Origin of the sequence: Mycolicibacterium lutetiense, from assembly GCF_017876775.1 — a bacterium.
GTDB lineage: Bacteria > Actinomycetota > Actinomycetes > Mycobacteriales > Mycobacteriaceae > Mycobacterium > Mycobacterium lutetiense.
Genome location: NZ_JAGIOP010000001.1, coordinates 791,683 through 907,025 on the forward strand (window position 1 = coordinate 791,683; position 115,343 = coordinate 907,025).

General features: G+C 65.0%; 104 protein-coding genes, 1 tRNA gene, 3 rRNA genes and 2 pseudogenes (2 of these 110 only partly in view). 66 read left to right on the forward strand and 44 right to left on the reverse strand.

From position 1 onward, the window contains the following. The 4 genes in view from JOF57_RS03895 to JOF57_RS03910 are tightly spaced (at most 40 nt apart) and all read left to right on the forward strand, a layout consistent with a single transcriptional unit that may run on beyond the window. Positions 1 to 365, forward strand: partial view of a F0F1 ATP synthase subunit gamma gene (locus JOF57_RS03895; RefSeq protein WP_209913811.1) — the 3' end only. Its footprint begins 559 nt before the window's first position; the window shows 365 of its 924 coding nt (coding positions 560–924); the start codon falls outside the window, past its left edge; it ends in the stop codon at positions 363 to 365. Between the two features lie 40 nt (positions 366 to 405). Next, entirely contained in the window at positions 406 to 1,833 is a 1,428-nt protein-coding gene (gene atpD / locus JOF57_RS03900; protein ID WP_209913813.1) for a F0F1 ATP synthase subunit beta, read from the forward strand. A gap of 30 nt (positions 1,834 to 1,863) precedes the next feature. Next, positions 1,864 to 2,229, forward strand: a complete 366-nt coding sequence (locus tag JOF57_RS03905; RefSeq protein ID WP_209913815.1) for a F0F1 ATP synthase subunit epsilon — start codon at positions 1,864 to 1,866, stop codon at positions 2,227 to 2,229. A 15-nt stretch (positions 2,230 to 2,244) separates the two neighbouring features. Next, positions 2,245 to 2,691 (forward strand): DUF2550 domain-containing protein, encoded by a 447-nt coding sequence (locus JOF57_RS03910; protein WP_209913817.1) that lies wholly within the window; start codon positions 2,245 to 2,247, stop codon positions 2,689 to 2,691. On the opposite strand, the gene JOF57_RS03915 is transcribed toward JOF57_RS03910, so the two are convergent. Continuing rightward, positions 2,685 to 3,257 carry a cob(I)yrinic acid a,c-diamide adenosyltransferase gene (locus JOF57_RS03915; protein ID WP_209913819.1) on the reverse strand — a complete coding sequence of 191 codons (573 nt, stop codon included), beginning with the start codon at positions 3,255 to 3,257 and terminating at the stop codon, positions 2,685 to 2,687. The genes JOF57_RS03910 and JOF57_RS03915 overlap by 7 nt on opposite strands. A 97-nt stretch (positions 3,258 to 3,354) precedes the next feature. Here JOF57_RS03915 and murA point away from each other — a divergent pair, with 97 nt between their 5' ends. From murA to rrf, 4 genes are all read left to right on the forward strand, one after another. After that, positions 3,355 to 4,611, forward strand: a complete 1,257-nt coding sequence (gene murA / locus JOF57_RS03920) for a UDP-N-acetylglucosamine 1-carboxyvinyltransferase (protein WP_209913821.1) — start codon at positions 3,355 to 3,357, stop codon at positions 4,609 to 4,611. A 453-nt stretch (positions 4,612 to 5,064) separates the two neighbouring features. Then, positions 5,065 to 6,584 (forward strand): 16S ribosomal RNA (locus tag JOF57_RS03925). A gap of 377 nt (positions 6,585 to 6,961) precedes the next feature. Then, a 23S ribosomal RNA gene (locus JOF57_RS03930) occupies positions 6,962 to 10,086 on the forward strand. 155 nt (positions 10,087 to 10,241) lie between these two features. After that, positions 10,242 to 10,355 (forward strand): 5S ribosomal RNA (gene rrf, locus JOF57_RS03935). Together the 16S, 23S and 5S rRNA genes form the textbook arrangement of a ribosomal RNA operon. A gap of 121 nt (positions 10,356 to 10,476) precedes the next feature. Here the strand turns inward: rrf and JOF57_RS03940 are convergent. Both JOF57_RS03940 and JOF57_RS03945 read right to left on the reverse strand, forming a co-directional pair. Beyond that, positions 10,477 to 10,974 carry a methylated-DNA--[protein]-cysteine S-methyltransferase gene (locus tag JOF57_RS03940; protein WP_209913823.1) on the reverse strand — a complete coding sequence of 166 codons (498 nt, stop codon included), beginning with the start codon at positions 10,972 to 10,974 and terminating at the stop codon, positions 10,477 to 10,479. Then, positions 10,971 to 12,464, reverse strand: a complete 1,494-nt coding sequence (locus tag JOF57_RS03945; RefSeq protein ID WP_209913825.1) for a DNA-3-methyladenine glycosylase 2 family protein — start codon at positions 12,462 to 12,464, stop codon at positions 10,971 to 10,973. The genes JOF57_RS03940 and JOF57_RS03945 overlap by 4 nt, the downstream gene beginning before the upstream one ends. An 87-nt stretch (positions 12,465 to 12,551) precedes the next feature. Here JOF57_RS03945 and glsA point away from each other — a divergent pair, with 87 nt between their 5' ends. Further along, positions 12,552 to 13,835, forward strand: coding sequence for a glutaminase A (gene glsA, locus JOF57_RS03950; protein ID WP_209913827.1), 1,284 nt, complete (start codon positions 12,552 to 12,554; stop codon positions 13,833 to 13,835). On the opposite strand, the gene JOF57_RS03955 is transcribed toward glsA, so the two are convergent. Continuing rightward, positions 13,832 to 15,436, reverse strand: coding sequence for an adenylate/guanylate cyclase domain-containing protein (locus tag JOF57_RS03955; protein WP_209913829.1), 1,605 nt, complete (start codon positions 15,434 to 15,436; stop codon positions 13,832 to 13,834). The genes glsA and JOF57_RS03955 overlap by 4 nt on opposite strands. A gap of 46 nt (positions 15,437 to 15,482) precedes the next feature. On the opposite strand from JOF57_RS03955, the gene nucS reads away from it, so the two are divergent. Continuing rightward, positions 15,483 to 16,169: an endonuclease NucS gene (gene nucS, locus JOF57_RS03960; protein ID WP_209913831.1), complete on the forward strand. Its 687-nt coding sequence runs from the start codon at positions 15,483 to 15,485 to the stop codon at positions 16,167 to 16,169. Beyond that, positions 16,169 to 16,450 (forward strand): Rv1322 family protein, encoded by a 282-nt coding sequence (locus JOF57_RS03965; protein WP_209913833.1) that lies wholly within the window; start codon positions 16,169 to 16,171, stop codon positions 16,448 to 16,450. The genes nucS and JOF57_RS03965 overlap by 1 nt, the downstream gene beginning before the upstream one ends. Before the next feature lie 5 nt (positions 16,451 to 16,455). Here JOF57_RS03965 and mce read toward each other — a convergent pair whose 3' ends face one another. Beyond that, a complete protein-coding gene (mce, locus tag JOF57_RS03970) occupies positions 16,456 to 16,929 on the reverse strand; it encodes a methylmalonyl-CoA epimerase (protein WP_209913835.1) in 474 nt (157 codons plus the stop codon). Positions 16,930 to 17,012: 83 nt separating this feature from the next. Here mce and JOF57_RS03975 point away from each other — a divergent pair, with 83 nt between their 5' ends. From JOF57_RS03975 to JOF57_RS03985, 3 genes are all read left to right on the forward strand, one after another. Next, positions 17,013 to 18,203, forward strand: a complete 1,191-nt coding sequence (locus JOF57_RS03975) for an acetyl-CoA C-acetyltransferase (protein WP_209913837.1) — start codon at positions 17,013 to 17,015, stop codon at positions 18,201 to 18,203. A gap of 67 nt (positions 18,204 to 18,270) precedes the next feature. Beyond that, entirely contained in the window at positions 18,271 to 18,639 is a 369-nt protein-coding gene (locus JOF57_RS03980; protein WP_307869954.1) for a DUF3817 domain-containing protein, read from the forward strand. Positions 18,640 to 18,652: 13 nt separating this feature from the next. Further along, complete coding sequence (locus tag JOF57_RS03985) at positions 18,653 to 19,573, forward strand: tetratricopeptide repeat protein (RefSeq protein ID WP_209913840.1); 921 nt, start codon at positions 18,653 to 18,655, stop codon at positions 19,571 to 19,573. Positions 19,574 to 19,592: 19 nt separating this feature from the next. Here JOF57_RS03985 and glgB read toward each other — a convergent pair whose 3' ends face one another. Together glgB and JOF57_RS03995 are read right to left on the reverse strand one after the other, a co-directional pair. Beyond that, positions 19,593 to 21,800: a 1,4-alpha-glucan branching protein GlgB gene (gene glgB, locus JOF57_RS03990; protein ID WP_209913842.1), complete on the reverse strand. Its 2,208-nt coding sequence runs from the start codon at positions 21,798 to 21,800 to the stop codon at positions 19,593 to 19,595. Between the two features lie 7 nt (positions 21,801 to 21,807). Next, on the reverse strand, positions 21,808 to 23,904 hold the full coding sequence (locus JOF57_RS03995) for an alpha-1,4-glucan--maltose-1-phosphate maltosyltransferase (protein ID WP_209913845.1): 2,097 nt from the start codon (positions 23,902 to 23,904) through the stop codon (positions 21,808 to 21,810). 167 nt (positions 23,905 to 24,071) lie between these two features. Between JOF57_RS03995 and JOF57_RS04000 the strand changes: the two genes are divergently transcribed. From JOF57_RS04000 to JOF57_RS04010, 3 genes are all read left to right on the forward strand, one after another. Further along, positions 24,072 to 26,663, forward strand: coding sequence for a glycosyltransferase family 1 protein (locus JOF57_RS04000; RefSeq protein ID WP_209913847.1), 2,592 nt, complete (start codon positions 24,072 to 24,074; stop codon positions 26,661 to 26,663). Further along, positions 26,660 to 27,508, forward strand: a complete 849-nt coding sequence (locus tag JOF57_RS04005) for a Vgb family protein (protein ID WP_209913849.1) — start codon at positions 26,660 to 26,662, stop codon at positions 27,506 to 27,508. The genes JOF57_RS04000 and JOF57_RS04005 overlap by 4 nt, the downstream gene beginning before the upstream one ends. Before the next feature lie 150 nt (positions 27,509 to 27,658). Further along, positions 27,659 to 28,336: an MspA family porin gene (locus JOF57_RS04010; RefSeq protein WP_307869955.1), complete on the forward strand. Its 678-nt coding sequence runs from the start codon at positions 27,659 to 27,661 to the stop codon at positions 28,334 to 28,336. Positions 28,337 to 28,340: 4 nt separating this feature from the next. Here JOF57_RS04010 and JOF57_RS04015 read toward each other — a convergent pair whose 3' ends face one another. The 3 genes from JOF57_RS04015 to JOF57_RS04025 all read right to left on the reverse strand — a co-directional run bounded on the left by JOF57_RS04015 (position 28,341) and on the right by JOF57_RS04025 (position 33,221). After that, positions 28,341 to 29,783, reverse strand: a complete 1,443-nt coding sequence (locus tag JOF57_RS04015) for a neutral zinc metallopeptidase (protein WP_209913853.1) — start codon at positions 29,781 to 29,783, stop codon at positions 28,341 to 28,343. 94 nt (positions 29,784 to 29,877) lie between these two features. Next, complete coding sequence (locus JOF57_RS04020) at positions 29,878 to 31,917, reverse strand: ATP-dependent DNA helicase (protein ID WP_209913855.1); 2,040 nt, start codon at positions 31,915 to 31,917, stop codon at positions 29,878 to 29,880. Beyond that, positions 31,914 to 33,221: a nicotinate phosphoribosyltransferase gene (locus JOF57_RS04025; RefSeq protein ID WP_209913857.1), complete on the reverse strand. Its 1,308-nt coding sequence runs from the start codon at positions 33,219 to 33,221 to the stop codon at positions 31,914 to 31,916. Before JOF57_RS04025 ends, JOF57_RS04020 begins: the two co-directional genes overlap by 4 nt. A 65-nt stretch (positions 33,222 to 33,286) precedes the next feature. Here JOF57_RS04025 and clpS point away from each other — a divergent pair, with 65 nt between their 5' ends. The 11 genes from clpS to rdgB all read left to right on the forward strand — a co-directional run bounded on the left by clpS (position 33,287) and on the right by rdgB (position 40,718). Beyond that, positions 33,287 to 33,601, forward strand: coding sequence for an ATP-dependent Clp protease adapter ClpS (gene clpS / locus JOF57_RS04030; RefSeq protein ID WP_209913859.1), 315 nt, complete (start codon positions 33,287 to 33,289; stop codon positions 33,599 to 33,601). A 6-nt stretch (positions 33,602 to 33,607) separates the two neighbouring features. Continuing rightward, positions 33,608 to 34,186, forward strand: a complete 579-nt coding sequence (gene aosR / locus JOF57_RS04035; RefSeq protein WP_209913861.1) for an oxidative stress transcriptional regulator AosR — start codon at positions 33,608 to 33,610, stop codon at positions 34,184 to 34,186. A gap of 5 nt (positions 34,187 to 34,191) precedes the next feature. Continuing rightward, complete coding sequence (locus JOF57_RS04040; protein ID WP_209913863.1) at positions 34,192 to 35,226, forward strand: P1 family peptidase; 1,035 nt, start codon at positions 34,192 to 34,194, stop codon at positions 35,224 to 35,226. Between the two features lie 10 nt (positions 35,227 to 35,236). After that, the gene (locus JOF57_RS04045; RefSeq protein ID WP_163668840.1) at positions 35,237 to 35,650 is read left to right on the forward strand and encodes a M67 family metallopeptidase; all 414 of its coding nucleotides are present in this window, start codon (positions 35,237 to 35,239) and stop codon (positions 35,648 to 35,650) included. Positions 35,651 to 35,662: 12 nt separating this feature from the next. Further along, positions 35,663 to 35,947: a MoaD/ThiS family protein gene (locus JOF57_RS04050; protein WP_163668842.1), complete on the forward strand. Its 285-nt coding sequence runs from the start codon at positions 35,663 to 35,665 to the stop codon at positions 35,945 to 35,947. A gap of 3 nt (positions 35,948 to 35,950) precedes the next feature. Further along, a complete protein-coding gene (locus JOF57_RS04055; RefSeq protein WP_163668844.1) occupies positions 35,951 to 36,922 on the forward strand; it encodes a cysteine synthase in 972 nt (323 codons plus the stop codon). Positions 36,923 to 36,967: 45 nt separating this feature from the next. Then, entirely contained in the window at positions 36,968 to 37,642 is a 675-nt protein-coding gene (locus JOF57_RS04060) for a rhomboid family intramembrane serine protease (RefSeq protein WP_163668846.1), read from the forward strand. A gap of 4 nt (positions 37,643 to 37,646) precedes the next feature. Further along, entirely contained in the window at positions 37,647 to 38,471 is an 825-nt protein-coding gene (murI, locus tag JOF57_RS04065) for a glutamate racemase (protein ID WP_209913865.1), read from the forward strand. Between the two features lie 64 nt (positions 38,472 to 38,535). After that, positions 38,536 to 39,303, forward strand: a complete 768-nt coding sequence (locus JOF57_RS04070; protein WP_163668849.1) for a cyclic nucleotide-degrading phosphodiesterase — start codon at positions 38,536 to 38,538, stop codon at positions 39,301 to 39,303. A 17-nt stretch (positions 39,304 to 39,320) separates the two neighbouring features. After that, entirely contained in the window at positions 39,321 to 40,100 is a 780-nt protein-coding gene (rph, locus tag JOF57_RS04075; protein ID WP_209913867.1) for a ribonuclease PH, read from the forward strand. Beyond that, positions 40,101 to 40,718, forward strand: a complete 618-nt coding sequence (rdgB, locus tag JOF57_RS04080; protein WP_209913869.1) for an RdgB/HAM1 family non-canonical purine NTP pyrophosphatase — start codon at positions 40,101 to 40,103, stop codon at positions 40,716 to 40,718. A gap of 54 nt (positions 40,719 to 40,772) precedes the next feature. Here rdgB and JOF57_RS04085 read toward each other — a convergent pair whose 3' ends face one another. The 3 genes from JOF57_RS04085 to JOF57_RS30810 form a co-directional block, all read right to left on the reverse strand. After that, positions 40,773 to 41,117: a DUF3817 domain-containing protein gene (locus JOF57_RS04085; RefSeq protein WP_209913871.1), complete on the reverse strand. Its 345-nt coding sequence runs from the start codon at positions 41,115 to 41,117 to the stop codon at positions 40,773 to 40,775. Then, positions 41,114 to 41,494: a hypothetical protein gene (locus JOF57_RS04090; RefSeq protein WP_163668857.1), complete on the reverse strand. Its 381-nt coding sequence runs from the start codon at positions 41,492 to 41,494 to the stop codon at positions 41,114 to 41,116. The genes JOF57_RS04085 and JOF57_RS04090 overlap by 4 nt, the downstream gene beginning before the upstream one ends. 83 nt (positions 41,495 to 41,577) lie before the next feature. Further along, positions 41,578 to 41,853 carry an LAGLIDADG family homing endonuclease gene (locus JOF57_RS30810; RefSeq protein ID WP_234937704.1) on the reverse strand — a complete coding sequence of 92 codons (276 nt, stop codon included), beginning with the start codon at positions 41,851 to 41,853 and terminating at the stop codon, positions 41,578 to 41,580. Between the two features lie 554 nt (positions 41,854 to 42,407). Between JOF57_RS30810 and JOF57_RS04100 the strand changes: the two genes are divergently transcribed. Next, positions 42,408 to 42,491, forward strand: a tRNA-Leu gene (locus tag JOF57_RS04100). A gap of 22 nt (positions 42,492 to 42,513) precedes the next feature. Here JOF57_RS04100 and JOF57_RS04105 read toward each other — a convergent pair. Genes JOF57_RS04105 through JOF57_RS04115 form a run of 3 tightly spaced genes read right to left on the reverse strand, consistent with a single transcriptional unit; the run spans position 42,514 to position 47,903 of the window. Further along, complete coding sequence (locus tag JOF57_RS04105) at positions 42,514 to 43,260, reverse strand: potassium channel family protein (protein ID WP_209915789.1); 747 nt, start codon at positions 43,258 to 43,260, stop codon at positions 42,514 to 42,516. A 39-nt stretch (positions 43,261 to 43,299) separates the two neighbouring features. Continuing rightward, positions 43,300 to 46,713 carry a DEAD/DEAH box helicase family protein gene (locus tag JOF57_RS04110; RefSeq protein WP_209913875.1) on the reverse strand — a complete coding sequence of 1,138 codons (3,414 nt, stop codon included), beginning with the start codon at positions 46,711 to 46,713 and terminating at the stop codon, positions 43,300 to 43,302. Next, complete coding sequence (locus tag JOF57_RS04115) at positions 46,710 to 47,903, reverse strand: Fic family protein (protein ID WP_234937908.1); 1,194 nt, start codon at positions 47,901 to 47,903, stop codon at positions 46,710 to 46,712. Before JOF57_RS04115 ends, JOF57_RS04110 begins: the two co-directional genes overlap by 4 nt. Before the next feature lie 240 nt (positions 47,904 to 48,143). Here JOF57_RS04115 and JOF57_RS04120 point away from each other — a divergent pair, with 240 nt between their 5' ends. Beyond that, positions 48,144 to 48,797 (forward strand): nitroreductase family protein, encoded by a 654-nt coding sequence (locus JOF57_RS04120; protein ID WP_234937705.1) that lies wholly within the window; start codon positions 48,144 to 48,146, stop codon positions 48,795 to 48,797. A 24-nt stretch (positions 48,798 to 48,821) separates the two neighbouring features. On the opposite strand, the gene JOF57_RS04125 is transcribed toward JOF57_RS04120, so the two are convergent. Next, the gene (locus JOF57_RS04125) at positions 48,822 to 50,954 is read right to left on the reverse strand and encodes a CocE/NonD family hydrolase (protein WP_209913879.1); all 2,133 of its coding nucleotides are present in this window, start codon (positions 50,952 to 50,954) and stop codon (positions 48,822 to 48,824) included. Between the two features lie 206 nt (positions 50,955 to 51,160). Between JOF57_RS04125 and JOF57_RS04130 the strand changes: the two genes are divergently transcribed. Both JOF57_RS04130 and JOF57_RS04135 read left to right on the forward strand, forming a co-directional pair. Continuing rightward, the gene (locus JOF57_RS04130) at positions 51,161 to 51,577 is read left to right on the forward strand and encodes a hypothetical protein (RefSeq protein WP_209913881.1); all 417 of its coding nucleotides are present in this window, start codon (positions 51,161 to 51,163) and stop codon (positions 51,575 to 51,577) included. A 43-nt stretch (positions 51,578 to 51,620) separates the two neighbouring features. Next, entirely contained in the window at positions 51,621 to 51,989 is a 369-nt protein-coding gene (locus tag JOF57_RS04135; protein ID WP_209913882.1) for a SpoIIAA family protein, read from the forward strand. Positions 51,990 to 52,047: 58 nt separating this feature from the next. On the opposite strand, the gene JOF57_RS04140 is transcribed toward JOF57_RS04135, so the two are convergent. From JOF57_RS04140 to JOF57_RS04165, 6 genes are all read right to left on the reverse strand, one after another. Beyond that, positions 52,048 to 52,443, reverse strand: a complete 396-nt coding sequence (locus tag JOF57_RS04140) for a type II toxin-antitoxin system VapC family toxin (protein WP_209913884.1) — start codon at positions 52,441 to 52,443, stop codon at positions 52,048 to 52,050. Then, complete coding sequence (locus JOF57_RS04145; RefSeq protein WP_209913886.1) at positions 52,440 to 52,673, reverse strand: type II toxin-antitoxin system Phd/YefM family antitoxin; 234 nt, start codon at positions 52,671 to 52,673, stop codon at positions 52,440 to 52,442. Before JOF57_RS04145 ends, JOF57_RS04140 begins: the two co-directional genes overlap by 4 nt. Before the next feature lie 96 nt (positions 52,674 to 52,769). Next, positions 52,770 to 53,414 carry a hypothetical protein gene (locus tag JOF57_RS04150; RefSeq protein WP_209913888.1) on the reverse strand — a complete coding sequence of 215 codons (645 nt, stop codon included), beginning with the start codon at positions 53,412 to 53,414 and terminating at the stop codon, positions 52,770 to 52,772. Further along, complete coding sequence (locus JOF57_RS04155) at positions 53,411 to 55,192, reverse strand: ATP-binding protein (protein WP_209913890.1); 1,782 nt, start codon at positions 55,190 to 55,192, stop codon at positions 53,411 to 53,413. The genes JOF57_RS04150 and JOF57_RS04155 overlap by 4 nt, the downstream gene beginning before the upstream one ends. Positions 55,193 to 55,685: 493 nt before the next feature. Then, on the reverse strand, positions 55,686 to 57,206 hold the full coding sequence (locus JOF57_RS04160) for an HNH endonuclease signature motif containing protein (RefSeq protein WP_209913893.1): 1,521 nt from the start codon (positions 57,204 to 57,206) through the stop codon (positions 55,686 to 55,688). A 108-nt stretch (positions 57,207 to 57,314) separates the two neighbouring features. Next, on the reverse strand, positions 57,315 to 58,610 hold the full coding sequence (locus JOF57_RS04165; RefSeq protein WP_209913895.1) for an integrase core domain-containing protein: 1,296 nt from the start codon (positions 58,608 to 58,610) through the stop codon (positions 57,315 to 57,317). A 367-nt stretch (positions 58,611 to 58,977) separates the two neighbouring features. On the opposite strand from JOF57_RS04165, the gene JOF57_RS04170 reads away from it, so the two are divergent. Beyond that, a complete protein-coding gene (locus JOF57_RS04170) occupies positions 58,978 to 59,859 on the forward strand; it encodes a hypothetical protein (protein ID WP_209913897.1) in 882 nt (293 codons plus the stop codon). 26 nt (positions 59,860 to 59,885) lie between these two features. On the opposite strand, the gene JOF57_RS04175 is transcribed toward JOF57_RS04170, so the two are convergent. From JOF57_RS04175 to JOF57_RS04195, 5 genes are all read right to left on the reverse strand, one after another. Beyond that, positions 59,886 to 60,446, reverse strand: a complete 561-nt coding sequence (locus JOF57_RS04175; RefSeq protein WP_209913899.1) for an exonuclease domain-containing protein — start codon at positions 60,444 to 60,446, stop codon at positions 59,886 to 59,888. A 132-nt stretch (positions 60,447 to 60,578) separates the two neighbouring features. Continuing rightward, positions 60,579 to 61,124 (reverse strand): hypothetical protein, encoded by a 546-nt coding sequence (locus JOF57_RS04180; protein WP_209913901.1) that lies wholly within the window; start codon positions 61,122 to 61,124, stop codon positions 60,579 to 60,581. A 64-nt stretch (positions 61,125 to 61,188) separates the two neighbouring features. Then, positions 61,189 to 62,412 carry an exonuclease domain-containing protein gene (locus JOF57_RS04185; protein WP_209913902.1) on the reverse strand — a complete coding sequence of 408 codons (1,224 nt, stop codon included), beginning with the start codon at positions 62,410 to 62,412 and terminating at the stop codon, positions 61,189 to 61,191. Continuing rightward, the gene (locus tag JOF57_RS04190) at positions 62,412 to 63,530 is read right to left on the reverse strand and encodes a restriction endonuclease subunit S (protein ID WP_209913904.1); all 1,119 of its coding nucleotides are present in this window, start codon (positions 63,528 to 63,530) and stop codon (positions 62,412 to 62,414) included. Before JOF57_RS04190 ends, JOF57_RS04185 begins: the two co-directional genes overlap by 1 nt. Beyond that, complete coding sequence (locus tag JOF57_RS04195) at positions 63,527 to 64,984, reverse strand: type I restriction-modification system subunit M (RefSeq protein ID WP_209913906.1); 1,458 nt, start codon at positions 64,982 to 64,984, stop codon at positions 63,527 to 63,529. The genes JOF57_RS04190 and JOF57_RS04195 overlap by 4 nt, the downstream gene beginning before the upstream one ends. Positions 64,985 to 65,109: 125 nt before the next feature. Here JOF57_RS04195 and JOF57_RS04200 point away from each other — a divergent pair, with 125 nt between their 5' ends. Next, the gene (locus tag JOF57_RS04200) at positions 65,110 to 65,856 is read left to right on the forward strand and encodes an 8-oxoguanine DNA glycosylase OGG fold protein (RefSeq protein WP_209913908.1); all 747 of its coding nucleotides are present in this window, start codon (positions 65,110 to 65,112) and stop codon (positions 65,854 to 65,856) included. Positions 65,857 to 66,408: 552 nt separating this feature from the next. Here JOF57_RS04200 and JOF57_RS04205 read toward each other — a convergent pair. From JOF57_RS04205 to JOF57_RS04225, 5 genes are all read right to left on the reverse strand, one after another. Next, the gene (locus tag JOF57_RS04205) at positions 66,409 to 66,738 is read right to left on the reverse strand and encodes a hypothetical protein (protein WP_209913910.1); all 330 of its coding nucleotides are present in this window, start codon (positions 66,736 to 66,738) and stop codon (positions 66,409 to 66,411) included. 119 nt (positions 66,739 to 66,857) lie between these two features. Beyond that, the gene (locus tag JOF57_RS04210) at positions 66,858 to 68,135 is read right to left on the reverse strand and encodes a hypothetical protein (RefSeq protein ID WP_209913912.1); all 1,278 of its coding nucleotides are present in this window, start codon (positions 68,133 to 68,135) and stop codon (positions 66,858 to 66,860) included. 536 nt (positions 68,136 to 68,671) lie between these two features. Then, positions 68,672 to 70,504, reverse strand: coding sequence for a fatty acyl-AMP ligase (locus JOF57_RS04215; RefSeq protein WP_209913914.1), 1,833 nt, complete (start codon positions 70,502 to 70,504; stop codon positions 68,672 to 68,674). Between the two features lie 92 nt (positions 70,505 to 70,596). Next, a complete protein-coding gene (locus tag JOF57_RS04220; protein ID WP_307869956.1) occupies positions 70,597 to 71,130 on the reverse strand; it encodes a DUF4333 domain-containing protein in 534 nt (177 codons plus the stop codon). Further along, positions 71,127 to 72,560 (reverse strand): neutral zinc metallopeptidase, encoded by a 1,434-nt coding sequence (locus tag JOF57_RS04225; protein WP_209913916.1) that lies wholly within the window; start codon positions 72,558 to 72,560, stop codon positions 71,127 to 71,129. Before JOF57_RS04225 ends, JOF57_RS04220 begins: the two co-directional genes overlap by 4 nt. A 245-nt stretch (positions 72,561 to 72,805) precedes the next feature. Between JOF57_RS04225 and JOF57_RS04230 the strand changes: the two genes are divergently transcribed. The 7 genes from JOF57_RS04230 to JOF57_RS04260 all read left to right on the forward strand — a co-directional run bounded on the left by JOF57_RS04230 (position 72,806) and on the right by JOF57_RS04260 (position 79,534). After that, positions 72,806 to 73,393, forward strand: a complete 588-nt coding sequence (locus JOF57_RS04230) for a peroxiredoxin (RefSeq protein ID WP_209913918.1) — start codon at positions 72,806 to 72,808, stop codon at positions 73,391 to 73,393. A gap of 2 nt (positions 73,394 to 73,395) precedes the next feature. Then, positions 73,396 to 73,929 carry an alkyl hydroperoxide reductase AhpD gene (gene ahpD / locus JOF57_RS04235; RefSeq protein WP_209913920.1) on the forward strand — a complete coding sequence of 178 codons (534 nt, stop codon included), beginning with the start codon at positions 73,396 to 73,398 and terminating at the stop codon, positions 73,927 to 73,929. Positions 73,930 to 74,011: 82 nt separating this feature from the next. Next, a complete protein-coding gene (locus tag JOF57_RS04240; RefSeq protein WP_234937706.1) occupies positions 74,012 to 75,358 on the forward strand; it encodes an MFS transporter in 1,347 nt (448 codons plus the stop codon). Next, complete coding sequence (locus tag JOF57_RS04245) at positions 75,355 to 76,341, forward strand: LacI family DNA-binding transcriptional regulator (RefSeq protein WP_209913923.1); 987 nt, start codon at positions 75,355 to 75,357, stop codon at positions 76,339 to 76,341. Before JOF57_RS04240 ends, JOF57_RS04245 begins: the two co-directional genes overlap by 4 nt. 113 nt (positions 76,342 to 76,454) lie before the next feature. Further along, complete coding sequence (locus tag JOF57_RS04250; RefSeq protein WP_209913925.1) at positions 76,455 to 77,657, forward strand: cytochrome P450; 1,203 nt, start codon at positions 76,455 to 76,457, stop codon at positions 77,655 to 77,657. A gap of 50 nt (positions 77,658 to 77,707) precedes the next feature. Next, on the forward strand, positions 77,708 to 78,727 hold the full coding sequence (locus JOF57_RS04255) for a phosphotransferase (protein ID WP_209915797.1): 1,020 nt from the start codon (positions 77,708 to 77,710) through the stop codon (positions 78,725 to 78,727). 69 nt (positions 78,728 to 78,796) lie between these two features. Further along, positions 78,797 to 79,534 (forward strand): SDR family NAD(P)-dependent oxidoreductase, encoded by a 738-nt coding sequence (locus JOF57_RS04260; RefSeq protein ID WP_209913927.1) that lies wholly within the window; start codon positions 78,797 to 78,799, stop codon positions 79,532 to 79,534. Position 79,535: 1 nt separating this feature from the next. On the opposite strand, the gene JOF57_RS04265 is transcribed toward JOF57_RS04260, so the two are convergent. The 3 genes from JOF57_RS04265 to JOF57_RS04275 are packed head-to-tail and all read right to left on the reverse strand — an operon-like array spanning position 79,536 to position 82,182. Next, positions 79,536 to 79,838 (reverse strand): hypothetical protein, encoded by a 303-nt coding sequence (locus tag JOF57_RS04265; RefSeq protein WP_209913929.1) that lies wholly within the window; start codon positions 79,836 to 79,838, stop codon positions 79,536 to 79,538. Next, a complete protein-coding gene (locus tag JOF57_RS04270) occupies positions 79,835 to 81,337 on the reverse strand; it encodes a class I adenylate-forming enzyme family protein (protein ID WP_209913931.1) in 1,503 nt (500 codons plus the stop codon). The genes JOF57_RS04265 and JOF57_RS04270 overlap by 4 nt, the downstream gene beginning before the upstream one ends. Continuing rightward, entirely contained in the window at positions 81,334 to 82,182 is an 849-nt protein-coding gene (locus JOF57_RS04275) for an SDR family oxidoreductase (protein ID WP_209913933.1), read from the reverse strand. Before JOF57_RS04275 ends, JOF57_RS04270 begins: the two co-directional genes overlap by 4 nt. Positions 82,183 to 82,437: 255 nt before the next feature. On the opposite strand from JOF57_RS04275, the gene JOF57_RS04280 reads away from it, so the two are divergent. The 4 genes from JOF57_RS04280 to JOF57_RS04295 are packed head-to-tail and all read left to right on the forward strand — an operon-like array spanning position 82,438 to position 86,439. Next, positions 82,438 to 84,027 (forward strand): methylmalonyl-CoA mutase family protein, encoded by a 1,590-nt coding sequence (locus JOF57_RS04280; protein ID WP_163668899.1) that lies wholly within the window; start codon positions 82,438 to 82,440, stop codon positions 84,025 to 84,027. After that, positions 84,027 to 84,428: a cobalamin B12-binding domain-containing protein gene (locus tag JOF57_RS04285; RefSeq protein ID WP_066898572.1), complete on the forward strand. Its 402-nt coding sequence runs from the start codon at positions 84,027 to 84,029 to the stop codon at positions 84,426 to 84,428. The genes JOF57_RS04280 and JOF57_RS04285 overlap by 1 nt, the downstream gene beginning before the upstream one ends. After that, entirely contained in the window at positions 84,425 to 85,381 is a 957-nt protein-coding gene (locus tag JOF57_RS04290; protein ID WP_209913938.1) for an LLM class F420-dependent oxidoreductase, read from the forward strand. The genes JOF57_RS04285 and JOF57_RS04290 overlap by 4 nt, the downstream gene beginning before the upstream one ends. Continuing rightward, positions 85,378 to 86,439 carry a CaiB/BaiF CoA transferase family protein gene (locus JOF57_RS04295; protein WP_209913941.1) on the forward strand — a complete coding sequence of 354 codons (1,062 nt, stop codon included), beginning with the start codon at positions 85,378 to 85,380 and terminating at the stop codon, positions 86,437 to 86,439. The genes JOF57_RS04290 and JOF57_RS04295 overlap by 4 nt, the downstream gene beginning before the upstream one ends. Before the next feature lie 54 nt (positions 86,440 to 86,493). On the opposite strand, the gene JOF57_RS04300 is transcribed toward JOF57_RS04295, so the two are convergent. Continuing rightward, positions 86,494 to 86,805, reverse strand: a complete 312-nt coding sequence (locus tag JOF57_RS04300; protein ID WP_209913944.1) for a 2Fe-2S iron-sulfur cluster-binding protein — start codon at positions 86,803 to 86,805, stop codon at positions 86,494 to 86,496. Between the two features lie 114 nt (positions 86,806 to 86,919). On the opposite strand from JOF57_RS04300, the gene JOF57_RS04305 reads away from it, so the two are divergent. The 4 genes from JOF57_RS04305 to JOF57_RS04320 are packed head-to-tail and all read left to right on the forward strand — an operon-like array spanning position 86,920 to position 90,933. Then, positions 86,920 to 88,290, forward strand: coding sequence for a class I adenylate-forming enzyme family protein (locus JOF57_RS04305; RefSeq protein WP_209913947.1), 1,371 nt, complete (start codon positions 86,920 to 86,922; stop codon positions 88,288 to 88,290). Next, entirely contained in the window at positions 88,268 to 89,089 is an 822-nt protein-coding gene (locus JOF57_RS04310; protein ID WP_209913950.1) for an acyl-CoA dehydrogenase family protein, read from the forward strand. Before JOF57_RS04305 ends, JOF57_RS04310 begins: the two co-directional genes overlap by 23 nt. Then, a complete protein-coding gene (locus tag JOF57_RS04315) occupies positions 89,076 to 90,164 on the forward strand; it encodes an acyl-CoA dehydrogenase family protein (protein ID WP_209913952.1) in 1,089 nt (362 codons plus the stop codon). Before JOF57_RS04310 ends, JOF57_RS04315 begins: the two co-directional genes overlap by 14 nt. A gap of 4 nt (positions 90,165 to 90,168) precedes the next feature. Beyond that, positions 90,169 to 90,933, forward strand: coding sequence for an enoyl-CoA hydratase/isomerase family protein (locus JOF57_RS04320; protein ID WP_209913955.1), 765 nt, complete (start codon positions 90,169 to 90,171; stop codon positions 90,931 to 90,933). Positions 90,934 to 91,016: 83 nt separating this feature from the next. On the opposite strand, the gene JOF57_RS04325 is transcribed toward JOF57_RS04320, so the two are convergent. Continuing rightward, positions 91,017 to 91,757: an SDR family NAD(P)-dependent oxidoreductase gene (locus JOF57_RS04325; RefSeq protein WP_209913959.1), complete on the reverse strand. Its 741-nt coding sequence runs from the start codon at positions 91,755 to 91,757 to the stop codon at positions 91,017 to 91,019. 12 nt (positions 91,758 to 91,769) lie between these two features. Further along, a complete protein-coding gene (locus JOF57_RS04330) occupies positions 91,770 to 92,534 on the reverse strand; it encodes an SDR family NAD(P)-dependent oxidoreductase (RefSeq protein ID WP_209913965.1) in 765 nt (254 codons plus the stop codon). 79 nt (positions 92,535 to 92,613) lie between these two features. Between JOF57_RS04330 and JOF57_RS04335 the strand changes: the two genes are divergently transcribed. Together JOF57_RS04335 and meaB are read left to right on the forward strand one after the other, a co-directional pair. Beyond that, on the forward strand, positions 92,614 to 93,789 hold the full coding sequence (locus tag JOF57_RS04335) for a thiolase family protein (RefSeq protein WP_209913969.1): 1,176 nt from the start codon (positions 92,614 to 92,616) through the stop codon (positions 93,787 to 93,789). A 26-nt stretch (positions 93,790 to 93,815) separates the two neighbouring features. Continuing rightward, positions 93,816 to 94,694, forward strand: a complete 879-nt coding sequence (meaB, locus tag JOF57_RS04340; RefSeq protein ID WP_209913971.1) for a methylmalonyl Co-A mutase-associated GTPase MeaB — start codon at positions 93,816 to 93,818, stop codon at positions 94,692 to 94,694. Here the strand turns inward: meaB and JOF57_RS04345 are convergent. From JOF57_RS04345 to JOF57_RS04355, 3 genes are read right to left on the reverse strand one after another with little or no spacing between them, the layout of a single operon-like run. Then, a complete protein-coding gene (locus tag JOF57_RS04345; RefSeq protein WP_407666532.1) occupies positions 94,683 to 95,264 on the reverse strand; it encodes a TetR/AcrR family transcriptional regulator in 582 nt (193 codons plus the stop codon). The genes meaB and JOF57_RS04345 overlap by 12 nt on opposite strands. Positions 95,265 to 95,269: 5 nt before the next feature. Further along, positions 95,270 to 96,901 carry an FAD-dependent oxidoreductase gene (locus JOF57_RS04350; RefSeq protein ID WP_209913974.1) on the reverse strand — a complete coding sequence of 544 codons (1,632 nt, stop codon included), beginning with the start codon at positions 96,899 to 96,901 and terminating at the stop codon, positions 95,270 to 95,272. A gap of 6 nt (positions 96,902 to 96,907) precedes the next feature. Then, positions 96,908 to 97,633 (reverse strand): IclR family transcriptional regulator, encoded by a 726-nt coding sequence (locus tag JOF57_RS04355; RefSeq protein ID WP_209913976.1) that lies wholly within the window; start codon positions 97,631 to 97,633, stop codon positions 96,908 to 96,910. A 130-nt stretch (positions 97,634 to 97,763) separates the two neighbouring features. On the opposite strand from JOF57_RS04355, the gene JOF57_RS04360 reads away from it, so the two are divergent. Genes JOF57_RS04360 through JOF57_RS04395 form a run of 8 tightly spaced genes read left to right on the forward strand, consistent with a single transcriptional unit; the run spans position 97,764 to position 106,771 of the window. Continuing rightward, on the forward strand, positions 97,764 to 98,678 hold the full coding sequence (locus JOF57_RS04360; protein ID WP_209913979.1) for an alpha/beta fold hydrolase: 915 nt from the start codon (positions 97,764 to 97,766) through the stop codon (positions 98,676 to 98,678). Further along, positions 98,644 to 100,353, forward strand: coding sequence for a bifunctional 3-(3-hydroxy-phenyl)propionate/3-hydroxycinnamic acid hydroxylase (locus tag JOF57_RS04365; protein ID WP_407666554.1), 1,710 nt, complete (start codon positions 98,644 to 98,646; stop codon positions 100,351 to 100,353). The genes JOF57_RS04360 and JOF57_RS04365 overlap by 35 nt, the downstream gene beginning before the upstream one ends. Beyond that, positions 100,310 to 101,233, forward strand: coding sequence for a 3-carboxyethylcatechol 2,3-dioxygenase (locus JOF57_RS04370; protein WP_234937707.1), 924 nt, complete (start codon positions 100,310 to 100,312; stop codon positions 101,231 to 101,233). The genes JOF57_RS04365 and JOF57_RS04370 overlap by 44 nt, the downstream gene beginning before the upstream one ends. Then, complete coding sequence (locus JOF57_RS04375; RefSeq protein WP_209913986.1) at positions 101,230 to 103,044, forward strand: FAD-binding protein; 1,815 nt, start codon at positions 101,230 to 101,232, stop codon at positions 103,042 to 103,044. Before JOF57_RS04370 ends, JOF57_RS04375 begins: the two co-directional genes overlap by 4 nt. Further along, positions 103,041 to 104,348 (forward strand): LLM class flavin-dependent oxidoreductase, encoded by a 1,308-nt coding sequence (locus tag JOF57_RS04380; protein ID WP_209913987.1) that lies wholly within the window; start codon positions 103,041 to 103,043, stop codon positions 104,346 to 104,348. Before JOF57_RS04375 ends, JOF57_RS04380 begins: the two co-directional genes overlap by 4 nt. 1 nt (position 104,349) lies before the next feature. Next, positions 104,350 to 105,183 (forward strand): coniferyl-alcohol dehydrogenase, encoded by an 834-nt coding sequence (locus JOF57_RS04385; RefSeq protein WP_209913990.1) that lies wholly within the window; start codon positions 104,350 to 104,352, stop codon positions 105,181 to 105,183. Between the two features lie 13 nt (positions 105,184 to 105,196). Next, positions 105,197 to 106,183 carry a cyclase family protein gene (locus JOF57_RS04390; protein ID WP_209915800.1) on the forward strand — a complete coding sequence of 329 codons (987 nt, stop codon included), beginning with the start codon at positions 105,197 to 105,199 and terminating at the stop codon, positions 106,181 to 106,183. A 6-nt stretch (positions 106,184 to 106,189) separates the two neighbouring features. Continuing rightward, positions 106,190 to 106,771: an NADPH-dependent FMN reductase gene (locus JOF57_RS04395; protein ID WP_209913994.1), complete on the forward strand. Its 582-nt coding sequence runs from the start codon at positions 106,190 to 106,192 to the stop codon at positions 106,769 to 106,771. Positions 106,772 to 106,778: 7 nt separating this feature from the next. On the opposite strand, the gene JOF57_RS04400 is transcribed toward JOF57_RS04395, so the two are convergent. Further along, positions 106,779 to 107,438, reverse strand: a complete 660-nt coding sequence (locus JOF57_RS04400) for a class I SAM-dependent methyltransferase (RefSeq protein WP_234937708.1) — start codon at positions 107,436 to 107,438, stop codon at positions 106,779 to 106,781. Between the two features lie 80 nt (positions 107,439 to 107,518). Then, positions 107,519 to 108,580 carry an alpha/beta fold hydrolase gene (locus JOF57_RS04405; protein ID WP_234937709.1) on the reverse strand — a complete coding sequence of 354 codons (1,062 nt, stop codon included), beginning with the start codon at positions 108,578 to 108,580 and terminating at the stop codon, positions 107,519 to 107,521. Between the two features lie 37 nt (positions 108,581 to 108,617). Here JOF57_RS04405 and JOF57_RS04410 point away from each other — a divergent pair. From JOF57_RS04410 to JOF57_RS04440, 7 genes and pseudogenes are all read left to right on the forward strand, one after another. Then, a pseudogene (locus tag JOF57_RS04410) lies at positions 108,618 to 108,854 on the forward strand (NADPH-dependent FMN reductase); the annotation flags it as partial. A gap of 256 nt (positions 108,855 to 109,110) precedes the next feature. After that, positions 109,111 to 110,064, forward strand: a complete 954-nt coding sequence (locus JOF57_RS04415; protein WP_209914001.1) for a hypothetical protein — start codon at positions 109,111 to 109,113, stop codon at positions 110,062 to 110,064. Positions 110,065 to 110,106: 42 nt separating this feature from the next. Beyond that, a pseudogene (locus JOF57_RS04420) lies at positions 110,107 to 111,493 on the forward strand (ISL3 family transposase). A gap of 134 nt (positions 111,494 to 111,627) precedes the next feature. Further along, positions 111,628 to 112,209 (forward strand): DUF4185 domain-containing protein, encoded by a 582-nt coding sequence (locus tag JOF57_RS04425; RefSeq protein ID WP_209914004.1) that lies wholly within the window; start codon positions 111,628 to 111,630, stop codon positions 112,207 to 112,209. 827 nt (positions 112,210 to 113,036) lie between these two features. Further along, positions 113,037 to 113,861: an alpha/beta fold hydrolase gene (locus JOF57_RS04430; RefSeq protein WP_209914007.1), complete on the forward strand. Its 825-nt coding sequence runs from the start codon at positions 113,037 to 113,039 to the stop codon at positions 113,859 to 113,861. Further along, positions 113,858 to 114,673, forward strand: a complete 816-nt coding sequence (locus JOF57_RS04435) for an SDR family NAD(P)-dependent oxidoreductase (RefSeq protein ID WP_209914010.1) — start codon at positions 113,858 to 113,860, stop codon at positions 114,671 to 114,673. The genes JOF57_RS04430 and JOF57_RS04435 overlap by 4 nt, the downstream gene beginning before the upstream one ends. 170 nt (positions 114,674 to 114,843) lie before the next feature. Continuing rightward, positions 114,844 to 115,343 carry the 5' portion of a TetR/AcrR family transcriptional regulator gene (locus JOF57_RS04440; protein WP_209914013.1) on the forward strand. It continues 166 nt past the right edge of the window, so 500 of the gene's 666 nt are visible here — the first part of the coding sequence; the start codon lies at positions 114,844 to 114,846; its stop codon lies beyond the right edge, outside the window.

Genomic DNA, 115,343 nt, shown 5'->3' on the forward strand with positions numbered 1-115,343 from the left:
CTACCGAATTCCGGTCGATGCTCTCGCAGACCGCGGTCGCACATCAGATCGCACCGTTGGTCGTCGAGTACGTCGGTGAGTCGGAAACCGGTCCGCACACGCTGTATTCGTTCGAGCCGAATGCCGAGGACCTGTTCGACGCGCTGCTGCCGCGCTACATCGCCACGCGCGTGTACGCAGCACTGCTGGAGGCAGCGGCCTCGGAGTCGGCTTCGCGCCGGCGCGCCATGAAGTCGGCCACCGACAACGCCGACGATCTGATCAAGGCACTGACGCTCGCGGCCAACCGCGAACGTCAGGCGCAGATCACCCAGGAAATCAGCGAGATCGTGGGCGGCGCGAACGCGCTGGCCGACGCGCGCTAGCCGGATAAAGACGAAAGCCTCGTAGGAAAGCGAAGAGAGAATGACTGCTACTGCAGAAAAGACCGCGGGCCGCGTAGTCCGCATCACCGGCCCGGTGGTGGATATCGAGTTCCCGCGCGGTGCCGTGCCTGAGCTGTTCAACGCGCTGCACGCCGACATCACTTATGGCGCGCTCGCCAAGACGCTGACGCTTGAGGTTGCCCAGCACCTCGGCGACAGCCTGGTGCGCTGCATCTCCATGCAGCCCACCGACGGCCTGGTGCGTGGCACCGACGTCCGCGACACCGGCGCCTCGATCTCGGTGCCGGTCGGCGACGGCGTCAAGGGCCACGTGTTCAACGCCCTCGGCGACTGCCTCGACGAGCCCGGCTACGGCAAGGAATTCGACCACTGGTCGATCCACCGCAAGCCGCCGGCATTCGCCGACCTCGAGCCCCGCACCGAGATGCTGGAGACCGGCCTGAAGGTCGTCGACCTGCTCACCCCGTACGTGCGTGGCGGCAAGATCGCCCTGTTCGGTGGTGCCGGCGTGGGTAAGACCGTGCTGATCCAGGAAATGATCAACCGCATCGCCCGCAACTTCGGTGGCACCTCGGTGTTCGCCGGCGTGGGGGAGCGCACCCGTGAGGGCAACGACCTCTGGGTCGAGCTCGCGGACGCCAACGTTCTCAAGGACACCGCGTTGGTGTTCGGCCAGATGGACGAGCCGCCAGGCACGCGTATGCGCGTCGCCCTGTCGGCCCTGACCATGGCCGAGTACTTCCGCGACGAGCAGAACCAGGACGTGCTGCTCTTCATCGACAACATCTTCCGGTTCACCCAGGCCGGTTCCGAGGTGTCGACCCTGCTGGGTCGTATGCCCTCGGCCGTGGGTTACCAGCCGACGCTGGCCGACGAGATGGGTGAGCTGCAGGAGCGCATCACCTCGACCCGTGGTCGCTCCATCACCTCGATGCAGGCCGTGTACGTGCCCGCCGACGACTACACCGACCCGGCGCCGGCCACCACGTTCGCCCACCTGGATGCCACCACCGAGCTTTCGCGTGCGGTGTTCTCCAAGGGCATCTTCCCCGCTGTGGACCCGCTGGCTTCGTCCTCGACGATCCTGCACCCCAGCGTCGTCGGCGACGAGCACTACCGCGTCGCCCAGGAAGTCATCCGGATCCTGCAGCGCTACAAGGATCTTCAGGACATCATCGCCATCCTCGGCATCGACGAGCTGTCGGAAGAGGACAAGGTGCTGGTGTACCGCGCCCGCAAGATCGAGCGCTTCCTGAGCCAGAACATGATGGCGGCCGAGCAGTTCACCGGTCAGCCCGGTTCGACCGTGCCGCTCAAGGAGACCATCGAGGCCTTCGACAAGCTGGCCAAGGGCGAGTTCGATCACCTGCCCGAGCAGGCGTTCTTCCTCATCGGTGGTCTGGACGACCTGGCGAAGAAGGCCGAAAGCCTCGGCGCCAAGCTGTGATGTGCGCTCTAGCCCGAGAGGTGGTGTGACATGGCTGATTTGAACGTCGAGATCGTTGCCGTCGAGCGCGAGCTCTGGTCCGGTACCGCTACGTTCGTCTTCACCCGGACCACCGCTGGTGAAATCGGCATCCTGCCGCGGCACATTCCGTTGGTGGCGCAGCTCGTCGACGACGCGATGGTGCGGGTCGAGCGCGACGGCGAGGACGATCTGCGGATCGCCGTCGACGGCGGTTTCCTGTCGGTGACCGAGGAGACGGTCCGGATCCTGGTGGAGAACGCTCAGTTCGAATCCGAGATCGACGCGGACTCCGCCAAGCGGGACGCGGAGTCTGACGACGAGCAGACAGCGGCCTGGGGTCGGGCGCGCCTGCGTGCACTCGGCCAGATCGACTGACGACAGAGACGACAGATGAGCGCGCCCATGATTTCCATGGTCGCGCTCGTCTGCGTTCTGCTACTGGTAGTCGCTGCCCTGAGTTACCGACTGTGGAAGTTGCGTCAGGTTGGCGGAACTGCGGCGATCCTGCGCGACTTTCCCGCCGAGGGCGGTAGCGGTTGGCGCCACGGGGTGATGCGCTATCGCGGAGGGGAAGCCGGTTTCTACCGGCTGTCCAGCATGCGGTGGTGGCCTGACCGGCGATTGAGCCGCCGGGGGCTGGAAGTGGTGTCGCGCCGCGCCCCCCGTGGCGACGAGTTCGACATCATGACCGATGCAACGGTCATCCTCGAACTACGTGACAGCAGTCCCGAACGCCGGCAAGGGTATGAGATCGCCCTGGACCGGGGCGCCCTGACGGCGTTCACGTCCTGGCTCGAGTCACGGCCTTCCCCGCGAGCTCGCCGTCGTAACTACTGACCCGTTCCGGGTTTCCAGAGGACGTCCCCATCCGGGTTCGCGACCCGCGACAGGATGAACAACAGATCTGACAGCCGGTTGAGGTACTTCGCCGGCAGCACACTGACCGAATCCCCGTGTTGGTCCACTGCGGTCCACGCTGACCGTTCGGCTCGGCGAGTCACTGTTCGGGCCACATGTAGCAGTGCGGACAGGGAAGTGCCGCCGGGCAGGATGAACGAATTCAGCGCCGGAAGCCCCTCGTTGAACTCGTCGCACCACGTCTCCAGCCGATCGATGTAGGCCTGGGAGATGCGCAGCGGCGGATGCTCGGGGTTTTCCACGACCGGGGTGGACAGGTCGGCACCGGCGTCGAACAGGTCGTTCTGAATCTGGCGCAATACCTTCAGGATTTGCTGATCAGGTTCTCCCAGCGCGACTGCGACACCGATGGCTGCGTTGGCTTCGTCACAGTCGGCGTAGGCCGCCAACCTCGAATCATTCTTGGAAACCCGGCTGAAGTCACTCAGCCCGGTCGTGCCGTCGTCGCCGGTGCGGGTGTAGATACGTGTGAGATGAACCGCCATAGCTGAACGGTACCGGGCGGGAAGAGAAGCCCGCCGGGCTCACCGGATCTGTCCGAGCAGGCGGAAACTCGACGCCAGGCTGTCTACACTGACCGGCGTGAGCGAGCGTTTCTTGGTGACCGGAGGAAACCGGTTGTCAGGCGAAGTTGCTGTCGGTGGGGCCAAGAACAGTGTGCTGAAACTGATGGCGGCCGCACTGCTGGCCGAGGGCACCAGCACCATCACCAACTGCCCCGACATTCTTGATGTGCCGCTGATGGCCGAGGTGCTGCGGGGCTTGGGCGCGACCGTGGAGCTTGACGGTGACACCGTCCGGATCACGTCGCCCGACGAACCCAAGTACGACGCCGATTTCGCGGCGGTCCGCCAGTTCCGTGCGTCGGTGTGCGTGCTGGGACCACTCGTCGGTCGCTGCAAGAAAGCCAAGGTCGCGCTTCCCGGGGGTGATGCGATCGGGTCGCGGCCGCTGGATATGCACCAGGCCGGGTTACGCCAGCTGGGGGCGACCTGCAATATCGAGCACGGCTGTGTGGTGGCCGAGGCCGATCATCTGCGGGGTGCCGAGATTCAGCTGGAGTTCCCGTCGGTGGGAGCGACCGAGAACATCCTGATGGCCGCGGTACTGGCTGAAGGTGTCACCACGATCCACAATGCTGCGCGCGAACCAGACATCGTCGACATCTGCGCGATGCTCAACCAGATGGGCGCCAAGGTCAGCGGTGCGGGGACATCGACGCTGACGATCACCGGAGTCGACCGGCTCTATCCCACACAACACCGGGTGATCGGTGACCGGATCGTGGCAGCCACGTGGGGGATAGCCGCGGCGATGACGCGCGGAGACATCTCGGTGACGGGCGTGGACCCGCAACACCTGCAGTTGGTGCTGCACAAGTTGCACGACGCCGGCGCGACAGTGACCCAGAACGACAACGGTTTCCGGGTGGTCCAGTACGAGCGACCCAAAGCGGTGAACGTGGCGACGCTGCCGTTCCCCGGATTTCCGACGGATCTGCAGCCGATGGCGATCGGGCTCGCGGCGGTGGCCGACGGCACCTCGATGATCACCGAGAACGTGTTCGAGGCCCGGTTCCGTTTCGTCGAGGAGATGATCCGGCTCGGAGCTGATGCACGGACCGACGGTCACCACGCGGTGGTGCGGGGGATCCCGCAGCTTTCGAGTGCCCCGGTGTGGTCCTCGGACATCCGGGCGGGCGCCGGCCTGGTGCTCGCCGGCCTGGTCGCAGACGGCGAGACCGAGGTTCACGATGTGTTCCACATCGATCGCGGCTACCCGTTGTTCGTGGAAAACCTGTTGAGCCTCGGCGCCGAGATCGAGCGAGTAGGCTCGTAGGCACACGTTCGAGCCTGGCTTTCAGACCTCGAACCTGCACTGACCGGCTGATTTGACCTTGCAGGCTAGCTCGGGCTAATCTTTTGGAGTCGCCGCGGAGCGGGTGAAACACCCCGGACCAGAGCGGTTTGACAAGTCAGCAGAGATTGTACTAAGCTGGCGAGGTTGCCTCAGACCGGATGAAACAAGCCAAAATGAAGCAATTTGACTTACCGGCAAGGTTCAAATTAAGCTGGTGAGGTTGCCCCAAAACAGGGTGACAAAGAAGAAAAGTCTGTTGTTTGAGAACTCAATAGTGTGTTTGGTGGTTTTTGTTTGTTGTTTTTGGCCACGCTCTTTTTCCCGTTTAGGGTGTGGTTTTGTTGTTTTTTTGATGCCAGTTTGTTGGTGTCTTTTGTTTGTGATCGGATTTTTCTGATTGAATTCTGCCTGGTTTTTGGACTGGGAAGTTTTTGTTTGGAGAGTTTGATTCTGGCTCAGGACGAACGCTGGCGGCGTGCTTAACACATGCAAGTCGAACGGAAAGGCCCTTCGGGGTACTCGAGTGGCGAACGGGTGAGTAACACGTGGGTGATCTGCCCTGCACTTTGGGATAAGCCTGGGAAACTGGGTCTAATACCGAATATGACCGCGCACTTCCTGGTGTGTGGTGGAAAGCTTTTGCGGTGTGGGATGGGCCCGCGGCCTATCAGCTTGTTGGTGGGGTAATGGCCTACCAAGGCGACGACGGGTAGCCGGCCTGAGAGGGTGACCGGCCACACTGGGACTGAGATACGGCCCAGACTCCTACGGGAGGCAGCAGTGGGGAATATTGCACAATGGGCGCAAGCCTGATGCAGCGACGCCGCGTGAGGGATGACGGCCTTCGGGTTGTAAACCTCTTTCAATAGGGACGAAGCGCAAGTGACGGTACCTATAGAAGAAGGACCGGCCAACTACGTGCCAGCAGCCGCGGTAATACGTAGGGTCCGAGCGTTGTCCGGAATTACTGGGCGTAAAGAGCTCGTAGGTGGTTTGTCGCGTTGTTCGTGAAAACTCACAGCTTAACTGTGGGCGTGCGGGCGATACGGGCAGACTAGAGTACTGCAGGGGAGACTGGAATTCCTGGTGTAGCGGTGGAATGCGCAGATATCAGGAGGAACACCGGTGGCGAAGGCGGGTCTCTGGGCAGTAACTGACGCTGAGGAGCGAAAGCGTGGGGAGCGAACAGGATTAGATACCCTGGTAGTCCACGCCGTAAACGGTGGGTACTAGGTGTGGGTTTCCTTCCTTGGGATCCGTGCCGTAGCTAACGCATTAAGTACCCCGCCTGGGGAGTACGGCCGCAAGGCTAAAACTCAAAGAAATTGACGGGGGCCCGCACAAGCGGCGGAGCATGTGGATTAATTCGATGCAACGCGAAGAACCTTACCTGGGTTTGACATGCACAGGACGCCGGCAGAGATGTCGGTTCCCTTGTGGCCTGTGTGCAGGTGGTGCATGGCTGTCGTCAGCTCGTGTCGTGAGATGTTGGGTTAAGTCCCGCAACGAGCGCAACCCTTGTCTCATGTTGCCAGCACGTAATGGTGGGGACTCGTGAGAGACTGCCGGGGTCAACTCGGAGGAAGGTGGGGATGACGTCAAGTCATCATGCCCCTTATGTCCAGGGCTTCACACATGCTACAATGGCCGGTACAAAGGGCTGCGATGCCGTGAGGTGGAGCGAATCCTTTCAAAGCCGGTCTCAGTTCGGATCGGGGTCTGCAACTCGACCCCGTGAAGTCGGAGTCGCTAGTAATCGCAGATCAGCAACGCTGCGGTGAATACGTTCCCGGGCCTTGTACACACCGCCCGTCACGTCATGAAAGTCGGTAACACCCGAAGCCGGTGGCCTAACCCCTTGTGGGAGGGAGCCGTCGAAGGTGGGATCGGCGATTGGGACGAAGTCGTAACAAGGTAGCCGTACCGGAAGGTGCGGCTGGATCACCTCCTTTCTAAGGAGCACCATTTTGATTCCCCCGCCCCCACGACTGTGGGATCAGTGCGGTTGGGATATTTCAGTCAGGGATCTGTAGTGGATTTCTGGTGGGTGCAGTCAACAAACTTTGCGTGGGATGCGGGAAAGCGTCCTGGGGAAAATCATCGAACACACTATTGGGCTTTGAGACAACAGGCCCGTTTTTCCCTGGCCCCTGTGTGGGGTGGGAGGCGTGTTGTTGCTCCATCTTTGGTGGTGGGGTGTGGTGTTTGATTTGTGGATAGTGGTTGCGAGCATCTAGCACGCAAAATGTGGCATCTGCCTTCGGGTGGGTGTTCTTTTTGTGCACAATTGATGTGCAATTTCTTTTGAAACTCATTTTTGGTGTTTGTGTTGTAAGTGTTTAAGGGCGCATGGTGGATGCCTTGGCACTGGGAGCCGATGAAGGACGTTGGAGGCTGCGATATGCCTCGGGGAGCTGCCAACCGAGCGTTGATCCGAGGATGTCCGAATGGGGAAACCCAGCACGAGTGATGTCGTGTTACCCACTACTGAATACATAGGTAGTGGGAGGGAACGCGGGGAAGTGAAACATCTCAGTACCCGTAGGAAGAGAAAACAAAAGTGATTCCGTGAGTAGTGGCGAGCGAAAGCGGAAGATGGCTAAACCGTATGCATGTGATACCGGGTAGGGGTTGTGTGTGCGGGGTTGTGGGACCTGTTTTTCCAGTTCTACCTGACTGGAGGGTAGTAAGAAAATGTCGTGGTTAACGGAAGTGGTTTGGGATGACCTGCCGTAGACGGTGAGAGCCCGGTACGTGAAAACCTGACATCTGCCTTGAACAGTGTTCCCGAGTAGCAGCGGGCCCGTGAAATCTGCTGTGAATCTGCCGGGACCACCCGGTAAGCCTGAATACTTCCCAGTGACCGATAGCGGATTAGTACCGTGAGGGAATGGTGAAAAGTACCCCGGGAGGGGAGTGAAATAGTACCTGAAACCGTGCGCTTACAATCCGTCAGAGCCCTCCTTCGTGGTGGGGTGATGGCGTGCCTTTTGAAGAATGAGCCTGCGAGTCAGGGACATGTCGCGAGGTTAACCCGTGTGGGGTAGCCGCAGCGAAAGCGAGTCTGAATAGGGCGTATCCAATCCAGAGGGGTTGGTGTAGTGGTGTGTTCTGGACCCGAAGCGGAGTGATCTACCCATGGCCAGGGTGAAGCGCGGGTAAGACCGCGTGGAGGCCCGAACCCACTTAGGTTGAAGACTGAGGGGATGAGCTGTGGGTAGGGGTGAAAGGCCAATCAAACTCCGTGATAGCTGGTTCTCCCCGAAATGCATTTAGGTGCAGCGTCACATGTTTCTTGTTGGAGGTAGAGCTACTGGATGGCCGATGGGCCCCACAGGGTTACTGACGTCAGCCAAACTCCGAATGCCGACAAGTCTAAGAGTGTGGCAGTGAGACGGCGGGGGATAAGCTCCGTGCGTCGAGAGGGAAACAGCCCAGATCGCCGGCTAAGGCCCCTAAGCGTGTACTAAGTGGAAAAGGATGTGCAGTCGCGAAGACAACCAGGAGGTTGGCTTAGAAGCAGCCACCCTTGAAAGAGTGCGTAATAGCTCACTGGTCAAGTGATTGTGCGCCGATAATGTAGCGGGGCTCAAGTACACCGCCGAAGCCGCGGCAACGAACTAGTTTCGTTGGGTAGGGGAGCGTCCTGCATCCGGTGAAGCAGCAGAGTGATCTAGCTGTGGAGGGTGTGGGAGTGAGAATGCAGGCATGAGTAGCGAATAGGCAAGTGAGAACCTTGCCCGCCGAAAGACCAAGGGTTCCTGGGCCAGGCCAGTCCTCCCAGGGTGAGTCGGGACCTAAGGCGAGGCCGACAGGCGTAGTCGATGGACAACGGGTTGATATTCCCGTACCCGTGTATGTGCGTCCATGATGAATCCATTGTGCTAACCATCCAAAACCGTCGTGACCGATCCCTTCGGGGTGAGGCGTTGACGGGGCTGCGTGGGACCCCGGTGGGTAGTAGTCAAGCGATGGGGTGACGCAGGAAGGTAGCCGTACCAGTCAGTGGTTGTACTGGGGTAAGCCGGTAGGGAGTCAGATAGGCAAATCCGTCTGGCATTAATCCTGAGAGGTGATGCATAGCCGTTTGAGGCGAATTCGGTGATCCTATGCTGCCAAGAAAAGCCTCTAGCGAGGACATACACGGCCCGTACCCCAAACCAACACAGGTGGTCAGGTAGAGAATACTAAGGCGTACGAGTGAACTATGGTTAAGGAACTCGGCAAAATGCCCCCGTAACTTCGGGAGAAGGGGGACCCCCATATCGTCAAGGCTTTTGCGGCCGGCAGCGGGAGGGGGTGGCACAAACCAGTGAGAAGCGACTGTTTACTAAAAACACAGGTCCGTGCGAAGTCGCAAGACGATGTATACGGACTGACGCCTGCCCGGTGCTGGAAGGTTAAGAGGACCCGTTAACCCTTCGGGGTGAAGCGGAGAATTTAAGCCCCAGTAAACGGCGGTGGTAACTATAACCATCCTAAGGTAGCGAAATTCCTTGTCGGGTAAGTTCCGACCTGCACGAATGGCGTAACGACTTCTCAACTGTCTCAACCATAGACTCGGCGAAATTGCACTACGAGTAAAGATGCTCGTTACGCGCGGCAGGACGAAAAGACCCCGGGACCTTCACTACAACTTGGTATTGGTGCTCGATACGGTTTGTGTAGGATAGGTGGGAGACTGTGAAATTCACACGCCAGTGTGGGTGGAGTCATTGTTGAAATACCACTCTGATCGTATTGGGCCTCTAACCTCGGACCGTATATCCGGTTCAGGGACAGTGCCTGGTGGGTAGTTTAACTGGGGCGGTTGCCTCCTAAAATGTAACGGAGGCGCCCAAAGGTTCCCTCAACCTGGACGGCAATCAGGTGTTGAGTGTAAGTGCACAAGGGAGCTTGACTGCGAGACATACATGTCGAGCAGGGACGAAAGTCGGGACTAGTGATCCGGCACCTCTGAGTGGAAGGGGTGTCGCTCAACGGATAAAAGGTACCCCGGGGATAACAGGCTGATCTTCCCCAAGAGTCCATATCGACGGGATGGTTTGGCACCTCGATGTCGGCTCGTCGCATCCTGGGGCTGGAGCAGGTCCCAAGGGTTGGGCTGTTCGCCCATTAAAGCGGCACGCGAGCTGGGTTTAGAACGTCGTGAGACAGTTCGGTCTCTATCCGCCGCGCGCGTCAGAAGCTTGAGGAAATCTGTCCCTAGTACGAGAGGACCGGGACGGACGAACCTCTGGTGTACCAGTTGTTCCACCAGGAGCACGGCTGGATAGCCACGTTCGGACAGGATAACCGCTGAAAGCATCTAAGCGGGAAACCCCCTCCAAGACCAGGCTTCTCACCCTTTTAGAGGGATAAGGCCCCCCGCAGACCACGGGATTGATAGGTCAGACCTGGAAGCCCAGTAATGGGTGAAGGGAACTGGCACTAACCGGCCGAAAACTTACAACAACCAACAAACAACCAATGTTTGATGAGTTTCAGTAAGACGCACATCTGCTACGCAACCACACCACAAACCACACACGACACTTGTGTCGGGACATGGTTCCCCATGCCCCACCACCAAAACACAAGGTTTACACTCAATAACGAGTGAATAGAGTTACGGCGGTCCATAGCGGCAGGGAAACGCCCGGTCCCATCCCGAACCCGGAAGCTAAGCCTGCCAGCGCCGATGATACTACCCTGTCGGGTGGAAAAGTAGGACACCGCCGAACACAAATTAAGACCCGAGCCCTCCAATTCCGATTGGAGGGCTCGGGCATTTGTGTATGTAGGTACAAATGTATTTGAGGCGCGTTTTCAATTCGGCAATTGAAAACGCGCCTCAGTCACAACTCAATTGAAAAGCGCCGGCATTGTGCGGCTTTTCTCCAATTCCAACAGGGCCCGTTTGCGGTCCAGGCCGCCGCCGTACCCGGTGAGGCTGCCATTGGCGCCGATCACGCGGTGGCACGGCACGATGATGCCGATCGGATTGTGCCCATTGGCCAGGCCGACCGCGCGCGAGGCGGCCGGTGAGCCGATCTGACGGGCGATCTCCCCGTAGGAGCAGGTTTCGCCGTAGGGAATGGTCTGCAGGGCGTCCCACACGCGGCGCTGAAACTGCGTGCCCACCATGTCGAGCTTGAGGTCGAATTCAGTACGTTCGCCGGCGAAATAGGCCGTCAGTTGGTCGACAGCATCGACGAAGGCGGTGTCGTCGCGCTCCCAGCCGTCGCGGCTCGGCTCATACGTTTGATCGACCATCCGCAGATGCATGAGCCGCCCATCGCGGCCGGCCAAAGTGATGAGGCCGACCGGGCTGTCCATCGTGCGGTAATGCAAGGTCGTCATGACTTCTCCTGTCGATCGTGCGGGGGCCATTCGTTCACCGCATGGTCCAGGGTGGTCCACAGGTGTTGTGTCGCGTACGCGCGCCATGGGCGCCATCTGGTGCTGTGCTCCACGAGCCCGTCTGCGGGGAGTCCGAGTTGGTCGGCAGCCGCGCGCACGCCGAGATCGGTGGCGGGAAAGGCATCTGGATCACCGAGTCCGCGCATGGCGATCACCTCAGTCGTCCACGGGCCGATACCGGGGAGATCCAGCAGCTGTTCGCGGGCGCGGTCCCAGTCGCATCCGGGATCGAGGATCAGGTCGTCGTCGGCGATCGTCTGCACCAGGGCGGTCACGGTGCGCCTCCGGGATGCCGGCATCGCCAGATCGGCAGGATCCAGACGGACCAGATCGGAGATGCTGGGAAACACGTGGGTCAGTCCGCCCGACTCATCTGAGATCGGTGTTCCGTAACGGGCGACGAGACGACCCACGTGGGTGCGAGCGGCTTTGATCGACACTTGTTGGCCGATCACCACCCGGAGCGCGAGTTCCGCCTCGTCGACGGTGCGGGGGATGCGCTGCCCCGGCGCCTTCGCCACCACCGCGGCCAACCCCGGATCGGCCTGGAGTGCGTCGACGACCGCTTCGGGGTCGGCGTCGAGGTCCAGCAATCGTCGGCACCGCGCGATGGTGGCCGACAGGTCGCGGAAGTCATCGAGCGTCAACTGGCAGCGGACATGGTCGGGCGCCGGTGTCAGGCCGACCACACCATGTCCGTGCGGTAGCCGCAGGGTGCGCCGGAACTGCCCGTCGCACACCTCTTCCAGCCCGGGGACTGCGCTGGCGGCCAAATGGCCGAACAGCCCTTCATAGGAGAACGGGGTCCGTACGGGCAGCCGTAGCGACAGGACGCCGGGAGCGGCGGATACCTCGGTGGAGAATCGGCTCCGGGCCCGTAGCCGGAGCTGGGTCGGTGTCAGGTCGGACACCGCGCGCACCGTGTCGTTGAACTGCCGGATGCTGGCGAAGCCGGCGGCGAACGCGACGTCCGCGAACGGCAGCCCGGTGGTTTCGATCAGAACGCGTGCGGTCTGGGTGCGCTGTGCCCGGGCCAGCGCCAGGGGATTGGCCCCCAGCTCGGCCTGCATGATGCGTTGCAATTGGCGGGTCGTGTAGCCGACACGGCCGGCCAGCCCTGTCACCCCTTCGCGGTCCACCGTTCCGTCGGCGATGAGCCGCATGCATCGCGCCACGATGTCGCCACGGACATTCCATTCCGGGGAACCGGGGGAGGCGTCAGGACGGCACCGTTTGCAGGCCCGGAAACCGGCTGCCTGGGCGGCCGCGGCAGTCGGATAGAACCGCATGTTCCGGGCGAAAGGTGGGCGGACCGGGCAGCTGGGGCGGCAGTAGATTCCGGTGGTGAGCACGGCGGTGACGAACCAACCGTCAAACCGCGCGTCCTTGGACTGGACTGCCCGGTAACAGCGGTCGAAATCTTCGTGCATGGGTTCCACGATGGCACGGCCTCGCGCACTTGACTAGCGGGAAAACGACATGGTCGTGGTGGTGGGCTCGCGGCTAGACTCCGACCTGTGGCCGAGTTGGTGCAGCAATATCTGGACCGGATTCGTGCCGAGCAGGTCGACGTGCGCGACGGCGCCGTGGCCGATTACATCCCCGAACTTGCCAACGTCGACCCCGAGGACTTCGGGCTCAGCTTGTCTTCCTCGGACGGCTATGTCTACGAATCTGGCGACGCTGCAATCGAATTCACCATCCAATCGATTTCCAAACCATTCACCTATGCCCTGGCGCTTGGCCAGATGGGCCAGGATGCCGTCGACGCCAAGATCGGTGTCGAACCCTCCGGTGAGGCGTTCAACGAAATCAGCGTCGACGACGTCACCAAGACCCCGAAGAACCCGATGATCAACGCCGGTGCGATTGCGGCGGTCTCGCTGATCCCCGGCGCGAGTCCCGAGGAGCGGTTCGATCGCATCCACGAGTTCTACTCGGCGTGTGCGGGCCGACGGCTCGAGATCGACATGAATGTCTACGCCTCAGAGAAGGCAACCGGGAACCGGAACCGGGCTATCGCCTACATGCTGGCCAGTTTCGGTGTGCTGGACGGTGATCCAGACGAGGTGTTGGACGTGTACTTCCGGCAGTGCTCGGTGAGGGTGACCAGTACGGACCTGGCCCGGATGGCCGCCACATTGGCGCGCGGCGGGTTCAACCCGTTGACCGGCCGGCGGGTCATCGAGGCGAACGTGGTTCGGCGCGCCCTCAGCGTGATGGTGACCTGCGGAATGTACGACGCGACAGGCGATTGGGTCAGTGCCGTAGGCCTGCCCGCCAAGAGCGGCGTCGGTGGTGGGATTGTGGCGGTGCTCCCCGGGCAACTCGGCATCGGTGTGTACTCACCGCGTCTGGATTCCCGCGGCAACAGTGTGCGCGGGGTGCAGGTGTGCCGCAACCTGTCCTCCCAGCTGGGACTGCACTTTCTCACGGTCGGCCGCGAGTCGTCGTCGACTTTGCGGGCCGTGTACGACGCCAGCCCGGGTATCCGGGTCTACGAGGTTCAGGGCGATCTGTTGTTCGCCGGGGCGGAGCAGGTACTGCGGACGGCCGAGCACGACCGCGACGGGTACGAGGTGGCCGTGCTGGACGTCACCCGGGTCGATGACATCAACGACGCCGCGCGCGGCATGCTGACCGGAATGCGCGCCAGCCTGGCCGCGGTGGGCAAGGACGCGTGCCTCGTCGACCCCGACGGTCGCGTGGTGCCCGCCGACCGGCGCGACGACTACGACACAATCGTGTTCCGGACCCTCGACGAAGCGGTCGACGCGGCGCGGAAGTGGGGCACCGGTTAGGTCGGTACCGCCACCCGCGTCGGCTCGGCCAGACCCCGCAGGGCCACCATTTCGCCCAGTGACCAACGGGCCCTTTCGGCTTCGGACGCATTGTCGAGCGTGTCCGAAGAAGCCACCAGGTGCCCCGGTACCTGCTTGGAGAAATCGCACAGCCGCGCGGCTTCGTTGACCGGTTCACCGATCACGGTGTACTCGAAGCGCTGCTTGGCGCCGACGTTGCCGGCCACCACCTGACCGGCGGCCACCCCGATCCCGGCTTCGAGTTCGGGTACCTCCGCGCGCAGCCGCCGCGCGATAGCTCGAGCAGCGCCCAGCGCTTCGTCCTCGGCGTTGTCCAGAGACACCGGTGCGCCGAACACCGCGAGTACCCCATCGCCCTCGAATTTGTTGACCAGGCCCCGATGATCGTCGACTTCATCGACGATGACCGCGAAAAACCGGTTGAGCAAGTCGACCACCTCGACAGCGGGCCGCGTGGTCACCAGCTGCGTCGAACCGATGACATCGACGAAAATCACTGCGGCGTGGCGCTCTTCGCCGCCCAGGACCGGCTTCTGCTGCTCGGCCAGCGCGGCCACCTCTCGGCCGACGTGACGACCGAACAGATCACGTACCCGTTCCCGCTCGCGCAGGCCGTGGACCATCGAGTTGAATCCGCGTTGTAGCTGCCCGAGTTCAGTACCGTCGAACACCACCAGGTTGGTGTCCAGATCGCCCTGCTCGACACGGTTGAGGGCCGCACGTACGACGCGGATCGGAGTTGCGGTCAGATACGACAGGATCCACATCAGCAGGAAACCGAACACCAGCGCAAACGAGCCGAGGCCGATGACGGCGTAGGCGAATTGCGTCGGGGTCAGGTTGTTGAGCGTCAGGGCGAACATCGCGGCCAGCATGATGCCCAGGATCGGCACACCCGAGCTGAGCGCCCAGACCACCATGATGCGGCCCATGATGCCCGGAGCCAGCCGGACCGGCGGCGGGCCGGCCTCCAGTGCCTGCGCGGCGACCGGCCGCAGTGCGAACTCGGTGAGCAGATGGCAGCTCACCGACACCACGATTCCCGGAAAGGTGATGCCCAGCAGGAACTTCGGAATGTAATTGGTGTCGACGACCCCGTACAGCGTTGTCAGCAGGGCGGCGCCGAGACCCCACAGGACCAGCAGCACCCGGGTGAGCCGGAACGGGGCGAAGAAGGTGTTGCGCTGATCGGCAACGGTGGGCGGTCGTTCTTCGATGGCCCAGCGCACGTTGTCGATCACCCGCGTCGTCGCCCAGAACACCCCGACGATCAGCGCCATGGCCATGTAGACGGGGGCCACGATGAAGGTGATCCAGCGGACCGGCGGAGCGAACACGTCGGGTGTCGGGAACAACAGCGTGACGATGATCATCGAGATGCCGATGCCGACCAGGTTCCCGCCGATCACGAACGTCGTGAGGATCGCCTGGATGCGCACCCTGCGGCGGCGCTGACTTTCCGATACCCGGCCCAGCACCCACGATCCGTATTCCGGTGTGGCAGGGATCCGGCTGTTCTGGCGCGTGACACCTTCGAGGACTCGGCCCAGCCGTCGTGCCAGCGATTTGTCGGAGTTCATTGTGGCGTCAGCCTAGTTCGTCCGATCTGCCCTTAAGGTGGATCGGGTGCGCCTCGTGATTGCCCAGTGCACCGTCGACTACGTCGGGCGGCTGACCGCCCACCTTCCTTCGGCCCGCCGGCTGTTGTTGTTCAAGTCCGACGGTTCCGTCAGTGTCCACGCCGATGATCGTGCCTACAAGCCGCTGAATTGGATGAGTCCGCCGTGCTGGCTCGTCGAGTCGGCTCCGGAATCATCCGGGGACGGCGCACCTCTCCTCTGGGTGGTGGAGAACAAGGCTGGTGAGCAGCTGCGGATCACCATCGAGGACGTCGAGCACGACTCCAGCCACGAATTGGGTGTCGATCCCGGCCTGGTCAAGGACGGCGTGGAGGCCCATCTGCAGAAACTGCTGGCTGAGCACGTCGAGTTGCTCGGCGCCGGGTACAGCCTGGTGCGCCGCGAGTATCCGACCGCGATCGGCCCGGTGGATCTGATGTGCCGTGACGAGTTGGGCCGTTCGGTGGCCGTGGAGATCAAACGTCGCGGCGAGATCGACGGTGTCGAGCAGCTGACCCGGTACCTCGACCTGCTCAACCGCGACACCGTGCTGGCCCCGGTGGCAGGAGTATTCGCCGCCCAGCAGATCAAACCGCAGGCCCGAACCCTGGCTACTGACCGTGGAATCCGTTGCGTGACTTTGGATTATGACCAGATGCGGGGTATGGACAGCGACGAATACCGGCTGTTCTGATGAGCCGCCGACCGCGTGAACACCGTCGGTTGGCGCCCTTTCCGCCGTCGCGTCGCGTCGAGACGGGGCCCGACGGTTACGACTATGAGGTGCGGGTGGTCGCCGCGTCGCGCGCGGTGAAGGTCTATCGATGCCCCGGCTGTGATCACGAGATTCGTGTGGCCACCGCGCATGTGGTGGTGCTGCCGATCGACGTCGGTGATGTTGAGGACCGCAGGCATTGGCACACCGCCTGCTGGGCGAACCGGACCAACCGCGGTCCGACGAGAAAGTGGTCCTGAGCTTCTCAGTGCTCGTCTGCTGCGGGTTCCACCAGCTCGATCAGCACGCCGCCGGCGTCCTTGGGGTGGACGAAGTTGATACGTGAGTTCGCCGTGCCCTTGCGGGGGACGTCGTAGAGCAGCCGCACGCCGTTGCTGCGCAGTCGCTCGGACAGGGCATCGATGTCGCTGGTCCGGTAGGCCAGCTGCTGCAGGCCGGGGCCGCGGGTATCGAGGAACTTGGCGATCGTCGACTTCTCGTTGAGCGGGGCCAGGAGCTGGATCTGGGCACTGCCCTTGGGCGCGCCGCGGACCGAGAGCATCGCCTCACGTACGCCCTGCTCTTCGTTGATCTCCTCGTGCAGGACGATCATGCCGAGGTTGTCGTGGTACCACTTGGCGGTGGCGTCCAGATCGGCGACCGCGATGCCGACGTGATCGATCGCCGTCACCAGCGCGCTGGCGAGCAGTGGACGGGCATCAACCTGATCGGCGGTCATAACGTAACGGTAACCTCTACCTGAACGTTTGCGTATGTGTGATCGCCCACACAGCTTTGGAAACCAGGCCTTGGAGGTAGGAAATGACTGCGGAAACTCGCACGTCGGTGATCGTTGCTGGAGCACGTACTCCGGTCGGCAAGTTGATGGGCTCGCTGAAGGACTTTTCCGGCAGTGACCTGGGTGGGATCGCGATCCGCGGCGCCCTGGAGAAGGCCAAGGTCGATGCTTCGCTGGTCGACTACGTGATCATGGGCCAGGTTCTCACCGCCGGCGCCGGCCAGATGCCCGCCCGCCAGTCCGCGGTGGCCGCGGGCATCGGGTGGGATGTGCCCGCGCTGTCGATCAACAAAATGTGCCTGTCCGGCATCGACGCGATCGCGCTGGCCGACCAGCTGATCCGGGCCGGCGAGTTCGAGGTCGTGGTGGCCGGTGGCCAGGAGTCGATGAGCCAGGCCCCGCACCTGCTGCCCAAGAGCCGTGAGGGCTACAAGTACGGCGATGCGACGCTGGTCGACCACCTGGCCTACGACGGTCTGCACGACGTGTTCACCGATCAGCCGATGGGAGCGCTCACCGAGCAGCGCAACGACGTCGACAAGTTCACCCGCGCCGAGCAGGACGAATTTGCTGCCCAGTCGCACCAGAAGGCCGCCGCGGCGTGGAAGGACGGGGTGTACGCCGACGAGGTGGTGCCGGTGTCGATCCCGCAGCGCAAGGGCGACCCGATCGAGTTCGCCGAGGACGAGGGCATCCGGGCCAACACGACCGCCGAATCGCTGGGTGGCCTGCGCCCGGCGTTCCGCAAGGACGGCACCATCACGGCCGGCTCGTCGTCTCAGATCTCCGACGGTGCGGCCGCGGTCGTGGTGATGAGCAAGGCCAAGGCGCAGGAGCTTGGCCTGGACTGGCTGTGTGAGATCGGGGCGCACGGCGTGGTGGCCGGTCCGGACTCCACGCTGCAGAGCCAGCCGGCCAACGCGATCAAGAAGGCCGTCGAGCGGGAGGGCATCAGCATCGATCAGCTGGACGTCCTCGAGATCAACGAGGCGTTCGCTGCGGTGTCGCTGGCCTCGACGAAGGAGCTGGGTGTCGACCCAGCCAAGGTGAACGTCAACGGCGGCGCGATCGCCATCGGCCACCCGATCGGGATGTCCGGTGCCCGTATCACGCTGCATGCGGCGCTGGAACTGGCCCGTAAGGGGTCCGGCTACGCGGTGGCTGCGCTCTGTGGTGCCGGTGGCCAGGGTGATGCGCTGATCCTGCGTCGCTGACAGCTAACCAGCGAATTACAACGACGCTGTGTAGTAGCTGGCGCCCCGGTTGGGCACAATGGTGGCCATGGCAAGCACATTCGATGTTCGTACCGAGGCCGGCCGGTTCCGTTTGGTGGCGATCGCTGAGGCGATCAGCTGGGCCGGTCTGCTGATCGGCGTGTACTTCAAGCGGGTCCATTCGTCGGGCACCGAGATCGGGGTGCAGGTCTTCGGGCCGGTGCACGGCGTGCTGTTCCTGCTGTACGTGTTCACCGCCCTGATGGTCGGGATGGCTGTCGGCTGGGGCGTCAAGACCTGGCTGCTGGCGTTGCTGGGCGGCATTGTGCCGCTGGGCAGTGTGTTCTTCGTCATGTCGGCCGACCGGGCCGGTCAGCTGGAATCAGCCGAGTCGGCCGCCGCGCAGCCAGGCGAACCGGCCCCCACGACGACGTGACAGACTTGATGGCGTGACTCGTCCACGACCTTCTGTCGGTCCGGCGCTAGCCGGTGCGGTTGACCTCTCGGCACTCAAGCAGCGGCCCGCCGCGTCGGGCGGGACGGGCGGTGGCAGCCCCGCTGCGGCCGGCGGCCCGAATGCCACCGAGGTCACCGAAGCCAACTTCGAAGCCGAGGTGCTGGTCCGCTCGGGCCAGGTGCCGGTGGTGGTGCTCTTGTGGTCGCCACGCAGCGAGTCCAGTGCGGCGCTGGGGGATGCCCTGGCCGGTCTGGCTGCGGCGGACAATGGCAAGTGGTCGCTGGCGCTGGTCAACGTCGACACCACTCCGCGGGTGGCGCAGATGTTCGGCATCCAGGGCGTGCCGACGGTTGTTGCCCTCGCGGGCGGACAACCGATCGCCAGCTTCCAGGGCGCGCAACCTGCCGACGAATTGCGCCGCTGGGTCGATTCGCTGCTCGAGGCAACCGCGGGCAAGTTGACCGGATCCGGTGACGGCGACGGCGACGGTGACGAGGAGCAGGTCGACCCCGAGTTGGCCGCGGCCCGGACCCACCTGGACGAAGGTGACTTCGCCGCAGCGTCGGCGGCATATCAGGCGATTCTCGATGCCCAGCCCAATCACGCCGAGGCCAAGGGCGCGGTGCGCCAGATTGCATTCCTCGAACGTGCCAGCGCGACGAGCCCCGACGCGGTGGCCGCCGCTGCCGCAGCTCCCGACGACATCGACCTCGCGTTCGCCGCTGCCGACGCCGAGCTCCTGGCCCAAGATGTGTCGGCAGCCTTCGATCGGCTCATCGCACTGATCAAGCGCACCGCGGGTGACGACCGGACCAAAGTGCGGACCCGGCTCGTCGAGTTGTTCGACCTTTTTGACCCGGCCGATCCCGAGGTCATCGCCGGCCGTCGCAATCTGGCCAACGCGCTGTACTAGCTCGTCGAGAACCGGCGCGTCAGGCGGGCTCGAACCACAGCATCGCCAGCGGCGGCAGCACCATCACCGCCGACGCGGGGCGGCCGTGCCACGGCTCGTCGGTGGCCTGCACCGTGCCCATGTTCCCGATGCCCGACCCGTTGTAGATCGTGGCGTCGGTGTTGAGAACCTCCTGCCAGTCGCCGGCGTGCGGTAGACCCAGCCGGTATTCGCTGTGCTGGCCGCCGGCGAAGTTGACCACGCAGGCCAACACGGAACCGTCGGCGCCGAACCGCAGGAAGCTCAGCACGTTGTTGGCCGAGTCGTTCGCGTCGATCCACGAATAACCCTCCGGGCTGGTGTCGCGGCTCCACAGCGCCGGGTGGCGGCGGTAGATCCCGTTGAGATCGCGGACCAACCGTTGCACGCCACCGGAGAAGCCCTGCTCGTCGAGCTGGAACCAGTCCAGCCCGCGTTCCTCTGACCACTCGGCTCGCTGTCCGAATTCCTGGCCCATGAACAGCAGTTGCTTGCCCGGGTGGGCCCACTGATAGGCCAGCAGGCTGCGCAGGCCCGCGGCCTTGGCGTGGTCGTCGCCGGGCATCCGGCTCCACAGCGTGCCCTTGCCGTGCACGACCTCGTCGTGGCTGATCGGCAGCACATAGTTCTCGCTGAAGGCGTACAGCATCGAGAACGTCATCTCGTGGTGGTGATAACTGCGGTGCACCGGGTCATGGCTGACGTAGTCGAGCGTGTCGTTCATCCAGCCCATGTTCCACTTCATCGAGAAGCCAAGGCCGCCAAGGTTGGTCGGGCGGGTGACACCGGGCCAGGAGGTCGACTCCTCGGCGATGGTGACGATTCCCGGGGTCACCTTGTGCACGGTGGCGTTCATCTCCTGCAGGAACTGCACCGCCTCCAGATTCTCCCGGCCACCGTGGATGTTCGGCGTCCAACCGCCCTCGGGGCGTGAGTAGTCGAGGTAGAGCATCGAGGCGACGGCGTCCACGCGCAGGCCGTCGACATGGTATTCCTTCAGCCAGTACAACGCGTTGGCGACGAGGAAGTTGCGCACCTCGGGTCGGCCGAAGTCGAAAACGTAGGTGCCCCAGTCGAGCTGCTCACCGCGGCGCGGGTCGGAATGCTCGTAGAGCGGGGTGCCGTCGAAGCGGCCGAGGGCCCAGGCGTCTTTGGGGAAATGGGCCGGGACCCAGTCGACGAGCACTCCGATCCCGGCGCGGTGCAGCGCATCCACCAGGTATCGGAAATCGTCAGGGGTTCCCAACCGGGAGGTCGGCGCGTAATAGGACGTCACCTGATAACCCCACGATCCGCCGAACGGATGCTCCGCCACGGGGAGCAGTTCGACGTGGGTGAAACCCTGTTCCACAACATATTCGGTGAGCTCGGTGGCCAGCTGCCGGTAGCTGAGACCGGGACGCCAGGACATCAGGTGCACCTCGTAGGTGCTCATCGGTTCGAACACCGGGTTCTGCGCCGCGCGCCGGGCCATCCACTTGGCGTCGGTCCAGGTGTAGGTACTGGAGGTGACCCGGGATGCGGTTTGCGGTGGCACTTCGGTGGCGAATGCCATCGGATCGGCACGATCGGCGGTGACACCACCCGCGCCGTGGATGCGGAACTTGTACAGACCGTCGGGAGGGAACCCAGGCCAGAACAACTCCCAGACCCCCGACGAGCCCATCACCCTCATCTGCGCCTCGTTGCCGTCCCAGTGATTGAAGTCACCGATCACGCTGACGCCCTTGGCGTTCGGTGCCCATACCGCGAACGACACACCTTCGACGACCCCGTCGGCGGTGGTGAAGCTGCGCCGATGTGCGCCCAGGATCTCCCACAGGCGTTCGTGGCGGCCCTCGGCGAACAGGTGGAGGTCGAGTTCGCCGAGCGTGGGCAGGAAGCGGTAGGCGTCGGCGGTGGTGTGGGTGAAGATCGTCTCGTCGGCGCCCGGATAGCCGATCTCCAGGCGATAGTCGGCCAGATCGGTGAACGGTACGGACACCGCGAAAAGTCCGGAATCGATGTGCTGCATGGGGAATCGGTCACCGCCGATCACCGCGATGACCTTGACGGAGTGTGGGCGATAGGCCCGGATGACGGTTCGGCCGTTGTACTCGTGGGCCCCCAGCACTGAATGAGGGTCGTGATGTTGGCCGATCAGCAGCCGCTGGATATCCGATGGGTCGGGCCGCAGATGCCTGTCGGTGAGGTGGTTGCTTGTTGTCATTGTGTTCTCATTCCCTGCGTAGCAAGCCCAGTCGTTGCTCATAGGGTACGAGTGGCATGTTCAGCACATGCGCCACCGCCTTGGCGGGATCGATACGAACGTAATTCGACTGTCCCCATTGGTATTCCTCGCCGGTGATCTCGTCGCGTACCCAGAACCGGTCATGCGATTCCATACCCAGTGCCTCCATGTTCAACCACAACGTGGCTTCTTCCGGGCTGAACGGGTTGAGCGTGACCACCACGAGCACCGTGTCTCCGGTGATCGGGTCGAACTTGCTGTAGGCGAGCAGCGCGTCATTGTCGACGTGATGGAAGGTGAGGGTACGTAACTGGCGCAGGGCCGGGTGCAGACGCCGGATCTCGTTGAGGCGGGACAGGAATGGTTCGAGCGAACGGCCCTCGGCCAGAGCCGCCGCGAAGTCGCGGGGACGCAGCTCGTATTTCTCGGAATCCAGGTACTCCTCGCTACCCTCTCGGAGGGCCCGGTGCTCGAACAGTTCGAAGCCGGAATACACGCCCCACGACGGGCTCATGGTCGCGGCCAGTACCGCGCGGATCGCGAACATGCCGGGGCCGCCGTGCTGTAGCGACGCGTGCAGGATGTCGGGCGTGTTGACCCACAGACTGGGTCGCATGCTGTCGGCGTTCGCGGTGATCTCGTTGCCGAACTCGGTGAGCTCCCATTTGGTGGTGCGCCAGGTGAAGTACGAGTAGGACTGGGTGAAGCCACGCTTGGCCAATCCGTAGAGCCGGGCCGGCCGGGTGAAGGCCTCGGACAGGAACAGGACGTCCGGATCCTCGTTCTTGACCTCGGCGATCAGCCAGACCCAGAAGTTCGGCGGTTTGGTGTGCGGGTTGTCGACGCGAAAGATTTTGACACCGTGTGAGATCCAGAAACGCACGACCCTCAGTACCTCTTGGTACAGCCCGGCGGGGTCGTTGTCGAAGTTGAGCGGGTAGATGTCCTGGTACTTCTTGGGTGGGTTCTCCGCGTAGGCGATGGTGCCGTCGGGGAGCACGGTGAACCACTCCGGATGCGCTGCGGCCCAAGGATGATCGGGCGCGCACTGCAGCGCCAGATCCAGTGCCACCTCGACGCCCTGCGTGCGGGCGGCGGCCACGTAGTCGTCGAAGTCGTCGATGGTGCCCAGGGCCGGGTGCACGGCGTCATGGCCGCCCTCGTCACTACCGATGGCCCATGGCGACCCGACATCGTCGGGCGCGGCGGTGACCGCGTTGTTGCGTCCTTTTCGGTGCACCTTGCCGATCGGGTGGATGGGCGGCAGGTAGACGATGTTGAAGCCCATGCGCGCGATCCGGGGGAGTTCCTCGGCGGCGGTGGCGAAGGTGCCGTGTACCGGATGGCCGGCTTTGTCCCAGCCGCCGGTGGACCGCGGGAACATCTCGTACCACGAGGAAAACCTGGCCAGTGGCCGATCCACCCAGACCCCGTACTGCTCACCGCGGGTAACCAACTCGCGCAGCGGATACTGTTCGAGCAGTTCGCCGACCTCCTCGGACAGCGCCGCCCCGGCGCGTCGGAACGGGTCCCCGGGGGTGCTCAGGGCCGCGGCGGCCTCGATCAGCGGATCGCGCAGTTTGCGGGGCATTCCGGCCGCGGCGCGCTCCAGCAGGTGCGCACCGATCAGCAGGTCGTTGGACAACTCGGCTTCGCTCTGACCGGCACCCAGCTTGGCTTCGACGGTGTGACGCCAGGTGGCCAGTGGGTCGCCCCAACCGTCGACCCGGTACGTCCACAATCCGACGGTGTCGGGGGTGAACTGGCCATGGAAGACATCGGGGATATGTCCGGTGGACATCGGCAAGGTCTGCGGCTTGATGCGTTGTGAAGGACGCACCCCTGGGCTGGTGGGCAACACGGTGTCGATCGCCACTGGCACTGTCGCGGTGTCCGGTTCGCTGGTCGGCCGTGGGTAGTCCGTACCGAGATACCGCACCACCAGGTTGGCCGAGACCGCGTCATGGCCTTCGCGCCACACCGTGGCCCGAACTGGCACCACCTCGCCGACCACGGCTTTTGCCGGGTACTGTCCGCCGAAGATTACTGGCGCGACGTCGTCAATCCCGATACGACCGGCCACCCATCCACTCCTCACGTCGTCTTCGGTCAAGCGGCTGTCTGTGTGCACTCGCCTTGTCGCGTCTGATACCCACCGTAGTGGGCTGCCCAATCTCGTGGGGGTTAAGCGCGACCTGACCGCCGCGCTCGCCGCTGCACGAGACGGAATTGTCAGTAAGGTTGGGTCGCGTGAAAGCCCTCAGAAGGTTCACCGTCCGCGCGCACCTTCCCGAGCGGTTGACGGCGCTGGAACGGCTGTCGATCAACCTCCGCTGGTCGTGGCACAAGCCCACTCAGGATCTGTTTGCTGTGCTCGATTCCGAGCTGTGGCAGCAGACCAACGGGGACCCGGTGGCGTTGTTGGGTGCGGTCAGTCCGCAACGACTCGACGAACTGGCCGGCGACGAATCGTTCCTGGGCCGCCTGGACGAGTTGGCTGCGGACCTGGACAACTATCTGAGCCGTCCACTGTGGTACCAGCAGCAACTCGACGACGGGGTCGCGATGCCGAAAGGCATCGCCTACTTCTCGATGGAGTTCGGTGTCGCCGAGGTGCTGCCCAACTATTCGGGCGGCCTGGGCATCCTGGCCGGTGACCATCTGAAATCTGCATCGGATCTGGGTCTGCCGTTGGTCGCGGTGGGCCTGTACTACCGCTCGGGTTACTTCCGGCAGTCCCTGACCGCCGAGGGGTGGCAGCACGAGACCTACCCGTCGCTCGACCCGCAGGGGCTGCCGTTGCGGCTGCTCACCGACGCGTCCGGGGCGCCGGTGCTGGTGGAGCTGGCGTTGCCGGATGCGCGTGAGCTGCGGGCCCGGGTGTGGATCGCGCAGGTGGGCCGGATTCCGCTGCTCCTGCTCGATTCCGACGTTCCCGAGAACGAGCACGAACTGCGCGGGGTTACCGACCGGCTGTACGGCGGCGATCAGGAACACCGCATCAGGCAGGAGATCCTGGCCGGTATCGGCGGTGTGCGGGCGATCCGCGCTTTCGCCGAGATCGAAAACCTATCTGCCCCTGAAGTTTTCCACATGAACGAGGGCCACGCCGGCTTCCTCGGGGTCGAACGGATCCGCGAGCTGGTCGCAGCAGGGCTGGACTTCGACACGGCGTTGACCGTGGTGCGCTCGTCGACGGTGTTCACCACGCACACCCCGGTTCCCGCCGGGATCGACCGGTTCCCGGTCGAGATGATCAGGCGCTACTTCGGCAGCCCACCCGGCGGTCCTGCCGACAGTCGCCTGCTCCCCGGTGTGCCGTTGGAGCGGGTGGTGGCGCTCGGTGCCGAGGACGATCCGTCGAAGTTCAACATGGCGCACATGGGTCTTCGGCTGGCGCAGCGGGCCAACGGGGTGTCGCTGTTGCACGGTCGGGTCAGCCGGGAGATGTTCAACGATCTGTGGCCGGGGTTCGACCGTGCCGAGGTGCCGATCGGCTCGATTACCAACGGTGTGCACGCCCCGACCTGGGCGGCACCGCAGTGGTTGGCGCTGGGGCGCGAGTTGATCGGTTCTGAGGCCGCCGAGCCGGCGGTGTGGGAACGCCTGCAGGAGGTCGACCCGAGTCACATGTGGTGGATCCGATCGCAGTTGCGCGAGACGTTGATCGCCGATGTGCGTGACCGTCTGCGTCGGTCCTGGCTGGAGCGTGGTGCGTCCGAGGCCGAACTGGGCTGGATCGCAACGGCTTTTGATCCATCGGCGCTGACGGTCGGCTTCGCCCGGCGGGTGCCGACCTATAAGCGGCTGACGCTGATGCTCCGTGACCCGGAGCGGCTGGAGAAACTGCTGCTCGACGAGAAGCGGCCGGTGCAGCTGATCGTGGCCGGCAAGTCGCATCCGGCCGATGATGGTGGCAAGGCGCTCATTCAGCAGATCGTGCGGTTCGCCGACCGGCCGGAGGTGCGGCACCGGATCGCGTTCCTGCCGGACTACGACATGTCGATGGCCCGGTTCCTGTACTGGGGCTGCGACGTCTGGCTCAACAACCCGCTGCGGCCGTTGGAGGCCTGCGGTACGTCGGGGATGAAGAGTGCGCTCAACGGCGGGCTGAATCTCTCGATCAGGGACGGCTGGTGGGACGAGTGGTACGACGGCGAGAACGGGTGGGAGATCCCGACCGCCGACGGGGTGGACGACGAGGCCCGCCGCGACGATCTCGAGGCGGCCGCCCTGTACGACCTGCTCGAGCGTGCGGTCACGCCCAAGTTCTACGAGCGTGACGAGGACGGGCTGCCGACCCGCTGGATCGAGATGGTGCGCCACACGCTGCAGGTGCTCGGGCCGAAGGTGCTGGCCTCGCGCATGGTGCGCGACTACACCGAGAAGTACTACCTGCCGGCCGCGCAGTCGTTGCGCCAGACCGTCGAGGCCGCCTCCGGCGAGCCGTTCGGTGCGGCCCGGGAACTGGCCGATTACCGGCGCCGCGCCCAGCATGCCTGGCCGAAGATCCAGATCACCGATGTGGACAGCTACGGCCTGCCCGATACGCCACTGTTGGGATCACAGCTGACGCTGACGGCGACGGTGCAGTTGGCCGGCCTGCGACCCGACGAAGTCACGGTGCAGGCCGTGCTGGGCCGGGTGGATGCCGGTGACGTGATCGTCAATCCGGTGGCCGTGCCGATGGCGCACACCGGTTCGGAAGACGGGGGTACCGAGGTGTTCTCGACCAGCACGCCGCTGCCGGTCGCCGGACCGGTGGGGTACACCGTCCGGGTATTGCCGCACCATCGGCTACTGACCGCCGACAACGAGTTGGGCCTGGTGGCACTGGCTTGAGTAACGCGCTCAAAGTTCAGCTCGACGGCGGACCGTACGCGCTGGCAGCCGGAAGCGACGGCGCGATGTGGGTGACCCTGGTGCACGGCGGCGCCATCGCCCGGGTCTCGGCCGCCGGCGAGGTGGCCACATACCCGGTCGGGGAATGCTCGCGTCCGTCGATCATCGCGGCCGGACCGGACGGGGCGCTGTGGTTCACCCGCTCCGGTGACGATCGCATCGGCCGGATCACCACGACGGGGGAGTTGAGCTCCTTCGAATTACCCGGGGGCAGTGCGCCGTTCGGCATCACCGCGGGCCCCGACGACGCGCTGTGGTTCACCACGATGTCGTCGGGCGAGATCGGCCGGATCGGCATCGATGGTGAGATCAGCTGCCAGGCCGCGGTCGGCGGGATGCCGTCGATGATCACCAAGGGGCCAGACGATGCGTTGTGGTTCACGCTCAACGAGACCGGCGCGGTGGGCCGGCTGACCGTCGACGGATCTCTCACATTGCGTGAATTGCCCACTGCCGCAGCCGGTCCGGTCGGTATCGCGGCCACCCATGACGATGCGGTGTGGTTCACCGAGATCCGCGCCGACAAGGTGGGCAGGATCCCGGTCCGCGACGCGATCCAGGAGCTCGACCTGCCGGGAAAACCGCACGCGGTGGTAGCCGACCCGACCGACGGAGTGTGGGTCAGTCTGTGGGGCTCCGACCAGATCGCCCGGATCAGCGGTGACGGCGAGGTGGTGACCATCGACCTGCCGGCCGGCAGCGAACCGCACGGGTTGGCGATCGGTCCCGACGGCGCCTGCTGGGTCGCGCTGGAGTATGGGTTCGTCCTGAAAATGCCGACCTGAGTGCCGGTGGGTCGCGACGGTCGGGTAATTACATAGGCAGTCTTGTTCCCGCGGGGAACGTGGCGATACGTTCCCGGAGGGAACTGTAACGAGAGGCCGCCTGTGTTGATTCGCTCGTTGGGACTGCTTACGGCCGCCTCTCTGGCCTGCGTGGCGTCCGTCGCCCCGGCCCGTGCCGACCCTGTCGCCCCTCAGATCGAAGTGGTCGCCGACGTGGAGCCGGCGCCGGGCGAACCGGCCGCCGCCGATCTGGTCGAGTCGACCGCACCGGTCACCCTCAAGACTCCGGATGACTGGAACCTGACGGTGTCGGCCGCCGACGAGACGCAGGCCGTGGTGTCGCCCCTGACGACAGCGGTGTCCTCGCGCGAATACGTGGTCGGCGGAACCTACCGCGGTGCGATGGCCGGACCCGACACCGGTGAGGATCCGCGCGGCACCCTGGAGGCCGGTTATCAGATCGGCTGCGGCATCGACATGAGCACGTCCAACGGCGTCTCGTTGACCGGCACCGCCGGATTGAACAGCTCCATCGGGATTCTCGGCACCGATATGGTCTCGCCCTGGCCCGAGGGCATCCTGCCGGGCGTCGGTGCGAACATCGGCGGCGGCATCACGATTGGACTCAAGCCCGGCATCATCAACCTCATCCCGGTGGCCAAGAAGGAGTTCAAGGGCACCGAGCCGTGGGTGATGATCAGCAACTTCCGGGTGAAGATCGACGGCTGTGTAGGCGAGTCGTTCATCAGGTCCTATGCGGTGCTGACCCGCTCTACCGACGAATCCGAGGCGGTGCTCGCCTGGTACGGCACCACGAAGAAGGTCTGAGCCGTCACGCGAAGCGCTTGAGGCAACGTTCCTCGTCACCGAGGATGCCGACCCGGAACGCGTCGATGCGGGCGAACCCCGAGGGTACCGACTCGCCGTTGACGTCGCTGGCCGCCAATCCGTTGGTGAGGATGCCCGACACTGCCTCGTCGACGTCGCCCGCGGTCAGCAGGATGGTGTCGCCGTTGGGCAGGTTCACGGGCTTGATCATCTTGGCCGTCGCCACCCCGGTCAGGCAGGCGGTGCGCAGCGCGGCCTCGGCGTTGTCGAGCACCAGGCCCCGGGCCTGCTGTAGGGCCAGGGCGTAGCGCGAGATCAGCACCGAGAACGCGGTGTTGTCCCCGTCGGCCAGACCACCGACGTCGACCTCGTCGGACGGTGCGGCAAGCGCCTGCATCTCGGCCAGGTCGACCACGATGGTGTTGGTATCGGGGCAGTAGGAGGCCGGTGGGCTGGGCTGCGCGCTCGGGCAGTCCGCTGCCGTCTCAGGCCGGAAGTTGAGCCGCGGGGGACTGGCCGGCTTGAAGAGGATGTTGAGCGCGTCGACCATCGAGCGGACCCAGTGCTCGGTGATGTCCAGATCGCCGCTCTGGTCTTCGGGCAGCAGGACGGGGAGGTCGCCCCGCCGCTGGTCGATCTCCTTGACGTCGATCGCGGCACAGGCCGCGGGCCCGTCGGTGAACCCGAACTGGAAGGCCGAGATCCGTTCGAACGCCGACCCATGCTCGTCGACCCCGACCCGGGCCTCGGCCTCGGTGAGCAACGGATCCCGGAACCCGATCACGGCGGCCAGCAGCTTGTTGAGGCCGTCCGCCGTGCTGAGTGAGAACCGCGGGGACTCACCTTCGGCCACCCATCGCATGTAGCTTCCCGCCAGACAGTCCGCCTGCTGCTCGGCGACCAAGATCGGCGTGTTGCGGTTGGCGAGCCCGGCCTGCTGCTGGATCGCATGGCCGTACTCGTGGGCGAGCACCATGACCGCACCCATGTCGCCGTTCTGCCGGCGCAAGCTGGGCATCAGGACGCCCCGGTCCCAGCCGATGGTCTGCTCCGGTTTGCAGAACGCGGCATTGACGAGTCCGTAGGTCTCGAGCCCGCAGAACGCGTCGCCGAAACTCTCGGCGTCCCAGGAGATCAGCGCGCGCACCCGCTCGAACTCGCCTTCGAACACCTCGGAGTAGGCGTTCGACCAGTACTGCTCGATGTCACTGACAGCGCCGGCCGCCAGACTGTCGATCGTCCCGCCGTCGCCGTTGGTGACCCTGCGCGTGGGCTTCTCGGCGTCGGGGCGCAAACCGCTCGAACCGTCGGTGGCGGGCATGCCGGCAACCGAGAAGGGATCGCTGAACACCGACACTGCCGTACCGCCCACCAGGGCCGAGCAGGCCGCCAGCGGCAACACCGCGCACAGGGCAACGGCGATCCCGAACAGGGCGCGTCGGCTCATGTCTTCGCCTTCCGATGCACTCTGGCGGCCACAACCGTCCGCGCGGGTAATTGCCGCACACACTAGTTAACCGAGCGAGCCCAGGTTGGGAATATCAGTCCGCGCCGCGCAACCGCTTCAACGACTGACGCACCCGGCCGGGGTCGGTGGTGGACCAGAACGGCGGCAACGACGAGCGCAGGTAACCGCCGTAGCGGGCGGTTGCCAACCGGGAGTCCAGGACCGCGATGACGCCGCGGTCATCGGTGTGGCGTAGCAACCGCCCGGTGCCCTGGGCGAGCAGCAGCGCGGCATGGTTGGCGGCGATCGCCATGAAGCCGTTGCCGCCGTGTGCGCTGATCGCCCGCTGCCGGGCGGTCAGCAACGGATCGTCGGGGCGGGGGAACGGAATCCGGTCGATCAGCACCAGCGACAGCGACGGCCCGGGCACGTCCACGCCCTGCCACAGCGACAGGGTGCCGAACAGCGATGTCTCCGGATCATCGGAAAACTTTTGCACCAGAGCCGAAGTGGTGTCCTCGCCCTGGCACAGGACCGGGGTGGACAGCCGCCCGCGCATGACCTCGGCGGCGGCCTTGGCTGCGCGCATCGACGAGAACAGGCCAAGAGTACGGCCACCGGCCGCGGTGATCAGTCCTTCGATCTCGTCCAGGGTTCTGGTGTCGGTGCCGTCCCGCCCCGGAGGCGGTAAATGTTTGGCAACGTAGAGGATTGCGGATTTGGCGTGGTCGAAAGGCGACCCCACATCGAGGCCGCGCCAGCCAGGTTTGGCCGACTCCTTGTCGTCGGAGAATCCGCCCAGCCCCCAGTTACGCGCCATGGCGTCGAAGTTGCCGCCGAGAGTCAGCGTCGCCGAGGTGAGTACCGCGGTGGTGTTGGCGAACAGCCTGGTGCGCAAGAGGCCCGACACCGACATCGGTGCCACCCGCAGCAGGCTGCGCCCGGGCCGGGGCGCCCCGGTGTTTGCGGCGCCCGGCCCTTCGGTCTGTTCCACCCACACCACATCGAGGCGGTCGGGAATGGGCGGGACGAACGAGGTGAGAATCCGGGTGGCGGTGTCGCTGACGTCGCTTAGTGCAGTGACGGCCTCGGTGCGGGCCGAGGCGGCCTGCGGGTCGCTGGGCGTGGTGTCGATCGCGGTGCGCGCCGCATTGGCCGCGTCGCGCAATGCGGTCAGGTAGGTACCCAATTCATCATCGAGCACATCGACACGGCCGGCGTCGAGTTCGTGCAGCAGCGAGGACAACGTCGCGGACGCGGCCTCGAACCGCTGCGCCAGTTCGTCATCGACCAAACGGGACAACCTGCGGTGCGCCACCGCCATGGACGTCGCCGACAATTCCGCGGTGGCCACCCCGGTCACCCGGTCAGCCAATTCGTGGGCCTCGTCGACCACCAGCAGCTCGTACTCGGGCAACACCGAGAAATCGGAGAGCGCGTCGATGGCCAGCAGTGCGTGATTGGTGACGACGACGTCGGCCGCCCCGGCCTTCTCCCGCGCCCGCTCGGCGAAGCAGTCGGTACCGAACTGGCAGCGCGACACCCCGATGCACTCGCGTGCCGAGACACTGACCTGTGACCACGACCGGTCCGGTACGCCGGGGGTCACCTCGTCGCGATCGCCGGTCTCGGTGTCCGAGGACCATTCCGTCAGCCGTTGCACATCGCGGCCCATGGCACTGACCGCCATGGGGGAGAACAGCTCGTCCTGAGGGCGGTCGGCCGGCTCCTCGCTTCCGTTGTGGATCTTGTTGAGGCACAGATAATTTCCGCGGCCCTTCAACAGTGCGAAGGTTGGTTTGCGGGGAAGTGCGTCGGCCAGTGAGTTCACCAACCGAGGTAGGTCGCGGTCGACGAGCTGACGCTGCAGGGCGATGGTGGCCGTCGAGACGACCACCGGTTGCTCGGTCTGCAGCGCGTGAGCGATCGACGGCACCAGGTAGGCCAGCGATTTACCGGTGCCGGTCCCGGCCTGCACGGCCAGGTGTTCACCGGACTCGAAGGCGTTGGCGACCGCCTCGGCCATCTGGACCTGACCGGGGCGGCCGGCACCACCGAGCCCTTTCACGGCGATCTTGAGGAGATTGGTCACCACATTGGCCACCTCACGGGATGGCTTCGATTTGGCTGTCATGTCTGGGGCGCCACGACCCGCGTGGGGACGGCAGGCTCGCCACGGGACAGTTTGAGACCGTCCCACGGCAGGCTGTGCAGACCCGCCGCCACCCGCTCGCGCGCGGCGATCAGGTCGGCGGATGGATGGTGTCCGTCGACGGGGGCGCCACCGCTGACCAGTGGCACCGTGAGCCGCCGTGCGGTGAGCCCTGAAGGCGCCGACGGGGCCTGGCGGTACGGGTGGACCACTTCCTCGACGATCGTGCCCGAGGCCTTGGCCAGCCGGAGTGCCTGCTTGCGGCCACCGTGGGACTCCTTGCGGCTGCTGCGCTTGGCCACCGGGATCCCGTCGACCTCCACCAGCTTGTAGACCATGCCCGCGGTCGGTGCGCCCGATCCGGTGACCACCGAAGTGCCGACGCCGTAGCTGTCGACCGGCTCGGCGCGCAGGGCGGCGATCGAGAACTCGTCGAGGTCACCGGAGACGACGATCTGGGTCCCGGTGGCGCCCAGGCCGTCGAGCTGCTGGCGCACCTGGCGGGCCAGCACCCCGAGATCGCCGGAGTCGATGCGGACAGCGCCCAGTTGCGGGCCGGCGGCCGCGATCGCGTTGGCCACCCCGGCGGTGATGTCATAGGTGTCCACCAACAGGGTGGTGTCGATGCCCAACGCCGCCACCTGACCGCGGAACGCGGCCTGTTCGTCGGGGCCGGCCTCGGTGGTGTGTAGCAGGGTGTAGGCGTGTGCCGCGGTGCCCAGCGCGGGCACGCCGTAGCGCTGCTGGGCGGCCAGATTGGACGAACCGGTGAACCCGGCCAGGTAGGCCGCACGCGCTGCGGCCACAGCGGCCATCTCGTGCGTACGTCGTGAGCCCATCTCGATCATCGGCCGGCCGTACGCAGCGGTGGCCATCCGGGCCGCTGCCGAGGCGATCGCGGTGTCGTGGTTGAGGATTGACAGCGCCAGAGTCTCGAGCACCACGCACTCGGCGAAGGTTCCGTGCACCGAAAGCACCGGCGAACCCGGGAAATACAGCTCGCCCTCGGCGTAGCCGTCGACGTCACCGCTGAACCGGTAGCCCGCCAGGAAATCCAGTGTCGCGGAGTCGAGGAATCCGAGCGCAGCCAGCTCATCCGGGGCGAAGCTGAACTGCGTCAACGCTTCCACAAATCGCCCGGTGCCGGCGACCACGCCGTACCGGCGACCTTCGGGCAGGCGGCGGGCGAAGACTTCGAACGTGGTGCGGCGGTGCGCCGTGTGGTCGCGCAGCGCGGCCGCGAGCATCGTCAGCTCGTACTTGTCGGTGAGCAACGCGACGGTCACACCAGCAACCGTAGCTGTTCACAGCTGCTTCAATATCGCGGCTCCCCTGCCGGTATTGTGGGCCCATGGTTACACCGGCGAAGGCCCGACCGGGGACCCGCGAGGAGCGCAGCATCGAGGCGGCGCCACGGGAAGATGCCGCCACCGAAAGCCCGTGGGTGACCATCGTCTGGGACGATCCGGTCAACCTGATGAACTACGTGACTTACGTGTTCCAGAAATTGTTCGGATACAGCGAGCCGCACGCAACCAAACTCATGCTGCAGGTGCACAACGAGGGCAAGGCCGTGGTGTCGGCGGGAAGCCGCGAGTCGATGGAAACCGATGTGACCAAACTGCACGCCGCGGGGCTGTGGGCCACCTTGCAGCAGGACCGCTGATCGACTGTGCGCAAATGGAAACGGGTCGAGACCGCCGACGGTCTGCGGTATCGCTCGGCATTGGAGACCCACGAGGCTGCATTGCTGTCGAGCCTGGGCACCTCAATGTTGGGGATGCTCGACGAGCGTGGATCATCGGGGCCCACAGACGAACTCGAGATGATCACCGGCATGAAGACCGGCAATCCGCAGCCGCCGGAGGACGCCACGATGAAGCGTCTGCTCCCGGATTTCTACCGGCCGCAAACTGAGCATCCCGCCGGTTCGGGGACCGCCGAGAGCCTGAACAGCGCGCTACGCGGACTGCATGAGCCGGCCATCATCGATGCGAAACGTGAAGCAGCCCAACGTTTGTTGGACACCATTCCGAACGGTGGCGGGAAGTTCGAGCTGACCGGGGACGACGCCGAGGCGTGGGCGACCGCAGTCAACGACATCCGGCTGGCGCTGGGCACCATGCTCGACGTCGGCTCGCACGGGCCCGAAGAGTTGCCGGCCGAGCACCCGATGGCCGGGCACGTCGACGTCTATCAGTGGCTGACCGTGCTGCAGGAATACCTTGTCCTCGGCCTGATGGGGAGATAAACCTGATGGGTTCGATCACCGACGTCGGCGGCATCCTGGTCGGCCACCATCACCGCATCGACCCCGATGTGTCGCTGGGCTCGGGATGGGCATCCGGCTCGACGGTAGTGCTGACGCCGCCGGGCACCGTTGGTGCCGTCGACGGACGCGGCGGTGCCCCGGGCACCCGTGAGACCGACCTGCTCGACCCGATCAACACGGTGCGCCACGTCGACGCCGTGGTGCTGACCGGCGGCAGCGCGTACGGCCTGGCCGCCGCCGACGGGGTGATGACCTGGCTGGAGGAGCAGGGCCGCGGAGTGGCGATGGACGGTGGCGTGGTGCCGATCGTGCCGGCCGCGGTGATCTTCGATCTACCGGTCGGCGGCTGGGCGAACCGGCCGACCGCCGAATTCGGTTATGCGGCGGCCCGGGCAGCATCCACCGACTTCGCGCTCGGCACCGTCGGTGGCGGGGTCGGCGCGCGGGCCGGGATCCTCAAGGGCGGCGTGGGCACCGCCTCGGTGATGCTGGACTGCGGGGTGACCGTCGGTGCCCTGGTCGTGCTCAACGCCGCCGGTGACGTGGTCGACCCGGCCACCGGTCTGCCCTGGATGGCTGCCCTGATCGAGGAGTTCGGGCTGACCGCCCCGCCCGCCGATCAGCTCGCCGCCTACGCCGGCCTTCACACCGAGCTGAGTCCGTTGAACACCACCATCGCGGTGGTCGCCACCGACGCGGCGCTGAGCCCGGCCGGGTGCCGCCGGGTGGCCGTCGCCGCGCACGACGGGCTGGCCCGGACCATCCAGCCGTGTCACACCCCGATCGATGGCGATACGGTGTTTGCGCTGGCGACCGGCGCGGTAACCGTCGATCCGGACGCGAAGACACCGGTGGCGATGTCGCCGGAGACGGCGCTGGTGACCAGGGTCGGGGCGGCCGCGGCCGACGTGCTGGCCCACGCCGTGCTGGTCGGGCTGCTGGCCGCCGAGTCGGTGGCCGGAATACCGACCTACCGTGGCATGTTGCCCGGAGCGTTCTCCGGGAAGGAAGTGCGATAGGAGTGATCAAGTGCTGGTGATCCGCCGGGATCTCGTCGAGGCCATGGTGGCGCATGCCCGCGCCGACCATCCTGACGAGGCGTGTGGGGTGATCACCGGGCCGGAGGGCTCCGATCGGCCCGAGCGCTTCATCGCGATGGCCAATGCCGAGCGTTCGCCGACCTTCTACCGGTTCGATTCGGGCGAACAGCTCAAGGTGTGGCGCGCGATGGACGCAGCCGACGAAGTACCCGTCGTCATCTACCACTCGCACACCGCGACCGAGGCCTACCCGAGCCGCACTGACGTCTCGTTGGCCCAAGAACCCGATGCGCACTACGTGCTGGTGTCCACCCGGGACCCCGACGAGCATGAACTGCGTAGCTATCGCATCACCGACGGCGTCGTCACCGAGGAACCCGTCGACATCGTCGAGCAGTACTAGAAAGGCTTTGACATGACCGAGTCCAAATCCGTCACCGTTTCGATCCCGACCATCCTGCGTCCCCACACCGACGGGCAGAAGCGCGTCAGCGCCTCCGGCGACACCCTGCAGGCGGTGATTGCCGACCTCGAGGCCAACTACTCAGGAATCTCCGACCGGTTGGTGGACAACGGCAAGCTGCACCGCTTCGTCAACATCTACGTCAACGACGAGGACGTGCGGTTCTCCGGCGGATTGGACACCACCATCGCAGACGGCGACTCGGTGACGATCCTGCCTGCGGTGGCAGGCGGATAGCCGATGGCACGGTACGACTCACTGCTGCAGGCCCTCGGCAACACCCCGTTGGTCGGGCTGCAGCACCTGTCGCCTCGGTGGGAGGAAAACCAGGACGGGCCGCACGTGCGGTTGTGGGCCAAACTCGAGGACCGCAACCCCACCGGGTCGATCAAAGACCGGCCCGCGCTCCGCATGATCGAGCAGGCCGAGCGTGACGGGCTGCTGAGCCCGGGCGCCACGATCTTGGAGCCCACCAGCGGCAACACCGGGATCTCGCTGGCGATGGCCGCGATGCTCAAGGGCTACAACATGATCTGCGTGATGCCCGAGAACACCTCCGTCGAGCGGCGTCAGATCCTGGAACTCTACGGCGCGAGAATCATCTACAGCGCGGCCGAGGGCGGGTCCAATACCGCCGTCGCGACCGCGAAAGAGCTTGCGGCCGAAAATCCTTCGTGGGTGATGCTGTACCAGTACGGCAACCCGGCCAACACCGACGCGCACTATTACGGCACCGGTCCCGAGCTGCTGGCCGACCTGCCCGAGATCACGCATTTCGTCGCCGGGCTCGGTACCACCGGCACGCTCATGGGTACCGGCCGTTTCCTGCGCGAGCACGTGCCCGGTGTACAGATCGTGGCCGCCGAACCGCGCTACGGCGAGGGCGTGTACGCGCTGCGCAACATCGACGAAGGATTCATCCCCGAGCTATATGACCCCGAGGTGCTGACCACGCGGTTCTCGGTGGGCTCCTACGACGCGGTCAAACGCACCCGTGATCTCGTCACCCGCGAAGGCATTTTCGCGGGCATCTCGACCGGTGCGGTGCTGCACGCCGCGCTGGGGATGGGGGCCAAGGCGATCAAGGCCGGCGAGCGCGCCGACATCGCCTTCGTGGTCGCCGACGCCGGTTGGAAGTATCTGTCGACCGGTGCCTACGCCGGTAGCCTGGATGACGCAGAGGATGCGTTGGAAGGACAGCTATGGGCATGAGCGGGCAGGAATGACACCCAGCGAGAAGCCGGAGGCGGATCGCGCATGACACAGCCGGGTCTACCTGCGTCCAGCGCACCGAAAAAACCGCCGGCATGGATGGTCGGCGGTGTGACGATCATCAGTTTCGTCGTACTGCTGTACGTGATCGAGTTCGTCGACACCACCATGGGCCACCGGCTCGACCAGGACGGCATCCGGCCGCTGCAGACCGATGGTTTGTGGGGCATCCTCTGGGCGCCGCTGCTGCACGGTGGATGGCCGCATCTGATCGCCAACACCGTTCCGCTGATCGTCCTGGGTTTTCTCATGACGCTGGCCGGGATGGGACGGTTCATCGCTGCGACCGCGATCATCTGGATTCTCGGCGGCATCGGCACCTGGCTCATCGGCAATATCGGCCTGCACTGTCCCTACGTGTCGGTGCAGTGCACGAGTACCCACATCGGAGCGTCGGGCCTGATCTTCGGCTGGCTGGCGTTCCTGATCGTGTTCGGATTCTTCACCCGCAAGGCGTGGGAGATCGTGGTCGGTGTCGTCGTCCTGTTCGTCTACGGCGGCGTGCTGTTCGGGGTGCTGCCAGGTAATGCGGGGGTGTCCTGGCAGGGGCACCTGTGCGGGGCCATCGCCGGTGTGGTGGCGGCTTACCTGTTGTCCGGACCGGAACGCAAGGCTCGGGAAGCACGGAAGAGTTCCGTCCAACCGCGTCTGAGTGCATGAACATATGAGCGACCCACTCGCACCCGTCGGAATCTTCGACTCCGGCGTCGGTGGTCTGACCGTGGCCCGGGCGATCATCGACCAACTGCCAGACGAGGACATCATCTACGTCGGCGACACCGGCAACGGACCGTACGGTCCGCTGACCATTCCCGAGATCCGGGCGCACTCGTTGGCCATCGGTGACGACCTCGTGGCCCGCGGCGTCAAGGCGCTGGTGATCGCATGCAACACCGCGTCGTCGGCGTCCCTGCGCGACGCGCGCGAACGCTACTCACCGGTGCCGGTGGTCGAGGTGATCCTGCCCGCGGTGCGGCGCGCGGTGGCCGCCACCCGCAACGGACGCATCGGGGTGATCGGCACCGCCGCGACCATCGCCTCGGGCGCCTATCAGGATGCGTTCGCCGCAGCACGCGACACCGAGGTGTTCGGGGTGGCCTGCCCGCGGTTCGTCGACTTCGTGGAGCGCGGGGTCACCAGTGGACGTCAGGTGCTGGGTCTGGCCGAGGGCTACCTGGAGCCACTGCAGCGCGCCGAGGTGGACACCCTGGTGCTGGGGTGCACGCACTATCCGATGCTGTCCGGGCTCATCCAGCTGGCCATGGGCGACAACGTCACGTTGGTGTCCTCGGCCGAGGAGACCGCCAAGGACCTGCTGCGGGTGCTTACCGAGCTTGATTTGCTCAAACCGCACGAATCCGGTCCGGCCCAACGGGTGTTCGAGGCCACCGGAGATCCCGAGGCGTTCACCACGCTCGCCACCCGATTCCTGGGGCCGGGGCTGGACGGTGCGCGACAGGTCCGGCGTCACGCGGGAGCCGGAAAATGATCTCCATCGCCCAAACCGGCGATGTCTTGGCAACGCCCACACCGAGCATGGCAAGCTGGACACTGTGCGATTGACCATCCTCGGATGCTCCGGCAGCGTCGTCGGCCCGGATTCGGCAGCCTCCGGCTATCTCGTCACCGCACCTGACACCACTCCGATGGTCGTCGACTTCGGCGGGGGGGTCCTGGGTGCGCTGCAGCGCTACGCCGATCCGAATTCGGTCAACGTATTGCTGTCGCATCTGCATGCCGACCACTGTCTGGATCTGCCCGGCCTGTTCGTGTGGCGGCGCTATCACCCCGCTCCGGCGACCGAACGTGGCCTGATGTACGGGCCGGCCAACACCTGGGGCCGGCTCGGTGCGGCGTCATCGCCTGAGGGCGGCGAGATCGACGACTTCACCGACATCTTCGACGTGCGCAATTGGGAGGACGGCGTCCCGGTGCAGCTCGGCACGCTCAGCGTGACGCCGCGGCTGGTGTGTCACCCCACCGAATCCTTCGGCATGCGCTTCACCGATCCGTCCGGGGCAATCCTGGTCTACAGCGGCGACACCGGGTATTGCGACGCGCTCGTCGAGCTGGCCCGTGGGGCCGACGTCTTCCTGTGCGAGGCATCGTGGACGCACGACCCGTCCCGGCCGCCGCACTTGCACCTGTCGGGCACCGAGGCCGGGCGGGCCGCCGCTGAAGCCGGCGTCGGTGAGCTGCTGCTCACCCACATTCCGCCGTGGACGTCGCGCGAGGATGTGATCAGCGAGGCCAAGGCCGAGTTCGACGGCCCGGTGCACGCCGTGCTGAGCGGCGAGACCTTCGACGTCACCCGGCGCTGACCCGCTAGGGTTGGCGGGTGTCCAAGCGAGAAGACGGTCGTCTCGACGACGAGCTGCGCCCGGTAACCATCACCCGCGGTTTCACATCGCATCCCGCCGGCTCGGTACTGGTCGAGTTCGGCCAGACCCGCGTCATGTGCACCGCCTCGGTCACCGAAGGCGTGCCGCGCTGGCGTAAGGGCTCCGGGCAGGGCTGGCTGACCGCCGAATACGCCATGTTGCCCGCCGCCACCCATGACCGCTCCGACCGGGAATCGGTCAAGGGGCGCGTCGGCGGGCGAACCCAGGAGATCAGCCGCCTGGTCGGGCGTTCACTGCGTGCGTGCATCGACCTCGGTGCGCTGGGGGAGAACACCATCGCGATCGACTGCGACGTGCTGCAGGCCGACGGCGGCACCCGCACCGCCGCCATCACCGGCGCGTACGTGGCGCTGTCCGATGCGGTCACCTATCTCGCTGCGGCCGGGCGGCTTTCCGATCCGCGCCCGCTGTCGTGCGCCATCGCGGCGGTGTCGGTCGGCGTGGTCGACGGCCGGGTGCGTCTGGATTTGCCCTACACCGAGGATTCGCGTGCCGAGGTGGACATGAACGTCGTCGCCACCGACACCGGCACCCTGGTGGAGATCCAGGGCACCGGCGAGGGCGCGACCTTCCCGCGGTCCACCCTGGACAAGATGCTCGACGCCGCGCTGGCGGGTTGCGAGCAGTTGTTCGTGATCCAGCAGGAGGCATTGGCATTGCCGTATCCGGGTGTGCTGCCGGAGGGACCCGCGCCCAAGAAGTCGTTCGGTAGCTGAGTGCCTGCGCTCCTGGTGGCCAGCCGTAACGCCAAGAAGCTGGCCGAGTTGAGGCGGGTCCTGGACGCCGCCGGGGTGGTGGGTTTGGAGCTGCTGTCGCTGGCCGACGTGGCTGCATACGACGAGGCGCCCGAAACCGGCGCGACGTTCGAGGACAATGCACTGGCCAAGGCGATGGACGGCTTCCGGGCCACCGGGTTGGCTTGTGTGGCAGACGATTCCGGTATCTCGGTGGATGCACTGAACGGTATGCCGGGCGTGTTGTCGGCGCGCTGGTCGGGTGTACACGGTGACGACGCCGCCAACACCGCGTTGCTGTTGGCGCAGTTGGGCGATGTGCCGTATTCGCGCCGCGGCGCCGCTTTCGTGTCGGCGTGTGCGTTGGTCTATGGCGCAGGCTCGGCCGAAAAAAGGGTTGTGGTGCGCGGCGAGTGGCCCGGCACCGTCACCCATGAGCCCAGGGGTGAAGGTGGGTTCGGGTACGACCCGGTGTTCCTGCCGGACGGATCTACCCACACCGCAGCGGAATTGACGCCCGCCGAGAAAGACGCGGTATCGCATCGCGGCCGGGCGCTGGCATTGTTGGTGCCTGCGCTGCGGGAGTTGGCCGGGTCGTAGGGGTCTCACCGGCGGCGGTCGCAGGGCGACGTCGCGTTTGTAACCTGGCTTGCGTTACAGCTCGAAGCGCTTCTTGAGTTCGAGGGTCTCGAAATGCTCCACGATGACGCCGAGCAGCGGGACCGTTCCGGCGAGGATTATCCCGCCGGCCTTACCGAGTGGCCACCGGGCCTTGATCGCCAGGTCGAGCGTGAAGAACACGTAGAGCATGTAGAACGCGCCGTGAATCATGCCGATGAACTTGAACCACGAGTAGTCGATTCCGAAGATGTACTTGGCGACCATCTCGGCACACAGCACGATCAGCCAGGCACCGGTGATCCACGCCAACACCCGGTACTTGACCAGCGCCTTGCGGATGGTCTCCTTGGGGGTGATGACGGCCTGCGGTTCGGTCATCTATCGGTCCTGTCTTTCGTGTCGGACTGGTCCGACTTGGCCAACTCGGCAAGGTAGGCGTTGTACTCGGAGAGTTCCTGGTCGCCAGCGTCTGCGGTCACGGACTTGGGACGTTCCGGCAGCAGACCGGCCGGGATCTCGGTGACCTCGCCGGCAGGTCGCTCCGGCGGTGCGTCCTCGTAGCGGACGAACTTGTAGTACGAGTAGAAGCAGAACCCGGCGAACATCGGCCACTGCAAGGCGTAGCCCAAGTTCTGGAAAGTGCCCGACGCCGATTCGTAACGCGTCCATTGCCACCACGCCAGTGCCAGGCAGCCGGCGGCGCCAAGACAGACCAGCGCGATGAGCGCTGGTCTCCTACGCCGTGTAGTGGACATTCGTCCACGGTACCGCGAGGTGCTTCGGACCGACGAATGTGTCGAGGTGAGCGGTGTGGGGCCGCTTAGGCGCGTCCGGTCATCTACACCTTGGGGCCGATGAATTCGTCGAGACGAGCCGTGGCAGCCTTGCGGTAGATCGAGACGACGTACTTGGTGGAACGTGTCCACGGGATGCCGAGGCGGTCCAGTGCCGCGGTGAAGAGATTGAGGATGTCCTCCGAGTGATTCGTGAAGTGGTACCGGATGCACTTGACGCCGCGGTCGTTGGCGACCACCCGGCAACCGTCGCTGTGGATCAGACCGCGCACGAAATCCTCGGGTGCCAGCTTGACGAGTTTCTCCTGCCAGGGCTCCAACCGAATCGGTCTCGTGTGCTTCTTACCTGGGCCGTGTTGGGGAAGCAGGCACGGCCAGTGGTTCGAGCAGAGGGACACATCGGCGCAGTTGTCTTTCCGCCGAACGAGAGCTGCGTGCTGGCCGGGCATCAGAATGTTGAGGGCTTCGCGGCAGCTGTCGATGATGCCTGGGTACTTTGTGTCTAGCGTGATCCTCAGGTGCCAGGTTCGGGGTCCACGAGAGATGCAACCATCACCGAGGTACATGCCGAGGACGTAGCAGTAAGCCTTTGCAGGAAGCGCGGAGAAGTCATGGACGGCGCAACGGCCTGAAGAGTCAGTTGTAGATCGCGGCCATACCCCGGGTTTGCGGCGCCATTGCCAAATGGTCTTTCGGGGTATACCCGTCCGGCGAGAGATCTCACAGTCGTTCAAGCCGACCGTGATGAGCTGTTGCACGGTGCTGAATTCGTCGGCTGGCCGCATGGTGCATCCTTCTCGCTGAGGGATGCCTCGACGATATTGGCGCCCACCGACAGATTCGGCTGTCACGGGACCTGTACGATCAGGGCTCTGCGGGCGTGGCGGAATTGGCAGACGCCCGGGCTTTAGGTGCCCGTGTTCGAAAGAGCGTGTGGGTTCGAGTCCCACCGCCCGCACTCTTCGTTTGCGATACCGGTTTCACGGTCGGTGGTCGTTTCTCCAGCCGTCGACGACCGACTCCCGCCGCAGTTCCTCTCGCAGCGACGCGATCTCGGCGCGCAGGTCGTTGATGTGGGCCGCGGTGACGGCCGCGCTGGCGGCGTCATCGACGGCCACGGTCTGCACGATCCACGACGCGATCGTCGCGGTGATCGAGCCGACCAGGCTGATCCCACCAATCATCAACAGCGCGGCGATGACTCGCCCGGTCGTGGTCACCGGATACATGTCGCCGTAGCCGACGGTCGTGATCGTCGTCATCGCCCACCAGATCGCGTCACCGAAGTCGGTGATGTGGGCGTCGGGGGCGCCGCGTTCGGTCTGGAGGACGGCCAACGACGCGACGTACACCAGCAGGATCGCGCCCGAGATCGTGTACACAATGACCTTGCCGCGGATCGCGTGGCCGACGGCCTTCTGAAGCACACCGATCAACACGACGAGGCGCAACAGTCGCAGCGGTCGCAGCAGCGGCAACACCACGATCGCCAGGTCGACGAGGTGCGTCCGGAACCAATGTTTGCGGTTGGGGGCCAGATACAGCCGGGCCGCATAGTCGGCGGTGAACACCGCCCAGGTGACCAGAGTCGCCAACTCGACAAGCCGGGCCGCCAATCCGTGGGGCTGCACCAGCACCTCCACCGAGTAGGCGGCGAGAAACACGGCGGCCACCGAGGCCAGTGGCCATTCGGCGCGTGCCTCCCACCTGTCGAGGCGCTGTTGCATCGTCACCGCAAAAGTGTGCGGTACAAATCCGCGGCGAGCTCAGGCGACCCCGTCGACCGGTACGGCGTTGCCCTTCACGGTGTTGAGGATCTGCACGATGTTGTCGACGTCGGCATCGGCGAACACATGATCGGGGCCGGTTGGTGCGTGGTCGATGTAGGGCGATTCGTACAGGCGGGCCGGTTCGACCACGCCGGTGGCGGTGAGTTCGGTGATGATCAGGTTGATGAAACGGATCTGGTCGACGCCGAACTTGGCGCCGTCCAGGAATGTGGAGAAGGCGTCGACGGCAGCCTCGTGGTCCAGGCCCACCAACCCACGGATGAACAATCCCAGCCCGTGCGCCTGTTCCTTGGCCAGTGCGATGTCGTCGGCGCCTCCGGTGCCGCTGTCGACCAGCATCTGTTCCAGGGCGGCCAGGTCGGCGGTGGTGAGTGGTTTGTTGCGGCGCAGGCGTTGCAGCGCGACGTGGTCCTGGTGCTGTTTGAGGTAGGCCTTCGCCTTGAGTTCGAATCGTTCCCAATTGGTGCCGGGCGTGATGCCGGGCAGGTCGACGAGCGTGGACTCACCGAGTTCGTCGGCGAAGTCGGTGTAGACGACGACCTTCTTCGCCTTCTCCAGGAAGCGGAGCAGCCCACGCAATTTGCGGCGTGCATGTTCGAGCATCGGCAGCGTGACGTCGACCCACCATTGGTCGCCGGCGACCTCGTCCAGCAGCTCCTGCTGCGCGGCGATCGAGGGAATCGCGGTCTGATTCAGCAGCCCTGACGCGATGTCCTGAATCTTCTCGCGTAGCCGTTCGGCGGCCAGGGCGTCGCCTTCGAGTTGGGCGAGTTGGCGACGCAGGACCAGCATGTCGAAGCGTTTGGCGTCTTCGTCGTCGTCTTTGTGTGTCGACGGTAGCCCGGCCAGGGACTCGGCGACGTCGCCGGCGGTCTCGGTGCTCAGGGTGCCCGCCCACGGTTCCCACCGCGCATACTGCTCGACCAGGCGTCGATGCGGGCGCACCAGGAAGTTGTCCAGAGTCATGCCGGCCACGATGCGGTGCAATGACCACGCCACATCGACGCGCAGACCACGGTCTGTCTCGGTGCCCTGTCCTTCGCCCGGATCGGCGTCGGTGGGTGGCTGCAGGTGATCGAGCGCGGTGATCAAACCCAGCCGGGTTTCGAACAGTCTCTGGTTCAACGACTTCTGCAACGATCCGGGGGAGCCGGGCAGGTCCTGGCTGAAGTATTCGAGGTTCCCGCAGTAGTCGAAAACGTAGAAGTTCTGCTTGTCCTGACCCGGCCCGAACAGGTCCGGGCGCAGCCGGGTACCGCGTCCGATCATCTGCCAGAACTTGGTTTTCGAGCGGACCAGCTTGAAGAACACCAGGTTGACGACCTCGGGTACGTCGATGCCGGTGTCGAGCATGTCGACCGAGACTGCGATGTGCGGGACCTTGTCGGCGACGGAGAAGTCGTCGATGAGTGATTGCGCGTGGGAGGTTCCGTGGGTGATGACCCGCGCGAAATGCCCGGCCAGATGTGGATATTGGATGTCGAAGCGGCGGGCGATGAACTCGGCGTGGTCGCGGTTCTTGGCGAAGATGATGGTCTTGCCCAGGCGGTCACCGGCGGCGACGCGGTGCCCCTTGGCCATCAAATCGGCGAGCACCATGTCGACGGTGCTCTCGTTGAACAGGACCTTGTTCATCTCTTCGGTGGTGACGTCCTCGGGAGGGTCATCACCCCAGTCCAGGGCTTCCCACTCGTCTTTTTCGGCCTCCGGTAGATCTGCGTAGCGGATTCCGCGGTCGAGAAACTTTGTGCCACCGGAGATTCCCACTGCCGGCACCAGGAATCCCTCCTTGACCGCGTCGTCGAGACCGTAGGCGTCGGTCGGCACGCCGTCCTCGAGGTGGAACAGTCGGTAAGTGTTGTGGTCGACCTCGTCCTTGGGGGTTGCGGTCAGCCCGACCAGCAGCGAGTCGAACCACTCGAAGATGGCCCGGTACTTCTGGTAGACGGACCGGTGGGCCTCGTCGATGACCACCAGGTCGAAGTATCCGGGTCCGAATTTCCTTGTCCCCGTGCCGGTGTCGTTGATGAGGTTCATCATCGTCGGGTAGGTGCTGACGTAGACGCGCCCGTCGGTGATCTTCTCGGTCAGCAAGTTCACCGTGGTGGCGTCGGGCAGGTGGGTCTTGAACGCGTTGGCGGCCTGGGTGACCAGTGCGGTGCGGTCGGCCAGGAACAACACGCGCTTGGCCCAGTTGGCCTCCATGAGTTGCTTGACCAGGGCGATGACGGTGCGGGTCTTACCCGAACCGGTGGCCATCACCAGCAGGGCCTCGCGGCGCTTGCCGGTGAAGGTTTCGTCGATCGCCCGGATGGCGCGGTGCTGATAGTGACGTTCGACGATCGCCGAGTCGATGGGAGCGTCGGCGAGCGCCTGACGGGTCTGGCGACGCTGGATCATCAGTTCCAACTCGTCGCGGGTGTAGAAGCCTTGAATCTGTCGGGAGGGGTAGCCGGCGGCGTCGTCCCAGATCCAATGCTCATAACCGTTGGTGAGGAAGATGACTGGGCGCTGGCCTGTCATTTTTTCCAGGCAGTCGGCGTACAGCGTGGCCTGCTGCTCACCAATGTGCGGACTCTTGCTGGTGCGCTTGGCTTCTACGAGGGCCAGCGGCAGGCCATTGGCACCCCACAGCACATAGTCGACGAAGCCGCGTCCGCCCTCGGTCGGCATGCCGGTGACTTCGTACTCGCGATCCTTGGCGTCGGCGAGCGGCCAGCCCGCTTCGTTGAGCAGCAGGTCGATGAAGGTGTCGCGGGTCTGTGCTTCGGAGTAGTCGCGGTCGTCTGGTTGCTTGTTGGCGGCCTGGGCTTTCTTGATTTCCTCACGCAGCCGATCGATCTCGGCATCCCGAGCGGCGGCAAGCTCGTCCTTCTCGGCCAGCGCTTTGGCGTGCTTCTCGTCCTGGGCGGCGAATTTCGCGGCGAGTTGGCCGGCTTCCTGGCGGGTCAGCGGCGCGGCCTTGGCCGCCAGTTTCGGGTCGAAAGGCAACTTCAGCGGCGCGGCCTTCGGATAGGCCGAATAGTGGAACACCGCCCACACCATGATGTGGTGCAGTTCGCGCAGTACGGCGAGCGCGATGTTCGGGGCGATTGGCTTCTGTTCGTGTGCGGCCGCATTGCCGGCTTTACGGATCAGGTTGAGCTTCTGCACGATTGCCGGTGGCACCTTGGAGCGGAACGGCGGCTCGTTGATCCGGGCCGACAGGTCGTTCTTGTAGGGCAGCGGCAGATCGAGGATGTCGTAGATCAGGCCGACGAGTTGTTCGACGGCGCGTCGGCTGTAGATGCACGCCGAGCGTGGATCGGTGCTGAGATAGCTTTCGGCGCGGGCACAGTCTTCATGGATCTCGGGCCAGTCGGCGGCGCCGACGAAAGCGAAGTTAGTCACGACCCTCCTCCTGCGGTCAGTACGTCCAGGACCCGCGGTGCGAAGAACCGGCGCTTGTATGCGTCGGCGTCCACGACATCGAGGACACCGAGATCCATGAGCTGTCCGATGAGCTTATTAGCCCGACCGTAAGAAACTGCGAGCCCGGCCTCGACGTTGCGGACGGTGAACGACGAATGCGCGACGGCGAAATCGACGAGGACGTGTGCGCTGTCCGCCCGCAGTGCTGACGCGCGGATGACTTCTTTGAGTTCGGCTTGCACGTTGACGAGTTCGAGCATTTGATGTCGCGTGGAGTTCGCAGATTCCCGTAGGCCCAGGGCGAAGAAGCGGACGAAGGCGTCCCACGCTCCGTCGGTGCTCACCGCCAGCAGGCGGTCGTAGTACTCACTGCGCCGAGCCTCGAACCATGGGGAGACCGTCAACGTCGGTTCGGTCAAGACACCCGATGCGTGTAGGTGAAGAACGATGAGCAGCCGACCCAGTCGGCCGTTCCCGTCCCTGAATGGATGCAGGGTCTCAAGTTGGTAGTGCGACATCGCGGCCCCAACGACGGGATCGATCGTCGTGGTGTGGTCACGGCGCATCCAATCGACGAGATCCTGGAGTCCCGTTGTCAGGTGGTCGCCCGGCGGTGGCGGGATGAAGCGCGCGGCATGAATCGGCAGCAGATCGGGCTGTGCATCACCGCGGCGACCAATTACGACCTGTGTGTCACGAATGTGTCCCGACTGGTCAGCCAAGGGAGTTCCCTGCATGAGCAGGCCCTGTAGGTCTTCCAGGAGGTGGGTAGAGATCGGCCGACCCTCTGCTACGGACCGGAAGCCGTAGTTTGCCATCCGCACGTAGTTCAAGATTTCGACCAGTTCGGCCGAGGTGGGCTCTTCGTCATCTGCCGTCAGAACTTGGGCGAGCGGCGCGTACGTGCCTTCCAATGCTGACGTGCTCTGCGCCTCCCGCCGTAGGGCCGGCATTCGCAGAAGCGTGGGATCAGGAAGCTGAGTGGCGGTGCTGTCGAGTGCAGCCAAAGCGGCGCGAGCTGCGGAAACTGCGAGAAATGTGGGCGTGCTGAGATTCGGCATATCGTCGAGCAGCGGCGCTGGAACAAAGGCCTTATGGCGCCACTCGCCAGCCGAGGGATCCGAGCCGACGATGTCGACGAGGGAGCCGGATTGCTCGTTTACGAACATGGTCACGTCCACAATGTCACCCTACTGGCACTTGTGTGACATTGTCTTCGGATTGATGTCACTTAACGGCCGTTCGAGCGTTCTTTGCTCGGAACACCCCGCGTGCTGGACTGTCTAACAGATACCTCCGACATGGCCTAGGTCAATGCCGTGGACCGCCCTGGAGTTCCGCGCATACAACGGACTGAGCGTTCGTCCGAGAAGGCCCCTGATGCGTCTGGCCATGTTGAAATTGTGGCCATGACGCAGCACGAGGCCTTGGCCATGCCACTCGAAGAGGCGATGCGTACTCAACGGGCCGTCCGTCGGCTCAAGGGCGATCCCGTCGATGACGCTCTTCTGCTTCACATTCTGGAACTCGCGATGAAGGCGCCGACGGGTTCGAACGCTCAGAACTGGGAGTTCATCGTTGTCAGGGACCGCGAGGTCGTCGCCAAACTCGGCGGCTTGAATCGCCGGGCCTTGAAGGTCGGCGCCCCGATCTATAAGCGGCGCGCTGTGCGCCGCATGGATGACCAGATGCTCCGGATCGTGAAGGCGGTGGAATGGCAGGCCGATCATTTCGACGAGATCCCCGTCGTGGTCGTCGCCTGCCTCAAGGGCGTCATTCCGCCCTGGCCGTCGGTGGCGGCGAGCGGTGCCTACGGTTCTATTTTTCCCGCGGTGCAAAACCTCCTGCTGGCGGCCCGCGCGGCTGGATTGGGCGCGGCACTGATCACCATGCCGTTGTGGAGCAAGTTCTTGGCCAGGCGCGCCCTGGGCTTGCCGTGGAACGTCACTCCGTGTGCGGTCATCCCTCTGGGCTGGCCGAAGGGCAAGTACGGGCCCACGACACGTCGGCCGGTCGGAGAATTCGTCTCGCTCGACCGCTACGGCAATAGAGCGTTTCTGTAGGCAGCGAAACTGCGTATGCCGCCATCAGCCAATGGGGTCGCTGGTGGGTACGCTGACCCAGCTGGGTGCGGCGGGATCGATGTTGAGATGTTCGGGGTAGAAGGTATTGCTCCGGTCGAAAAGCAGTGCCACGTCACGGACGTCATACGGGGGCGGGGTGAGGCCGGCGGCGAGCATCATCGGCATGGGCGGCACCGCGGAGGGATAGTTGCTGCTGTAGATGCTTACCCGCAACCGGTGTCCCGGCTGCAACACCGCATCCAGTGGATAGGTGCCGAAATCGATGGTCGTAGGTTCACCCGGGACGACGGGGGCGTAGCCGCGTTTGAGATCCAGGGTTTGGATGGGGTCGATGTAGTCCCCGTTGGGTCCGCGTTTGCTTCTGGCTTCGTCGACCTGCCGCATCGAGGACACCACCCAGCCGGTGCTCAGCGGAACTGACGTCCCCGTTGCGCTGTCCACATCACTGACGGTGGCCATCCAGAATCCATCGGTACCTTCATGTTGCGTATTCAGGTGCACCGCAACAGGTCCCGAGATCACCGTCGGCACCGACACCGGTTCGCTGGTAAAGGTCAGACCGTCGATCTCATGCGTGTTCTCATTTTGGGCGCACTCCATGAGAATCGCCGTGATACCCAGGTATTGGGTGTTGGTGATGTCCGAACACAGGCTGGCCACCCCCACCTTGACGGTGAGCCGGTCTGGTGCCGTCGGAGGTTGGGCGGACAGCGACCCGTCATGCAGGGTGCGTACCGCGGTGTGGCTGTCCTCGCTGCGGAGGTACATCCGCTGGTTGGTCATACCCGGCCGCGGCAACTGCGAAATCCGTTGCCAACCATGGGCGCCCGGCATCATCTCCAACACCGGCCCCAAGCGCTCGACCCCGTTGTCAATCCCTTTGACCCAGTGGTCGAACCACGCCTTCTGCAGGACGTCGGCCCTCGGCGGGGCATCCCGCTTGCCATATCCGCCAGAGCTGGTGACGTGATAGCCCGGCCCCATGATCAGTTGCTTCTCACCGGGTTTGAGCCCGGTCAAGTCTTGGAAGGAGCGGAACTCGGCGTTGCGGAACAGGTCGCTCCAGCCGCCGGTGATCATGGTCGGGACGTTGATGTTGGCCAGGTCGGTTCGAGTTGCCGTGCGCCACGGGCCCTGTGCGTCGTACAGCATCATCGCCTCGGCAGAGTTGAACACCTCGTCCATCGTGCGGGCGTTGAGCGCGGTGTACATGGCGTCCGACATGGTGGTGGGGTCCTCGGCGCGGTCGTCGATCCACCTCTGATACTCCTGCTGATACGTGCCCAGGATCATGGACTGCACGTCGGGAACGCGCTTGAGCCCGTTGACCAACCAGAGCCAGAACGGCAGGAACCCGATGTTGATCCCGCCGCCACGCAGCGCCACGTCCTGAACGAGGTCGGTGGCGGGCTCGACGGCGAACACCGCCTTCAGCGCCGGCGGCCGATGCGAGGCGGCCTGCAAAGCAGTGATCGCGTCATAGGACACGCCCGTCGCGGCGACCTTGCCGTCGCTGAAATCCTGCTTGCTGATCCAGTCGATCACCTCGACAGTGTCCTGCTGTTCCCGCGGGCCGGTCACCTGCCATTTCCCGTCGGAGAACCCGGTACCTCGCACGTCGAGATCGATCCAGACGTAGCCGCTCTTGATCAACTGCTTGTCGGCCATCATGACCTGGGTCATGCCGCCATCCATGGTCTGCATCAGTTGCATCAGGTTCTTGAGAGCCGGGTCGGAACTTTCCAGGCTGCCGATGCCGCGCAGGATGCCATCCTGAATACCCGGGGCGTTCATCAGCTTGGTACCGATCGCCATCATCCATTTCGTGTACGGCGTTGCGTTGAGGACGGTGGGCAGGGGGTCGGTGACCACCACCCCGTTGTCCATCGGGCGATAGATGTTGGCTTTCAACACGACGCCGTCGCTCACGGTGATCGGGACATCCCAGTCGATATGCACCGCCGAGTGCGGTTGTGGGCCATCCTTCTCGGCCGTCCAGGCGCCTTCCATGCCGGTGAAATCATTCGAGTATGGCTGGTAATAGCCATCGCTACCCGCTGCGTGCGGGACCGCAGGGTCGGCGTGTGCCACCGGTGCAGCGGTAGCGCCGATGACAACGGTCAAGGCGGTAATCACAGCTGCGAATTTCGTCGCCGACGACACTCGATGTCCCCCCTTTGTGCACCGAACTTCAATTTCTCGGCAAGAATTTCGCATGAGTCTTTCACCAGGTGAGCTGTGGCGGATGGTTATTGGCCGCAGCGGCAGCCAGGCCGTATCGTTCCTTCTCGTCGAGCGGCGAAGGAGCACGGCGCGCTCGTCAGCACCGAAGGGATCGATACATGGGCAAGCGGTTGATCGCAGTGATTCTGGCAGTGATGGTGATCGTCGCGGGCTGCGGCAAAAGCGATAACGCTGCCGCTGCGATCGTCACGCCCGGCCACGACCAGGCATCTCCGTCGGACGCTTACACCGCTGTCGCCGAGGAGGGGCCCGACGAGAACGGGGTGAAAACCTGGGTCGTGGTGATTCGCGACAAAGCCGGTCAGGAGGTCTTCCACGACCATTCCTCCTACCGCACCCCCGGCGTGATGATCACCTGGTTGCCAACCGAACCCGAACAGCTCTGGGTGTATTCGGGTGATGCGGGGGTTTACCGGATCGCTCCCGGCAGTCACGGCGGGTGGACCAGGAGCGTCGTCAAACGCGAGAACGTACCGCCGGAAATCTCCAGCCTCGGGGAGTCTTCACGTTCTTGAGTCGGCAGGGGCAGACTCGAGGTGTGAGACGGGAGGAGAACCGATGATCGATGTCCTTCCCGACATGCCTCAGGGCGTGTTCGGTATCCGGGTGTCCGGCCGAGTGCGCGGTGACGATCTGCGCGAATTCCGGCCGACGATGGACGAATTGCTGGCGACCGGCGAGATCCGGATCGTCGAGGTGATCTCGCCGGATTACGAGGGCTTCGGGCCCGGCGGGCTGGTCGAGGATCTGAAGCTCGGTTTCGGCGCGCTGCTGGGGCATCACTCGGCGTTCAAGCGGATCGCCGTTGTGTCCGACAGGGAGTGGGTCGCCCACGCGATGCATGCGTTTGCGTGGATGATTCCGGGGGAGCTCAAGGTCTTTGGACTTGGTGAGCTCGATGCGGCCAAGGAGTGGGCCGCGGCCTGACGAGCCCGACAGGGTCTCCTCCTTCCTGCTGGTCGTGCTTGGGCTTCGTGTTTGTGGTTCACCGCGTGACGAGCACTGGCGTCAATGCCCCGTGGATTATTTGGTTGTCGCTTGTCGCGATGGTGAGGCCTCGGCGGGCCGCCTGCGCAACGATCATGCGGTCGAACGGGTCTTTGTGTTCCCAGTCGAGCCGGCCGGCCATTGTGGCGTCGGTGGAGTCGATCACCAGGTCGGTCGCATTCATACCGGCCAGGACTTCGCCCCAGGCGGAGAGCAGCGGTGCACCGTTGAGGCGGCCGATCCGCGTCTTGATCGCGACCTCCCAGGCCGACACCGCCGAGACGAACAGCTCATTGGCTTGGTGCTCGAGAACCTCGAGAGCGGATGTCGCGATCTGGTCTGGAGCGGAGGCGAGCCACAACAGGGCGTTGGTGTCCAACAAGATCGACGTCACAGGGTCGGTGTCCAGGCGGCAAGCTCGTCGGCGGGGAGCGGTTCGTCAAAGTTCTCCGGAACGATCAGGTTGGGTAGCTGGCCGAACGTACGCGGTTGTGCGGCCGCGGGCGACAAAACCGCGACGGGACGCCCGTGGTTGGTGATGGTGACCGACACTCCGGTCTGCTCCACCTCGGCCAGCAGCGCGTTCAGCCGGGCCTTGGCCTCGGTGCTGGTGATCGTCTTCATGGAGCCAGGTTACGCCAATTAGGACTAGTCGCACTAGTCTTATTGGTTAATTCGATGCCCGGGTGCGCGCGTGGATCCCTACCGGAGCGACTGGCATCATTCGCCCGGTCGTGCGTGGTCGGGCATGTCGATTCGGATGTCCCAAAGGTGGACATGACCCGGGATTTCCTGCTCCATGAACCATTCCCAGTCCTCGTACTTGTCCGCATCGGCCTGCCACTGGTCCGCTTCGGCGTCGCGGCCGACGCTACGTAGGGCATCGGCTATGTGACGCTGGAGGGCCTGGCTCTTGTCGTGGAAACAGATGTCGTCGAGCACTTTGATGGTGGGACGCGCGATGTCGTCGATCGCGTGATCCATCCGGTACGGAGCCACCTCGGCGAAGTTCAGTTCGGCGATCGCACAGTGGTAGGCGGCGTCGGCCGCCCGCATCGGGTGATACATGTCGTCGCGGTCGATCAGATAGCCGGCCAGTTCCTGGGCAAGGGCCACCGATTCCTCTGCGGGGGAGAGGAAGTGGATCAGTGAGGTGAACGCCGCCAAAATCAGCTCGGGGTCGTTCGCGTCGACTTCCCGCGCGAGCACCACAGCGTGGCGGTACGCAGACTCGGCACCCTCGCGGTCACCGAGGTCCTCAAGCGTCTCGCCGAGCCGGAAACTCATGTGCGAGGCATGAGCGAGATCGCCTTCCTCCATGGATGTTTCCACCGCGGCGCGCAGTTCCGTGGCCCGCTCGTTCATCGGGTGACCTCCGTACCGTCCACGCCGGCGGCGAGCAGGATGATGTCGTCGAGTGCCTCCGACAACAGGACTCGATCCTCGGGTCCGTCGCACTGCCCGGCCATCCGGGCCTGGACGAACAGCAGTTGCATGAGGCGGCTGAACACAAGGTCGTCAGTGGTGCGGGTCAGTGCCCGCACGGCCCGGTTGTCCCAATTCACCACCAGGTGTGGCAGGTCGCCGCAACCGGGCGACGTCATGTCGATCTGGCCGCGGCCGATGAAGACGGCAGGAAGGTCCGTCGACGGAAACTGGCGCACCACAACGTCGCAGCCTGATGCCGCGAGCACCTGACTGCCGCGCTGCTCCAGCGCCAGAACCTCCCCGGCGGAGTCAGCGGATGGCACTGCCAGCCCGGCGATTTCGGACGCCGGGTAGGCGCGGGTGACGCTCACCCCGGACATCACTTGCGGCAGCATGAGCAGTACTTCTTGGTCCAGGGTGTGGCCGGCGTTCACCACGATCCGCCCACCCGGGTTGAAACTCGCGATGGTGCGAAACTCCTTGACAGAGGCGGCGTAAAGGATGTTCGGGTTGCGGCCGACCACGTCAACCAATCGCATCTGCCCATCGGTGGTCTGCACGGTGAGCGTCGGGAGCACGACTTCGGCCAGCTCCAGATTCTCCGCGTCGGCGTCGCGGGTCGCTGCGGATCGGAGCTCCAGTTCGTTGTCGGCGACGAACTCGGCGAACCGCTCGGGGTCGTTGTCGGCAAGGGACCGCAGCCATTTCAGGGCGGCCTTCCCGAGCGTGCGGCGGGTCATGTTCAGCGCCGCGTTGTTCATGACGGCTTCGCGGCTGGCGGTCGGCTCAAGCTTGGTGGAGTTGACTGCGGTCCAGGCGAAGAACGCCCACGCCGGCAGCAGCGCGCCCTCGGCGTCGTCGACGAGCATGTCGTTCACATAGATGCGGTTGCGTGCGACGTGCCTGGACCGCCCCGATGCGGCACTGATGTACACCACGCCCTGTAAGCCGAGGTCGGCATCGGCGACCTCCATGGCGTCGAACTGCCTGCCCACGCCCATGCCGCCGTAGACCGGTGAAACCCCTTGCAGCACCGTGGAACGATGGGCACCGAAATCGCGCGCCCACGGGTACTCACGCGAAACATCTTTCGGGCCTTGGCTTGTCAGCACGCTGACCTCGACCGGCAGGAATTCGGCGTACTTCTGCACGAGCGGGCGCACCTGCTCGGCCCGGGCCCACCCGATCATGTCCGGGCGGGGCCGCAATCGCACCGTCGTCCCGACCGCGATGTCGTCGGCGACGGCGCGCAGCGTGTAGGTGCCATCGCTCCTGCCGACCCACTCGATCGGTTCCGTGCCCGTTGCACTGCGGGAGGCGACGGTGATCTCGTCGGCGATGAGAAAGCAGCTCAACAAGCCGATGCCGAACTGTCCGAGGTACGTCCGACGGCTCCGCTGGAGCTCGTCACCCTTGGAACTGGCGCCGACTGTCGCCAGGAACTGCTCGACCTGCTCTGGGCTAACCCCGATCCCGGCATCGGTGATCGCAAGCTCGTCAACGGGTGAGTTCGGCGAGGCCACCCCGTAGGGCGAGATCGAGATGGTGCGCGGGGCGGGAGCGCCGCCGAGGGCGTCGCGAGCCGCGAGGGCATCTACCGCGTTCTGGATCAGCTCCCGGACATAGACACTGGGACTCGAATACAGATTCTTGCTGAGTAGTGCGATCACGCCGCCGAGATTCACTCGGAAGTTCTGCTGCTGAAGCCCGGTCATCTCGGGTCCTTCCATGTCGGCTCGTTTCGAGAACCGCACAGCGTCGCACGGGGTACCGACACGGGCCAGATGGTTCGTGTCGGCGAAGGCGACGTCTCAGTCAAGCGATACCCGCCTCCTCAGAGTTTGCCTAGAATCGCATTCGTGACCAGCGCCTACAGTGAGCGGGCACGCGAATTGCTCACGCGTCATGACGCCGAAGTTCGCGATGTCCTGCAGAAGTACGGTGCGAGCCGCTGAGGAACTGCTCAAGGACGGGGTGTCTGAGGCTGCGCGTCGGCAGGCCATCGCGTTGTGAGCCGGTCTGTGCGGGACCGCCTCCGTGACATCCAGACGGCGATCGGCAAGGTCTATGAGTACCGCCCGTCGCTAGCGGGTCCGCATGCGGATATGTGAATCGCCCTCGCATGTCCGGAGGCCCGTGACAATTTCAATCACGTTGCATGTCAGCGTGGTTGAGCTGAATCGGGGCGGGTTCTATCCGTCATCGGCTTCATTCGCGGGGAACGAGTAATTCCTCGGGGTGGAAGTGATGGTTGAGGGTGTCTTGACCGGTGTTCATCAGGGGTGGCGGGTGCCAGTGGATGCGGCCGGTGTCGGGGTCGATGCTGGTGGTCCAGCCGAGTCCGACGAGTCGGTTGTCGGGCCCACAGCTCAGTGCGAGGTCGGGCGCGTCGGTTTGTCCGCCGTGTTGCCAATCAGCCTTGGCGTGGTGGACCTGGCAGTGGTCGGCTGGGGCAGTGCATCCGGGGCGGGTGCAGCCGCGGTCACGGTCGTAGAGCAGTAGTCGTTGGGCTTTGGTGGCCAAGCGTTTGGTGCGGGCCATGTACAGCGGTTCAGCGGTGTGGTGCTTATACACGGTGAGGTAGTGAAAGCTGTGCGACGCCAACCGGATGAGGTCTTTCATCGGCATCCAGATGCCCGAACCGGTGACGGCGATACCGGCCCCGGCTTCCAGCTCGGCCAGGGTGGTGGAGACGACCACGGTGACCGGAAGGCCGCCGTGCTGGCCGAGCCGTTTGGACATCAGAATTTCGCGCAGCGCCATTTTCAACGCGTCGTGATTGCGTTGGGACTGGGTCCGGGTGTCGCGTTCGGCCGCCTCCTGTTGATCTTGCTGGTGTGGGGAGGCGTCCTGCTCGTGGGAGGTGTCATGTTCGGCAGGGGCATCGGTGGCATCGGAGTCGGGAGCCTGCGGGGCAGCCACATCAGCCTCGGGCGCGGTGGCCTCGGGCGCGTCGGCTGGGTCATCGAGCGGGTTGGGTGAGGGGTTGTGCATCGGTTCGGGATCGCTGGGGTTGTTGATGCCCGGTGCGCCCCACACGTCGGTGACGGTGGTGAGATATGACGCCGTCTCGGGGTCCAGCCAGCCCTGGACGTGAACCAAACCGTCGGCGTCCTGTTTGCCGATCCGCAGCCCACGCAGGTGGGCCGCCACATCGGGGCTGTCGCCGTCCTGGTTGAGCAGATAGAGCAGTTTGTCGGCAGCGGCCTTCAGTGTTTCGGGTGTGTCGCGGGTTGCCGCGGCCACGAGGTCCGATTCGATCTGGGCGAGTTCAGCTGTATTGACGTACTTTTCGGCTTTCCCCAATGTATCGCCGATGATGGTGATGTGTTCGGTGTTGATCTTCCCCGACCCCAACGCGTCGGAGCACGCGGGCAGCAACGGTCCGAGCACCTCGCCGGTGAGGCCGTGGCGCGGCCCCAGAGTTTCGGCTGCGGCTACGCGGCGTGCGGCCTCTTTGCCGCTGATCCGCATCCGGGTGGCCAGAACATCCTTCCAGGACTTGCCGCCGATCTCGTGTGGGCTGGACTGGGCCATCAGCGCCGCCTGGATGCGGTGATCGATCATGACCTGGGTGCGGGCGAGCTGCTCGCGCTCGGACTGGATTGCCAACAACTGAGCGGTGTCGAACCCGGTGAAATCAACATCCACGAGGGTCGCGGTCGCAGCCAGGTGGCCCACCAGCGCGGTCTGCACTATGTCCCGGTTCTGCACCACCCCGATGCTCATGATTCGAACAGTAGTTCGATAGTCCGACAAGAATCCACCGCTTGGGACTGTGATGTATCAGGACATTGGTGACAGTTCTGCATCAGGACATCGGTGACAGTTGGTGTATCAGGACTTCGGTGACAGTCCTGTTTTTCTCGGTCTGGTTCCTGGGGGTCGGCCGTTGCCGACGTATCGGATGCCGGGTGCGGGTCGGGTGTGCTCTGCGAGAACTTCGCCTTGGAGGTCGGTGACGATGATCGTGTCGCCGGGCTTGTTGCCGTTGCTGACGACGAGGACCTGCCCGAACGCGAGGTTCACGTCGACCTTGTACTGAACGCGGTCCAGGCAGACGGTGCCCCCTGTGGCCACCGTTCTGAGGCGTGTTCCGGCGGGCAGGTCAGCGGGTGGCTGTGGTCGAGGGCGTTGGTAGTGGCTCGGGGCGGGCGCCTGGAAGAGGGGTCGGTCCGGTTTCGGGCGGGGTGGATCAACCTTGGGGGTCGTTTCCCAGGCGGTCAGTGGTGTGACACGCCCAGGCAGTCCTTGGTGAGGGCGCTCGGTGTTGTAGATGTGGTCGAACGCCTCGACCTGGGCTTGCAGTTCCTCGAGCTTCTCGGCGAGGGGCTGTTTGTCGAGGTAGCGGAACAGGGTCTGATGGAAGCGTTCATTCTTACCCTGGGTGGTGGGCTTGTAGGGCTTGCCGGTGATCGCCTCCACGCCTAGGCGGGACACATGTGCGACGAGTTGTCCGGTCTGTCCACGTCGGGAAGGGTTCAGCGCGGCCCCGTTGTCCGACAGCAGTCGCTGCGGGACGCCGTGGGCAGCGATGGCCTTGTCCACCACAACTATTGCGTCCTTGGCGGTCTCACCCCATGCGACGTGGGAGGCCACCGCGTAGCGGGAGTGGTCGTCAATGAGCTGGAAGATCACGCATTTACGCCCACCGCTGAGCACGTACTCGGTGGCGTCGAGTTGCCAGCACGCATTCGGGGCCGGATAGACGAACCGCCGCCACGCGGAGCGGGGCTTTTTCTTCGGCTCAAGACGAGCCACACCCGCCTCGCGGAACATACGTGCCAGCGACGCCGTTGAGGGGACCTGCTCCAGGCCCATCGCGCACATCTTGTCGTGAACGCTGATCGGCCCGTGGTCCAGACCGGACGCCTCCAGGGCGGCACGCACTGAAACAGCCTGCTGCTTGACCTCGTCGGTCAGCTTCGCCGGGCTCGACTTCGGTCGTCGCGTCCTGGGTTCGAGCACCGCGGCCGGCCCGTCGACCTTGACGCGTTTGCGTAACTCGTAGAACGACTTTCGGGATATATCGTGCTCATGGCAGAACGTCGAGACTGCCCCGCGGGGCGCATCATCAGGCCACTGAGAGATGGCGAGGCGGACGCGAGGATCGATGGGTTCATTGACGGCCACCGCCCGAGCCTGAAGGCAGAACTGTCACCACCAAGAGCATCCGAACTGTCACCGATGTCCTGATGCAGAACTGTCACCGATGTCTTGAGACATAACATCCACCGCTTGGGACTGATGTGATCAAAGTGATCAAAATTATCTTGGGGCGGCCCATGCGTTGTGTTGTCGCCATCATGGTCAGGCTGGATACCGAAGGTCTTACGGCATCTTCTGCATCCGTCGCAACCCCCGCCGTCGTGCGAATCTTGGTCGGCGCGAATAACTGTCATTACGCCCACAGAACTGGTGCCCGTCAGGCGTTCACGACGGTGGGACCATGGCTGAGTCGATCAGCACCACTACGGGGGTTCAGCATGGGGAGTCGTGGATGAGCGGGAACGAGTCGACCGTCAGCACTGACGAGGGCCGGCGCCGGCACGTGCGCCGGTTGGCGTTGGAATCATTGGAGCGTCGCGGGGTACGGGTGCGTCCGGCCCCGCAGGATGCACTGGGTGATGACTGGTTCATGGACCAGACGGGAAATCACTACCGGCTGTACAACCTTCAGCTCCAATGTGCGCAACGTCCGCCGGCCGAGTGGGTAGGCGCGGTCGAGTTTCACTTCGATCAGCAGTTCGCCAGTCGCTCAGACCCCGGGGTAGCGGAACTGGCGGACGCCGAGTTTCTGGCGCAGGTTCGCACGCGCCTGCAGACGCCGGACACCTCGGGCATGATCTCGATGCGATACGCCCGCCCGGCGTTCGACGGTCTGGTCGCCGAGTTGAGTCGTGACCTGCCGACCGTGGTGAAGACGGTGGGTGACGACGACGTCGCCGGCCGAGACCTGGACTTTCTCTACGAGGTGGGCCAGCGCAACACCGATGGCGAGCTCGTGACCATACAAACGTTGGACCGCAACGTGTTTGCGCTGACCGGCGGCTCCTTCTTCATCGCCTCGAAAGCCCTCAACATGCCCCGACTGATCGAGATGGTGTTGGGGGGAGCCGCGCCGCTAGGGGTGGTGTTCAGCGTGCCCCACCGCAGTCTGCTGTTCCTGCACGCCGTCGGTGAGTTCACATCGGACGCGGCTGGGTGGGTCGCTTCGGCGACGATCGGACAGACCGAGAATCCGCCCGGCGGGGCGATCAGCCGCGATACCTACTTCTGGCACGGCGGCGCAGTGCAGCGCATCACCCGGGTCGACACCCAGGCCCGCAGCATCGAGTTGATGCGCGAGGGGTTGTTCGGTGAGGCGATGAGCCAACTGTAGGTGTGCGTCTCTGCCGCTGTTGCCGTCTACCGTGGAGCGACGGCCATGCCGGAGGCGGCGTCCAACTCGCCAATTGTCGAGACGCCGGCAAATTCTGCGAGACGGATCGCGACCAGCGCAGCAGCGTGGGCGTCGTCACCGGCGTCATGGTGCTTGCCAAGAACGACACCAAGATGCGCACAGACTTGGGGCAGGGTGTACTTGGGAAGCTGAATCAGCCGTTTCGCCCAAACCTTCGTGCAGTGATGGGGAATCGATGGCCTTGACCGGCCGCAGGTAGCGAGTGCCTGCTCCAGCACACCGATATCGAAGACCGCATTGTGTGCCACGATGGGCAGTCCCGTGTTGAGGCGTTCGAGGAACTCGGGTACCCGTTCGGCGAATGTTGGTTGGTTGGCCACCGTTTCGGCCGTAATACCGTGAACCCGGACGTTATACGGTCCAAATTCGTGCAGCCCCGCTGGCGGTCGGCACAACCACGAACCCCGGTCCGTTACGACGCCGTTGCGCACGGTCGCCCAGCCCATGGCGCACACCGATGCGTAGTTGGGATTGGCAGTCTCGAAATCTATTGCGACGAAATCCATGGGAAGTTGTTTCTCCTGACTAGCTGTCGTGCCACGACAGGGTGGGGGACGGGCACTGCACATCCAATTCACCCGGGCTGCGAGGACATCGACAGCCGGTAGGTGACGAAATTCGTTACTGCTGATGGGAATTTAGTTGTGCAGGACAACGGGCATCGGTCGGGGCGTCACGTCATCATCAGCGAGGTAGTCACGTGACAGTCGAATTACCTCGATGCTGGACCAGGCGGCGGCCAGTTGGGAGACCCAGCCGGCGACGGCGATCGTCTCGCCGGTCAACGGGTCGTCGGCCACGCCGCGGGGAGGCGCGGGAAGGTTCGCCCAATCCAACGGTGCGGGCAGGCGCGGCCACGTGATCGGGGCACGCGGCTTGCCGGCCTTGGTGAGCGACTCTTTGTGCCGCGCTTCCAGTTTGTCGATGACGGATATGACCGCCTCGCGGGTTGCGTTGGCGTCCAACGTGCCCGCACTTTCAGGCGTGAGGTGGGTCAGTTCATCGGGTAGACGTTCGTCGAACGGCAGCAGATACCGCTGCTGGTAGAGCGCTGGGGCCACGGTGTCGACCCAGGCCCCGCACAACCGGCTCATAGGCCAACTCGGGTCGATCACGACGTGCCAGATCGCGAGGCGATCTCCCTGCTTGTTTATCAGTGCTACGACATCGGCGTCGGTCGTCACGGAACCCCTCACGGTGTTGGTTGTCGAGCGGACTCGTGGAGTCGGCACTGGTATCGCACGGTCTTCATTGCGCAGCTTGGTATTTCGCAAACAGCTGCTCGAACGCTTCCTCGCCCACTACCGGAATCCCGTACTGGCGTGCCTTGGCGGCCTTGCCGCTCTGCGAATCGGGATCGGCGGCCACGAGTAACCGGGTGGCCTTGGTGACCCCTCCCGATGACAGTCCCGCCCCGGCGATGGTTGAAACCCATTCATCGCGACTGCGATTCATGTCGCCGGTGAATACAACCCGGTCGCCGGGGTGTAGGGCAAAGCTGGTGCTGGCCTCCTGATGGGAGGAAGCCTCGGTGGACGCCCATGCGAGTGCCTCGTCCACATAGGGTGCGCCGAATCCGAGGGCGAGAGCGACGGCATCAAGCTCGCCACGCTCGAAATCGGTGACGACACCGTCGGCGAGTGCCTCGACGGCAACGGCACGCAAGTAGTCCTGGTGCAACCGGGCCACCGTCCCGCGAGAAAGGCCAGCTGCCTCGGCAGTTTCCAGCAGTTGCCTGCCCTCGGTGCGGGAGATCGAACGATCCAGCAGCGCGTTGTCGAGCATGACCAGGTAGCTCGCCTCGTCCTCGGGCGAGGCCGGAATCCACGCTGCACGAAGGACGGACCGCAGCCACGCATGCGGGTCCGCGGTTGACCGCCCGCGATGGACCGCTACCGCGTGCGCGGCGCGGCCGAACGAGGCCGGCCAGGTGTACGAGGAGCAGTGGGCAAGATCGGCTTGCCACTCTGGGTGAATGCCGCAGCTGCCGATCAAGCGGGACAACAGTTCGGCGGTGGCGTGCGCGTCGCCGAGCGCCGAATGGGCGTTGGTGAGCGGGATGTCCAACGCGTCGCAACAGTGGGAGAGCTTGACTGCGCCGATCATTCGGCGGGCCCACTTCATCGAGCACAGTGCGGTAGGGCGGCTCGGGAGCTCATAGCGCGCCAACTGCAGTTCGCGGTGCAGGAAGCGCATATCGAAGGATGCGTTGTGGGCGACAAGCACACGGCCGCCCAGCATTTCGAGAAGGTAGTCGCTGACGTCGCCGAAGTCGGGGGCGTCCATGACATCCCCGGCCGGGATGCCGTGGATGTGGGTGGCCCCGATGTCGCGATGCGGGTTGAGCAGGGTCGTCCATTCGTGCTCGATGCGTCCCTGGTCGTCGGTCAACACGACGCCGACCTCGACTACGCGGTCCGTGCGCTCCGGAACCAAACCCGTTGTCTCAAAATCGATCACGGCGAACGACATCAGAGTTCCCCTCGGAATGCGCGAGATTGGAGGGAAGCGAAGAGTTCGTCTAGGTCCCTTGTATTCCGTTTGCCCAACCTGTGAAGTTGCTGAACACACTTGCGACGCTCGATGTACTGACATTGTAGATCCATTGGCGGAAGCGGGATCCTGAAACCAGTAACGTCCTTCTGGTTGATGCTCGACTGGTTCACGGCGTCCTTCGCAGCTGCCTGAATCTGGTTCTTTAGAAATGGGGTTCCGAACGCGGCGATGATGTACTCGGACTGCGCGCGGCGGTTATCGAGACGAAGTCGCATCATGTTGGACTCGAATATCGCCGCTTCGGGGAGGCCGCTAACCATCGTCGTCTTGCCGAGATGGGTGCGGGCGTTGACGCGATTGATCACGATGTCCCCCTCCAGCAACGCGTACAGTTCCACCTCTGCGTCAGACACGCGGACGCGCTTCAGGCGTGCAGGATCGATAGGCAACCCGTCCTGATAACTGTCGATTCGCGCAATGTGTGTGCCAGCACCGTAGTCTTTGGCGGGCTTATAAAGCCCATTCTGTGGGCCTTCCGAGATGATGTCCCGAAACGCCACGACCGGCCATCTGAGCCGAGGTTCGGAGAACTCTCCGAATAACTCGTGGAAGATCGACCGATCTAGGAGGTTGAGAAGCGTGATCGTTTGCAGCCGTCGGGTGCGTACAGAGTCTGTGTGGTCGAGGATCGCGGCGATGCGGAGCTGCTCGCCAAGGGGCGGAAGCCAAATGCGATGCGATTTGATATCCGAGGGCTTGATGAATGGTTGGCCGGTTCCCGAACGATGCCAACGTGATTCGTCATTGAGCTGGTACCACAAGAATTTTGGGTCGACTTTGTCGAGAGCGGGGGCAATTACTTGAGTGTTGGCGAGTGAAGTCCACCTACCTTCAGCAAGGAAACACTTCCCACACCGTGCTCCAATTGATGATAGAACGACTGCGGTTTTGTCGTATTCAACGACTGAAACGTACCCGTTGAGACCACCAGCTCCGAATGCCGGAACTCCCTTGTCCACGAAGTCTTTGCCGCTGAGGCCGAGTTTTCCTCCTGCTCGGATATCCGCGACCGTCTGCAGCATGACGTGACTCACGACAGCATCGCCTTCAACTCGGCGAGCCCGGCGGCAATCTCGCTCTCCAGCTTCTCGATCTCGGCGATGATCTCCAGCGGTGGCCGGTGTTCGACCTCGTCGTGGACGATCTCCTTGTACCGGTTCAGCGACAGGTCGTAACCCTGTGCGACGATGTCATCCTTGGGTACGCAGAACGATTGCTCGGTGCGAGCACGATCCAACTCCGACGATGACCGTAATGCCCACCGCGACAATGCATCCGGCAGATCGTTCGCCTCCACGGGATTCCGCTTGTCATCCAACGAGAAGCCGTCAGCCCCAACGTCGTAGAACCACACGTTCTCGGTGCCACCGGAGTTGGTCTTGGTGAACAGCAGGATCGCCGTCGACACCCCGGCATACGGTCGGAACACGCCCGAAGGCAGCTTCACGACGCCGTCGAGCTTCTGATCCTCAACAAGGACTCGTCGCAACTCTTTGTGCGCCTTGGAGGATCCGAAGAGAACCCCGTCAGGCACGATCACAGCTGCCCGCCCACCAGGCTTCAAAAGCTTCAAAAACAGTGCCACAAAGAGAAGTTCGGTCTTCTTGGTCTTGACCACCCGCTGCAGATCTTTGGACGTCGCTTCGTAGTCCAGTGACCCGGCGAACGGGGGATTGGCGAGGATCAGGGTGTACTTCTCGGCGTCCTCCGACGCACCTTCCGACAGCGAATCCCGGTAGCGGATGTCGGGGGATTCGATGCCGTGCATGAGCATGTTCATCGAACCGATGCGCAACATGGTGGAGTCGAAGTCGTATCCGTGGAACATGCTGGAGTGGAAGTGCTTCCGCTGCGCTGCATCGGTCAGCACTGATGAATGTTGTTCGCGCACATACTCCGACGCCGCGACCAGGAAGCCTGCGGTTCCGCTCGCCGGATCGCAGATCTCATCGCTGGGCTGCGGCGCGGTCATCTTCACCATCAGCTCGATGATGTGGCGGGGCGTGCGGAACTGCCCGTTGACCCCGGCGCTGGCGAGCTTGGACAGCAGGTACTCGTACAGGTCGCCGTTGGTGTCACGGTCGGCCATCGGGATGTCGTCGAGCATGTCGACGACCTTGGACAGCAGCGCCGCCGTCGGGATCGTGAATCGGGCGTCACGCATGTGCTCGGAGTACGTCGACCCGTCGCCGCCCAGCTCACGCAGGAACGGGAACACCTTGTCGGCGACCGTCGTGAACATCACCGCCGGCTCGGCGTTCTTGAACTGCGACCACCGCAGCCCCTGCTGATCCGGTCCGAACCGCAGCCCTTCGGACTTGCCGGTCACCCGGGCCTTCTTCTCGGCGAGGATTTCCAGGTCATCAAGTCGCCGGATGAACAGCAGGTAGGTGATCTGCTCGATCACCTCCAGGGGATTGGATATACCGCCGGACCAGAACGCGTCCCAAACCCGGTCGACCTTGCTCTTCAACTCACCCGTGATCACTGCACTGCCCCTTGCTGCCGAAAAGAACCGAACCGAACTGTATATAGGACCCCGCCGACAAGTGGGGCGATATTGCGACGGGGTGTCGCCACGGAGGTGTCGGGGGTGTGTGAGAACGTGCGCGCATGAGCGTCGAGGATCGTTTCGCCCTGCCCGCGACCCTGCCCGCCCTGGTCGAGCGCTACGAGGGCAAGAATCCGTCGGCGGTGCGGTTCCGGCTGCCCTCCTGGGAGGCGGCGCTAGCCGGGACCTCCGGGCGCCCGACACGGCTGCTGTCCGACCCGGCCGTCACTACCGAACCCTCAAGCGCGCACTACTGCGACCTCGGGGACCGGATGGTCACCCGCGACGCGGTGACCGCCGTCTGCTCGTCAGTGGACCTCGCCGATGACGACGCGGTGTTGGCTGCCTTCGTCCTGGTCATGGCGTGGGGATCGGGGACCAGCAACAGTCGCTCGCTGCGCAACACCGGCAAGGCGCTGCAGAACCGCGCGGCTGCGGCGGCGACGCTGCGCGAGTCCGCGGTCATGCTCCGCAAGGCCGCGGACATCACCGACCTGATGGTCGCCGACGCCTATCAGGGGTTCGAGCTGGCCGGCGTTGGGGAGGCCTTCTTCACCAAATGGTTCGCCTTCGCCGGTGTCACCGTCGGCCGCAGCTGGCAGCCACTGATCCTGGACAGCCGGGTGCGGTCCACCCTGAACACCACGCTCGATGTGTGGCTGAATCAGTTGGCCGGGGTGCGCCACGATCCGAGCCGCTACATCGCCTACCTGACCGCGCTGCATTGGTGGGCCGAGCAGCTACCGCAGCCGATGACTGCCGACCGGCTGGAATGGATCATGTTCGACCACAACGGGAAACGGGTGTAGCCCAGGTTCGGTGATCACACATGGGGACCTCACGAGCGGCTCGTTGCTGTCCGCGATAACCGTGGCGATCGTGAGGTGGTCCGGCTCGCCAGCACACTAGCCGGACGCCCGCGGTTGCGGCAATCGACGCGATTACGCAGATACACCAGAGAAGCCTCCCATGCGGGTGCACGTCGCGCTCGGCGCGGCCAATCACGCCAACCATGCCGCGGAGTCGCGTCGAGAGGCTTGCCGACGAGCAGGATCGACGCATTTTCTCGCTAGTGCGGAGCAGGTAGGGTTACGTAATGTTGATTTGTTCACCAATATCCGATGAGTCAATTCACGTCGGAGAATTCACGTGTGGCTGACAGTTCTCAAGTCCGCGCTGGTGGCCTTCATTGTCATCGGGATCGCGGTTCTTGCGATCACCTACGTCCGCCGGAGCCCTAAGGTGAAAATTCGTCAAGAACCTGACGGTTCATTGCAGACTCGGTGGGTTATTCCGCCCACGCCACTCCCAGAGTGGGCTTACTGGACTGACGACGACGATGAGGGACGGGTGGATTCACGCTAGCTTGGGCACGCGCTGTCAAGTGCGATTAGATTGTCGTTGAATTCCTTCGCGATACGTGAATATTCGCGAGCCGATGGTGGGGGCGCCGTGGCCTGCCGAGGCATCGCAGACAAATCGGCTCGAATCCGCGGCGCTAACTTGGCTGTCTGGTCCGCTAAATCGGCCATCTTGTCGGCATGCTCGACTAGACCCGGGTCATCCTGGATCTGATCGGCGAACCCTTGCAGTTGTGTTGCCCATTTGGAGTAATCAGCGTCGGTGATTTCGTCGTCCGCGCCCGTTCGGGAGTTGACGTCCTGGTCAAACTGCTTGTTGAAGGCGATCATCGACCGTGCAACGGCACAGTCCGAGACTGGGCGATCGCGCAGTATTAATGCACTCGCAGCAAATAGGACCGTCGCAACAATGCCAATTCCGCCGGCGATCCACCACCAACGTCGGGCCATCAACGGGGCCGCTGCATGATCGGTGGGACTTCCCCTGATCCGGGCGTTGGTGTCAGAGATACTGGTGGCATTCCGCTGTAGCCTCCCACCGGAACGCCCTTCTCGATAGTGAACTGCCCTCCGCACCCATCGGGCAGATAGTACTTGACGGCAGAATTGTTAGCGGAAAGGGATACGATTTCTTGCGGTGCAATCCGCTTCCAATCATTGTCATATAGTGTGACAGGTGGAAGACCGCCTAAGCTGCCGTCTTTGCCTTTGACTCTTACATCCCCACCGGCTACAAACTGTTTGTTCTGCTGATATTCATATACATTCTGAACCCAGCGTTCCTGCCTCCAGGTTCCGTTGTCATTGACCATCCGTGTGTGGGTTGTAGCTTCTTGGCCAGCGATGCGAAAGCGGTATTCCTCTTTGTACTGGGCATACGGCGCAGAGGAATCCTGGATCCAGTTCTTTCCCGGTGTATACATACCGGTTGTGCCGGCTAGCTTTGTCGGATCATCAGAAACGTCCAGGGGTCGATACTCCGATTTCAGCGGTGGCGAACTCCCGTCATGAGTCAGGGGGACGGGCGACCAATGCCCAAAACGTGAATCGCCAACGAACCGGTTCGGCGGTGCACCCTGCTGCACTGGGTGTGGGGGCTCAGTTTGTGGATCACCAACCTCGTGATCGACTGGGTTGAATCCCGGCGTGGATCCATCGGTGGGTATTCCTCCGGCGCCCCAACTCGCCGGCGCTACAGCGTCGAGCGCCGCAGCTTCCACGCTGAGTTTCTGTCCGGCGTGAGCGTCCTCGTCGACGAGTCCAGAAGCCTGTCTGGCGATATCTTGGCTGTGCTCGGCGGCTTTGGTCTGTCTGGTGGTGTACTCCGCCATCGTTGTGTAGGTGTCAGTGTCGGACACTGAGAGATCGTCGCCGACTGTGAAACCGTCTTGCTCGGCTAGGTCGATTGCCTCCTGTACGCGGTTCCGGGCGGCGTTGATGTCTTGTGCGCCTTGGTCGGCGACTCTCGCTAGGTTGTTCCGGAGGTGGTCGGTAGCCTGCCACACAATTCCGCGATCTCGGTACGCTGCTTCTCGTGCTGCGTCCCCGCCGTCGCCGGTCCAGTCGGTGCCACCCGGCGAGGAGAGCATCTGGCAATGTGCATCGGCGATGGTTTCGAGGCTGCTCGCGCATCGTCGGTAGTCTGCGCTGGCCGTGGTCAGGTCGCTGATCGCCTCGGTCCACTGGTCGATATCTGTCCTGGTGGGCAATCGGGTTGGCGCTGCCACCCTCGGTGGGGACCCAGGTGGTCTGCGAAGGTCGGCGTGCGTGAATCTGGCGCTCATACTGTCCTTGTGATGGCGTCGGACGCACTGTCGTCCGTATGGGAGTAGCTGCCTGCCGCTGCTTGCGCCGACTGGGCATGACTCTGGATGCGGCTCTGGAACGCTCGGCCGAACGCAGCGACTGCCGTCGCAGCGTCGGTGATGCCTTCGCTCGATGGTTTGCCAGTCTTTGAGCCCGTCGTACGGGTGGCGCTAATTGCCTGGTCTGCGTTTTCGCTGAGCCCGGCCGACGCCGAACCGAGTCCCTCGATGCTGAACTGTAGTGGATCTGACACCGGCCCCCCCTAGCACGCTGTTTCGACGATTTTAGCGGTTGCAGCGCAGGTCATACGGCGATGTGCAGTACAGAATCTGGTTCGGTATCGCAGTTGGCAGGGTTGCGCCAACCATGGCTGATCGCAACACGGTCGCCAAAGGTAATGATGGACCGTTGTGTCCGGCTGAGCTTGACGCACGTAGGAGTGCAGGCGCTCTAAGTACTACTTGTCGAACTTGCCGTTCAAATACTCGACGCGACAGGCATTTCGGGCGAGCTTGCCGCTCGTAGTCCGGGGGATGACGCCGGCGGCGACCATCCGTACATCGGCGACCCGGATCTGGTGGTGGCGTGACACCGCAGCGCGGATCGCATCGACGATAGGGCCGGGCTCGGCGCGTCCGGCCCCGGCTGCCCGCTCGGAGACGATCACCAGTTCCTCGCCGCGGTCGCCGTTCACCGAGAACGCCGCGACATAGCCCGAGCGCACCGCGGGCGATGCCGCGCTGACGGTGGTCTCAATGTCGTGGGGGTAGTGGTTGCGTCCGTCGATCAGGATCATGTCCTTGATCCGGCCGGTGAGGTACAGCTCGCCGTCGATGTAGACGCCGAGGTCGCCGGTGGCCAGCCAATGGCCGTTGTCGGGCACCTCGGCGGCGTGGCTACCGGTCCCGAGCCGGGTCTGCAGCTTGTTGCTGAACACCCGCTCGCTTTCCTCGGCGCGACCGAAGTAGCCCTGGCCGACATTGTTGCCGTGCAGCCAGATCTCGCCGACGGTGCGGTCGGCCAACTCGTCGCCGTCGGGGCCGGCGATCACTGCCCACTGGTTTGGAATCGGCTGCCCGCAGGACACATGTGCCACGGCGCCCTCTTCGGTGGGGGCGACGGTCACCGCGCGGCCGGCACTGAGCTGGTCGCGGTCCAGGTATACCGCGCTGGCCGCGGCGCTCGGCGCGATGCTGGCCACCGACAGCGTGGCCTCGGCCATGCCGTAGGACGGCTTGATCGCGGTGGCGGGCAGACCGTACGGGGCGAACGCCGAGGTGAACTTTTCGACGGCGGCCATGGTGACCGGCTCGGACCCGTTGAGCAGCGTGACCACATTGCTGAGGTCCAGCGCCTCACCCTCGGGCGGCAGGCCACGCTCGGCAGCCAGCTCGAAGGCGAAGTTCGGGGCGGCGGCGAAGGTGCGCCCGTGGGCGGACTCTTCGGCCAGCCGCTTGATCCAGCGATGCGGGCGGCGGACGAACGCCATCGGGTCCATCAGGCTGAGTTGGCCACCGCACAGCGCCGGGAACATGACCATGATCAGACCCATGTCGTGGTAGAGCGGCAGCCAGCTGACACTGCGGGTGTCGGTGTCGAGGTCGCCGGCCAGGATCATCTGGATGACGTTGGTGCACACATTGCGGTGGGTGATCTCCACCCCGGCCGGCGTGCGGGTCGACCCGGATGTGTACTGCAGATAGGCGATGTCGTCGGTGCCGACTTCGGGGCTGACGTACATCTCGGCCAGCGTGTCCGGGACGGCGTCGATGGCGATCACACGGGGACGCTCGGCCGCGGGCAGCGTCTTGATGAAGGTGCGGACCGATTCGGCCGCGGTGGTCGTGGTGAGCACGACCGTCGGCTTGGCGTCGGCCAGCACCGCGGCCAGGCGCTCGCTGTGACCGGCCAGAGCCGGTGCGAACAGCGGGACGGCGACATTGCCGGCGTGCACCGCGGCGAAGAAGGCCGCCACGTATTCGACACCCTGCGGGGCCAGGATCGCCACCCGGTCGCGAGGTTGGGTGACCTGTTGCAGTCGGGCGCCGACAGCGCACACCTGCGACCACAGGGCGTTCCAGCTGAGCTCGACGGCGCGGCCGTCCGGGTCGCTCGAGTAGTCGAGGAATCGGTAGGACGGTTCGTCCCCGTAGATGCATCGATTGCGGTCCAGAAACGACGTCAGCGTGACGCCGTCGGGCACGACAATCGTGCCGTCGTCGCGGACATAGTTCTCGATGTTCGACGTCGACGTGTCAACAGCACTGGTTGCGAAGGGATCCCGACCCATAGCCGCTAAGACTAATAGTTGCTCTAATAATGCATGGCAGCGCGGTCGGGTGTGGGTTGTCACGAGCTGTGGAAATTGTGGCGTGCATCTCTTTATCGGGGCCCGTCCACGGCATAAGTCCCGTTATTGTCGACAAATTCCACGATCACCCGGCGCAGTGTGTCGTTGATCTCAACCGCGCACGTGAACGTCGCGCCGGCCCGCACGACCGGATTCCGGCCGTTATTGCATGCAATCGCGACGACGCGGTTGGCCCCGTACCCGTTGATCGGATCGGACAGGATCTGAGCCACCCCCGCCTCGGCCTGGCGGACGTCGAGCCGGGTGCCGTTGGTGTCCGCGCGGCTCCAGGCCCAGAGCCCGGCGCCGATCACCGCGGCTGTCACGACGGCGATCGCCGCACCGATGAACAGACGTCGGTCGGAATGTCGGGGGTTGGGTGGCTGCGGCGACGGCGGTGTTGGCGACGGCGGTGTTGCGGGCCGCGCATGGTGCTGCGGCGACGGCTGTCGGGCGGGCGGGGGCGTCCACGCCGGCCGGGGCGGGTGAGCGCCCCGTGGCGGTGTGCCGCCCGGCAGGGGTGCGCCGCCCGGCCGCGCCCACCAGGGCTGTTCGGGACCGCTCACGGGAACCTCTGGTAGCACTGCGCGTCATCGCCCTGCAGCCCGGACCGGTAGGCCAGGATGCGGGTGAACCCCGCCGGCAGCACCCTGCCGTTGACGTCGCTGGCGGCCAGCCCGTTGGTGAGCAGGCTGCTGATCGCCTCGTCGGTGTCACCGGCTGACAGCGTGATCGGCAGACCGGGCTCGGCCATCCTGGCCTGACCCACGCCGGTCAGGCAGCCGGTGCGCATCGCGGCCACGGGGGTATCGAGCGTCAGGCCCTTCTCGTGCTGTACCGCCATGGCGTATCGCGATGTCAGGACGGAGATCGCCGAGTTGTCACCCTGTAGGAGCTCCTGTTCGTCGTTTTCGCTTCTGGCTTCTCCCAGGGCTTTCAGTCCGTCCAGGTCGACCACGATGGTGTTGGTGGCCGGGCAGTAGGACGCCGGCGGTGACGGTCCAGCATCGGGGCACGCGCTCGGCTCGGTACTCAATGTGGGTGGGTTGGTGGGTGCGTAGACCTGTCGCAGCGACTGCATGGTCTGGTCCAACAGATTCGCGGTGATCGTGCTGTTGGCGGTCTGCGGGCCGCCGAAGAAGTCGAGGAATTTGGGCAGATCACCGCGGCGCTTGGTGATCTCGTCGGAGTCCATTGCCGCGCACTGATCGACGTTGCCGCTGAAGCCGATCTGGAAGGCGCTGACCCGATCGAGCGCGGACCCGTGCTCGTTTCCGGTGAGCGTGGCGTCGATCCGGGTCATCAGGGGATCGCGGATGTAGATCAGCCCGGCCAGGACGTGGTTGAGCCCGTCGCCGGTGCTCAGTTCGAAGCGCGGCGATTTTCCGGCGGCCACCCAGCGCAGGTAGACCCCGGCCAGGCAATCGGCCTGCTGCTCGGCCACCAGCACGGGCGTGCCCTCGTTGATCAGCCGTGCCTGTTGCTGGACGGCATGGCCGTATTCGTGGGCCATCACCCCGACCACGCCCATCTGGCCGAAGTACTGCGCTGCCACCGGAATCGCGACGCCGCGATCCCACGCCATCACGTCGCTCTTGAGGCAGTAGAAGGCATTGGTCAGCCCGACCGTGCTTTCGCCGCAGATCTCGAGCCCGGGGGAGGCATCGGAGTTGTAGGACACCAGCCGGGAGACGGGGGTGAAGGTTCCCGGCAGTGAGCCGCCGCTGTAGTTCTGCGACCAGAAGTCCTCGATGTCGTCGACGGCCAGCAGGGCCAGATCATCGATCTGCCCGCCGTCGGTGTGCTCGGCCCGGCGGGTCGGCGCGGGCGCCTCGGGCCGGGTGCCGCTGTGGCCGTCGGTCACCGGCAGGCCGCCCACCCGGTCGGGTAGGAACAGCATCGAGGTCGGCCTGCCCCCGATCACGGTGGCGTTCCCGCACCCGGCCAGCAGTGCCGCACAACAGGCCAGACCGAGCCACCAGCGAAGCCTCGCCAACTGATCCGCCTTCCACGCGATTCACCTCAGCCAGTTCTACCTGTTGGTGACGACATTCGGCGCGGGCCGTCGCTGACGTGGACCGACCCGGCCGGCCGGCCGGGGACGTGAGGCCCGCCTCACACCGATGGCGTTGTGTGCACAATCACGGCCGGGCAAGTTGATATAACCAACGGCGAAGGCCAGACTTGTGTTGTAAATCTGGAATCATTCCAGAAAATCACGCGAGATTGGATAGGTTGCAAATGGCACTCTTGTCGATTGGCTCTCAGTTCCCGGAATACGACCTGACGGCCGTGGTTGGCGGAGATCTGTCCAAGGTCGATGCCAAGCAGCCCGACGACTATTTCACCCGCGTCACCAACAAGGATGACGACGGCAAGTGGCGGATCATCTTCTTCTGGCCCAAGGACTTCACCTTCGTGTGCCCCACCGAGATCGCCGCGTTCGGCAAGCTCAACGAGGACTTCGAGGATCGCGACGCCAAGGTGATCGGCGTTTCGGTGGACAACGAGTTCGTCCACTTCCAGTGGCGCGCACAGCACGAGGACCTGAAGACGCTGCCTTTCCCGATGGTCTCCGACCTCAAGCGGGAACTCACCGCTGCGGCCGGCGTGCTCAACGCTGACGGTGTCGCCGACCGGGCCACGTTCATCGTCGACCCCAACAACGAGATCCAGTTCGTCTCCGTGACGGCCGGTTCGGTGGGGCGCAACGTCGATGAGGTGCTGCGGGTGCTCGACGCACTGCAGTCCGACGAGCTGTGTGCCTGCAACTGGAAGAAGGGCGACCCGACGCTGAACGCCGGTGAGTTGCTGTCCGAGGCGGTCTAGTCATGGGCATCGACAGCATCAAGGATGCGCTGCCGGAGTACGCGAAGGATCTCAAGCTCAACTTCGGCAGCATTGTGAAGTCCACGGAGCTCAACGAGCAGCAACTGTGGGGCGCGCTGGTCGCTACGGCGGCAGCCACCAAATCGCAGCAGCTGCTGAAGGAGATCTCCGCGGACGCCCTCGACGTGCTGAGCGAGGAGGCGTACCACGCCGCCCTCGGCGCCGCCTCGATCATGGGCATGAACAATGTGTTCTACCGCACCAAGGGTCAGCTCGACGGCCGTTACGACGACCTGCGGGCCGGGCTGCGGATGAACATCATCGCCAACCCGGGTGTGCCGAAGGCGGACTTCGAGCTGTGGTCGCTGGCAGTCTCGGCGATCAACGGCTGCTCGCACTGCCTGTCCGCGCACGAGACGGTGCTGCGCGACGCCGACGTGTCCCGCACGGCGATCTTCGAAGCCATCCGGTTGGCGTCGATCGTCGCCGGGGTGGCTCAGGCATTGCTCACCGTGGAAGCGCTTGCCGGAGTCTGATGCCGAAGCCTGAACAAACAGGCTGACGCGCACAACCGAACAGATAAACTCGCCTCTCGAAATCCGGGAGGCGAGTTTTCTGTTGACGGCATCAAAGAGAAGTGCCCGCGGCCCCAATATCGATGCCACCGTGCGCAAGGCGATCATCGGTGCGTCCATCGGCAACGCGGTCGAGTGGTTCGACTTCGCCATCTACGGCTTCCTGGCGATCTACATCGCCGGCAACTTCTTCCCGGCCGGAAACGAAACAGCCGCGCTGCTCAACACTTTCGCCATCTTCGCCGCCGCATTCTTCATGCGTCCGCTCGGCGGGTTCGTGTTCGGCCCGCTGGGTGACCGATTGGGGCGTCAGCGGGTGCTCGCCGTGGTGATCCTGCTGATGTCGGCCGCCACGCTGGGCATCGGCCTGCTGCCCACCTACGCCACCATCGGTGTGGCGGCGCCGCTGCTCCTACTCCTGCTGCGCTGTCTGCAGGGATTCTCGGCCGGCGGCGAATATGGCGGTGGCGCAGTCTATCTCGCCGAGTACGCGAGTACGCGACGGCGCGGGTTCACCGTCACGTTCATCGCGTGGTCGGGGGTGCTGGGTTTCCTGCTGGGCTCGGTCACCGTCACGCTGCTGCAGGCATATCTGCCGTCGGTGGCGATGGAGAGCTACGGCTGGCGCATCCCGTTCCTGGTGGCCGCACCACTCGGTCTGGTCGGCCTCTATATTCGGCTGCGACTCGATGACACCCCTGAGTTCGCCAAGCTGGATGAGGCGGATCGGGTGTCCACCTCGCCGTTGCGCGAAGCGGTGGGCACAGCGCGGCGGGCGATCCTGCAGGTCATCGGAATGTTCATCGTGTTCAACGTCGGCTACTACGTCGTCTTCACCTTCCTGCCGACCTACTTCATCAAGGCCCTGCATTTCAGCAAGACCCAGGCGTTCGTCTCGATCAGCCTGGCCAGCCTGGTGGCGCTGATCCTGATCCTGCCGTTGGCCGCATTGTCGGACCGGATCGGGCGCAAACCGTTGCTGCTGGCGGGATCTGTGGGCTTCGTCGTGCTGGCGTATCCACTTTTTCTGCTGATGAATTCGGGCTCGGTGACGGCGGCGATCGTCGGACACTGCCTGCTGGCCGCCATCGAATCGGTGTACGTCGCAACGGCAGTGACGGCCGGTGTGGAACTGTTCGCCACCCGGGTCCGCTACAGCGGCTTCTCGATCGGTTACAACATCGCGGTGGCGTTATTCGGCGGGACCACCCCGTATGTGGTCACCTGGCTCACCGCCGCGACCGGCAACAACCTGGCGCCCGCCCTGTACCTGGTTGCCGCGGGCATCGTCTCGGTGGTCACCGTGTGGACGTTGCGTGAGAGTGCGGGGCAACCAATGTGTGGCGTGGACGACCCGACGGGTCAGCAACGTGCCACGATGACACCGTGAGCACGACGAGAGGGCGCCCGACGAAGGCCGACGTTGCCAAGCTGGCCAACGTCTCGACGGCGACCGTCAGCTATGTCCTCAACAATGTTGAAGGACAACGTATCTCGGAGCAGACTCAGGCCGCGGTGCGCAAGGCTGCGGCCGATCTGGGCTACCGGCCCAACCTCGCGGCCCGCAACCTCGCCGTCGGCGGCAGCGGGGTGGTGCTCTACATCGTGCCGCGGACCGACCTCGGCGAACTGCCTCTGGAGGTCGGCAGTCGCCTCACCACCGCGCTGGGCCGGCACGGCATCGTGCTGTCGATGCAGCTGGAGACGGACGACGGCCAGAACATCGTCGACGCGGTGGCGAACTTCAACCCGGTGGCTGTCGCCGGCGTGTTCCCGCTCACCGGTGCTGCTGCCGCGGCGGTCGCGGCGGCGAAGATCCCGCAGATCTACCTGGGCAGCGAGAAGCTGCGCGCGCTCGGATCGCTGCATCTGACCGTCGGAGCGATGCGGGTGGAACATCTCATGTCGCGCGGCCACACCCGCCTGGCGTTCGCCTATTCCGGTGCTGAGGTGCTGCGGCCGCTCGGCGACTACTGGATGTCGGGTCTTCGGGTGGCTGCCGGCGAGCACGGCCTGCCCGAGATCGAGGTCGATAGCGTGGCCACCGATGGGTCCGATGCGGCCACCGTTGTCTCGAAATGGGTGTCGGCAGGCGTGACGGCCGTCTGCGCCCAAAGCGACGAGACCGCGTTCGTGGTGTTACACGGGATGCGCCGGGCCGGGCTGCGCTGCCCTGAGGACCTCGCGGTCATGGGGGTCGACGCGATACCGCTGGGCGCGGTGAGTTCTCCGCCGTTGACGTCGGTCGTGTTCGACGCCAAGACGATCGTCGATGCCGCAGTGCCAGCCATGATGGCTGAACTCGGATATCCCACGCCCGCCGATGTCGAGGTCAGTGACCCGGCCGGGCTCATCGTGCGGGACAGCACCTGAGCGTTACATGTGAACGGCAGGCCGTAACCGTAGGGGCCTTGTCCGGTGGTTGCCCCGGCGTGTAACTTACGCGTGTAAGTAACTCTCCGCAGCCCTCAGAGAGGCGGACCGCCGTGAGTGTGAGCACCACCAATGACGTGTACTTCGACCCCTACGACGTCGAGATCAACGCCAACCCGTATCCGACGTTCGCCCGGCTCCGCGAGGAATCGCCGCTCTACTACAACGAGCAGTACGACTTCTACGCGCTGAGCCGGTTCGCCGATGTCAACAAGGGCCTCGTCGATCACGAGACCTTCAGCTCCGCCCGCGGCGCGATCATCGAACTGATCAAGGCCAACATCGACATCCCTTCGGGCGCCCTGATTTTCGAGGACCCACCGATCCACACCGTGCACCGCAAGCTGTTGGCCCGGATGTTCACTCCACGCAAGATCAATGCGCTGGAACCCAAGATCCGGGAATTCTGCGCGCAGTCGTTGGACCCGCTCGTGGGTGCGGACAAGATCGACTTCATCAAGGACTTCGGCGCGGTCATGCCGATGCGGGTGATCAGCGCGCTGCTGGGCATCCCCGAGGATGACCAGGAGATGATCCGCGACCACGGCAACGATCAGATGCGCACCGAGGCAGGCAAGCCGATGAAGGCGGCCCAGGACGGTCTGGTCGACGGCTCGATCTTCGAGACCTACATCGACTGGCGCAAGGACAACCCGTCCGACGACATCATGACCGACCTGCTCAACGTCGAGTTCACCGATGAGCACGGCGTCACCCGCAAGCTCACCCGCGAAGAACTGCTCATCTACATCAACGTGGTGGCGGGTGCGGGTAACGAGACCACCACGCGGCTGATCGGTTGGGCGGCCAAGGTACTCGCCGAGCATCCGGATCAGCGCCGGCAATTGGTCGAGAACCCCGCGCTCATCCCGCAGGCCATCGAGGAACTGCTGCGGTTCGAGCCGCCGGCCCCGCACGTTGCCCGGTACGTCACCCGCGACGTCGAACTCCATGGACAGACGGTTCCGGAGGGCAGCGTGATGATGATGCTGATCGGTGCGGCCGTCCGTGACAGCCGCCAGTTCCCGCCCGACGGCGAGGTTTTCGACATCCACCGCGAGCAGCGCCAGCATCTGGCGTTCAGCGTCGGCACCCACTATTGCCTGGGCTCGGCGCTGGCTCGGCTGGAGGGCCGGATCGCGTTGGAGGAGATGCTCAAGCGTTTCCCGGAGTGGGATGTCGACCTCGACAACGCCGAGCTGTCGCCGACTTCGACTGTCCGCGGCTGGGATTCGATGCCGGCGTTCATCCGGTGACGGCCGCGCTGACCGTCCCCAAGGACTGGACCCAGGTTACGCCCGAGTGGATGACGGCGGCGCTGGCCGACCACCACCCGGATGCGGTGGTGGACCGAGTGACCATCGACATGCGCGACGACGGCACCAACCGCCGGGCGCGACTGTCGGTCACCTATTCCTCGGGTTCGGGACCGGAGACGGTGTTCGCCAAGGCCGTCGACCCCGGCCACAAGGAGATGATCAAGTACACCAGCGGGCTGCTGCACGAACCGCGATTGTTCAACTCCAAAGTGGCTCTGCCGCTGGAGCATCCGACGGTGTATGCCGCGCCGATCGACGAGGGTGACGAGGACTTCGTGCTGGTCATGGAGGATCTCACCGCCCGCGGTGCCGATCCGCGCGATGCGACCCGGCCGCTGACCGTGGAGCAGGCCGCGCGCGGTGTGCGCGGCCTGGCCCGGATGCACGGCGCGTTCTGGGGTGAGCGCGTGCACCGGCCCGGTCTGGAGTGGCTCGAACCGTTCGAGCCGTGGGACGGTATGCAGTGGGCGCCCTTGCCCGCCGCGCTCGAGCGGTTGGGTGACGACGCCCCGGCCTGTGTGCATGAGTTGACCATCGACCGTCTGGTGGAAGGGATTTGGAAGCCCTTCATCCGCACGTTGACCTCGCCCGGCACATCCCAGACGCTGCTGCACGGTGATCCGCACATCGGGAACACCTACCTGGTACCCGACGGCGATCTCGGGTTCCTCGACTGGCAGGTGGCCCGTCACGGCAACTTCTCCCTGGATCTCGGTTACTTCCTGCAGGGCGCGCTGACCACCGAGGACCGCCGGGTGTGCGAGCGTGCGCTGCTCGAGGAATATCGCGACGAACTCGGGCTGCCCGCCGACGAACTGCCCTCCCCGGACGAGATCTGGCTGCGCTACCGGGCGTCGGTGGCGCACGGGTTGATGACCTGGCTGGCGACGGCCAGCGCGGGCGAGTTGTGGCAGCGCCCCGACATCGCACTGGCGCTGGCGCAGCGATATTCCGCGGCCTACGAGGACCTGCAGACCGCGCAGGCGTTGGCCGATCTCATCGGTTAGTCCCGTCAAACGGACCGCCTGACGGGAATCGTCGATCCGGACACCCGCCGAGCCACTACGGTGTCCGGCATGACAGGTGTGGTGGTGACAGGTGCAGCGTCAGGGATCGGCCGGGCCAGCGCGGAGGCGCTGATCGCAGATGGTCGGCGCGTTGCGTTGTGGGACATGGCGCCCGAGGTCCGCGACGTGGCCGAAGGTTTGGGAATGCCCTGCGCGGTGATCGACGTGTGCGACACCGGTGCAATGACGGCGGCCGTCGAGGAGACGGCGCAGGCGTTGGACGGTATCGACGGACTGGTGCACGCCGCGGGGCGGGTACTCCCCGAACCGGTAGGCGCCTACACGGAAGAGTCCTGGGACGCGGTGCTGGACGTGAATCTGCGTGCGCAGGCGCTGTTGGTGCAACTGCTCCTGCCACACCTGGAGAAGTCCGCGAAAGACGGCGGATCACCGGCGGTCGTCGGCATCTCCAGCATCGAAGGCCTGGCCGCCAATCCGTTCATCCCGGCCTACTGCGCCTCCAAAGCCGGTCTGCTCGGCATGACGCGGTCGATGGCCGCACAGTTGGGCCCGTTGGGAATTCGTGTCAACGCGGTGTGCCCAGGCTTCATCCACACCCCGATGCTGCAGATCGCCGTGGACGTCGCGGAGATCCGTGCGAGCTTCGAACAGGCCGCACCGCTGGGCCGGCTCGGTCAGCCCGACGAGGTCGGGGCCGCGGTGGCGTTCCTGATGTCGCCGAAGGCGTCGTTCATCACCGGTACGCAGTTGGTGGTGGACGGGGGAGTGACCAGCCGTCACCCGTGACTCAATCGCTGGCGGGAAGCGGCTTGGCTTCCTTGAGGCTGAGCGCGGTGGTCCCGACCGAGAGCGTGCCGGCGCCGGCCTTGGTGACGAGCACCTCGGCACCGGCGTCGTCGACGTAGCGCTTGCCCATCAGGTTGCCGTCGGAGAATGCCGCGTCGATCGTTGCGCCCGAATCCTTGTCGGCGTCGAGGGCAACCATGGCGACACCGCCGGCCCGCAGATCGTCGAGGCTGTCGGCGCTGCGCACCACGATGACCTGGGTGTCGCACACCTGGCTCTGCAGGCGGGTGCCGTTCTTGATCATGCTGACTCCTTAGAAGCAGGTGCGAGTTCGTCGACGAGTTGGCGGCGTAGAACCTTGCCCGTCGGGTTGGTGGGCAGTTCATCGCGGAACACCACCCGGTCGGGGGTGCGTGATCCGCGCAGTTGCTTGCGGACATGATCGCGCAGCGCATCCGGGTCGGGAGAAGTGCCCTCGACGGGCACCACGACGGCCACGATGATCTGGCCCCATTGCGGGTCCTCGGGGCCGACGACGGCGACGTCGCGGACCTCGGGATGCTCGACGAGCACGTCCTCGATCTCGGCCGGGGCGATGTTCTCCCCGCCGCGGATGATCGTGTCGTCGGAGCGTCCACCGATGAACAGGTAGCCGCCCTCGTCGAGCATGGCGACATCCTTGGTGGGGAACCAGCCTTCGGCGTCGAGCACCGACCCGATGTCGGTGTAGCGGCCCGACACCTGCTCACCGCGCACGAACAGTTCACCGGTCTCGCCGGCGCCCAGGACGGCCCCGTCCTCGGAGCGGATCTGTGCCTCGATGCCCGGCACCACCTGGCCGACCGAGCCCAGCCGCCGGGCACTGGCCGCGTCCTCGGCGGCCAGTGCGTCGCGGTGATCGTCGGGGCCCAGAACCGCAATGGTGGAACTGGTTTCGGTCAATCCGTAGGCGTTGACGAAGCCGACATTCGGCAGCAGCTGCAGCGCCTTGCGGACCAGTGGCAGTGCCACCTTGGAGCCGCCGTAGGCGAGGTTGCGCAGGGTAGGTAGCTCGAGGCCGGCCTTCTCCAGTGCGGTGACGATGCGGTCCAGCATGGTCGGCACCACCGTCGCCGACGTGACGCCCTCGGCGCGCACCAGCTCGACCCACTTGGTGGCGTCGAAGTGGCGCAGGTACACCATCTTCCGGCCGGCGTACAGATTCGACATCGCTGCGCTGACCCCGGCGATGTGGTAGGGCGGGACGCAGATCAGGGCTGCGTCTTCTTCTGCCGCGGAGCCGAATTCGACGGTCCCGGTGATGTAGCTGGTGAGGTTGTTGTGGGTGAGCTCGACGGCCTTGGGACGCGAGGTGGTGCCCGAGGTGAACAGCACGACCGCGACGGCGTCGGGATCGGCGAACTCGGCTGTGGGCTGGGCGTTGCGCGCCGCGGCCAGGAACTCCTCGGAAGTCATGACCTGCTTGCCCGCTCCGGCGACCACGTCGGCGTACTCGGCATCGGCGACCACCAGCGCTTCGGGCAGGCGCTCGATCAGCTCCTGCAGGCCGTCGCGGCTGAGGCGGTAGTTCAGCGGGGTAAATGGGACGGCGGCGCGGGCCGAGGCGAACAGCAGCAGCGGAAGCAGTGCGCCGCCGGTGCCGACGTAGGCCACGTGGGCGGCCCCGGACGCGGCGATGACACCGGCCCCGCCGTCGGCCAGCGTGCTGAGCTCCTCGGTGGTCAGGCGCAGATCGTCGGACACCACCGCGGTGCGGTCGGGCCCGCCCGAGACCGCCATCTCCAGCAGTAGCGAGATGCTCATAGGCCCTGTCCTGGCGCGTCGATGAAGATGTCGATGATCGGATTATCCCCGCCGCCGTAGCGGGAGAGGTCGGTGACACCAGCGGAGGTGAGTACCTCCGAGTCGATGAAGGTCTGACCGTTCACCTTGGCCGCAGGGCGCGACAGGATCTCTACGGCCGCGTCCGCCATGATCTCGGGGCTGCGGGACTGCGAGGCCATCTTGTCGCCGTCGGCCAGGTTGGTCACCGCAGCGGTGGCGATGTAGGTCTCGGGCCACAGGCAGCTGAAACCGATTCCGGCGTCGGCGTACTCGGCGGCCCAACCCAACGACAGCAGGGTCATGCCGTACTTGGACAGGGTGTAGGACGGGTGGGCGCCCAGCCAGTAGGGGTTCATGTTCATCGGCGGGGCGAGCGTAAGCACCTGGGGATTGGTCGATTTGCGCAGGTGCGGTAGTGCGGCCTTGGTGAGCAGGAAGGTGCCGCGGACATTGATGTCCATCATCAGGTCGAACTTCTTGGCCGACAACGACTCGGTGGCGTCGGTCGAGATGGCGCTGGCGTTGTTGATCACGATGTCGACGCCGCCGAAGTGCTCGACTGCGGTCTCGACCGCGCGGGCCACATCCTCTTCCTTGCGTACATCGCCCACGACCGCGACACCCTTGCCGCCGGCGGCCTCCACCTCGGCGACAGCGGTGTACACGGTGCCGGAGAGCTTGGGGTGGGGTTCTGCGGTCTTGGCCAGCAGCACCACGTTCGCCCCGCGGCGGGCCGCGCCGAGCGCGATCGCCAGCCCGATCCCGCGGCTGCCGCCGGATACGACCAGCGTGCGATCGGTGAATGACTCTTGCTGGCTGGACATGGTCCTCCTCGTCGAGCGCAGCGTCCGCTATGCGCCGTGTATCAACCGTACCCAAATGGTATTGGCATTCTCATTTTTAGCAAGTGGCGTAATCGTCGGGCGGGGCGCCTGTCGAATCGGCGTCCACCAGACTTGTTCGGCCCCTCGTCGGCGGAGCCTAGGTGTGCAGGTCGGAGCGCTCCCGGCCAGTACAGGCGCCACATTTCCACCATGCGGTATTGGCATTCTCATTTTTAGCAAGTACGTTATCCACTGATGAGCGAGCAAGATGTCTCTCGTGTAGAGACCCCGTCTGGCATCCCGCTGGCGCCCGTCTACGGACCGGACGACCGTGCGGTCGAGCCGCCTGCCCCCGGGACCTACCCCTTCACCCGCGGCAACTTCGCCTCCGGCTACCGCGGGAAGACCTGGACCTTCCGGCAGTACTCCGGCTTCGGTACCGCCGAGGAATCCAACCGCCGGTACCGCTACCTGCTCGATCAGGGCGGGACGGGCCTGTCGGTGGCGTTGGACCTCCCGACGCAGTGTGGCTACGACTCCGACGACGAAGAGTACGGGGAAGAGGTCGGCCGCGTCGGCGTCGCCGTCGATACCCTGGCCGACGCCGAGATCCTGTTCGACGGCATCCCGCTGGACAAGATCAGCACCAGCTTCACGATCAACGGCACCGCGGCGATCCTGCTGGCCTTCTACGTCGCCGCAGCGGAGAAGAAGGGCGTGCCGCGCGAGAAGCTCACCGGCACGATCCAGAACGACATCCTCAAGGAGTACGCGTCGCGTGGCACCTGGATCTGGCCGCCCGAGCCGTCCCTGCGGCTGATCGCCGACACCATCGAGTTCTGCGCGGGTGAGGTGCCCCGGTTCAACGCGATCTCGGTGGCCGGTGCGCACTTCCGCGACGCGGGCGCCAACGCAGTACAGGAGATGTCCTTCACCCTCGCTGACGGTGTCACCTATTGCGACACCGTCGTCGAACGCGGCCGGATGACGATCGACAAGTTCGCCCCGCAGATCTCCTTCTTCTTCTACACCCACGGTGACTTCTTCGAGGAGATCGCCAAATACCGTGCGGGCCGGCGCCGTTGGGCCACTATCGTGCGGGAGCGCTACGGCGCGACCACCGACAAGGCCTCGATGTTCCGGTTCGGTTGTGTCGCCGGCGGTGCGTCCCTGTATGCCCCGCAGGCACAGAACAACCTGGTCCGGGTGGCCTACGAGTCGATGGCAGCTGTCCTTGGCGGCGTGCAGTCGATGTTCACCGCCGCCTGGGACGAACCATTTGCCCTGCCCAGCGAGGAGTCGGCCACGCTGGCGCTGCGTACCCAGCAGATCCTGGCGTATGAGACCGGCGTGACCAAGGTGGCCGACCCGCTCGGCGGGTCCTACTTCGTCGAGGCGCTGACCGATGCCACCGAGGCCAAGATCATCGAGATCATGGACGATTTGGAGAAGCACGGCGGGATGGTCCGCTGTATCGAGGATGGGTACCTGCAGGGCCTGATCGCCGACGAGGCGTACAAGATTCACCAAGAGACCGAGTCGGGCGAACGTCCGGTGGTCGGGGTCAATCGGTTTGTCACCGACGAGCCGGCGCCTGACATCGACACCTACGAGCTCGACGCCGAGGGCCGTGATCTACAGCTGAAGCGGCTGGCGAAGGTCAAGGCCGAGCGCGACGACGTTGCGGTCAAAGAAACCCTGGCCGCGTTGGCCAGGGGTGCCGAAGGCGACGACAACCTGATGCACCGGTTGATCGACTGCGCCAACGCCTATTGCACGGTGGGAGAGATGGTGACGACGTTGAAGTCCGTGTGGGGCGAGTTCCAGCAGCCGGTGGTGTTCTGATGGCAACTCGAGTACTTGTCGCCAAGCCCGGGCTGGACGGTCACGACCGCGGGGCCAAGATCGTCGCCCGTACCTTGCGTGACGCGGGTTTCGAGGTCATCTATACCGGGATCCGGCAGCGCATCGAAGACATCGTCTCGATTGCCCTGCAGGAAGACGTTGCCTTGGTGGGGCTTTCGATCCTTTCCGGTGCACACGTCGCGCTGACGACCCGGACCGTCGAGGCACTGCGGGCCGCTGAGGCCGGCGACATCGCCGTCGTCGTCGGCGGCACCATCCCGCAGTCCGACGTCCAGAAACTCCTCGATGCCGGTGCGGCGGCGGTGTTCCCGACCGGAACGTCGCTCGAAACTCTGGTGACCGATGTTCGTGCGCTGACAGAAAAGGTTTCGGAGTCATGAGGCTGGGTGTGATGATCGGGGCCGAGCGCGGCGATATGGCCCGCAAGGTTTCCAAGCTTGTCTCCGACATCCAGTGGGCGGAATCGGCCGGGCTGGACAGTGCATGGATGCCACAGGTGCCCAACGACTTCGACTGTCTGACGATGGTGGCGCTGATGGCAGCGAACACCACCCGCATCGAGCTCGGTACCGCAGTGGTGCCCCTGCAGGCCCAGCACCCGGTCGCACTGGCCCGCCAGGCGCTGTCGGTACATGCGATGTCCGCGGGTCGGTTGGCCCTGGGCGTCGGACCCTCGCACCACTGGATCGTGCGCGACATGCTGGGTCTGCCCTACGAGAAGCCCGCTGCCTACACGCGTGACTACCTTCAGGTGTTGAACACCGCCATCGCCGGTCCCGGACCCGTTGACGTCGAGAACGATTCGTTCACCGTGCACAACCCGACGGTGCTCGCCGCCGACACCCCGATGCCGGTGCTGGTATCGGCATTGGGCCCGGTGATGCTGCAGATCGCCGGTGAGCACGCCGACGGAACCTCGCTGTGGATGGCCGACGAGAAGGCGATCGGCGAGCACATCGCGCCGAAGATCAACAAGGCCGCGGCCGAAGCGGGCAAGCCTGCTCCGCGCATCGTCGCCGGAATTCCCGTCACGCTGTGCGCCAACTCCGAGATCGAGGCCGCCAAAGATCGGGCCAACCGCATTCTGGCCGAGGCCGAGACGTCGCCGAACTACCAGAAGCTGCTCGACCGGGGTGAGGCCCGCAATGTCGGCGATCTGTGCGCGGCAGGCGACATCGATCAGATCCTGCGTCGATTCCAAATGTTCGCCGATGCCGGCGTGACGGATCTGTCGGTGCGGCTGCTTCCGATCGGGGAGACCCGCGACGAGTTGATCGCGTCGAAGTACCGGACGCGTGAGGTGATCGCCGAACTCGCGAAGCGCGTGCGATGAGCGGTCCGCTGGCCGGCATCCGCGTCATCGAGGTCGGGGTCATGCTGGCCGGCCCGTACGCCACCATGATGCTGGCCGATCTCGGTGCCGAGGTGATCAAGGTCGAACCACCGGGCGGGGAGATCTCCCGTCAGGTCAGCGACAGCTATTTCGCCAGCCTCAACCGGGGTAAGCGCAGCATCTGCCTGGACCTCGCCTCTGAGGCTGGTCAGGCGAAACTCGGTGAGCTGGCGGCTGATTCGCATGCGCTGCTGGTGAACATGAAGCCGTCGGTGATTCGCCGGCTGGGCTTGACCTACGAGAATCTGCGGCACTTCAACCCCAAGCTCGTCTGTGTCGCGATGACGGGATTCGGGCTGGACGGGGGAGACGACCCGGCCTTCGACTACGTCATCCAGGCCGCCACGGGCGTGGCCGCGATGACCGGTGATCCCGACGGCCCGCCCACGCTGCCGGGCTACTCGTCGGCGGACAACTCGACGGGGCTGACCGCTGCGCTGGGCCTGCTGGCGATGATCGTCTCGGGCAAGGGCGGGCAGGTGGACGTCTCGCTTCGTGACGTCATGCTCTCGCAACTGAACTACCGCGCTTCGGCGTACCTCAACGACGGTGTCGCGCCGCGCCGCCATCCGTTCGGTGCCCATTCCTATTACGTACCTGCGCAACTGTTTCCGACCGCCGAAGGTTATCTGGCGTTGTTCATCACCCACGACGGGTTCTGGAAGTCGTTCGCCGGTGAGGCCGAGATCGCAGGTTTCGAGACCATGGCCGAGCGGGCCGGTCGGCGCGATGAAGTTCTCGACGTGGTGACTGCCGCGTTGGCGACCGATACCGCGGTGGGCTGGGAGTCACGGCTCAAGCCGCTGGGGATTCCGGCGGCGGCGGTACGTACTCTGCCGCAGGCGCTGGACGCCACACCCGAGATGCTGGTCACCGCGGGGGATTTCCGATTGGTGGGTAGCCCGGTGCACGTCGCCGGATATACGCCGGACTATCGATCCGCGCCGGTGTTCGATGAGTACGGCCAGAGTTCGCCGGTTTCTGCGCCAGGGTCGTGACCGCTCGGTCGTGCGGCCCTGCGGTAGAAACCGGCGGCGGCCTCGCCCCCGAGCTCAGTCCTCGTCGTAGGAGACCGTCACCGAATCGCAGTCGGGGACGGCCTGGCAGGTCAGCACGTAGCCCTCGGCCACCTCGTCGTCGTCGAGCGCGTCGTTGACCCTCATGGTGGCGGTGCCCTCGAGGAGCTTGGCCATGCAGGTGCCGCAGTTGCCGGCCTCGCAGGAGAACGGGGGCGTCATACCGGCCCGGCGCGCGCTCTCGAGCAGCGTCTCGCCGTGCCTGCGCGGCACGGATAACTGCTCGCGGTCGAAGACGATCGTGACCTTGCCGTCCACTTCGCTGCCGGCCATCGCTGCTGCGGTCATGCTGCTCCCCTGTGCAAGTACGTTCTGATATGAAGAGAATACCATTCTCGCTAAATGTTAGTATCTTCTCGGTGTGCTCGGCGCCCAGCGGTCGCTGGGGAAAGGGGTTGGATCTTGAGTAACCCCGCCGTGCTCGCGTTCGACGACCGCGAGTACACCCTGGCCGAGCTCGACGCGCTGACCAGCGGGATGGCCACTGCACTGGAGCATCGTGGCGTCAGGCCGGGTGATCGCGTCGCCATGATGTCGTCCAACCGCCCCGAATTCGTGGTGGCGTTGCGAGCCATCTGGGGTCTGGGAGCGGTGGCAGTACTGATCAGCCCGGCCTGGAAGGCCACGGAGGTGGCCCACGTCCTGGCGCTGACCGCGCCCAGCCATGCGGTGGGTGATCACGACGTACTTGCCGCACAGATTCCGATGCTGCATCTTGACGAGCCGATCACCCCGGGCCGTCGGCAGTTCGACCCGCCCGATCCGGACGTCGACGCGCTGTTCGTCTTCAGCTCGGGAACCACGGGCCTGCCCAAGGCGGTCCGGCACACCCACCGCGGGTTCGCCGCGGCCATCCGGCATTGGCGCGACGCGCTGGGTTTCACCTCCGCCGACCGTATGCAGATCATGACGCCGCCCTCGCACATCCTGGGCTTGCTCAACATCGCCATGGCGCTCGACACCGGTGCTTGGATACGTCTGCACCGCCGCTTCGATATCGACACCATGCTGCGCCACATCGAATCCGACCGGATCACGATCGAGATGGCCGTGGCGCCGATTGCTCTGGCCATGGCCGCGCACCCCGATCTGGGGCGCTATGACTTGTCCTCGCTGCGCTATGTGATGTGGTGCGCCACCCCGGTCACCCGCAGTGTCGCCGAAGCGGTCACCGAGCGCGCCGGGGTTCGGTGGCTGACTGCCTACGGCACCACCGAGCTTCCGGTGATCGCGTGTAATCCATTGGACGCCACCCACATCGACACGGTCGGCACTCCGGTGAGTGGGGTCGAGGTCCGTATCGGCGAGGACGGCGAGATCCAGGTGAAGTCGGACTCGGTGATGGCCGGCTACCTGCCGAAGGATGCCTCGGCGGGCGCATTCTGCGACGGCTGGTACTGCACCGGTGACATCGGCTATCTCGATGACGACGGGTACCTGCGCATCACCGACCGCTCCAAGGAGATGGTCAAGGTCCGTGGTTTTCAGGTAGCGCCCGCCGAGGTCGAGGCGGTGTTGCACGGTCATCCGGCCGTCACCGACTGCGCGGTATTCGGTATGACGGATGCGGCGGACGGAGAGGCCATTGTGGCCGCCGTGACCACACATTCTGCGGTGTCGGCCGAGGAACTCATCGATCTCGTCGGTGAGCGGCTGGCCTCGTACAAGCGGCCCAGCCGCGTGGAGTTCGTAACCGAGATACCCCGGTTACCTTCCGGAAAGGTATTGCGACGAGTGCTGAAGGAGCGGCATGGACGTTCGTCTGACGTCTGAACAGCAGCAGCTGCGAGAGGCCGCAGCAAAACTGGCCGACGATCTGGGACCGGGAGCGGTCGGAGAGTTGTCGGATGAAGGCCGGATCGCCCGGTTGGAAAGCACGGTCGCCGCCACCGAGTGGCGCACCCTGCGGTCCGACGGTGCCTCCGGCGTCGAGGTGGCGATCGTCGCCGAGGAGTTCGGGCGCGGTCTCGTCGACGTGCCGTTCCTCGGACCGGTGCTGGCCGACGATCTGGCGCGCCGGCTCGATCGTGAGGTGGATACCGGCACCGGCGAAGCTGCTACTGCCGGTGTGGATCTGACCCGCAGCACGGCGGGTGTGGTCGAGTCACCCGGTGAGCTCGGCGAGCTGTCGAGCGAGGACGCCCTGCGTTGGCAGGCGTTGGCGCTGACCGCGACGAGCGCCGATCTGGTCGGTGCGGCACGCGGTGCACATGCACTGGCCGTGGACTACGCGAAAGTCCGTGAGCAGTACGGCTCGACGATCGGCTCGTATCAGGCCGTCGCGCACCTGCTGGCCGAGGGCCTGGCCTTGATCGAGGGTTCGATCAGCGTCTTGCGCCATGCGGCGTGGGCGGTCGACGAGCTGCCGGCGGCCGAAGCCGTTCGGGCCGCCAAGATCGCCAAGGTCTATTGCGCGCGTGCCGCACGCACGGTGTGCGAGACCTCGATCCAGGTGCACGGCGGTATCGGCAACACCTGGGAATGCCTGGCGCACGTGTACCTGCGTCGGGTTCTGGTGGCCACCGAGTTGTGGCCCGTCAAGGTAGAGGACATCGATCTTGGACTTTCGTGATTCATCCGAGGAAGCTGCCTTCCGGGACCGGCTGCGGACCTGGCTGGCGGATAACGCCGCGTCGTTCAAGGCGTCCGGCGACGATTACTGGTCCCGCATGGGGGAGTGGCATCAGGCCCTCTATGCCGCAGGGTTTTTCGGCACCTCGTGGCCGAAGGAGTTCGGCGGCCAGGACTTGCCGCCGGTCTACGACGTCATAGTCGACGAGGAACTGGCCCGGGCCGGCGCGCCACCTAGGCCCAGCCTCGGCTACCTGGTGGTGGGCCTGGGTCACCACGGCGGCAAGGAGCTGCAGCAGCGGTTCCTGCCGGGGATGATCAACGGCACCGAGCGCTGGTGCCAAGGCTTTTCGGAGCCGGGCGCCGGTTCGGACCTGGCCTCGCTGACCACAACGGCCACGCGGGACGGCGACAACTACATCATCAACGGGCACAAGATCTGGACCAGCTACTCCGATGTGGCGGACTGGTGCCTGGTGCTGGCCCGTACCGACAAGGACGTGGCACGGCACAAAGGCATCTCGGCGTTCATCGTCTCGATGCACCAGGACGGCATCGAGCAGCGCCCGTTGCAGATGATCAACGGTGTCACCACGGAGTTCGGTCAGGTGGCTTTCGACGGTGCGGTGGTGCCGGCCTCGAACATGGTGGGTGAGCCGGGCGACGGTTGGCGCCTGGCCATGACGGTGGTCAGTCATGAGCGCGAGCCGTCGACCCTCGGGTATTCGGCACGCTATGGAAAACTGGTGCGGGAGATGGCTTCTCGCGTCGAGGGCAAGGTGCCTGAAGATCTGGCCTGGGCCGGGGTGCAGGCCGAGATGCTGCGTCTGCACGTGCGTCGGCGGCTGTCGGAACAGCTCGACGGACTCAAGCACGGTCCGGAGGGCTCGCTGGACAAGCTGCTGATGACCTGGGTCGAGCAGTCGGTCGGGCATGCCGCGCTCTCGGTGACCGGAACCACCGATCCCGAACTGCTCAGCGCGTATCTGTACAGCCGGGCCCAGAGCGTCATGGGCGGCACGTCACAGATCCAGAAGAACATCATCGCGTCACGAATTCTCGGACTGGGAGTCTAGCCAGATGTACGGAATGCCAGAAGAAATCGATGTGCAGGCCGACGGTGCGCTGCGCATCATCACGCTGAACCGCCCCGATGCGCTGAACGCGGTCAACGACAATCTGCATGTCGGGCTGGCGCGGCTATGGGAAGCGCTCAACGAGGATGCCGACGCGCGTGCCGCGGTGATCACCGGTGCGGGACGGGCTTTTTCGGCTGGGGGCGACTTCAACTACCTCGACGAGCTACGCCGCGACGAGGCCTTGCGTCAGAAGACGATCAAGCACGGCCGGGACCTCGTCATCGGTATGGTGCGCTGCCGCATCCCGGTGGTGGCCGCGGTGAACGGTCCGGCGGTCGGCCTGGGCTGCAGCCTGGCCGCGCTGTCGGACATCGTCTACATGGCCGAGACCGCGCACTTCGCCGATCCGCATGTGCAGATCGGACTGGTGGCCGCCGACGGTGGTCCGCTGGTGTGGGGTTCGCAGATCAGCCTGTTGCAGGCCAAGGAGTTTGCGCTCACCGGTGTGCGGATCAAGGCTCAGCGAGCGTTGGAACTGGGCCTGGCCAACCACGTGGTCGAGGACCCGCTGGCCGAGGCGATCGCCTGCGCCAAGAAGCTCCTCGACCTGCCCAAGCAGGCCGTCGAGGCCACCAAGCGGTTGATGAACATCCAGTTGGAGCAGCAGGTGATGGCGTCGCTGGACTACGCCAACCTGGCCGAGTACGTGTCGTTCGGCACCGCTGACTTCAATCGGATCGTGGATGGCCTGATCGCCAAGAACTGATCGCGCTCGCCCTGCGCCGAATGGCCACTTATGGCCCGCGAATCACTGAATAGCGTGCTGTAAGTGGCCAATGGGCGTGATCACTAGAAGGTGAGGGCCTCGGAGCGCTGGACGGTGCCGGTGACGCCGCCGGCGTCCTGGCCGGCGAGTCGTACGGCCGCGTGGCCCATGGCCTCCGGCGGCTCGACCATCTCCGGCGGGATCTTCAACCCGCTGCCACCGGCCTGCCAGCCCTCGGTCAGGACCACACGTGACGGGCTCAGGCAGTTGACAGCGATGTTGTCACCGCGCAGATCGGATGCGAGCCCGAGGTAAAGGCGTTCGGCAGCGGCCTTGGAAACCCAGTAGGCGTTGGCGCCGTGCTCGATCATGTCGACGCCGGTGGTGGTGATTGCGATGAGTGACCCGCTACCGCGCTTGCGCACCTCCGGGATGACGGCCTTGGTCACCAGGAACACCCCGGTGAGGTTGACATCGAGGCACAGTTGCCAGCGCTTGAGCGGCGTGCTCTCCACCGGGCCGAGCCACAGCACTCCGGCGTTGGCGACCAGGATGTCGATACCACCGAACTCCGAAACTGTCTTGGCGACAGCCTTGTTCACCGATTCTTCATCGGTGACGTCGCAGGCGACCGGCAGCGCGTGTCCGCCCGCATCGTTGATGGCTGCGGCCACCGATCCGATGGTGCCGGGGAGTTTGCCCCGCTCCTCTGAGCGGGCGGCCACGGCCACTGCGGCACCTTCGGCGGCCAGTGCGGCAGCGATCGTCGCGCCGATACCGCGGCTGGCACCGGCGACGAAGGCGACCTTTCCGGTCAGGTTCATCGCGACAGACTATTACTTCGGCGGGAAGCGCAATGCCCCATCAAGACGAATGATTTCGCCGTTGAGATAGTCGTTTTCGATGATGCTCTGGGCCAGCTGGGCATACTCGGTCGAGCGGCCCATGCGCTTGGGGAACGGCACCTGCGGGCCCCAGTACTGCTCGAGCTGATCGGCGGCCTTGCCGTACGCGGGGGTGTTGATGGTGCCGGGGGCGATGGTGCACACCCGGATGCCCAGCGGCGACAGGTCGCGCGCGGCGACGAGCGTCATGCCGAGCACGCCGCCCTTGGCAGCCGAGTAGGGCAGCTGGCCGATCTGGCCTTCGTAGCCGGCGATCGATGCGGTGTTGACGATGACGCCGCGGCCGCCTTCCTCGAGCGGGTCGGTCTTGGCGATCGCCGCGGCCGACAGTCTCATCACGTTGAACACTGCGGTCAGGTAGAACTCGATGGTCTTCTTGAACCCGTCGAGGTCCAGCGGGGACCCGTCCTTGCCGACCAGGCGGCCGCCGGCGGCGGGCCCACCGTGGGTGTCGACCGAGATGCGTAGGGGAGCAAGGGCCTCGGCCTCGGCGATGGCGGCGAGCACCGATTCCTCGGAGGTGGCGTCGGTGGGCACGTAGCGAACACCGAGCTCCTTCTCCAGCTTGGCGCCCTTCTCGTCGGCCAGGTCCGCGACGACCACCTTGGCGCCTGCGGCCTGCAAGCGGCGGACGGTCGCTTCACCAAGGCCACCCGCACCGCCGACGACGATCGCAGAACTACCGGCGATTTGCATACGGTTCCCCTTCTTGCAACTAAGACTCTCGGACTGCGAGAATAACATTCTCTTATCGGGTAAACCAGGGAGCAGATCTATGCCTGAAGCCGTCATCGTGTCCGCGTTGCGTACCCCTATCGGCACAGCCAAGAAGGGAACGCTGCGCGATACCGATGCGTACTCGCTGGCCGACCATGTGGTGCGGGCGGCGATGGAAAACCTTCCTGCCGACCTCGCCGCGTCGGTCGACGACGTGATTCTGGGCGAGGGGTTGTACGGCGGCGGCGTCATCGCCCGTCATGCCGCCATTACCGCAGGCCTCACCACGGTCCCCGGTGCATCCATCAATCGGCACTGTGCCGCAGGTCAGGCGGCTGTGCAGACCGCGGCCGCCGGCATCCGCGCCGGGATGGACCGGTTGATCCTGGCCGGTGGCGTCAACTCGGCCTCGACGTCGCCCCGGTTCATCCGCGCGGCCGGCAGCGCCAAGGACGCCGAGTGGGTGAACTGGTTCCCACCCACCCATCCGGACCGTCCGGACGCACCGAACATGGACATGTCGATCACGGTCGGCTGGAATGCCGCGGTCAAGGCCGGGGTGAGCCGTGAGGAGATGGACCAGTGGGCGTTGGACTCGCACCTCAAGGCCATCGCGGCGATTGACGAGGGCCGGTTCAAGGAGGAGATCGTCGGAATCCAGACTCCGCACGGGCTGTTCGACACCGACGAGCATCCGCGCCGGGACACCACCTTGGAGAAGTTGGCCGCGCTCAAGCCGCTGCATCCCGAGATCGAAGGATTCTCCATCACCGCGGGCAATGCGTGCGGGGCCAACGATGCGGCTGCACTGCTCACCATCGCGAGTGACACACTCGGACTACCCGCCTTGGCCACCATCAAGTCCTGGGCGTCGGTGGGTGTCGACCCCGCGTTCACCGGCCTGGCGCCGGTCGAAGCAATCACGAAAGCCCTTGATCGGGCCGGACTTTCACTGTCCAATGTGGACCTGTTCGAGATCAACGAGGCCTTCGCGGCGATGTGCGTGGCCACAGTCAAGCTGCTCGGCATCGATCCGGCGATCGTCAACGTCAGCGGCAGCGGATGCTCACTGGGTCATCCGGTGGCCGCCACCGGCGCGCGGATGCTGGCCACGATGGTCCACGAGCTGCGCCGACGCGGCGGCGGTATTGGTGTGGCCGCGATGTGCGCCGGCGGCGGAATGGGCTCGGCGACCGTCATCGAGGTGGACGGAGCCGCCCCGGCGGCGACATGAAATACAGCGCCGTAGGCTTTTTCCCAATGACGAAGCACAAGATCGACGAGCTCATCACCGCGGCGCGCGGTGGGTCTCAGCGTGCCGTCGGGCGCCTGCTGAGCCTGGTCGAAAGTGACCGTCGCGACGAGGTTCTCGCAGTGCTGGGTCCCTCGTCGCCGCGCGTCATCGGGATTACCGGCCCGCCCGGGGCCGGAAAGTCGACGACCGTCGGCGTTCTCGTCGGCGCCTACCGGGAGCGCGGTCTGCGGGTCGCCGTGCTCGCGGTGGACCCGTCGTCCCCGTACAGCGGGGGAGCGCTGCTGGGAGACCGGATCCGGATGGCGGCCCACATCAACGACCCCGACGTGTTGATCCGCTCGGTGGCCACCCGTGGACATCTGGGCGGGCTGGCCGCCGCCGTGCCGGCGGCGATCAGGCTGCTGGCCGCGCTGTCCTACGACCTGATCGTCCTGGAGACCGTGGGTGTGGGGCAGTCGGAGATCGAGATCGCCGCGATCGCCGATCCGACCGTGGTGATCCTCAATCCCGGTGCGGGGGACGCGGTGCAGGCCGCCAAAGCCGGTCTGCTGGAGGTCGCCGACCTGGTGGTGGTGAACAAGGCGGACCGTGAGGGTGCCGATCAGACTGCCCGTGATCTGCGGGCAGAGGCTCATGTTCCGGTGCTCAAACTCGTTGCGGCCCAAGGGGAGGGCCTGGCCGAGCTGGTCGAGGCCATCGACGCGCACCACCGTGCCGACACTCCGGAGCGTCGTAGCGCGCGGGCCAGGACCCAGATCTTGTCACTGGCCCAGACCTTGCTGCGCAACCACGCGGAGTTGGACGGGCTGGCCACCGCGGTGGCCGACGGCACCACCGACCCGTACACGGCGGCAGCGCAATTGATTGCCGACTCAGTCCGCTGAGTCGGGGAGCGCGATCACCCGCCGCATGGTGGCGAGCAGTTCGGCCTGCAGGGCCTCGTCGTCGAGGTCGGCTACCAGTGGATGCATCACCGCCACGCTGATGACCCCGGACAGCACGGCCGCATGGACCCTCGCGGAGTCTCCCGACTGGTCGCCCAGCATCGCCGCGTAGAGCCGGTCGATGAACTGCTGAAACGGCTCGTGTTCGGCCAACAGGCGGACCACTACCGGGTCGAATTGCAGTGTGCTGGCGGCACGGCGACGCGATACCGCCATGGCGATCACCCGGGTGAGCAGGATTTCGCGGGCCCGGGTGGGTGACCCTTCGGCCTCGGCCGCCTCCAGCGACTCCTCCAGCTGGCCGAGTTCGCGCTCGGTGAGCGCGATGACGATGGCTTCCTTCGTCTTGAACTGGTGGTAGACCGCGGATTTCGTGACCCCGATGGTGTCGGCGATCATCTGCAGCGACGTGCCACTGACCCCGTGCTCGGCGATCAGCTCCAGAGCCGCATCGAGGATGCGGGTCTGCGCAGCGCTGCGCGGGGCCCAGAGCGCGTCTCGAGCAGTCACCGAAATCAGCTGACCGACTTGCCGGTTGCTGCGGTGTATCCGCTGCGGTAGCCGAACACCATCGCGGGCCCCAGCGTGCCACCGGCCCCGCCGTACGCCTTGCCTGTCACCCCGCCCATCGCGTTGCCCGCGGCGAACAAGCCTGGGATGGGGGAGCCGTTGACGTGCAGGACACGGCCGTCTCGGTCGGTGCGCGGGCCACCCTTGGTGCCCATCGCGCCGATCTTGACCGGCACCGCGTAGAACGGCGCGGTGTCGAGTGGACCCAGCGTCTGCCCGGCCGGGGTGGCTGCCGAATTGTCGCCCCAGTAGCCGTCGTACGCACTGGATCCGCGGCCGAAGTCGGGGTCGACCTCGCCCGCGACGCTGTCATTCCAGCGGTGCAGCGTCTCGGCCAGGCCCACCGGGTCGATACCGGTCTTGGCGCCGAGTTCGGCGAGGGTGGCTGATTCGCAGAACCAGTCCGGTACCGCCTCGCCGGGTTCGACGCCGAGGAAGCCGTAGCGCTGCAGGTGCACGGAATCGAAGACGATCCAGGCCGGATCGTTGGCGTACCCGAGCTTGGGGTCGAGGTACTGGAAGGCGCCGGCCATGGAGTTGTATTCGCCTGCCTCATTGAGGAAGCGCTTGCCGGCCCGGTTGACGATGACACTGCGCGGGCGGGTGCGTTCCAGCCGCACGCTGCGGCTGCGTGGATGTCCGTCGATGGTGTCGCCGGGGATCTGCACGATCGGAACCCACCATGCCTCACCCATGTTGGCCAGGTCGGCACCGTGCGACATGGCCATGCGCAGTCCGTCACCGGTGTTGTTCGGTGGCGACACCGCACCGCGCATCGGCCCGCGCAGGTAGGCCTCAACCAGGGTGGCGTCCCATTCGAATCCACCGGTGGCCAGCACCACGCCGCTGCGGGCACGCACGGTGATATCTGCTCCGTCGACACGGATGTGCACGCCTTCGATGCCGTCGGCGTCACCGATCAGCTCGACGGCACGGGCCTCGGTGACCGGCTGGATACCGCGGTCGAGCAGCCCGCGCAGCAGTCCGGCGATCAGTGCGGTGCCCGCCACACACAGGTCGGCCTCGGGATCCTCGTAGACGGCGTGGATACGGGCCCGGGTTTCCGCGTCGATGCCCACATTGCTGAAATCGGCAGGGAAGGAGGTGATCCGGTCCCGCCAGGTGCCGAGCTTGCCCTGATCCACCGGACCCGCGCTCAGTGAGCGGCCACCACCGGGGCGCCCGCCGGGCAGTTCGGGCTTGTAATCGGGAAAGCCTTCGGCGACGGCGAAGCGCAGCTCACTGTGTTCCTCGACGAAGTCGAGCATCGTCTGGCCGGTCCGGACGAAGGTGTCCACCAGATCGGAATCCATGTAGCCCAGTGATTGGGCCTGCAGGTAGTCCACCGCGTCCGAAACCGGCAGCGGACCGTCGGCGCTGCGGTCGTGGGCGGGGATCCATACGATGCCGCCGGAGACCGCGGTCGTGCCGCCGACCGTCGGTGCCTTCTCGTAGATCGCGACCGATGCGCCGTTGACCGCGGCAGTCAGCGCCGCGGTGAGTCCGGCGCCCCCGCTGCCCAGCACGATGACGTCGACCTCGTCATCCCAGTCATATTCGGTACGGGTCACTGTCATTCCCTTTCAGTACAGGATCGCCGATAGTTCGTTCGCTGCTCGGACCACCGCGTCCTTGCCGCCCAGTACGACGTCTTCGCGGTGCGAGATCAGGTTGATGCAGGTGGGCGGCGACGGCAGGCGTCGACGCACGGGTACCGCAAGGCCATAGGTGTCCGGTTCGATCTCGCCGTGGGTGATCACCCAGCCCTGTTCGCGGGTTTCGCGGACCAGTTCGCGTTCACCGGGACGTGGCGGCATGCTCGCCAGCAGCGCGGCCCCGGCCGCGCCGCGGTCGAGGGGGTGCCGGCTGCCTTCGTGGAAGGACAGTTGGTAGAACACCTGCGTCGGGACGATGACCGCCACGGCTACCTGCTGATCACCCTCGGCCACCAGCAGGGACACCGTGCTGCCGAGCTCGTCGGCCAGTGCGCGCAGGGTCGGGACGCTGAGTTGGCGCATGTTGTTGTCGAAGGACGAACCGAGTGCGACCAGCCCGGCGCCGGGCCGGTAGCGCCCGTCTTCACCCTTTGTCACATAACGGAATTGGCTCAGGGTGGCCAGCAGCCGGTAGGCGATCGTGCGATGGGCTCCGACGTGGTCGGCGACCTGTTGCACGGTGAGCCCGGTCGGGGCTGCGGCGATGGCCGCGAGCGCGCTCAGTCCGCGCGCCAGCGTCTGCGAACCGGGTGCTCCGGTGGGAGTGCCGTCGGTCTTCGATGGTGCCTGCGGCTGGGTTGCCTTGGCCGGCATCGCGCCCCTCCTTGACAGATAGAACCGCGAGAGTGATGCTCTGATAATAATGCACGTGGGTGTGCGCTATGTGAGCAAAGTGCTTACAAATTCGGAGAATATCATTCTCCCAACCTCCGGAGAGGGGATCATGACTAGCACTGCCGCCGGACCGGTATCCGGCTCCGTTTCGGCTCCCGGGCACGAGAGTGTCTGGGCTGACCTGCAGGGCGTGGCGTTCTCGCAGGGCTACCTCGATGTGGGCGGGGTCCGTACCCGCTACTTGCATGCCGGTGACCGGAAACTTCCTGTGCTGGTTCTGCTGCACGGTTCGGGCGGCCATGCCGAGGCCTACGTGCGCAATCTGGAATCCCACGCCGAGCATTTCTCGACCTGGTCGATCGACATGCTCGGTCATGGCTACACCGACAAGCCGGGCCACCCGCTGGAGGTGTCGCACTACGTCGATCACCTGATCGGCTTCCTCGACGCCATCGGTGCGCAGCGAGCCCACATCTCGGGTGAATCGCTGGGCGGTTGGGTGGCGGCGCGGGCCGCTGCCGATCATCCCGACCGCATCGACCGGTTGGTCCTCAACACCGCCGGTGGATCGCAGGCCGATCCCGAGGTGATGAAGCGGATCATCATGCTGTCGATGGCGGCCGCCGAGAACCCGACGTGGGAAACCGTGCAGGCCCGGATCAAATGGTTGATGGCCGACAAGACAAAGGATTACGACGACATCGTGGCCAGCCGGCAGGCCGTGTACCGCCAGCCCGGTTTCGTGGGCGCGATGAGCGATATCATGGCACTGCAGGATCCGGAGATCCGCGCACGGAACCTGCTGGGGGAGAAGGAATACGGCTCGATCACCGCGCCGACCCTGGTGTTGTGGACCAGTGACGACCCGACCGCGGACGTCAGCGAAGGTCGGCGCATCGCCTCGATGATCCCGGGTGCGGCATTCGAGGTGATGCCGGATTGTGGGCACTGGCCGCAGTACGAAGACCCCGAGACCTTCAACCGCCTGCATCTGGACTTTCTGCTGGGGACCTCGCGTGACTGACCAAGTGGTCGACGTCATCATCGTCGGGGCTGGGCCGGTTGGCCTGACCCTGGCGAATGTCCTTGGAATCCAGGGTGTCCGGACACTCGTGGTGGAGGAACGCGACACGCTCATCGACTACCCGCGTGGTGTCGGCCTCGATGACGAATCGCTGCGTACCTTCCAGTCCATCGGGCTGGTGGAGGGGATTCTTCCGCACACGGTGCCCAATCAGATCCTGCGGTTCTACGACGGCAACCGCCGGTTGCTGGCCGAAATGGCTCCCCCGGATGCCCGATTCGGCTGGCCCAAGCGCAACGGATTCGTTCAGCCGCTGGTCGACGCGCAGCTGCTGGCCGGGCTGGACCGGTTCGACCACGTGCAGGTGGCCTGGGGGCGTCGGATGGATTCGGCCGTCGAGACCGCCGACGGGGTGAAAGTCGACTTCGGTCCGGAGATCCCCACGGTACAGGCGCGCTACCTGGTCGGGTGCGACGGCGGACGCAGTGTCACCCGCCGCATCGCGGGGGTGTCGTTCGACGGCACAACGTCGGCGACTCGCTGGGTGGTGGTGGATCTGGCCAATGATCCACTGGGGCATCCCAACAGCGAGGTCGGTGCCGATCCGGACCGGCCGTACGCATCAATTTCGATCGCCCACGGTATCCGCCGGTTCGAGTTCATGATCCACGCCGACGAAACCGACGAGCAGGCGGAAGATCCCGAGTTCGTGGCCCGGCTGCTGGCCCCGTACGTCCCACATCCCGACAAGGTCGACGTGATCCGTCGCCGCGTCTACACCCACCATTCCCGCATCGCGGGGAACTTCCGCAAGGGCCGGTTCCTGCTGGCCGGCGATGCCGCGCACCTGATGCCGGTGTGGCAGGGGCAGGGCTACAACAGCGGTATCCGCGACGCGGCCAACCTGGGCTGGAAGCTGGCCGCGGTGGTCAACGGCCAGGCCGGCGATGCGCTGCTGGACAGTTACGACACCGAGCGTCGCAAGCACGCCCGGGCGATGATCGACCTGTCCACGTTGGTGGGACGGGTCATCTCGCCCACCAACCGCAAGGTCGCGGTGTTGCGGGACAAGCTCATTCGCGGTGCTTCGGTGGTTCCGGCGCTCAAGCGCTACGTACTCGAGATGCGGTTCAAGCCGATGCCGCGCTACGAGCAGGGCGCGGTCTACCACCCGAAGCCGCCGACGGCCGACTCGCCCGTGGGCACCTTGTTCATCCAACCTCGGGTCGATACCCGCGAACAGTCGAACGTGCTCCTCGATGACGTGATCGGACTGAACTTCGCGGTGCTGTGCTGGAACAACAATCCTCGCGCGCTGCTCGGCGAGGAGGCCTATGAACGCTGGAAAGCGCTGGGCGCGACGTTCATTGCCGCCCGGCCGCAGACCCAGCTGTTCTGGACCGGGCACGACGCCGACCACGATGACGGGTCCGTGGTGATCGTCGGGGACTGTACGGGCGCGCTGAAATCGTGGTTCGACGTACACGCTGAATCGGTGCTGGTGCTGCGCCCGGACCGGTGTATCGCCGGGGCCGACATCGCCCAGCGCGCCCCAGAGCTCAGCGCAGCCTTGTTCGACGTCCTGCATCTGATGGAGGGAGGAGTGAACGGTGCCAGTAGCCCTGTGCTGTATGTCCCACAGCCCACTGCTGAATCTTCCGGGACCGTCGGCTGAGCTCCTCGACGAGATCGGCTCGGCGCTCGGTCGTGCTCGTGACTTTGTTACCGACTACGACCCTGAACTGGTCGTGACCTTCTCCCCGGATCATTACAACGGGTTCTTCTACCGGCTGATGCCCCCGTTCTGTATCGGCACCGCCGCGTCCGGAGTCGGGGACTACGGAACGCACCAGGGTGCGCTGGACGTCGCAGGCGACATCGCGCAGCAATGCGCGGAGGCGGTGTGGGAGTCCGGTGTCGACATTGCGATCTCGACGAGCATGGATGTCGACCACGGCACCGTGCAGCCGCTGCAGGAGTTGTTCGGCGAGGCGACCGCGCATCCCGTCGTGCCGATCTTCATCAACTCGGTGGCCACACCGCTGGGGCCGTTGTCGCGCTCCCGCGCACTCGGTGCAGCCGTCGGCACGTTCCTGGGCACCCTCGACAAGCGGGTGCTGGTGCTGGGATCCGGTGGCCTGTCACATGACCCGCCGGTGCCTACGCTGGCCACCGCACCGCCGGCCGCGCTGGACCGGATCGTGCACGGGGCCCCGATGACCGACCAACAGCGGATGGCCCGGCAGAGCGCGGTGAGCCAGGCTGCGCACGACTTCGCACACGGTGACAGTGCGTTACGGCCGCTGAACCCGGAGTGGGACCACGGCCTGCTGGAGATCTTCGACGAGGGCCGGCTGACCGATCTGGACAGCTGGTCCAATGGCTTCATCGCCAGCGAAGGGGGTAACTCGGCGCACGAAATCCGCACCTGGGTAGCCGCATTCGCGGCGCTCGCAGCCAGTGGGCCGTACCGGACCGGAAATCACTTCTACCGGGCGGCACCGGAATTGATCGCAGGATTCGCAATCAGGACGGCGGTAGGGATCGCAGCATGACTTCAGACACCACTGCACAGACGGCCGATGAGGGCTTCGACGAAACGGTGGACGTGCTCGTCGTCGGTTCCGGGGGCGGCGGCATGACGGCTGCGCTGGCGGCCGATGCGGCCGGCCTCAAAACCCTCGTGGTCGAAAAGTCCTCCCACTTCGGCGGTTCCACCGCACTTTCCGGTGGCGGTATCTGGGTGCCCGGGGCGCCGTCGCAGCGCCGGGCCGGTTATGTGCCCTCACCGGACGGGGTGTTCGACTACCTCAAGCAGATCACCGAGGGCACCGTCAGCGATGCCAGGCTGCGCAAGTACGTCGAGGCCGCACCCGAGATGATGGACTTTCTCGAGCACAACAGCGACTGGTTCGAGTTCGTCTGGAAGCCCGGCTACGCCGATTACTACCCGGAGCTGCCGGGTGGCTCCGCCCAGGGCAGCACGATCAATGTTCCGGAAATCGATCTGCGCCGGCTCGGCGAGCACGAGCAGGAGTTGCTGGCCCCGTTGGCGCTGGCCCCCAGGGGAATCTGGTTTGCCCCCAAGGATCTTCGGCTGTTCTACCAGGTCAGGCAGAACTGGCGCGGCAAGGCAGTGCTGCTGAAACTCATCTGGCGGATGGTGCGGGCCCGGGTGTTCGGTGACCGGATGGCGGCGATCGGCCAGTCGCTGTCCGCCCGGATGCGGCTGGCGCTCAAGCAGCACGACGTCCCGCTGTGGCTGGACGCGCCGATGACCTCGCTGATCTCCGGTGCGGACGGCGCGGTGCTGGGCGCGGTCATCGAAAGAGATGGGCGGGCGGTCAGAATCCAGGCCACCGGGGGAGTGATCCTGGCCTCCGGCGGCTTCGACCATGACATGGCGTGGCGTAAGGAACATCTGCCGCTGCTCGAGAAGGATTGGAGTTTCGGCAATCCGGCGGCCACCGGTGACGGTATCCGGGCCGGTGAGAAGGCCGGCGCCGCGACCGAACTGCTCGATGAGGCGTGGTGGTTCCCGGCCATCTGCTGGCCCGACGGACGGCTGCAGTTCATGCTCAACGAGCGGATGATGCCGTCGCAGTTCGTGGTCAACGGCGAGGGCAAGCGGTTCATCAACGAGGCTGCGCCCTATATGGACTTCGCCCACGCCATGATCGAGGGACAGCAGTCCGGTATCGACCACATCCCGTGCTGGCTCGTCACCGACATCGACTCGTTTCACCGTTACGTGGTGGGCGGGCACCTGCCCATCCCCAAGATCCCGTTCGCGCCGGTTCCCACCGGGCGCAAGGTTCCGCAGGCCTGGATGGACTCCGGCGTCGTGGTCGAAGCGCACAGCTGGGCGGAGTTGGCCGGTAAAATCGGTGTGCCGGAACAGAATCTGCGGGCAACCGCCGAGCGGTTCAACCAGTTGGCGCACAGCGGGCACGACGACGACTTCAACCGCGGCGACAGCGCGTACGACAACTACTACGGGGACCCGACCCTGCCGAACCCCAATCTGCGTCCACTCGGCAAGCCGCCGTACTACGCATTCCAGATCATCCTCGGCGACCTGGGCACCTCCGGCGGGCTGCGCACCGACGAGTATGCCCGGGTCCTGCGTGCCGACGAGTCGGCCGTGGCCGGGTTGTATGCGGTGGGCAACGTCTCGGCGGCGGTCATGGGCCGCAGCTACGCCGGCGCGGGCGCAACGATCGGGCCCGCGATGACCTTCGGGTATGTGGCAGCCAGACACATCGCCGATCTCCAAGCTGAACAGCTTGTCGCACAACCTGCTTCACACACCGTCAATCATCAAGTCCAGGACAACGTCAGCAACACCCCAGGAGGAAACCGATGAAGATTTCGCTGTTCTACGAGTTCCCACTGCCTCGGCCGTGGTCGGAGGATGACGAACATCAGCTGTTCCAGAACGGACTGACCGAGGTCGAGGCGGCCGACAAGGCCGGCTTCTCCACCGTCTGGCTGACTGAGCACCACTTCCTGGAGGAGTACTGCCACTCGACCGCGCCGGAAATGTTCCTGGCCGCAGCCAGCCAGCGCACCAAGGACATTCGGTTGGGTTTCGGTGTCATGCACCTGCCACCGCCGATCAACCACCCGGCCCGCATCGCCGAGCGCGTCGCCACCCTGGATCACCTGTCCAACGGACGGGTCGAGTTCGGCACCGGTGAGGGCTCCTCGGTCGCCGAGTTGGGCGGTTTCGACATCGACCCGGCGGACAAGCGCACCATGTGGGAAGAGGCCCTCGAGGTCTCCATCCGCTGTATGACCGAAGCCCCGTTCACCGGCTTCAAGGGCGAGCACGTCGAGATGCCTGCCCGCAACGTGATCCCCAAGCCGCTGCAGAGCCCGCACCCGCCGGTCTGGGTGGCTTGCACCCGCCCGTCGTCGGTGCAGATGGCGGCCCAGAAGGCCATCGGTGCACTGAGTTTCGCCTACACCGGCCCCGAGGCGCTCAAGGAGCGCGTCGACGGTTACTACCAGGAATTCGAAGAGCGCGGTGCGCCGATCACCCCGGCGATCAACCCCAACATCCTGGCCATCGGCGGTGACCTGTCGATGATGGTGGCCAAGTCCGACGACGAGGCACTCAAGCGGCTGGGCATCGGCGGTGGCTTCTTCTCGTTCGGGATCATGCACTACTACCTGACCGGCATGCACACCCCCGGGCGCACCAAGGTGTGGGAGCGCTACCAGGAAGCGGTCAAGGAGGATCCGACGCTGGCCTACGGGCCCGGTCGCGGCGCCATCGGTTCGCCCGACACCGTGCGCGAATTCCTGCGCAGCTACGAGGCGAGCGGGGTCGACGAGATCATCCTGTTGCTCAACCCGCGCAGCCACGAGGGCACCATGGAATCCATCGAGATCATGGGCAAAGAGATCCTGCCCGAGTTCATCGAGCGCGACGCAAAGGCCGTGGCGAACAAGGCCAAGCGTCTGGCGCCGGTGATCGAGAAGGTCGAGGCGCGTCGCCGTCCGTCCGACGCCCCGCTGTTCGACGAGACCTACGCCTTCGGTGGCCTGCCCACCGGCCGCGACAAGTTTACCGCCGGTGAGATCCCTGAGGCGATGGCCGAGATCAACGAGGGCCGGGTCAAGGCGGCGCAGGCGGAGAAGGAAGCCCGCGGAAACGCGAGCTGAGGTGACCGCCCTGGACGAGCTGGTGCGCTACGACGGTAAACACGTCGTGGTCACCGGCTGCGCGTCGGGTATCGGCGCCGAGGTCACCCGCGCGTTGGGTGAGCTCGGCGCCCGGGTGACGGGTCTGGACATTCGACCGCCCGATCACCTGCCCGAGGAGTTCATCGAACTGGACCTGGCGGACCCGGAGTCCGTCGATCGTGCCGCCGGCGCGGTCGGTGGTCCGGTGGACGCCCTGTTCAACGTGGCCGGTGTGTCCTCGGGCATCGGCAACCCGCTTCTGGTGGTACGGATCAACTTCCTGGGCACCCGGCAGTTCACCGAACTGCTGGAAGGCCGCATTCCCGCGGGCGGATCGATCACCTCGGTGTCCTCGTTGGCGGCATCTGGGTATCGGGAAAACCTCACCACCACAGCGGGTCTGCTCAGAACCGGTTCGGTGGACGAGGGGTTGCAGTGGTGCGCCGACAATCCCGAGGCCCTGGCCGACGGCGGCTACCGGTTGTCCAAGGAAGCCATGATTCTCTACGGGATGCGGCGGGTGGCCGAACTCGGCGCCCGTGGGATCCGGATCAACTGCACCGCGCCGGGGGTGACCCAGACGCCGATCCTCGACCAGTTGAGCTCGGCCTACGGAAAGCAGTTCTTCGCCCAGTTCACCACCCCGCTGGGCCGGAAATCCGAGCCTGCCGAACAGGCCGCGGTGCTGGCATTCCTGGGCAGCCCGGCAGCCAGTTACATCACCGGTCAGGTGATCTGGGCCGATGGCGGCATTCTCGGTGAACGGGAGTCGGCTTTGGTCGATGCTGTAGACGACTCTGAGCAGAGGAGCTGAGTTGGCCGGGACGATGAGCGACTTCCGCAAAGTCGCCGACGAAGTGCGCAATTGGGGCCGTTGGGGTTCCGATGACGAGCTGGGCACGCTCAATCTGATCACCGCCGACAAGGTCGCCGAGGGGGCGTCGCTGGTCAAGCAGGGCAAGGTGTTCGCGCTCGGCGGTGACTTTTCCTCCGCCGGACCGCAGGGGGCGTTCCAGTTCCGCCAGAACCCGACCCATGTGATGACCGTGGACGGCGGTGATGCCAACACCTTGGCGCAGTACGGCCCGCAGTGGCTGCGCAATTCGGTGGCCCATGAGGTCAGCGGGTTCTTCGTCGACAACCCGTTCCGCTTCAACGACGACATGATCGTCATGCCGCTGCAGGCCGCCACGCAGTGGGATGCGCTGTCGCACGTCTACTACGAGGACAAGCTCTACAACGGATTCCCGGCCGATTCGGTCACCAGCTTCGGTGCCTTCCACTGTGGCATCGACAAGGTCGACGGCAAGGGCATCACGTCACGCGGGGTACTGCTGGACGTGGTGCGGCATCGCGGTGCTGAGCAGTTCCTCGAACCGGGAAATCCGATCACCCCGGCCGAGCTCGACGATACGGCCAGGGCTCAGGGCGTATCCATCACGCCCGGTGACATCGTGGTGGTGCATACCGGTTGGTGGACAAGGTTTCTGGCCACCGGTGACGGAGCTGAACCCGGATCCGGTCTGGACTGGCACTGCGCCTCGTGGCTGCACGACCAACAGGTGGCCGCCGTCGCCGCCGACAATCTGATGGTCGAGGACCCCGATCCGGCCAACGGTGTGGAGGGCACCTTCCTCCCCATGCACATGCTGTGCCTGCGGGACATGGGCCTGATGCTCGGTGAGTACTGGGATCTGGGTGCGTTGGCCGCGGACTGCGCGGCCGACGGGGTGTACGAGTTTCAGCTCATCGCCCCACCGTTGCGGGTCACCGGCGCCGTCGGTTCGCCGGTGAATCCCATTGCGATCAAATGAGGAACCATGACGTCAACTGAGAAGGTGCCCTTCGTGGTCGGGCTCGGCGGCACCCTGCGTGCCGACTCCTCGACCGAGCGGGCGGTGCGCTACTGCCTGGAATCCGTGGAGCGGCAAGGAGGTCGGACGCGGATGTTCGCCGGGCCGGACCTGGAATTGCCGATGTACGCGCCGCATTCCTTGGAGCGCACGCCCGCGGCGCTGGAGTTCGTCTCCGCGCTGCGGGACGCCGACGCCGTGGTGGTGGGCTCGCCCGGGTACCACGGTGCGATCTCCGGCCTGGTGAAGAACGCACTCGACTACATCGAGGATCTGCGGGAGGACCCGCGGGTCTACCTCGACAACACCCCGTGGGGGTGCATCAGCTGCGCCTACGGTTGGCAGGCCGCGGTGGGGACGTTGGGCCAGCTGCGCTCGATCGGCCACGCGTTGCGGGCCTGGCCCACTCCGCTGGGGGTGGCGATCAACTCAGCGGACAAGATCTGGGCTGAGACAGGCGAATTGGCCGACGGAACCGTGCGGGGCCAACTCGAGATGTTGGCTACCCAGCTGCTCACCTTCGGCCGGGCAGGCGGAGCGGTGCGATAGCTTCGGATCACAGTGTCGCCCGGCCGACGACGAGCGGATGGACGATCGATGGCATGCCGCGCCACACGGCGTCCTCGGTGACGACCGTGAATCCGCACGCGCGCATCAGCTCTACGGTCGCGCGGTTGCAGCAGCAGCCGCCGGCGAAGTGCCGCCACGGCTCAACTAGCTTGTCCTGGCATGCCGCGAGGAACCGTGAGTTGGCCCGCACGTGTTCGATGAACAGGAACTGCCCGTCCGGGTGGAGGATGCGGGCGATCTCGCGCAGCGCGTGTTCGGGGTCGCCGACGGTGCACAGGGCGAGCGTCGAGACGACGGTGTCCACAGACCCATCGGCCTGCGGTAGTTGCTCCGCAGGCGCGTCGATGATCTGCGCGCTACGGCCGTGCCGCCGGAGACGCCGCGTGAGTTTTCGCCGCATGCCCGGCTCAGGTTCGGTGAGTACCAGCTCGGGGATCTCGTCGGGATAGTGCGCGAGATTCAGCCCTGTCCCAGAGCCGATCTCGACGACGCGACCGCGGGCGTCGGCCAGCAGGGTGTGCCGCCGGCGACGCATTCCTACGGTCTCGCCCATCGACAGGAACGGGTCGTACAAGAGGGCCATGATGCGTAGCCACGCCTTGGACGGTGGGCTCGGTTCGAGGTCGGTACTGATGATGTCGGTCATGCCTCGAACGTAGGAGCGGCGGCATCGGGCGCGCATCGCTCAGCGGGGCCATTTTTAGTGGATGGCCTGTTCCGGCCACCTCACAAGAGGCCGAGACGCGCGGCCTCCGCGACGGCGGCCGTTCGTGAGGTGCGGCCCAGCTTGCGACGGATGTTCGCGACGTGGCGGTGCACGGTATGCGGGCTCAGCACCAATTGCTCCGCGATCTCGCGATCGCCGAGACCGCGCGCGACGCAGGCGAGGATCTCACGTTCACGACGGGACAGCAGCACCGATTCTGGTGCGTCCACAACGGCGGCGGGCGGTTGCGTCGGTGCCAGTTCCTGGCGGCAGGCGCGGACCACGGAATCGGTATCACCGTGCCACGGGAAGTGCGCACCTCCGGGCAGGGGGATGAACGTGGCGCCGGGAATCGCTGCGGCGACCTCGCGACCGAGCCGGGACGGCACCGCGCGGTCGTCGCGACGATGCACGACCAGCGGCGGTCGGCGAACGAGGGGGAGGTATGTCCGGACATCGAGGCGATAGACCAGTTCCAGCAAGGCAGCGGCGGTCTCGGCGGTCGCCGACTCGCGCTGAAACCGGGCAAAGCGCTCCTGTTCGGCGACGTCGGATGTGCCGAGGAACAGGCCGCTGAGCAGACGCGAGCCGAGTCCCCAATGTGCGCGTACCGCAGCCAGAATCGCGTCGCCCACGCCCGGAGCGGTGAGCGCCGCGCCGTCGGGATACGACCCGTACAGCACCAGGTGCTCGACGCGCTCCGGGAACGCCGCGGCAAACGCGATGGCGGTACAACTGCCCGATGAGCCGCCGATCAGCGAGACCCGTTCGAGTTCGAGTTCGTCGAGAAGCGCATGCAGCGTCGAAACCTCCGCATCGAGGCTGAGATCCGAATCTCGCAGGATGCGGTCCGACATGCCGACCCCGAGCCGGTCGTAGCGGATCAGTGTGTAGCCGTCGGCGACGCCTTCCCAGAATCGGCGGAAGCGCTCGTTCTGCCAGTCGAGTTCGAGATGGCTCACCCACCAGGCCGGGGCAACGAGCGTTGGACCGTCCCCACGCATTTCGTAGGCCATGCGGCGGTCGCCGAGGGGAAGGAACCGGATCTCGGACTTCTCCAGCACCTTCATGACGCTACTCATGACACCATCCGCCGAGCGTTGTAACGCGAGATTAAGCATTGTGGGTTCGCCCGGCTACCACGGCGCGATCTCCGGTCTGGTCAAGAATGCGCTGGACTATATCGAGGATCTGCGGGAGGACCCGCGGGTCTACCTCGACAGCACCCCGTGGGGGTGCATTAGTTGCGTCTATGGGTGGCAGGCTGCGGTGGGAACGCTGGCGCAGTTGCGCTCGATCGGTCACGCGTTGCGGGTGAGTCCCTCCGAGCTACGTGTGGCCGCGGAACAGTTGGACGGCCAGGCTGGTAGCTTCGCCGAGAAGTGCCAGGGGGCGCATGCTCGGGTTGGCGGGAGCGTGCTGGGGTCAGGGCAGGCGGCCGCCGCGTTGCCGCAGATGCTGGCCGCGTGGGAGGAGCGCGGCGTGCAGTTCGGGGCGCATTTCACCCGGCATGCAGAGGGGCACCGCGAGGCGGCAACCGGCTATGGCAAGACGGACGAAATTACCGCCAAGGGGATTGACGACGCGGGCTCGGAGCTGTGAGGAACTCTGGGTGTCACTAACGCTGCGGGAGCTGCTTTTCTTGCCGCCCGAGATCGCGGAGTTGGCCAAGGGCACCCGCGACATGGCTGACAACCACTCAGATTCGTCGGAGTTTTACCGGTCGCTGGCGACGCTGTCGACGTGGGAGGGGCAGGCTGCTGGTGCGGCGATGAGTTCGATGTTGATGATCGCCGGACAGCACGATGTCGCCTCAGCACAGCTGAAGAAGGCGGCAGCTGCGATGGACGGATGCGAGGCTGACGCCGAGACCGTGGCGAATGATGTTCGTGACCTGCTGAATTATGCCGCCGAGGCACCCGGCGTTCGGGTCAACACGGACACCAATCAGGTGGTAGCGCCAGATACGGCACACCTCGATGCCGAGGCCGCACAGAATGTCGCGGACAAGGTTACCGATTTGCAGGAGCGGGTCGCAAAGGTTCTAGCCGCTGGCGCTGCGGTCGATTGTGATCTGGCACAGGCGATTGCGACCGCGACAGGGGTCGCTGCTGGAGATACGCCGACGACGCTGCAAGATCTGCTGTTGCCGGGTATTTCCGGCGGACCGTTGACGGAAGGTGAAGTCCGCAATCTGGGGCCTGTGGCAGGGACGGGCGCTTACCCCGGAATCCCTGGTATCAAGGCCGCCGATCTCGGCGAAATCATCGAACTGCCGAATGGCCAGAAGGTTGCGATATTCGGCGACTCGTACACAGGTGACAAACAAGGCGATGGAACCCATTATCCGTCGGTCGCGGTACCTGTCACATTCGACGCAGATGGGCGTCCACAGTTCGGCGAGCCAATCACTGGACCAGACGGCAGTCCCAACGTGTTGTTTCCCCTGCCGGAGGCGGTGGCTAAGGCGGGCGCCAACAATGCGTTGCCTTCGGGCAGCATCCAGATGCGCGACGGACGTACCGTCATGATGGTGGTGGGAACCAATACGGCTCTTCCGACTTGATGGGGGTCTGGTGTGACCGATTGGGTTCGTGTCGGTGACTGATTGAGGGCTCGCGCCCTTGTCAACTGGGTGTTCTCTACGCATCCAGAGCAAAGGCGCGAGCATGTCTGACAATAGTGGTTCCCTGCTGCTTGGACTCGACGGCATCACCGTGGAGTCCGTGCAAGTCGATGACGGCGATGTCCGCATCGTTGAGGTGGGCACAGCGCTCGAGTGGGTCGGGATCTGCCCGGACTGCCGAACCAGATCGTCGCGGTCGAGGGGTTGGGTCACGACTCGGCCCCGGGACATCAAGATCGGTGCGGACCGGCCGCTGATCATGTGGCGAAAGCGGAAATGGTTGTGCACCAACACCTCCTGCGAACGCAGGTCATTCACTGAGTCGACGCCGTCGATCCCGCCGCGGGCTCGGGTGACGGTGCGAGCCAAGGCGGAGATGGCCCTGGCGGTCCTCGACGACGACCGCTCGGTCAAGGCCGTCGCCGCCGCGTATGGCTGTAGCTGGAACACCTGCCATGACGCGGTGATCGCCACCGCGGATCCGGTCCTGGCCGGTGAACCGCCCCCGGTGCGGGTGCTGGGCATCGATGAGACCCGCCGCGGGAAGGCCAAGTGGGAGACCTGCCCGGAGACCGGGGCCCGGGCGTGGGTGGACCGCTGGGACAGCGGCCTGGTCGACATCACCGGCGCCGGCGGGTTGCTGGTCCAGGTCAACGGGCGTGCCGCGCGGCCGGTGACCGACTGGCTGACCCAGCGCGAGCAGGCGTGGAGGGACGGGATCGAGTTCGTCGCGATCGACATGTCGGGGGCCTACGCCAAGGCCGCCCGCGAGGCGTTGCCGCACGCGAAGCTGATCGTGGATCGCTTTCATCTCGTGAAGAAGGCCAACGAGATGGTCGATCGGGTTCGCCGCCGCGTCACCCAGACCTACCGCGGACGCCGCGGGCACAAGAGCGATCCGGAGTGGATCAACCGCCGCCGGCTGCTGCGCGCCGCCGAACGGCTGACCGACGATCAACGCCACACGCTGTTCGAGAAACTGACCTGCGCAGACCCCAACGGGGACATCGCGGCGGCCTGGATCGCCAAGGAACTGCTGCGAGATGTGCTGGCCTGCACCGACCGTGGCGGTCTGCGCTACGAGATCGGCGACGCGCTGTACCGGTTCTACACGTTCTGCGCGGCGTGCTCGGTACCCGAGATCGTCAAGCTCGCCGAAACCATCTCCGCGTGGCAGGAACCGATGATCCTGGCCATCACCACCGGGCTGTCCAACGCCCGCAGCGAGGGCTACAACAGAATCGTCAAACACGTCGGCCGAATCGCGTTCGGATTCAGAACACCGGACAACCAACGCCGCCGCGTACGGTGGGCCTGCACCCGCCAATCACGGCGAGCGCCATCCAGAACCAGGCTCCGCCCCTGCTAAGTCGGAAGAGCCACCAATACAAACGAAGGCCTGCCTCCCAAAGGTGGATCCTGGCTGGTGGAGGTCAACAAGGGCACCGACCTTTCGAACGGGCGGGGCTTGGTCCCTGTCGATGTGCCTGGAGGCAAGGACTCATGGAGGCCATGGGAATCGGCTCCGGCCCCGCTACCGAACGACCCGAACCATCGGGCAGTGCGCCCGGTAGCGTTCCCTCGCAGATCAGCGGATTCGAGGCAGATGACGGCAATGTGTACATCGCCGCCGATACCTTTGACCGCAACCAGGGTGTCACCATGTATCAGGTCGACGCTGATCAAGTTACGAACCGCGATGCCTGGCAGCCGTGGACTGGGCAGGACTGGGGTCAACCGGGCGATGTTGCCACCACGCCAATAAGTCCTGACCGATACGGCGAGTTGAGCTTCCGTGAAGTTGACGGACGGCCGGTTCTATCGGGATTCAATGGCAGTACGGGCAATGTCGAAGTGTTGGTCGGAGCTGGTGATGACCCGACTCAGATTTTCACCGACTCAGCCAAGACCGTCGTGGCTCAGGGCGGCCATTGGGGCGAGCCTGGCAAGGTTCCTCAGAACTATGGCGGTTACATATTGCCCGGCGCCACGCTAGACAATATGGATATTCTGGTAAGCCAATGGAACACCGACACCGGCAGCCCGTACACCGTCGGGCAGTTCCGAGTAAACCCGAATGACTGACCGTTGATAACGTTGCCCACATTGATTCCGATAGGACAGCATGATCGCTAAGTCGTTTACGGCAGGTGCGGGCGTACTTGTTGTTGCTGTGGTGAGTGCCTGCAGTGCCCACGCGGACCCGCCCAAGTTTCCCGATATTGGAAGCTACGAACCGGTCGACGTCAGTGACTATGCGCTAGATGCTTCAACGCCCGGGATGCCAGCGATACAGGTGTACTTCGAGACCCCAGATGGTGTTATCTGCAACTTTCTCTCCGGGCAAGCGCAGTGCACTGGCAACAATTTGCCCGGTCTCCCCCCGGCGTCTCCGACTTCGAAAGGTGCGCCACGAGTCAATTGGATTGGAACTTCTTCGGGATTGAAGCCCGTTGTTCCGTCGGACGACCGCTCCGTTGGTGTCAACACCCTTCCTGCGATGCATTCGATCACGGTTGATGGAGTGATCTGCGGGGTGGACGGTTCAGAAACTACGGCGTGTAGAGATCGGCAGGGTCGCGGTTTTATCCTGTCGCCGTCGTGGTCGGGGTGGCTGCCAAAGGTATGAGGAGTCAAGGTCTGCGAGACGTAGCCATTGCTCACACCGATTGCGCAGGCTGCCGAGGAACCTCAATCGCCATTGGACTTGAGTTACGCCGTCATTGTCGCGAAATGCCTTGATCGCTGGCGTCCACGCGGTGAACGTCGATAATCTTTCGGCGATGAGCGACTCCGCGCTTGAAGCGGCCGCAAACGGCGGCGGGCTGGCCCCACTCGATTAAGCACTCTGGTCATCTCGCCAATCTGAGAATGATGTTCTCCGATTCGGAAAATATCAGTATCGTGTGGCCGTGGACTTCGCACGCAGAACGATCGTCGTCGACGGTCTGACCACCAGCTACCTCGAAGCCGGATCCGGGGACCCCGTCGTGCTGCTGCACGGCGGTGAGTTCGGCGCCGGCGCCGAACTGGGTTGGGAGCGCGCCATCGGCGACCTGGCCGGCCACTACCGGGTGCTGGCACCGGACATGCTGGGCTTCGGCGAGAGTGCCAAGGTCCTCGATTTCAACGACGGCCGCGGCATGCGGATCCGGCACATCGCCGCGTTCTGCGCCGAACTCGGCATCGCTGAAGCGCATTTCGTCGGCAACTCGATGGGGGCGATCAACCTGCTCGTCGACGCCACCTCGGATGCCCCGCGGCTCCCGGTGCGATCGCTCACCGCGATCTGCGGGGGAGGGGAGATCCAGCGCAACGAACATTCGGCGGCGTTGTACGACTACGACGCCACCATCGACGGGATGCGACGCATCGTCACCGCACTGTTTGCCGATCCGGCCTATCCGGACGACGAGGCATATGTGCAACGGCGGTACGAGTCGAGCATCGCGCCGGGGGCTTGGGAAACCTTGGCCGCGGCCCGGTTTCGGCGGCCCGGCCTGGAGGCGCCGGCGATGCCGTCGTCGCAGCGGGCATATGACCGCATCGGTGTGCCGTCCATGATCGTCGAGGGCGATCGTGACAAGCTGCTGCCGTCCGGTTGGGCCGCCGAGATCGCCGGTCAGATCGGCGATGCCCGCAGTGCGGTGATCGCCGGCGCGGGGCACTGCCCGCAGATCGAACAGCCCGCCGCGCTCATCGCGGTGCTGCTGGAATTCCTGAAAGAGGTGCGATGAGTAACGAACTGGCCGGAAAAGTTGCCGTAGTGACCGGCGGTGCGTCGGGCCTCGGCGAAGGGTTGGTGCGCCGGTTCGCCGCCGAGGGCGCCAAGGTGATGATCGGCGACGTCGACGAGCAGGGCGGCAAGGCGCTGGCCGACGAGCTCGGCGAGAATGCGCGGTTCCTGCTCACCGATGTCAGCGACGTCGAGCAGGTCGGGCAACTGGTGTCGACTGCGGTGGCGACCTACGGCGGCCTGGACGTCATGGTCAACAACGCCGGGGTCTCGGGCCGAATGCACCGTCGCTTCCTCGAAGACGATCTGGCCGATTTCGACACCGTGATGCGGGTCAACGTCCGTGCGGTGATGGCCGGCACCCGCGATGCCGCGCGGTACATGGCCGAGCACGGCGGCGGTTCGATTCTCAACCTGACCTCGATCGGTGGCATGCAAGCCGGTGGTGGAGTGATGACCTACCGCGCTTCCAAGGCCGCGGTCATCCAGTTCACCAAGTCCGCGGCGATCGAGTTGGCCCACTACGAGATCCGCGTCAATGCCATCGCGCCGGGCAATATCCGCACCGCGATCGTGGCCAAGTCGGCGTCGCCTGAGGAGCGCGAGCGCATCGAGGAGTTCGAGGCCGGGATCCGGGCCCAGATGCAGGCCGACCGCCCGCTCAAGCGGGAGGGCACGGTCGAGGACGTGGCCGAGGCGGCGCTCTACTTCGCCACGGACCGCTCGCGGTATGTGACCGGAACCGTGCTGCCGATCGACGGGGGCACGGTCGCAGGCAAGGTGATCGTCCGCAAGTCCAAGCCGCAGTCTTGACGGGTTGAGATTGCGCTCAGGGTCGTGACCTGCGCAGAACCGCGACCGTGGCCGCAATCTCAACGCCGGTCTGGACCGAGCGTCAGGTGTGATCCTGCGACTTCGACTTGCGTGTGGGCGATTTAAATCAACTGCTTGACTTAATTACAGGAGGGGCGTTGACTGTAACGGTGACAGCAGCCAATCGGAGCGCCCGCGCCGACCGGGCCAGCAGTACCCAGGAGGCGATCCTGAAGGCGGCCGAGCGCCTCTACGCCGAGCACGGCGTGTTCGCGGTGTCCAACCGCCAGGTGAGCGAGGCCGCCGGCCAGGGCAACAACGCCGCCGTGGGCTACCACTTCGGCACCAAGACCGATCTGGTCCGTGCGATCGAGCACAAGCACCGCGGTCCGATCGAGTACCTACGTGAGCAGATGGTTGCCGATACCGGCAACTCGGCCGAGCTGCGGGACTGGGTTGCCTGCCTGGTGCAGCCGCTCACCGATCACCTTGCAGCACTGGGAAACCCGACCTGGTACGCGCGATTCGCCGCGCAGGTGATGACCGATCCGGCCTACCACGGCATCGTGGTCCGCGACGCCTTGAGTTCGCAGTCCCTGGTGCAGGTCGTCGACGGGATGAACAACTGCCTGCCGGACCTGCCCGACGAGATCCGCGCCGAACGCAACAT

Coding starts and splice junctions, on each gene's coding strand:
- atpD (WP_209913813.1), top strand. CDS start 406: ATGACTGCTACTGCAGAAAAGACCGCGGGCCGCGTAGTCCGCATCACC.
- JOF57_RS03905 (WP_209913815.1), top strand. CDS start 1,864: ATGGCTGATTTGAACGTCGAGATCGTTGCCGTCGAGCGCGAGCTCTGG.
- JOF57_RS03910 (WP_209913817.1), top strand. CDS start 2,245: ATGAGCGCGCCCATGATTTCCATGGTCGCGCTCGTCTGCGTTCTGCTA.
- JOF57_RS03915 (WP_209913819.1), bottom strand. CDS start 3,257: ATGGCGGTTCATCTCACACGTATCTACACCCGCACCGGCGACGACGGC.
- JOF57_RS03940 (WP_209913823.1), bottom strand. CDS start 10,974: ATGACGACCTTGCATTACCGCACGATGGACAGCCCGGTCGGCCTCATC.
- JOF57_RS03945 (WP_209913825.1), bottom strand. CDS start 12,464: ATGCACGAAGATTTCGACCGCTGTTACCGGGCAGTCCAGTCCAAGGAC.
- JOF57_RS03955 (WP_209913829.1), bottom strand. CDS start 15,436: ATGAACTCCGACAAATCGCTGGCACGACGGCTGGGCCGAGTCCTCGAA.
- JOF57_RS03965 (WP_209913833.1), top strand. CDS start 16,169: ATGAGCCGCCGACCGCGTGAACACCGTCGGTTGGCGCCCTTTCCGCCG.
- mce (WP_209913835.1), bottom strand. CDS start 16,929: ATGACCGCCGATCAGGTTGATGCCCGTCCACTGCTCGCCAGCGCGCTG.
- JOF57_RS03975 (WP_209913837.1), top strand. CDS start 17,013: ATGACTGCGGAAACTCGCACGTCGGTGATCGTTGCTGGAGCACGTACT.
- JOF57_RS03980 (WP_307869954.1), top strand. CDS start 18,271: ATGGCAAGCACATTCGATGTTCGTACCGAGGCCGGCCGGTTCCGTTTG.
- glgB (WP_209913842.1), bottom strand. CDS start 21,800: ATGACAACAAGCAACCACCTCACCGACAGGCATCTGCGGCCCGACCCA.
- JOF57_RS04015 (WP_209913853.1), bottom strand. CDS start 29,783: ATGAGCCGACGCGCCCTGTTCGGGATCGCCGTTGCCCTGTGCGCGGTG.
- JOF57_RS04020 (WP_209913855.1), bottom strand. CDS start 31,917: ATGACAGCCAAATCGAAGCCATCCCGTGAGGTGGCCAATGTGGTGACC.
- clpS (WP_209913859.1), top strand. CDS start 33,287: ATGGTTACACCGGCGAAGGCCCGACCGGGGACCCGCGAGGAGCGCAGC.
- JOF57_RS04040 (WP_209913863.1), top strand. CDS start 34,192: ATGGGTTCGATCACCGACGTCGGCGGCATCCTGGTCGGCCACCATCAC.
- JOF57_RS04050 (WP_163668842.1), top strand. CDS start 35,663: ATGACCGAGTCCAAATCCGTCACCGTTTCGATCCCGACCATCCTGCGT.
- JOF57_RS04055 (WP_163668844.1), top strand. CDS start 35,951: ATGGCACGGTACGACTCACTGCTGCAGGCCCTCGGCAACACCCCGTTG.
- JOF57_RS04060 (WP_163668846.1), top strand. CDS start 36,968: ATGACACAGCCGGGTCTACCTGCGTCCAGCGCACCGAAAAAACCGCCG.
- murI (WP_209913865.1), top strand. CDS start 37,647: ATGAGCGACCCACTCGCACCCGTCGGAATCTTCGACTCCGGCGTCGGT.
- JOF57_RS04085 (WP_209913871.1), bottom strand. CDS start 41,117: ATGACCGAACCGCAGGCCGTCATCACCCCCAAGGAGACCATCCGCAAG.
- JOF57_RS04090 (WP_163668857.1), bottom strand. CDS start 41,494: ATGTCCACTACACGGCGTAGGAGACCAGCGCTCATCGCGCTGGTCTGT.
- JOF57_RS04105 (WP_209915789.1), bottom strand. CDS start 43,260: ATGCAACAGCGCCTCGACAGGTGGGAGGCACGCGCCGAATGGCCACTG.
- JOF57_RS04115 (WP_234937908.1), bottom strand. CDS start 47,903: ATGTTCGTAAACGAGCAATCCGGCTCCCTCGTCGACATCGTCGGCTCG.
- JOF57_RS04120 (WP_234937705.1), top strand. CDS start 48,144: ATGACGCAGCACGAGGCCTTGGCCATGCCACTCGAAGAGGCGATGCGT.
- JOF57_RS04130 (WP_209913881.1), top strand. CDS start 51,161: ATGGGCAAGCGGTTGATCGCAGTGATTCTGGCAGTGATGGTGATCGTC.
- JOF57_RS04135 (WP_209913882.1), top strand. CDS start 51,621: ATGATCGATGTCCTTCCCGACATGCCTCAGGGCGTGTTCGGTATCCGG.
- JOF57_RS04145 (WP_209913886.1), bottom strand. CDS start 52,673: ATGAAGACGATCACCAGCACCGAGGCCAAGGCCCGGCTGAACGCGCTG.
- JOF57_RS04150 (WP_209913888.1), bottom strand. CDS start 53,414: ATGAACGAGCGGGCCACGGAACTGCGCGCCGCGGTGGAAACATCCATG.
- JOF57_RS04155 (WP_209913890.1), bottom strand. CDS start 55,192: ATGACCGGGCTTCAGCAGCAGAACTTCCGAGTGAATCTCGGCGGCGTG.
- JOF57_RS04160 (WP_209913893.1), bottom strand. CDS start 57,206: ATGAGCATCGGGGTGGTGCAGAACCGGGACATAGTGCAGACCGCGCTG.
- JOF57_RS04170 (WP_209913897.1), top strand. CDS start 58,978: ATGAGCGGGAACGAGTCGACCGTCAGCACTGACGAGGGCCGGCGCCGG.
- JOF57_RS04175 (WP_209913899.1), bottom strand. CDS start 60,446: ATGGATTTCGTCGCAATAGATTTCGAGACTGCCAATCCCAACTACGCA.
- JOF57_RS04185 (WP_209913902.1), bottom strand. CDS start 62,412: ATGTCGTTCGCCGTGATCGATTTTGAGACAACGGGTTTGGTTCCGGAG.
- JOF57_RS04200 (WP_209913908.1), top strand. CDS start 65,110: ATGAGCGTCGAGGATCGTTTCGCCCTGCCCGCGACCCTGCCCGCCCTG.
- JOF57_RS04205 (WP_209913910.1), bottom strand. CDS start 66,738: ATGATCGCCTTCAACAAGCAGTTTGACCAGGACGTCAACTCCCGAACG.
- JOF57_RS04215 (WP_209913914.1), bottom strand. CDS start 70,504: ATGGGTCGGGATCCCTTCGCAACCAGTGCTGTTGACACGTCGACGTCG.
- JOF57_RS04230 (WP_209913918.1), top strand. CDS start 72,806: ATGGCACTCTTGTCGATTGGCTCTCAGTTCCCGGAATACGACCTGACG.
- ahpD (WP_209913920.1), top strand. CDS start 73,396: ATGGGCATCGACAGCATCAAGGATGCGCTGCCGGAGTACGCGAAGGAT.
- JOF57_RS04255 (WP_209915797.1), top strand. CDS start 77,708: ATGACGGCGGCGCTGGCCGACCACCACCCGGATGCGGTGGTGGACCGA.
- JOF57_RS04260 (WP_209913927.1), top strand. CDS start 78,797: ATGACAGGTGTGGTGGTGACAGGTGCAGCGTCAGGGATCGGCCGGGCC.
- JOF57_RS04265 (WP_209913929.1), bottom strand. CDS start 79,838: ATGATCAAGAACGGCACCCGCCTGCAGAGCCAGGTGTGCGACACCCAG.
- JOF57_RS04270 (WP_209913931.1), bottom strand. CDS start 81,337: ATGAGCATCTCGCTACTGCTGGAGATGGCGGTCTCGGGCGGGCCCGAC.
- JOF57_RS04275 (WP_209913933.1), bottom strand. CDS start 82,182: ATGTCCAGCCAGCAAGAGTCATTCACCGATCGCACGCTGGTCGTATCC.
- JOF57_RS04280 (WP_163668899.1), top strand. CDS start 82,438: ATGAGCGAGCAAGATGTCTCTCGTGTAGAGACCCCGTCTGGCATCCCG.
- JOF57_RS04285 (WP_066898572.1), top strand. CDS start 84,027: ATGGCAACTCGAGTACTTGTCGCCAAGCCCGGGCTGGACGGTCACGAC.
- JOF57_RS04290 (WP_209913938.1), top strand. CDS start 84,425: ATGAGGCTGGGTGTGATGATCGGGGCCGAGCGCGGCGATATGGCCCGC.
- JOF57_RS04295 (WP_209913941.1), top strand. CDS start 85,378: ATGAGCGGTCCGCTGGCCGGCATCCGCGTCATCGAGGTCGGGGTCATG.
- JOF57_RS04300 (WP_209913944.1), bottom strand. CDS start 86,805: ATGACCGCAGCAGCGATGGCCGGCAGCGAAGTGGACGGCAAGGTCACG.
- JOF57_RS04310 (WP_209913950.1), top strand. CDS start 88,268: ATGGACGTTCGTCTGACGTCTGAACAGCAGCAGCTGCGAGAGGCCGCA.
- JOF57_RS04320 (WP_209913955.1), top strand. CDS start 90,169: ATGTACGGAATGCCAGAAGAAATCGATGTGCAGGCCGACGGTGCGCTG.
- JOF57_RS04325 (WP_209913959.1), bottom strand. CDS start 91,757: ATGAACCTGACCGGAAAGGTCGCCTTCGTCGCCGGTGCCAGCCGCGGT.
- JOF57_RS04330 (WP_209913965.1), bottom strand. CDS start 92,534: ATGCAAATCGCCGGTAGTTCTGCGATCGTCGTCGGCGGTGCGGGTGGC.
- JOF57_RS04335 (WP_209913969.1), top strand. CDS start 92,614: ATGCCTGAAGCCGTCATCGTGTCCGCGTTGCGTACCCCTATCGGCACA.
- meaB (WP_209913971.1), top strand. CDS start 93,816: ATGACGAAGCACAAGATCGACGAGCTCATCACCGCGGCGCGCGGTGGG.
- JOF57_RS04350 (WP_209913974.1), bottom strand. CDS start 96,901: ATGACAGTGACCCGTACCGAATATGACTGGGATGACGAGGTCGACGTC.
- JOF57_RS04355 (WP_209913976.1), bottom strand. CDS start 97,633: ATGCCGGCCAAGGCAACCCAGCCGCAGGCACCATCGAAGACCGACGGC.
- JOF57_RS04360 (WP_209913979.1), top strand. CDS start 97,764: ATGACTAGCACTGCCGCCGGACCGGTATCCGGCTCCGTTTCGGCTCCC.
- JOF57_RS04370 (WP_234937707.1), top strand. CDS start 100,310: ATGTCCCACAGCCCACTGCTGAATCTTCCGGGACCGTCGGCTGAGCTC.
- JOF57_RS04375 (WP_209913986.1), top strand. CDS start 101,230: ATGACTTCAGACACCACTGCACAGACGGCCGATGAGGGCTTCGACGAA.
- JOF57_RS04380 (WP_209913987.1), top strand. CDS start 103,041: ATGAAGATTTCGCTGTTCTACGAGTTCCCACTGCCTCGGCCGTGGTCG.
- JOF57_RS04390 (WP_209915800.1), top strand. CDS start 105,197: ATGAGCGACTTCCGCAAAGTCGCCGACGAAGTGCGCAATTGGGGCCGT.
- JOF57_RS04395 (WP_209913994.1), top strand. CDS start 106,190: ATGACGTCAACTGAGAAGGTGCCCTTCGTGGTCGGGCTCGGCGGCACC.
- JOF57_RS04400 (WP_234937708.1), bottom strand. CDS start 107,438: ATGACCGACATCATCAGTACCGACCTCGAACCGAGCCCACCGTCCAAG.
- JOF57_RS04405 (WP_234937709.1), bottom strand. CDS start 108,580: ATGAGTAGCGTCATGAAGGTGCTGGAGAAGTCCGAGATCCGGTTCCTT.
- JOF57_RS04425 (WP_209914004.1), top strand. CDS start 111,628: ATGGAGGCCATGGGAATCGGCTCCGGCCCCGCTACCGAACGACCCGAA.
- JOF57_RS04435 (WP_209914010.1), top strand. CDS start 113,858: ATGAGTAACGAACTGGCCGGAAAAGTTGCCGTAGTGACCGGCGGTGCG.